Origin of the sequence: Halobellus sp. EA9 (genome assembly GCF_051195055.1) — an archaeon.
GTDB classification, from domain to species: Archaea; Halobacteriota; Halobacteria; order Halobacteriales; family Haloferacaceae; genus Haloquadratum; species Haloquadratum rubicundus.
Genome location: NZ_JBNTJW010000001.1, coordinates 1 through 111,423, shown reverse-complemented (window position 1 = coordinate 111,423; position 111,423 = coordinate 1). Strand labels below are relative to the sequence as shown.

At 68.6% G+C, this 111,423-nt stretch carries 104 protein-coding genes, 1 tRNA gene and 2 pseudogenes (1 of these 107 only partly in view); 59 read left to right on the top strand and 48 right to left on the bottom strand.

Annotation, left to right across the window (positions count from 1 at the left end; genetic code table 11):
- Nucleotides 1–1,207, top strand: the 3' portion of a protein-coding gene (locus ACQUQ0_RS00535; RefSeq protein ID WP_435182535.1) for an acyl-CoA synthetase. The gene continues 464 nt to the left of window position 1, outside the view; 1,207 of the gene's 1,671 nt are visible here — the last part of the coding sequence; the start codon falls outside the window, past its left edge; its stop codon occupies nt 1,205–1,207.
- 74 nt (nt 1,208–1,281) lie between these two features.
- Nucleotides 1,282–2,580: an ABC transporter substrate-binding protein gene (locus ACQUQ0_RS00530; protein WP_435182534.1), complete on the top strand. Its 1,299-nt coding sequence runs from the start codon at nt 1,282–1,284 to the stop codon at nt 2,578–2,580.
- A gap of 21 nt (nt 2,581–2,601) precedes the next feature.
- Here ACQUQ0_RS00530 and ACQUQ0_RS00525 read toward each other — a convergent pair whose 3' ends face one another.
- Both ACQUQ0_RS00525 and ACQUQ0_RS00520 read right to left on the bottom strand, forming a co-directional pair.
- On the bottom strand, nt 2,602–3,306 hold the full coding sequence (locus ACQUQ0_RS00525) for an ABC transporter ATP-binding protein (RefSeq protein ID WP_435182533.1): 705 nt from the start codon (nt 3,304–3,306) through the stop codon (nt 2,602–2,604).
- Nucleotides 3,303–4,028 carry an ABC transporter ATP-binding protein gene (locus ACQUQ0_RS00520; RefSeq protein ID WP_435182532.1) on the bottom strand — a complete coding sequence of 242 codons (726 nt, stop codon included), beginning with the start codon at nt 4,026–4,028 and terminating at the stop codon, nt 3,303–3,305. Before ACQUQ0_RS00520 ends, ACQUQ0_RS00525 begins: the two co-directional genes overlap by 4 nt.
- Before the next feature lie 108 nt (nt 4,029–4,136).
- Here ACQUQ0_RS00520 and ACQUQ0_RS00515 point away from each other — a divergent pair, with 108 nt between their 5' ends.
- The 7 genes from ACQUQ0_RS00515 (at nt 4,137) to ACQUQ0_RS00485 (ending at nt 12,654) form a co-directional block, all read left to right on the top strand.
- On the top strand, nt 4,137–4,991 hold the full coding sequence (locus ACQUQ0_RS00515; RefSeq protein WP_435182531.1) for a branched-chain amino acid ABC transporter permease: 855 nt from the start codon (nt 4,137–4,139) through the stop codon (nt 4,989–4,991).
- The gene (locus tag ACQUQ0_RS00510) at nt 4,988–5,995 is read left to right on the top strand and encodes a branched-chain amino acid ABC transporter permease (RefSeq protein WP_435182530.1); all 1,008 of its coding nucleotides are present in this window, start codon (nt 4,988–4,990) and stop codon (nt 5,993–5,995) included. Before ACQUQ0_RS00515 ends, ACQUQ0_RS00510 begins: the two co-directional genes overlap by 4 nt.
- Before the next feature lie 165 nt (nt 5,996–6,160).
- Entirely contained in the window at nt 6,161–8,107 is a 1,947-nt protein-coding gene (locus ACQUQ0_RS00505; RefSeq protein WP_435182529.1) for a 3-hydroxyacyl-CoA dehydrogenase/enoyl-CoA hydratase family protein, read from the top strand.
- The gene (locus ACQUQ0_RS00500) at nt 8,108–9,298 is read left to right on the top strand and encodes a thiolase C-terminal domain-containing protein (RefSeq protein ID WP_435182528.1); all 1,191 of its coding nucleotides are present in this window, start codon (nt 8,108–8,110) and stop codon (nt 9,296–9,298) included. It begins immediately after the preceding gene.
- A gap of 2 nt (nt 9,299–9,300) precedes the next feature.
- On the top strand, nt 9,301–9,831 hold the full coding sequence (locus ACQUQ0_RS00495; RefSeq protein ID WP_435182527.1) for a Zn-ribbon domain-containing OB-fold protein: 531 nt from the start codon (nt 9,301–9,303) through the stop codon (nt 9,829–9,831).
- 4 nt (nt 9,832–9,835) lie between these two features.
- Nucleotides 9,836–11,455: a long-chain fatty acid--CoA ligase gene (locus ACQUQ0_RS00490; protein ID WP_435182526.1), complete on the top strand. Its 1,620-nt coding sequence runs from the start codon at nt 9,836–9,838 to the stop codon at nt 11,453–11,455.
- Nucleotides 11,456–11,502: 47 nt separating this feature from the next.
- A complete protein-coding gene (locus tag ACQUQ0_RS00485) occupies nt 11,503–12,654 on the top strand; it encodes an acyl-CoA dehydrogenase family protein (protein ID WP_435182525.1) in 1,152 nt (383 codons plus the stop codon).
- A gap of 232 nt (nt 12,655–12,886) precedes the next feature.
- Here the strand turns inward: ACQUQ0_RS00485 and ACQUQ0_RS00480 are convergent, their stop codons facing one another.
- Together ACQUQ0_RS00480 and ACQUQ0_RS00475 are read right to left on the bottom strand one after the other, a co-directional pair.
- Nucleotides 12,887–14,134, bottom strand: a complete 1,248-nt coding sequence (locus ACQUQ0_RS00480; protein ID WP_435182524.1) for an FAD-dependent monooxygenase — start codon at nt 14,132–14,134, stop codon at nt 12,887–12,889.
- A gap of 146 nt (nt 14,135–14,280) precedes the next feature.
- Nucleotides 14,281–14,607 (bottom strand): hypothetical protein, encoded by a 327-nt coding sequence (locus ACQUQ0_RS00475; RefSeq protein ID WP_435182523.1) that lies wholly within the window; start codon nt 14,605–14,607, stop codon nt 14,281–14,283.
- Nucleotides 14,608–14,742: 135 nt separating this feature from the next.
- Between ACQUQ0_RS00475 and ACQUQ0_RS00470 the strand changes: the two genes are divergently transcribed.
- Nucleotides 14,743–15,186: a MaoC family dehydratase gene (locus tag ACQUQ0_RS00470; RefSeq protein ID WP_435182522.1), complete on the top strand. Its 444-nt coding sequence runs from the start codon at nt 14,743–14,745 to the stop codon at nt 15,184–15,186.
- Nucleotides 15,187–15,286: 100 nt separating this feature from the next.
- On the top strand, nt 15,287–16,669 hold the full coding sequence (locus tag ACQUQ0_RS00465; protein WP_435182521.1) for a methyl-accepting chemotaxis protein: 1,383 nt from the start codon (nt 15,287–15,289) through the stop codon (nt 16,667–16,669).
- A gap of 109 nt (nt 16,670–16,778) precedes the next feature.
- Here the strand turns inward: ACQUQ0_RS00465 and ACQUQ0_RS00460 are convergent, their stop codons facing one another.
- The gene (locus ACQUQ0_RS00460) at nt 16,779–17,186 is read right to left on the bottom strand and encodes a universal stress protein (protein ID WP_435182520.1); all 408 of its coding nucleotides are present in this window, start codon (nt 17,184–17,186) and stop codon (nt 16,779–16,781) included.
- Between the two features lie 203 nt (nt 17,187–17,389).
- On the opposite strand from ACQUQ0_RS00460, the gene ACQUQ0_RS00455 reads away from it, so the two are divergent.
- Both ACQUQ0_RS00455 and ACQUQ0_RS00450 read left to right on the top strand, forming a co-directional pair.
- Nucleotides 17,390–17,902 (top strand): gamma carbonic anhydrase family protein, encoded by a 513-nt coding sequence (locus ACQUQ0_RS00455; protein WP_435182519.1) that lies wholly within the window; start codon nt 17,390–17,392, stop codon nt 17,900–17,902.
- Nucleotides 17,903–18,188: 286 nt separating this feature from the next.
- A complete protein-coding gene (locus ACQUQ0_RS00450) occupies nt 18,189–18,956 on the top strand; it encodes an IclR family transcriptional regulator (RefSeq protein WP_435182518.1) in 768 nt (255 codons plus the stop codon).
- A 26-nt stretch (nt 18,957–18,982) separates the two neighbouring features.
- On the opposite strand, the gene ACQUQ0_RS00445 is transcribed toward ACQUQ0_RS00450, so the two are convergent.
- The gene (locus tag ACQUQ0_RS00445; RefSeq protein ID WP_435182517.1) at nt 18,983–19,873 is read right to left on the bottom strand and encodes a UbiA family prenyltransferase; all 891 of its coding nucleotides are present in this window, start codon (nt 19,871–19,873) and stop codon (nt 18,983–18,985) included.
- Nucleotides 19,874–20,008: 135 nt separating this feature from the next.
- Here ACQUQ0_RS00445 and ACQUQ0_RS00440 point away from each other — a divergent pair, with 135 nt between their 5' ends.
- On the top strand, nt 20,009–21,562 hold the full coding sequence (locus ACQUQ0_RS00440) for a class I adenylate-forming enzyme family protein (protein ID WP_435182516.1): 1,554 nt from the start codon (nt 20,009–20,011) through the stop codon (nt 21,560–21,562).
- Nucleotides 21,563–21,618: 56 nt separating this feature from the next.
- On the opposite strand, the gene ACQUQ0_RS00435 is transcribed toward ACQUQ0_RS00440, so the two are convergent.
- Nucleotides 21,619–23,025: an SLC13 family permease gene (locus tag ACQUQ0_RS00435; protein ID WP_435182515.1), complete on the bottom strand. Its 1,407-nt coding sequence runs from the start codon at nt 23,023–23,025 to the stop codon at nt 21,619–21,621.
- A gap of 141 nt (nt 23,026–23,166) precedes the next feature.
- Between ACQUQ0_RS00435 and ACQUQ0_RS00430 the strand changes: the two genes are divergently transcribed.
- Nucleotides 23,167–23,802 carry an MBL fold metallo-hydrolase gene (locus ACQUQ0_RS00430; protein ID WP_435182514.1) on the top strand — a complete coding sequence of 212 codons (636 nt, stop codon included), beginning with the start codon at nt 23,167–23,169 and terminating at the stop codon, nt 23,800–23,802.
- A gap of 88 nt (nt 23,803–23,890) precedes the next feature.
- Entirely contained in the window at nt 23,891–24,448 is a 558-nt protein-coding gene (locus ACQUQ0_RS00425) for a sugar O-acetyltransferase (RefSeq protein WP_435182513.1), read from the top strand.
- A 22-nt stretch (nt 24,449–24,470) separates the two neighbouring features.
- Here the strand turns inward: ACQUQ0_RS00425 and ACQUQ0_RS00420 are convergent, their stop codons facing one another.
- A complete protein-coding gene (locus tag ACQUQ0_RS00420) occupies nt 24,471–25,238 on the bottom strand; it encodes an ABC transporter ATP-binding protein (protein WP_435182512.1) in 768 nt (255 codons plus the stop codon).
- A gap of 127 nt (nt 25,239–25,365) precedes the next feature.
- Here ACQUQ0_RS00420 and ACQUQ0_RS00415 point away from each other — a divergent pair, with 127 nt between their 5' ends.
- The 8 genes from ACQUQ0_RS00415 (at nt 25,366) to ACQUQ0_RS00380 (ending at nt 33,030) form a co-directional block, all read left to right on the top strand.
- Nucleotides 25,366–26,805 carry a CoA-binding protein gene (locus ACQUQ0_RS00415; protein WP_435183024.1) on the top strand — a complete coding sequence of 480 codons (1,440 nt, stop codon included), beginning with the start codon at nt 25,366–25,368 and terminating at the stop codon, nt 26,803–26,805.
- Nucleotides 26,798–27,508 (top strand): acetate--CoA ligase family protein, encoded by a 711-nt coding sequence (locus tag ACQUQ0_RS00410; RefSeq protein WP_435182511.1) that lies wholly within the window; start codon nt 26,798–26,800, stop codon nt 27,506–27,508. Before ACQUQ0_RS00415 ends, ACQUQ0_RS00410 begins: the two co-directional genes overlap by 8 nt.
- Entirely contained in the window at nt 27,508–27,909 is a 402-nt protein-coding gene (locus tag ACQUQ0_RS00405; RefSeq protein ID WP_372388889.1) for an acyl-CoA thioesterase, read from the top strand. Before ACQUQ0_RS00410 ends, ACQUQ0_RS00405 begins: the two co-directional genes overlap by 1 nt.
- 124 nt (nt 27,910–28,033) lie before the next feature.
- On the top strand, nt 28,034–28,228 hold the full coding sequence (locus tag ACQUQ0_RS00400) for a hypothetical protein (RefSeq protein WP_372388892.1): 195 nt from the start codon (nt 28,034–28,036) through the stop codon (nt 28,226–28,228).
- Between the two features lie 167 nt (nt 28,229–28,395).
- The gene (locus ACQUQ0_RS00395; RefSeq protein ID WP_372388894.1) at nt 28,396–29,472 is read left to right on the top strand and encodes a cupin domain-containing protein; all 1,077 of its coding nucleotides are present in this window, start codon (nt 28,396–28,398) and stop codon (nt 29,470–29,472) included.
- A 300-nt stretch (nt 29,473–29,772) separates the two neighbouring features.
- Nucleotides 29,773–31,080 (top strand): ABC transporter substrate-binding protein, encoded by a 1,308-nt coding sequence (locus ACQUQ0_RS00390; protein ID WP_435182510.1) that lies wholly within the window; start codon nt 29,773–29,775, stop codon nt 31,078–31,080.
- A gap of 22 nt (nt 31,081–31,102) precedes the next feature.
- A complete protein-coding gene (locus ACQUQ0_RS00385; RefSeq protein WP_435182509.1) occupies nt 31,103–31,981 on the top strand; it encodes a branched-chain amino acid ABC transporter permease in 879 nt (292 codons plus the stop codon).
- Nucleotides 31,978–33,030 (top strand): branched-chain amino acid ABC transporter permease, encoded by a 1,053-nt coding sequence (locus ACQUQ0_RS00380; RefSeq protein ID WP_435182508.1) that lies wholly within the window; start codon nt 31,978–31,980, stop codon nt 33,028–33,030. The genes ACQUQ0_RS00385 and ACQUQ0_RS00380 overlap by 4 nt, the downstream gene beginning before the upstream one ends.
- Nucleotides 33,031–33,063: 33 nt before the next feature.
- Here the strand turns inward: ACQUQ0_RS00380 and ACQUQ0_RS00375 are convergent, their stop codons facing one another.
- The 5 genes from ACQUQ0_RS00375 to ACQUQ0_RS00355 form a co-directional block, all read right to left on the bottom strand.
- Nucleotides 33,064–33,249 carry a hypothetical protein gene (locus ACQUQ0_RS00375; protein WP_435182507.1) on the bottom strand — a complete coding sequence of 62 codons (186 nt, stop codon included), beginning with the start codon at nt 33,247–33,249 and terminating at the stop codon, nt 33,064–33,066.
- Between the two features lie 74 nt (nt 33,250–33,323).
- Nucleotides 33,324–34,028, bottom strand: coding sequence for an ABC transporter ATP-binding protein (locus ACQUQ0_RS00370; protein ID WP_372388903.1), 705 nt, complete (start codon nt 34,026–34,028; stop codon nt 33,324–33,326).
- Nucleotides 34,029–34,272: 244 nt separating this feature from the next.
- A complete protein-coding gene (locus ACQUQ0_RS00365; protein ID WP_435182506.1) occupies nt 34,273–35,151 on the bottom strand; it encodes a fumarylacetoacetate hydrolase family protein in 879 nt (292 codons plus the stop codon).
- A gap of 74 nt (nt 35,152–35,225) precedes the next feature.
- Complete coding sequence (locus tag ACQUQ0_RS00360) at nt 35,226–36,140, bottom strand: SDR family oxidoreductase (RefSeq protein ID WP_435182505.1); 915 nt, start codon at nt 36,138–36,140, stop codon at nt 35,226–35,228.
- Between the two features lie 3 nt (nt 36,141–36,143).
- A complete protein-coding gene (locus tag ACQUQ0_RS00355) occupies nt 36,144–37,643 on the bottom strand; it encodes an aldehyde dehydrogenase family protein (RefSeq protein WP_372388911.1) in 1,500 nt (499 codons plus the stop codon).
- Between the two features lie 215 nt (nt 37,644–37,858).
- Here ACQUQ0_RS00355 and ACQUQ0_RS00350 point away from each other — a divergent pair, with 215 nt between their 5' ends.
- Nucleotides 37,859–39,064, top strand: a complete 1,206-nt coding sequence (locus ACQUQ0_RS00350) for an MFS transporter (RefSeq protein WP_435182504.1) — start codon at nt 37,859–37,861, stop codon at nt 39,062–39,064.
- Between the two features lie 6 nt (nt 39,065–39,070).
- On the opposite strand, the gene ACQUQ0_RS00345 is transcribed toward ACQUQ0_RS00350, so the two are convergent.
- A complete protein-coding gene (locus tag ACQUQ0_RS00345) occupies nt 39,071–42,148 on the bottom strand; it encodes an FAD-binding and (Fe-S)-binding domain-containing protein (protein WP_435182503.1) in 3,078 nt (1,025 codons plus the stop codon).
- Between the two features lie 237 nt (nt 42,149–42,385).
- On the opposite strand from ACQUQ0_RS00345, the gene ACQUQ0_RS00340 reads away from it, so the two are divergent.
- Nucleotides 42,386–43,870, top strand: coding sequence for a DUF3179 domain-containing (seleno)protein (locus ACQUQ0_RS00340; protein ID WP_435182502.1), 1,485 nt, complete (start codon nt 42,386–42,388; stop codon nt 43,868–43,870).
- A 101-nt stretch (nt 43,871–43,971) separates the two neighbouring features.
- Here the strand turns inward: ACQUQ0_RS00340 and ACQUQ0_RS00335 are convergent, their stop codons facing one another.
- The 3 genes from ACQUQ0_RS00335 to ACQUQ0_RS00325 all read right to left on the bottom strand — a co-directional run bounded on the left by ACQUQ0_RS00335 (nt 43,972) and on the right by ACQUQ0_RS00325 (nt 46,375).
- Nucleotides 43,972–44,130 (bottom strand): hypothetical protein, encoded by a 159-nt coding sequence (locus tag ACQUQ0_RS00335; RefSeq protein WP_435182501.1) that lies wholly within the window; start codon nt 44,128–44,130, stop codon nt 43,972–43,974.
- Nucleotides 44,131–44,295: 165 nt separating this feature from the next.
- Nucleotides 44,296–45,186, bottom strand: coding sequence for a class 1 fructose-bisphosphatase (locus tag ACQUQ0_RS00330; protein ID WP_435182500.1), 891 nt, complete (start codon nt 45,184–45,186; stop codon nt 44,296–44,298).
- 106 nt (nt 45,187–45,292) lie between these two features.
- Nucleotides 45,293–46,375 carry a DUF7409 domain-containing protein gene (locus ACQUQ0_RS00325; RefSeq protein WP_435182499.1) on the bottom strand — a complete coding sequence of 361 codons (1,083 nt, stop codon included), beginning with the start codon at nt 46,373–46,375 and terminating at the stop codon, nt 45,293–45,295.
- 125 nt (nt 46,376–46,500) lie between these two features.
- Here ACQUQ0_RS00325 and ACQUQ0_RS00320 point away from each other — a divergent pair, with 125 nt between their 5' ends.
- The 4 genes from ACQUQ0_RS00320 to ACQUQ0_RS00305 are packed head-to-tail and all read left to right on the top strand — an operon-like array spanning nt 46,501 to nt 50,704.
- A complete protein-coding gene (locus ACQUQ0_RS00320) occupies nt 46,501–47,457 on the top strand; it encodes an ATP-binding cassette domain-containing protein (protein WP_435182498.1) in 957 nt (318 codons plus the stop codon).
- Nucleotides 47,454–49,274, top strand: a complete 1,821-nt coding sequence (locus ACQUQ0_RS00315; RefSeq protein ID WP_435182497.1) for a PrsW family intramembrane metalloprotease — start codon at nt 47,454–47,456, stop codon at nt 49,272–49,274. Before ACQUQ0_RS00320 ends, ACQUQ0_RS00315 begins: the two co-directional genes overlap by 4 nt.
- Nucleotides 49,267–50,331: an ABC transporter permease gene (locus tag ACQUQ0_RS00310; protein WP_435182496.1), complete on the top strand. Its 1,065-nt coding sequence runs from the start codon at nt 49,267–49,269 to the stop codon at nt 50,329–50,331. The genes ACQUQ0_RS00315 and ACQUQ0_RS00310 overlap by 8 nt, the downstream gene beginning before the upstream one ends.
- A gap of 49 nt (nt 50,332–50,380) precedes the next feature.
- Entirely contained in the window at nt 50,381–50,704 is a 324-nt protein-coding gene (locus ACQUQ0_RS00305; RefSeq protein WP_435182495.1) for a DUF5798 family protein, read from the top strand.
- A gap of 26 nt (nt 50,705–50,730) precedes the next feature.
- Here ACQUQ0_RS00305 and ACQUQ0_RS00300 read toward each other — a convergent pair whose 3' ends face one another.
- Complete coding sequence (locus tag ACQUQ0_RS00300; RefSeq protein ID WP_435182494.1) at nt 50,731–51,159, bottom strand: CoA-binding protein; 429 nt, start codon at nt 51,157–51,159, stop codon at nt 50,731–50,733.
- A gap of 185 nt (nt 51,160–51,344) precedes the next feature.
- On the opposite strand from ACQUQ0_RS00300, the gene ACQUQ0_RS00295 reads away from it, so the two are divergent.
- The 4 genes and pseudogenes from ACQUQ0_RS00295 (at nt 51,345) to ACQUQ0_RS00280 (ending at nt 54,044) form a co-directional block, all read left to right on the top strand.
- Complete coding sequence (locus tag ACQUQ0_RS00295) at nt 51,345–51,713, top strand: hypothetical protein (RefSeq protein ID WP_435182493.1); 369 nt, start codon at nt 51,345–51,347, stop codon at nt 51,711–51,713.
- Nucleotides 51,714–51,719: 6 nt separating this feature from the next.
- On the top strand, nt 51,720–53,270 hold the full coding sequence (locus ACQUQ0_RS00290) for a molybdopterin-dependent oxidoreductase (RefSeq protein ID WP_435182492.1): 1,551 nt from the start codon (nt 51,720–51,722) through the stop codon (nt 53,268–53,270).
- A gap of 78 nt (nt 53,271–53,348) precedes the next feature.
- Nucleotides 53,349–53,611: pseudogene (locus ACQUQ0_RS00285) on the top strand (ArsR/SmtB family transcription factor); the annotation flags it as partial.
- A gap of 142 nt (nt 53,612–53,753) precedes the next feature.
- A complete protein-coding gene (locus ACQUQ0_RS00280; protein ID WP_435182491.1) occupies nt 53,754–54,044 on the top strand; it encodes a hypothetical protein in 291 nt (96 codons plus the stop codon).
- Between the two features lie 21 nt (nt 54,045–54,065).
- Here ACQUQ0_RS00280 and ACQUQ0_RS00275 read toward each other — a convergent pair whose 3' ends face one another.
- Nucleotides 54,066–54,722 (bottom strand): bifunctional 4-hydroxy-2-oxoglutarate aldolase/2-dehydro-3-deoxy-phosphogluconate aldolase, encoded by a 657-nt coding sequence (locus ACQUQ0_RS00275; protein WP_435182490.1) that lies wholly within the window; start codon nt 54,720–54,722, stop codon nt 54,066–54,068.
- A 180-nt stretch (nt 54,723–54,902) separates the two neighbouring features.
- Between ACQUQ0_RS00275 and dgoD the strand changes: the two are divergent.
- The 3 genes and pseudogenes from dgoD (at nt 54,903) to ACQUQ0_RS00260 (ending at nt 57,730) form a co-directional block, all read left to right on the top strand.
- Nucleotides 54,903–56,051 (top strand): annotated as a pseudogene (gene dgoD / locus ACQUQ0_RS00270) (galactonate dehydratase).
- Nucleotide 56,052: 1 nt separating this feature from the next.
- A complete protein-coding gene (locus tag ACQUQ0_RS00265) occupies nt 56,053–56,850 on the top strand; it encodes an SDR family NAD(P)-dependent oxidoreductase (RefSeq protein ID WP_435182489.1) in 798 nt (265 codons plus the stop codon).
- A 79-nt stretch (nt 56,851–56,929) separates the two neighbouring features.
- The gene (locus ACQUQ0_RS00260; protein WP_435182488.1) at nt 56,930–57,730 is read left to right on the top strand and encodes a creatininase family protein; all 801 of its coding nucleotides are present in this window, start codon (nt 56,930–56,932) and stop codon (nt 57,728–57,730) included.
- Nucleotides 57,731–57,745: 15 nt separating this feature from the next.
- Here the strand turns inward: ACQUQ0_RS00260 and ACQUQ0_RS00255 are convergent, their stop codons facing one another.
- Nucleotides 57,746–58,354: a HalX domain-containing protein gene (locus ACQUQ0_RS00255; protein WP_435182487.1), complete on the bottom strand. Its 609-nt coding sequence runs from the start codon at nt 58,352–58,354 to the stop codon at nt 57,746–57,748.
- 191 nt (nt 58,355–58,545) lie between these two features.
- On the opposite strand from ACQUQ0_RS00255, the gene ACQUQ0_RS00250 reads away from it, so the two are divergent.
- Complete coding sequence (locus tag ACQUQ0_RS00250) at nt 58,546–60,111, top strand: cryptochrome/photolyase family protein (RefSeq protein WP_435182486.1); 1,566 nt, start codon at nt 58,546–58,548, stop codon at nt 60,109–60,111.
- Nucleotides 60,112–60,227: 116 nt separating this feature from the next.
- On the opposite strand, the gene ACQUQ0_RS00245 is transcribed toward ACQUQ0_RS00250, so the two are convergent.
- On the bottom strand, nt 60,228–60,422 hold the full coding sequence (locus ACQUQ0_RS00245) for a cold-shock protein (RefSeq protein ID WP_011571141.1): 195 nt from the start codon (nt 60,420–60,422) through the stop codon (nt 60,228–60,230).
- Nucleotides 60,423–60,494: 72 nt separating this feature from the next.
- Nucleotides 60,495–61,004, bottom strand: coding sequence for a metal-dependent hydrolase (locus tag ACQUQ0_RS00240; RefSeq protein ID WP_435182485.1), 510 nt, complete (start codon nt 61,002–61,004; stop codon nt 60,495–60,497).
- A gap of 121 nt (nt 61,005–61,125) precedes the next feature.
- Here ACQUQ0_RS00240 and ACQUQ0_RS00235 point away from each other — a divergent pair, with 121 nt between their 5' ends.
- Complete coding sequence (locus ACQUQ0_RS00235) at nt 61,126–61,704, top strand: MBL fold metallo-hydrolase (RefSeq protein WP_435182484.1); 579 nt, start codon at nt 61,126–61,128, stop codon at nt 61,702–61,704.
- A 112-nt stretch (nt 61,705–61,816) separates the two neighbouring features.
- Here the strand turns inward: ACQUQ0_RS00235 and ACQUQ0_RS00230 are convergent, their stop codons facing one another.
- Entirely contained in the window at nt 61,817–62,122 is a 306-nt protein-coding gene (locus ACQUQ0_RS00230) for a DUF5827 family protein (protein ID WP_435182483.1), read from the bottom strand.
- A 118-nt stretch (nt 62,123–62,240) separates the two neighbouring features.
- Between ACQUQ0_RS00230 and ACQUQ0_RS00225 the strand changes: the two genes are divergently transcribed.
- From ACQUQ0_RS00225 to ACQUQ0_RS00200, 6 genes are all read left to right on the top strand, one after another.
- On the top strand, nt 62,241–63,476 hold the full coding sequence (locus tag ACQUQ0_RS00225) for a dihydropteroate synthase (protein WP_435182482.1): 1,236 nt from the start codon (nt 62,241–62,243) through the stop codon (nt 63,474–63,476).
- A gap of 270 nt (nt 63,477–63,746) precedes the next feature.
- Nucleotides 63,747–64,436, top strand: a complete 690-nt coding sequence (locus ACQUQ0_RS00220) for a 6-hydroxymethylpterin diphosphokinase MptE-like protein (protein WP_435182481.1) — start codon at nt 63,747–63,749, stop codon at nt 64,434–64,436.
- 126 nt (nt 64,437–64,562) lie between these two features.
- Nucleotides 64,563–65,990, top strand: a complete 1,428-nt coding sequence (locus ACQUQ0_RS00215; protein WP_435182480.1) for a cryptochrome/photolyase family protein — start codon at nt 64,563–64,565, stop codon at nt 65,988–65,990.
- A gap of 391 nt (nt 65,991–66,381) precedes the next feature.
- On the top strand, nt 66,382–66,981 hold the full coding sequence (gene sod / locus ACQUQ0_RS00210; protein ID WP_435182479.1) for a superoxide dismutase: 600 nt from the start codon (nt 66,382–66,384) through the stop codon (nt 66,979–66,981).
- A 113-nt stretch (nt 66,982–67,094) separates the two neighbouring features.
- On the top strand, nt 67,095–67,880 hold the full coding sequence (locus tag ACQUQ0_RS00205; RefSeq protein ID WP_435182478.1) for a hypothetical protein: 786 nt from the start codon (nt 67,095–67,097) through the stop codon (nt 67,878–67,880).
- 115 nt (nt 67,881–67,995) lie between these two features.
- A complete protein-coding gene (locus ACQUQ0_RS00200; protein ID WP_435182477.1) occupies nt 67,996–68,493 on the top strand; it encodes a GNAT family N-acetyltransferase in 498 nt (165 codons plus the stop codon).
- A 233-nt stretch (nt 68,494–68,726) separates the two neighbouring features.
- On the opposite strand, the gene ACQUQ0_RS00195 is transcribed toward ACQUQ0_RS00200, so the two are convergent.
- From ACQUQ0_RS00195 to ACQUQ0_RS00180, 4 genes are all read right to left on the bottom strand, one after another.
- Complete coding sequence (locus tag ACQUQ0_RS00195; RefSeq protein WP_435182476.1) at nt 68,727–70,406, bottom strand: tRNA uridine(34) 5-carboxymethylaminomethyl modification radical SAM/GNAT enzyme Elp3; 1,680 nt, start codon at nt 70,404–70,406, stop codon at nt 68,727–68,729.
- Nucleotides 70,407–70,536: 130 nt separating this feature from the next.
- On the bottom strand, nt 70,537–72,693 hold the full coding sequence (locus tag ACQUQ0_RS00190; RefSeq protein WP_435182475.1) for a DHH family phosphoesterase: 2,157 nt from the start codon (nt 72,691–72,693) through the stop codon (nt 70,537–70,539).
- A 96-nt stretch (nt 72,694–72,789) separates the two neighbouring features.
- Nucleotides 72,790–73,392, bottom strand: a complete 603-nt coding sequence (locus ACQUQ0_RS00185) for a YIP1 family protein (RefSeq protein WP_435182474.1) — start codon at nt 73,390–73,392, stop codon at nt 72,790–72,792.
- A 10-nt stretch (nt 73,393–73,402) separates the two neighbouring features.
- A complete protein-coding gene (locus tag ACQUQ0_RS00180; protein ID WP_435182473.1) occupies nt 73,403–73,990 on the bottom strand; it encodes a thymidine kinase in 588 nt (195 codons plus the stop codon).
- A 131-nt stretch (nt 73,991–74,121) separates the two neighbouring features.
- Between ACQUQ0_RS00180 and ACQUQ0_RS00175 the strand changes: the two genes are divergently transcribed.
- Complete coding sequence (locus tag ACQUQ0_RS00175) at nt 74,122–74,463, top strand: DsrE family protein (protein WP_435182472.1); 342 nt, start codon at nt 74,122–74,124, stop codon at nt 74,461–74,463.
- Nucleotides 74,464–74,598: 135 nt separating this feature from the next.
- Entirely contained in the window at nt 74,599–75,972 is a 1,374-nt protein-coding gene (locus ACQUQ0_RS00170; protein WP_435182471.1) for a methyl-accepting chemotaxis protein, read from the top strand.
- Between the two features lie 44 nt (nt 75,973–76,016).
- Here ACQUQ0_RS00170 and ACQUQ0_RS00165 read toward each other — a convergent pair whose 3' ends face one another.
- The 3 genes from ACQUQ0_RS00165 to ACQUQ0_RS00155 all read right to left on the bottom strand — a co-directional run bounded on the left by ACQUQ0_RS00165 (nt 76,017) and on the right by ACQUQ0_RS00155 (nt 77,707).
- Nucleotides 76,017–76,487, bottom strand: a complete 471-nt coding sequence (locus ACQUQ0_RS00165; RefSeq protein ID WP_435182470.1) for a carotenoid biosynthesis protein — start codon at nt 76,485–76,487, stop codon at nt 76,017–76,019.
- 84 nt (nt 76,488–76,571) lie between these two features.
- Nucleotides 76,572–77,282, bottom strand: coding sequence for a YIP1 family protein (locus ACQUQ0_RS00160; RefSeq protein WP_435182469.1), 711 nt, complete (start codon nt 77,280–77,282; stop codon nt 76,572–76,574).
- A gap of 125 nt (nt 77,283–77,407) precedes the next feature.
- Nucleotides 77,408–77,707, bottom strand: coding sequence for a hypothetical protein (locus tag ACQUQ0_RS00155; RefSeq protein WP_435182468.1), 300 nt, complete (start codon nt 77,705–77,707; stop codon nt 77,408–77,410).
- Between the two features lie 131 nt (nt 77,708–77,838).
- On the opposite strand from ACQUQ0_RS00155, the gene ACQUQ0_RS00150 reads away from it, so the two are divergent.
- Nucleotides 77,839–78,816, top strand: coding sequence for an aldo/keto reductase (locus ACQUQ0_RS00150; protein WP_435182467.1), 978 nt, complete (start codon nt 77,839–77,841; stop codon nt 78,814–78,816).
- Between the two features lie 45 nt (nt 78,817–78,861).
- Here ACQUQ0_RS00150 and ACQUQ0_RS00145 read toward each other — a convergent pair whose 3' ends face one another.
- Complete coding sequence (locus ACQUQ0_RS00145) at nt 78,862–80,076, bottom strand: MFS transporter (RefSeq protein WP_435182466.1); 1,215 nt, start codon at nt 80,074–80,076, stop codon at nt 78,862–78,864.
- A gap of 102 nt (nt 80,077–80,178) precedes the next feature.
- Here ACQUQ0_RS00145 and ACQUQ0_RS00140 point away from each other — a divergent pair, with 102 nt between their 5' ends.
- Nucleotides 80,179–81,480 carry a DUF7405 family protein gene (locus ACQUQ0_RS00140; RefSeq protein WP_435182465.1) on the top strand — a complete coding sequence of 434 codons (1,302 nt, stop codon included), beginning with the start codon at nt 80,179–80,181 and terminating at the stop codon, nt 81,478–81,480.
- A gap of 102 nt (nt 81,481–81,582) precedes the next feature.
- Here ACQUQ0_RS00140 and ACQUQ0_RS00135 read toward each other — a convergent pair whose 3' ends face one another.
- Nucleotides 81,583–82,248 (bottom strand): DsbA family protein, encoded by a 666-nt coding sequence (locus tag ACQUQ0_RS00135; protein ID WP_435182464.1) that lies wholly within the window; start codon nt 82,246–82,248, stop codon nt 81,583–81,585.
- A 120-nt stretch (nt 82,249–82,368) separates the two neighbouring features.
- Between ACQUQ0_RS00135 and ACQUQ0_RS00130 the strand changes: the two genes are divergently transcribed.
- Both ACQUQ0_RS00130 and ACQUQ0_RS00125 read left to right on the top strand, forming a co-directional pair.
- Nucleotides 82,369–82,575: a DUF1918 domain-containing protein gene (locus ACQUQ0_RS00130; RefSeq protein ID WP_372389006.1), complete on the top strand. Its 207-nt coding sequence runs from the start codon at nt 82,369–82,371 to the stop codon at nt 82,573–82,575.
- Nucleotides 82,576–82,611: 36 nt separating this feature from the next.
- The gene (locus ACQUQ0_RS00125) at nt 82,612–83,073 is read left to right on the top strand and encodes an RNA-binding protein (protein WP_435182463.1); all 462 of its coding nucleotides are present in this window, start codon (nt 82,612–82,614) and stop codon (nt 83,071–83,073) included.
- 240 nt (nt 83,074–83,313) lie between these two features.
- On the opposite strand, the gene ACQUQ0_RS00120 is transcribed toward ACQUQ0_RS00125, so the two are convergent.
- The gene (locus ACQUQ0_RS00120; RefSeq protein ID WP_435182462.1) at nt 83,314–85,635 is read right to left on the bottom strand and encodes a hypothetical protein; all 2,322 of its coding nucleotides are present in this window, start codon (nt 85,633–85,635) and stop codon (nt 83,314–83,316) included.
- Between the two features lie 92 nt (nt 85,636–85,727).
- Here ACQUQ0_RS00120 and ACQUQ0_RS00115 point away from each other — a divergent pair, with 92 nt between their 5' ends.
- Complete coding sequence (locus ACQUQ0_RS00115; protein WP_435182461.1) at nt 85,728–86,888, top strand: sensor histidine kinase; 1,161 nt, start codon at nt 85,728–85,730, stop codon at nt 86,886–86,888.
- Between the two features lie 18 nt (nt 86,889–86,906).
- Here ACQUQ0_RS00115 and ACQUQ0_RS00110 read toward each other — a convergent pair whose 3' ends face one another.
- From ACQUQ0_RS00110 to ACQUQ0_RS00060, 11 genes are all read right to left on the bottom strand, one after another.
- Complete coding sequence (locus ACQUQ0_RS00110) at nt 86,907–88,340, bottom strand: glycosyltransferase family 2 protein (protein WP_435182460.1); 1,434 nt, start codon at nt 88,338–88,340, stop codon at nt 86,907–86,909.
- Nucleotides 88,341–88,380: 40 nt separating this feature from the next.
- Nucleotides 88,381–89,514: a HEAT repeat domain-containing protein gene (locus tag ACQUQ0_RS00105; protein ID WP_435182459.1), complete on the bottom strand. Its 1,134-nt coding sequence runs from the start codon at nt 89,512–89,514 to the stop codon at nt 88,381–88,383.
- Between the two features lies 1 nt (nt 89,515).
- On the bottom strand, nt 89,516–89,896 hold the full coding sequence (locus tag ACQUQ0_RS00100; protein WP_435182458.1) for a response regulator transcription factor: 381 nt from the start codon (nt 89,894–89,896) through the stop codon (nt 89,516–89,518).
- Nucleotides 89,897–89,981: 85 nt separating this feature from the next.
- Nucleotides 89,982–90,545 (bottom strand): thioredoxin family protein, encoded by a 564-nt coding sequence (locus ACQUQ0_RS00095; protein ID WP_435182457.1) that lies wholly within the window; start codon nt 90,543–90,545, stop codon nt 89,982–89,984.
- Between the two features lie 175 nt (nt 90,546–90,720).
- The gene (locus ACQUQ0_RS00090; RefSeq protein ID WP_435182456.1) at nt 90,721–91,974 is read right to left on the bottom strand and encodes an MFS transporter; all 1,254 of its coding nucleotides are present in this window, start codon (nt 91,972–91,974) and stop codon (nt 90,721–90,723) included.
- Nucleotides 91,975–92,057: 83 nt separating this feature from the next.
- The gene (locus ACQUQ0_RS00085) at nt 92,058–92,951 is read right to left on the bottom strand and encodes a DUF58 domain-containing protein (protein ID WP_435182455.1); all 894 of its coding nucleotides are present in this window, start codon (nt 92,949–92,951) and stop codon (nt 92,058–92,060) included.
- A gap of 2 nt (nt 92,952–92,953) precedes the next feature.
- Entirely contained in the window at nt 92,954–93,892 is a 939-nt protein-coding gene (locus ACQUQ0_RS00080; RefSeq protein ID WP_435182454.1) for an AAA family ATPase, read from the bottom strand.
- Between the two features lie 4 nt (nt 93,893–93,896).
- Nucleotides 93,897–94,841, bottom strand: a complete 945-nt coding sequence (locus ACQUQ0_RS00075) for a DUF7502 family protein (protein WP_435182453.1) — start codon at nt 94,839–94,841, stop codon at nt 93,897–93,899.
- Entirely contained in the window at nt 94,831–95,211 is a 381-nt protein-coding gene (locus tag ACQUQ0_RS00070; protein ID WP_435182452.1) for a copper transporter, read from the bottom strand. The genes ACQUQ0_RS00075 and ACQUQ0_RS00070 overlap by 11 nt, the downstream gene beginning before the upstream one ends.
- Complete coding sequence (locus tag ACQUQ0_RS00065; protein ID WP_435182451.1) at nt 95,208–97,562, bottom strand: VWA domain-containing protein; 2,355 nt, start codon at nt 97,560–97,562, stop codon at nt 95,208–95,210. The genes ACQUQ0_RS00070 and ACQUQ0_RS00065 overlap by 4 nt, the downstream gene beginning before the upstream one ends.
- Nucleotides 97,562–99,391, bottom strand: a complete 1,830-nt coding sequence (locus ACQUQ0_RS00060; protein WP_435182450.1) for a DUF7408 domain-containing protein — start codon at nt 99,389–99,391, stop codon at nt 97,562–97,564. Before ACQUQ0_RS00060 ends, ACQUQ0_RS00065 begins: the two co-directional genes overlap by 1 nt.
- 114 nt (nt 99,392–99,505) lie before the next feature.
- Between ACQUQ0_RS00060 and ACQUQ0_RS00055 the strand changes: the two genes are divergently transcribed.
- The 4 genes from ACQUQ0_RS00055 (at nt 99,506) to ACQUQ0_RS00040 (ending at nt 104,396) form a co-directional block, all read left to right on the top strand.
- On the top strand, nt 99,506–99,994 hold the full coding sequence (locus tag ACQUQ0_RS00055) for an Lrp/AsnC family transcriptional regulator (protein WP_372389039.1): 489 nt from the start codon (nt 99,506–99,508) through the stop codon (nt 99,992–99,994).
- The gene (locus ACQUQ0_RS00050) at nt 99,991–101,157 is read left to right on the top strand and encodes a pyridoxal phosphate-dependent aminotransferase (protein WP_435182449.1); all 1,167 of its coding nucleotides are present in this window, start codon (nt 99,991–99,993) and stop codon (nt 101,155–101,157) included. Before ACQUQ0_RS00055 ends, ACQUQ0_RS00050 begins: the two co-directional genes overlap by 4 nt.
- A 136-nt stretch (nt 101,158–101,293) precedes the next feature.
- Nucleotides 101,294–102,115 carry a DUF7504 family protein gene (locus ACQUQ0_RS00045; RefSeq protein WP_435182448.1) on the top strand — a complete coding sequence of 274 codons (822 nt, stop codon included), beginning with the start codon at nt 101,294–101,296 and terminating at the stop codon, nt 102,113–102,115.
- A gap of 64 nt (nt 102,116–102,179) precedes the next feature.
- On the top strand, nt 102,180–104,396 hold the full coding sequence (locus ACQUQ0_RS00040; RefSeq protein WP_435182447.1) for a hypothetical protein: 2,217 nt from the start codon (nt 102,180–102,182) through the stop codon (nt 104,394–104,396).
- Nucleotides 104,397–104,400: 4 nt separating this feature from the next.
- On the opposite strand, the gene ACQUQ0_RS00035 is transcribed toward ACQUQ0_RS00040, so the two are convergent.
- The 3 genes from ACQUQ0_RS00035 to guaB form a co-directional block, all read right to left on the bottom strand.
- The gene (locus ACQUQ0_RS00035; protein ID WP_435182446.1) at nt 104,401–104,544 is read right to left on the bottom strand and encodes a DUF7503 family protein; all 144 of its coding nucleotides are present in this window, start codon (nt 104,542–104,544) and stop codon (nt 104,401–104,403) included.
- Nucleotides 104,545–104,726: 182 nt separating this feature from the next.
- A complete protein-coding gene (locus ACQUQ0_RS00030) occupies nt 104,727–105,326 on the bottom strand; it encodes a response regulator transcription factor (protein WP_372389051.1) in 600 nt (199 codons plus the stop codon).
- Nucleotides 105,327–105,514: 188 nt separating this feature from the next.
- Complete coding sequence (gene guaB / locus ACQUQ0_RS00025; protein WP_435182445.1) at nt 105,515–107,014, bottom strand: IMP dehydrogenase; 1,500 nt, start codon at nt 107,012–107,014, stop codon at nt 105,515–105,517.
- A 645-nt stretch (nt 107,015–107,659) separates the two neighbouring features.
- Here guaB and ACQUQ0_RS00020 point away from each other — a divergent pair.
- The 3 genes from ACQUQ0_RS00020 to ACQUQ0_RS00010 all read left to right on the top strand — a co-directional run bounded on the left by ACQUQ0_RS00020 (nt 107,660) and on the right by ACQUQ0_RS00010 (nt 109,145).
- Nucleotides 107,660–108,634, top strand: a complete 975-nt coding sequence (locus tag ACQUQ0_RS00020) for a DUF5794 domain-containing protein (RefSeq protein ID WP_435182444.1) — start codon at nt 107,660–107,662, stop codon at nt 108,632–108,634.
- Nucleotides 108,635–108,699: 65 nt separating this feature from the next.
- Nucleotides 108,700–108,924, top strand: coding sequence for a DUF5795 family protein (locus ACQUQ0_RS00015; protein ID WP_372389058.1), 225 nt, complete (start codon nt 108,700–108,702; stop codon nt 108,922–108,924).
- A 41-nt stretch (nt 108,925–108,965) separates the two neighbouring features.
- Nucleotides 108,966–109,145, top strand: a tRNA-Trp gene (locus ACQUQ0_RS00010).
- Between the two features lie 593 nt (nt 109,146–109,738).
- Here ACQUQ0_RS00010 and ACQUQ0_RS00005 read toward each other — a convergent pair.
- Nucleotides 109,739–111,148, bottom strand: a complete 1,410-nt coding sequence (locus tag ACQUQ0_RS00005) for a hypothetical protein (RefSeq protein ID WP_435182443.1) — start codon at nt 111,146–111,148, stop codon at nt 109,739–109,741.
- Nucleotides 111,149–111,423 lie beyond the last annotated feature (275 nt).

The following is a 111,423-nucleotide window of genomic DNA, read 5'->3' as shown; positions in this document are numbered from 1 at the left end:
CCGCGACGACGTCGACTCCCTGGACCTGATCGTCACCAACGACGACTTCGACCGGGAGGACGAAGTGAACTTCTGGGACGCGATCGAGGGGCAGTCCGCGGACTTCGAGACGGCGGCGACCGACGCCGAAGACCGGGCGTTCATCATCTACACCAGCGGGACGACCGGCAAGCCGAAGGGCGTGATCCACGCCCACCGGCACCTGCTCGGCGAGCTCCCGCAGTTCCTCAGCCTCCAGGGCGGCCGGACCGACGACGGCCAGGTGCTGCGGACCGTCTCCGAGTGGTCCTGGATTATGTCGCTGCCCGGCGTCGTGCTGCCGGCGCTGTTCTACGGCGTCCCGGTCGTCGGGTACTCGGGCCAGAGCTTCGAGCCCGACGTCGAGTTCGAGCTCGTCGAGGAGTTCGGCGTCACCCACCTGAACCTCCCGCCGACGGCCGTTCGGATGATGATGCAGGTCGAAGACCCGGCCGGCCACTACGACCTCGGGAGCGTCCAGTCGTTCACGACCGGCGGCGAGTCCGCCGACGAGAACATCATCGAGTGGGTGACAGAGACCTTCGAGAACGCCTCGTTCCTCGAGGGATACGGCACCACCGAGATCGGCGGGCTCATCTCCGACGACCCGGTGGTCGGCCTCGATCACCGGATCGGTTACTTCGGGGTCCCCTCCGTGGGTCACGACGTCGCCGTCTTCGACCCCGAGACCCGCGAGCGCATCGAGGAGCCCGGCGAGATCGGCGAACTGGCCGTCCGGTACGAGGGCGATCCGATGCTGTTCGTCGAGTACCTCGATCTCCCCCGGAAGACGGAGCAGACGGTCCAGGACGGGTGGCTCTTCTCCGATGACCTCGTCTCCTTCGACGAGGACGGCTACTTCAGGTTTCACTCGCGCGCGGACGACCTCATCATCAGTTCGGGGTACCGCATCGCGCCCAAGGAGATCGAGGAGGCGATGCTCACCCACGCGGCGGTCCGGAACGTCGGCGTCGCCGGCGTCTCCCACGAGACCCGCGGCGAGATCCCGAAGGCGTTCGTCGTGCTCGACGACGGCTACGAGGCGAGCCAGGACCTCGTCGAGGAGCTCCAGGAGTACGTGAAGGACCGCTTGGCGAAGTACGAGTACCCCCGCGAGGTCGAGTTCGTCGAGGACCTCCCGATGACGACCACCGGGAAGATCAAGCGCCAGTCCCTCCCGGACGAGTAGCGCGTCGGCCCTTCTCCTCCGTCTCCGGAAAGCAGTAGAAAGATATATGTAATACCGAACTATCACTAACTTCTATGTCATCTGGTAACACCAGTGGGATTGACGCGACAGACCGACGCAATTTCTTGAAACTGACCGGCGCCAGCGTCGTCGCCGGCTCGCTCGCCGGATGTATGGGCGGTAACGGCGACGGCGGCGGTGATAGCGGCGGCGGGACCACCAGCGGCGACGGCGCCACCACCGGCAGCAGCGGCGGCGAGGGCGACATCGTCATCGGCGGTCTCCAGCCGTATACGGGCCCGTACGCCCAGACGACCCAGGAGTTCGTCGACGGATTCAACTTCCGGCGCGAGGAGATCAACGCCAACGGCGGCGTGCTCGGTCGGAATCTCGCGTTCGCGGACCGCGACACGCAACTGGACCCCGCGGAGGCCAGCACCCTCGCGACCGAGCTCATCGAGGCCGAGGACGCCGTGATGCTGACCGGGCCGATTTCGAGCGACATCGGGCTGACCGTCGCGCCGATCGCAGAGCAGAATCAGGTGCCGCACGTCCCGCAGTTCGTCGGGAGTTCGGAGTTCCTCTCGCGGGACTCGCGCTACAACTTCCGGATGGGCCTGGCGCCCGCCCCGACGAACGCCCGCGCGGTGAGCCAGTTCATACAGGACCAGGGCTTCCAGAACGTCGGCGCCATCATCGCCGACTACTCCTACGGACGCGCCTGGGAACAGAGCATCAACGCGATCTTCCCCGACGACATAAATATGCACATGGAGGTCGCCCCGTTCGGCGAGAGCTCCTTCACGACCTACCTCCGCGCGATGCCGGACGACCTGGACCTCCTCATCACGGCGAGCCACCCGCCGGGCGTGTTCACGATCTACAATCAGCTCCAGGGACTCACAGACGTCAATCCGGATTACATCATCGGCCGCAGCGACGCGAAGCTCTCGGCCAACGCCCTCGGCGACTCGGTCACGCAGGGCTTCCTCGCTCAGACCCAACCCGACCCGTTCTCCGATCGGTACGCCCAGATCGGCCAGCGCTACTACGATCAGACGGGCAACTGGTTCGGCGTGCTGAACGCCGTCGGCTACGTGGTCGCCGACCTCGCCGCGGCCGCGATCGAGGACGCCGGCGAGGCCAACCCCGTCGCCATCGCCGACTCGATCCGGAACATCAACCTCGACACGCTGTTCGCCTCGCCGATCGAGTACACCCAGTGGGGCGAACTGAAGAACCTCGTCCAGCTGATGGTCGGCTTCGAGTCCGGCGCGCCGTCGTACTACCCCGACGGCAGCGTCAATCTGACCGAGGAGTTCCGCTCCGAACCGCTCCCGGCGTACGATCCGTCGAGCGACCTGCTCTCGTAGAACCGGTAAAGAACCGCTCCGCTATCCGCGGAGATACCCTTCCTTGATCGCGTCGGAGTGGAGGAGCTCCTCGCCGGTCCCCTCGGTCTGGATCCGGCCGTTCTCCAGGAGGTACCCGCGGTCGGCGAGGCCCAGCGCGCGGTCGACGTGCTGTTCGATCAGGACGACCGTCACGTCGTCGGAGATCTCCTCGATCGTCTCGAAGACCTGTTCGGCCAGCTGCGGCGCGAGCGCGTTCGAGGGCTCGTCGAACGCCAGCACCTTCGGCTCGGCCATCAGCCCGCGGCCGATCGCGAGCATCTGCTGCTCGCCGCCGCTGAGCGTCCGCGCCTTCTGTTCCCGCCGCTCTTCGAGGACGGGGAACATCTCGAACACCATATCGCGGTTCTCCTCGAAGGCCTCGCGCTTGGTGAACGAGCCCATCCGGAGGTTCTTCTCGACCGAGAGGTCGCCGAACAGATTGCGCTCCTCGGAGACCTGGACGAAGCCGCGCTCGACGATGGCGTCCGACGGGACCTCGGTGACGTCCTGACCGAGCACCTCGACGCGGCCGTTCGTCGGCGTCAGGATGCCCGAGAGCGTCTTGAGGAGGGTCGTCTTCCCCGCACCGTTCGGCCCGACGATCGAGACCACCGAGTCGTCCTCGCGGACCTCAAGGGAGACGTCCCAGAGGACCTGAAGTTCGCCGTAGTGGACGTCCAGGCCCTCGACGTCGATGAGGCTCACGAGTCCACCTCCCCCAGGTACGCCTGGGTGACTTCCTCGTTCGAGCGGATCTCCTCGGGGGTTCCGTCGGCGATCTTTTCGCCCTGATTGAGGACGATGATCCGGTCTGTGACGCTCATGATCGCCTCCATGATGTGTTCGATCCAGAACACGGAGACCCCGCGCTCGTCGCGGGCGCGTTCGAGCGTCTCGGTGATCTCGTCGATCTCCGCGGGCGTCAGCCCCGCGCCGATCTCGTCGACGAGGATCAGCCTCGGCTCGGCGGCCAGCCCCTTCGCGAGTTCGAGCTGCTTCCGGTCGGCGATGGTCAGCGAGCCGGCCTCTTCGTCCTCGCGGCCGTCGAGGCCAACGAAGGCGAGCGCCTCGCGGGCGCGCTCTTCGGCCTCGTCCATCGGCACCGACTCGTCGTTGCCGAAGACCGCGCCCATCAGCACGTTGTCGAGGACGCTTGATTCGTTGAACGTCCGGACGGCCTGGAAGGTCCGGGCGACGCCGAGCTGGGCCACTTGGTTCGGCGTCTTGCCGACCAGTTCCTCGCCGTCGAAGGTGATCGAGCCCTCGTTGGGCGGGTGGACCCCGGTGATCGTGTTGAACAGGGTCGTCTTGCCCGCCCCGTTCGGCCCGATCAGGCCCACGATCTCCTCGTCGCCGATGTCGAAATCGACGCCGTCGACGGCGACTAGCCCGCCGAATCGCTTGGTTACGTTGGTGGCGGTTAGCACAGGTCCGGCTTTCCCACGATTCTACATAAATAATTCGATGGAGTAGGTGCCGAAGCCGCCATTGCGATATCCATAATATTTATACATACAGTACAACGATGGCCCAGTATGCTTGCCAGAGGCATAGAACTGCTTATCGACGGACTGGCGAGGGGAATGATCCTCTCACTCTTCGGGCTGGGGATCACGCTCGTCTTCGGGTTGGGGGGCATCCTCAATCTCCTGATCGGCGTCTTCGCCGTGGTCGCCGTGATCGCCTGTTCCCTCATCCTGGGAACGGTCCCCGAGCTGCTCGTCGCCGGGCTCGGCGGCGTCGCCGCCGTCGCGTTGTTCGCGTTCGTGTTGGATCGATCGGTCATCTCCCTGGTCTACCGGGAAGAGGGCGAAGACCGGGTGCTGCTCGGCATCTTCGTCACGCTCGGCCTGTCGCTGCTGTTCGAGGGGCTGCTCTTCGTGTTCTTCGCGGAGAGCTACTTCCTCGAGACCAGCGTGCCCTCGGTGTCGCTCGCCGGCGTGGGCATCACGGGCTCGTCGCTCGCGGTCATCGCCGCGGCCGGCGTCCTGTTCGGGCTCATCTACTACTTCTTCAACCACACGTACCTGGGGATCGCGACCCGGACCGTGATCCAGGACGAGACCGGGGCGATTCTCTGTGGGATCCGTCCCCGCCGCGTCCAGTCGATCGTGTTCGTGTTGAGCGCGGCCATCGCCGGGGCGGGCGGCGTCCTCTACGCGCTCGACGCCGAGGTGACGCCCGCGAGCTCCTTCGAGCTCACGACCTTCGCGATCATGGTCTCGATCGTCGGCGGCGTCGACAGCATCCGCGGCACGGTCGCGGCCGGCGTCGTCCTCGGTATCGTGATCACCGTCGCGGGCGCGCTGTTCGGCTCGTACCTCGCCACCGTGACGCTGTTCGCCGCCGCAATCGCCGTGCTGATCTACAAACCGGAGCAGATATCATGAACGTGAACGTCACCCGCGGCCGACTCCCGACCGTCATCGTGTTCGCAGTGCTGCTCGCCATCCCGCTCGTGTTCTTCGAACCCTCGACGACCTACATCTCGCGGCGGTTCATCCGCGTGATGATCTTCGCCATCCTCGCGATGGCGCTGAACATCATCTTCGGCGAGACCGACCAGTTGATCCTCTTCATGGGCGGGATCGCCGCCGTCGGCGCGTACACGACCGCGCTGACCGCGGACGCGCTCGGGATCTCCCCGTGGCTCACGCTCTTCGTGGGGGCGCTCTTCGCCGGCGTCTTCGGGGCGCTGGTGTGCTACGTGGCCGCCCGCCGCCAGTTCACGGTGATCGTGCTGGCGATCGTGACCTTCGCCTCCCAGATGATCATCTCCGAGCTCCTGGTCGGCCTGCGGGACATCACCCGCGGCAGCACCGGCTTCCCGTTCAGCGGGCTCCAGCTCCCGGCCATAGAGCAGGCGACGGGGTTCGGCTCCTACGCGATCCAGTTCTACGTGCTGGTCGCGATCTTCGCTGGCGTGCTCGGGCTGTACACGTGGCTGCGGCGCTCGAAGTACGGGCTGGCGTTCGCCGCGATCCGGCAGGACGAGTTCGCCGCCCGCGCGACCGGCGTCGACGTCATCAAGCTGAAGGTGTTCGCCGGGTTCATTGCCACCTTCGTCATCGGGCTCGTCGGGCCGTTCTACGGGCAGACGACCGGGATCATCATCCCGTCGCTGTACAGCTTCAACTCCATCGACGTGCTCGTGCTGATCGTGCTCGTCCTCGGCGGGCTGCGCTCCCGGTACGGGCCGCTCGTCGGCGCGGCCGTCGTGATCTACATCGACAACTTCCTCGGGAACTTCGGCCAGTGGCGGACCGTCGCGTTCGGCCTCCTGCTGACGATCCTGTTCCTCTACTTCCGGGACGGCATCGTCCCCTCGGCGACGGAACTGCTCGCCGAGCGGACCCCCCTGGGATCGGTCCTCGACCGCGGGAAGGCCGAATAGCGCTCCGACCCCACTGATTTTCGCCGCCGATCGAATCGTGTAGCGTCGCCTCGCATCGCCCCGCATCGCCCCGCATCGCCCCGCATCACCCCGCCTTCGGCGACGCTCGCTCCGCGCGATGCTGGCACCGACACATTAAATATGAACGATCCGAAGGTTCAACTGATGGACGCAGAAATCGAGAGCCTCGCAGTCCTCGGAGCCGGCAGTATGGGTCACGGTATCGCGGAAGTGGCCGCCATCGCCGGCTACGATGTCGTGATGCGCGATATCGAGGAGGACCTCGTCGAGGAGGGGTACGACAACATCGAGTGGAGCCTCGGCAAGCTCGCCGAGAAGGACCAGATCGACCAGGAGCCCGAGGAGGTGCTCGCGCGGATCTCGACCACCGTCGACCTCGAAGCGGCCGTCGAGGACGTCGACCTCGTGATCGAGGCCGCGCCCGAGGACCTGGAGATCAAGCGCGACGTCTTCGCCGACGTGGACGCCGCCGCGGGCCCGGAGACGATTATGGCGACGAACACCTCCAGCCTCCGGGTGAGCGACATCGCCGAGGCGACGGACCGACCGGAGTACGTCTGCGGGATGCACTTCTTCAATCCGCCGGTGAAGATGGACCTCGTCGAGGTCGTCTCCGGCGAGAAGACCAAAGCGGAGGTCGTCGACGCCGGCATCGAGTTCGTCGAGTCGCTGGACAAGACGCCGATCCGCGTGCGCAAGGACGTCCCGCAGTTCGTCGTCAACAACGTCCTGACGCCGTTCATGGGCGAGGCCGGCTACATGCTGGACGAGGGCGACGTCGAGATCCAGGACGTCGACGCCGCGATGGTGTTCCAGCGCGGCTACCCGATGGGGCCCTTCGAGCTCAACGACTTCGGCGGACTGGACATCTTCTACCACAGTCGCGAGCAGTGGGACGATCCGGTCCCCGAGTCGATCGAGTCCCGCGTCGAGAACGACGACCTCGGTCGGAAGACGGGCAAGGGCTTCTACGACTACGAGGACGGCGAGGGCGTCGACTACGAGCCGACCGACGGCGAGGGCATCGACACCCTCCGCATCGAGTCGGTGATGATAAACGAGGCCGCGAAGCTGATCGGCGACGACGTCGCCGACCCCGAGGACATCGACATCGGGATGCGCCTCGGCGGCGGCCTCCCCGAGGGGACCTGCCGGACGGGCGACAAGCTCGGCCTCGACCGCGTGCTGGAGAAACTGGAGGACCTCCACGAGCGCACCGGCGACGAGCGCTACGAGCCCGCGGACTACCTCGTCGAACTGGTCGAGAACGGCCACACCGGCGAGAAGGGAGGCCAGGGCTTCTACGACTACCGCGACGGCGGCCCGTACCACTACATCACCCACGAGCTGAAGGACTCCGGCGAACTCCACGTCGTCTTCGACCGCGAGGAGCGCCTCAACGCCTTCTCGACGGATATGTTCGACGAGGTCAAGCGGGTCCTCGAAACCGTCGACGACGAGGAGGTCTCGTGTGTCGTCTTCGAGGGCGCGGGCGACCGCGCCTTCTCGGCCGGCGCCGACATCACGGGCTTCACGACCGCCGAGCCGACGGATCTGGCGTCGGTCGACCAGACCGTCGAGACGATCTACGAGTACCCGCGGCCGACGATCGCGAAGATCGACGGTTTCTGTCTCGGCGCGGGGCTGGAGATCACGCTCGCGTGTGACCTCCGCTACGCGACCGAGGGCTCGCGGCTCGGCAGCCCCGAGATCGACCTCGGCCTGATCCCCGGCGGCGGCGGCACCCAGCGGCTGGTCCGCCTCGTCGGCGAGCCACGGACGAAAGAGCTGATCTACCGCGGCAAGCAGCTCTCGGCCGAGGAGGCCGAAGACTGGGGCATTCTCAACGGCGCCGTCCCCGAAGACGAGTTCGAGGAGACGATCGACGACGTCGTCTCGGACCTCACGAACGGCCCGCAGAAGGCCCTGGAGGTGGCGAAGCAGGTGATTCAGGAGGGTCAGAACGCCAGCCTCGACACCGGCCTGTCGCTGGAGGCCCAGGGCTTCGGCCTGCTGGCGACGACCGACGACATGCTCGAAGGCGTCGCGGCGTTCAACCAGGACCGCGAACCCGACTTCGGGGGTGACTGAATGACGCGCAACGTCGGCATCGTCGGCGGCGGCCACACCAAGTGGGGCGTCCGCGAGGCCAGCTACAAGGACCTGATCCAGGAGGCCGGCAAGGCCGCCTTCGAGGACACCCCCGGAGTAGAGCCCGGGGACGTCGAGGGGCTCTTCGTCGGCTCGGTCCAGCCCGAGCGGTTCGCCTTCCAGACCCACGTCGCGCCGATGGTCGCCGAGTTGGTCGGCGTCGACGTCGACAGTATGATCGCGCGGACCGAACTCGCCTGCGCGAGCGGGCAGGCCGCGCTCCGCTACGCGTGGCTCGCCATCGCGGCCGGCCAGCTCGACACGGCGCTCGTCTTGGGCGTCGAGAAGATGAACCTCCCGCGGGAGTACTCCGCGGAGGCCCAGACGAGTATGGCGAACGTGATGGACCGGGAGTTCGACGGCGTCAACGGCTTCAACGCGCCGCCGTACTTCGCGATGATCGCCCAGCGGCACATGCACGAGTACGGCACCACGCGCGAGCAGCTCGCGCAGGTCGCCGCCAAGAACAAGACCCACGCCGCCTCCAACGCGTTCGCCCAGTTCCAAAAGGAGGTCTCCGTCGAGGACGTCTACGACTCCTTCGAGCTGTCGCCGCCGCTGTGCCTGTACGACTGCAGCGGCGTCACCGACGGCGCCGCGGCGCTGGTGCTGATGAGCGAGGAGAAAGCCCGCGAGGTCACAGACGAGGCCGCCTGGATCACCGGCAGCGGTCAGGCGTGCTTCGCGAGCAACTCCATCAACAATCTCCCCTCGTTCTCGGCGTGGCCGCAGGCGACCACCGCGGCCGAGCAGGCCTACGACCAGGCCGGCATCGACGACCCCGTCGACGAACTCGACGTCGCGGAGGTCCACGACTGCTTCTCGATCAGCGAGATCGTCGAGTACGAGGCCCTCGGCTGGGCCGAGGAGGGCGAGGGCGGCACATTCATCCAGGAGGGCCGCAGCGAACTCGACGGCGACATCGCCGTCAACCCCCGCGGCGGCCTCCTCGGCTGTGGCCACCCGCTCGGCGCGACCGGCGTCTCCCAGGCGCTGGAGGTGTACAATCAGTTCCGCGGCACCGTCGAGTCGGAGCGGCAGGTGCCCGACCCCGAAAACGGCCTGATCCACAACCTCAGCGGAAGCGCCTCGGTGCATAGCGTGATGACCCTCTCGCGGGAGCGACCGTAACAATGACCGAAAACGACATCGACACCCACGCGGACAACGATACCGGCGCGGCCGTCACCGACGGCGGCCGCGACGTCGTCGAACTGCCCGACCAGATTGAACTGCCCCGGCTCTTGGACTTCTACGAGCTCCAGACCGAGGACACGACGAAGATCGCGGAGTTCTACGACAATCTCCGCGAGGGCCAGCTGACGACGACCGAGTGCCAGGACTGCGGCGAGATCCACTTCCCGCCGCGGATCGTCTGTCCCGAGTGCCAAAGCGAGGACCTGGAGTACGCCGACCTCCCCCACGGGGGCGAGCTGTTCGCGTTCTCGACGGTCCGGGCCGGCGCGCCGATGGGGATGGAAGACGAGGTCCCGTTCGTGATTGGCATCGTCGACCTCGGTCCGGTGCAGCTCTCGGCCCACGTCGCCGACGCGGAGTACGACGACCTCTCGATCGGCGATCCCGTGGAGATGAAGGTCGTCGAGATCGACGGCCCGGTCGACCACGAGCGGGTTTTTTACCGCTTCACGCCCAAGGAATCGTGATATGATGGACTACGAACTCACCATCACGAAGTTCCTCCAGCGGGCGGTCGACCTCTTCGACCACAAGGAGATCGTCTCAAAACTGCCGGACGGTTCGCTCCACCGCTACACCTACGGCGACGCCTACGAGCGGATCTGCCAGCTCGCGCACGCGCTCAACGACTACGGCCTGGAGATGGGCGATCGGGTGTCGGTGATGGCGGTGAACCACTACCGCCACTACGAGCTGTACTTCGGCCCCTCCTGCAGCGGCCGGAGCATCCACACGACGAACCACCGGCTGCCGGAACACCACCTCACGGAGATCATCAACGAGGCCGAAGACCGCCTGCTGTTCGTCGATCCCGCGTTCGTCGAGACCGTCGAGGCCGTCGCCGACGACCTCGAAACGGTCGAGCAGTACGTCGTCCTCGACGACGAGGTGCCCGAGACCTCCCTGGAGTCGGTCGTCGACTACGAGTCGTTCATCGCGGGCTACGACACCGAGTACGACTGGCCCGAACTCGACGAGGAACGCGAGTTCGCGCTGTGTTACACCTCCGGGACCACGGGACTGCCGAAGGGCGTCCAGTACCGCCACCGGCGGATGTTCCTCCACACCCTCGTCCACGGCCACGTCGACGTGTTCGGTGTCAGCGAAAACGACACCGTGATGCCGGTCGTGCCGATGTTCCACGTCAACGGTTGGGGCTTTCCCTACTCGGGGACGTTCTACGGCTCGAAGCTCGTCCTCCCGGGCCAGCACACGAGCCCCGAGGCCGTCGCCGACCTGATCGACGCCGAAGACGTGACCGTCGCGGCGGCGGTCCCGACCGTCTGGATCGATATGGACGGCTACCTCGAATCCAGCGAGGGCGAGCCGCTCGCCTCGCTCGACCGCGTCCTGACGGGCGGGAGCGCGCCCCCGGCCTCGCTGATGCAGAAGTTCGAGGAGGTCTACGAGGCGCCGATCTACCAGGGCTACGGGATGACCGAAGCGTCGCCCCACCTGGCGAACACTTTCGAGACGACCGAGATGCAGGACCTCCCCGAAGACGAGCGCTACGAGCTCAAGCGGAAGGCCGGCATCCCCGCACCGGGCGCGCGAATCCGCCTGCGGACCCAGGACGGCGAGCCGGTGCCCCACGACGGCGAGACGCCGGGCGAGATCCACGCCCGCTCGCCGTGGCTCACCGACGGCTACTTCGAGCGGCCGGAGGCCAACGAGCAGTCCTTCGAAGACGGGTGGTTCAAGACGGGCGACATCGGCACGATCGACGAGTACGGCTACCTCGACATCGTCGACCGCATCGACGACGCGATCAAGAGCGGCGGCGAGTGGATCTCCTCCGTCGAGTTGGAGAACTCGCTGATCGACGCCGAGGGCGTCGCCGAGGCGGCCGTGATCAGCGTCCCCCACGAGAAGTGGCAGGAGCGGCCGGTCGCGTACGTCGTGGCGGAGGGCCCCTCGATCGACGAGGCGTACCTGCGCGAGCGCCTCCTGGAGACGTTCCCCAAGTGGTGGCTGCCCGACGAGTTCCGGTTCATCGACGAGATCCCCAAGACGACGACACAGAAGTTCAACAAGAAGGACCTCCGCGAGCAGTTCCTCGACGAGGAGGGCGAGCTCCCGCTGGACGAGTAGCGGGGGCTGACAGACCTTTCGAACGAGACATACCACGGCCAACAATTATGGAATCAGACATACTCACCGACACGGTGATCCCCGAGGAGGCAGCGGAGCTGAAAGCGCACGCGCGGTCGTTCGCCCAGGAGGAGATGGCGCCGGTCGCCGGCGACTACTTCGACTCGGCCGAGTACCCGGTCGATGCCGTCGAGGCGGCCCACGACGCCGACCTCGTCGCCCAGGAGATCGACGCCGAGTACGGCGGCCCCGGCCGGTCGCTCGCCGAGATCGTCGCGACCGTCGAGGAGTTCTTCCGCGCGGACGCGGGCCTCGGCCTCGGCATCGTCAGCCAGAGCTTCGGGACCGAGATCCTCCAGGAGTTCGGCAGCGAGAGACAGAAGGAGGAGTACCTCCGCGCGGTCGCCGAGGGCGAAAAGCGGACGGGGATGGCGATCACCGAACCCGACACCGGAAGCGACCTCGCGGGGATGGAGACGAGCGCCCGCCTCGACGGCGACGAGTGGGTCCTCAACGGCGAGAAGTACTGGATCGGCAACGGCGTCTCGGGCGACTACATCACCGTCTACGCCAGGACCGAAGACACCGACGACCGCCACGCCAACCACTCGCTCATCCTCGTCCCGACCGACGCGCCCGGCTACGAGGCCGAGCCCATCCCGGAGAAGATGGCCTACCGGGCCTCCGAGCAGGCCCACATCGTCCTCGACGACTGCCGCGTGCCGAGGGAGAACCTCGTGGGCGAGCGCGGCGAGGGCTTCCGGATGGTCGCGGAGTTCTTCAACTCCGGGCGGGTCCGCGTCGCCGCCCACGGCATCGGCCTCGCAGCGGCCGCCATCGAGGAGGCCTGGGAGTTCGTCCACGGGCGCGAGGAGTTCGGCCGGCACGTCTCGGACTTCCAGTCCGTCCAGCACGACCTCGCGGAGATGCGGATGGAGTTCGAGAGCGCCCGCGCCCTGCTGTGGCAGGCCGTCGACCGCGTGATGGCGGGCGAGGACGCCGAGCGATGGGCCGCGATGGCGAAGGCGAAGGCGACCGAAGTCGCCGCCGAGTGCGCCGAGACGGCGATGAAACTCCACGGCGGGCGCGCGCTCCTGCACGACGAGCGCGTCACCCGGGTCTACCGCGACGTCCGGATGCCGATGACCTACGAGGGGGTCGGCGCGGTCCAGCGGGACCTCATCTACCGGAACTTCTGACCCGCCGGCTCCGCTTCGGCTTCTCTTCCCAAACTATCAGCCCAGTAGGTATTATTCCGATGTGAACAATCGGGGTGCTGCTCGTTCGGGCCGCGGTCGTGACTCCGCCCGGAGCGTCGATAAAATGCGATCGCGAGAGCGGGGCGCTCTCATAGTGATTACTCTCACTGTTTACCGCCGAACGCCACCCCCGGTAACGGCGTTCGGCGGTAAGAGACGAGAGTAATCACTATCAGTAGTTGGCGCGGCCGGTCGACGCGATCGGCGGCGGGGTGTGCGGGCCGTACGGCGCGTCGTCGAGGTACTCGCCGGCGGGCTCGAAGTAGTCGGCGAGCGACGCGGCGGCCTCCTTGCGAAGCACCGTGACGGGGCTGTCGCCCTGGAGGTAATCGAGCGCCTGGCCGGCGGCGTCGATGTTGTACTCGGCGGCGGTCTGTCGGCGGGCCGCGTAGAGTTCGACCTCGTCGCGGGCGACGGCCTCGTTGGAATCGAGCGCGACGGCGATGGCCGAGGCGGCCTCGTCGGCGTCGGCGACACAGGAGTTCATCCCGCGGGCGCCGAACGGCGCCAGCAGGTGGGCGGCCTCGCCGGCGAGCAGGACGCGGCGGTGCTCGTCGACGAAGGAGTCCGTCTGGACCTGGAGGAACTTGTACGTCGAGGTCCACTTGATGTTGTCGACGTACTCCTCGCCCATGATGTCGCGGACGAACTCCCGCATCTGCTCGTCGCTGGCGATCTCGTCGGGGTCGTCGTCGCCGAGACACTGGATGTCGAGCCGCCAGCCGCCCGTGAAGGGCACGAGCATCACGTTGCGGCCGTCGGCGTTGGGCGAGTCGTAGTGGAACAGCCGCTCGAACGGGATCGGCTCCTCGTCGATCGAGTTGCCGTCGAGGGTCTCGACGTCGACGATGATGAAGGAGTTCTCCGATTGGGAGCCCTCGAACTCGGCGCCGATCTCCTTTCGCACCTGGGACCCGCCGCCGTCGGCGCCGATGAGGTACGGCGTCTCCCACTCCTGGCCGTCGGCGGTCTCGACGTGGACCCCGTCGGGCGTCGACTCGACGGACTCGACGCCGGCGTCCCAGTGGATGTCGATTCCGGCCTCGTCGAGCGCCTCGTGCATGTACTTCTCGGTGGTGACCTGCGGGAGGCTCGAGAAGTGGGGGATCTCGCCGTCGCCGCCGGGGTTGTCGTAGGTGCGGCGGAAGACCGTCTTGCCGCGCCACTTGGTGTGGCGGGTCGGCCAGACGAGCCCCTCCTCGACGAGGTCCGTGCCGAGGCCCGGATGGACCCGTTCGAGCGTCCGGAGCGTCGACCCGTGGACGTAGATCGCCCGGCTCCCGGCGCGGTCCCGGTCTTCGGAGTCCGCTTCGACGATCGTCGCGGGCACGCCCCGCGCGTGGAGCGCGAGCGCCGCGGTCATCCCGGTCGGCCCGGCACCGGCAATCAACACTGGGTTCTCGGAGTCAGTTTCACTCATCGTCTCTATCCGACTCTTACGCGAGACTCCACATAATTATTGTGGTCGAACGGGGAGAAGACGGCCGCATACGGCCGTTCAGCGGGATTCAGCCACCGCTGTTCGATCGGGGCGATGCGACTCTCGGCCGGCGTCGGTGGCAGCGGTTACGCGTCCAGTCCGAGCTGCTTTGCGACCCAGTGGTCGCGGGCGGCGAACACCAGTTCCTCCTCGTCGTCGAAGCCGGTGGTCTCCGCGACGAACTCGTCCCACTCGCCGTCGGGCACCAGTTCGAGCTCGGCCGCGGACGACGCCGCCGACGGGCTGGCGGCGACCATCTCGTCGAAGGTCTCGAAGTCGGTGTGTTCCGCCATGAACTCCGCGTCGAACAGGTCCTCCAGCGGAATCTCCTCGTCCTCGGCGACGATGTCGCGGGGGTCTGGCAGGTCCTCAGCCTCCTCGGCTGCCGCTTTGAGGTCGTCCGGTTGCGCCATACTCGGATCTTTGGACTACCCTATGTAAACTTTTCCGGTCCGCTCGTGAGACGCTCACAGCCGGCACCCCGCTCCGAGCCGCCGGACGTCGACGCCGTCGAAGGATTTTCTACGCGGGCCCGCGAGAACTCCGATATGCGATATTTCGAGGACGTCGAGGTCGGATCGACGTCGGTTCACGGCTCCTACGACGTGACTGCGGAGGAGATCAAGGAGTTCGCCGCAAAGTACGATCCCCAGCCGTTCCACTTGGACGAGGAGGCCGCCGCGGACTCGATGTTCGGCGAACTGGTCGCCTCCGGGTGGCACACGATGGCGATGTGTATGCGGATGCTCAATCAGGACCCCGACCCGCTGGCGGCCCTGGCCGGCGTCGGCGCCGACAAGATCCGCTGGCGGAATCCGGTGCGGCCGGGCGACCACCTCGAACTGCACACCGAAATCCTCGCCAAGCGGCCCTCCGGCAGCCACGACGACCGGGGCTACGTCACGACTGGCATCGAAGCGCACAACCAACGCGACGAGGTCGTCGTCAGTTACGAGACGACCGCCCTCGTGAAGGGCCGCGACTACGACTGATAGCGATTCCTCTCGTCGCGTGTCGGGCCGTCTCACACCAGTATCACCTGTGAAAATCGGCCACAAACATTAATGAGCCGGTGAAGACCATCGCACCGCAATGGCACAACACAGCCCGGCCCCGCAGAACGAGCAGGTCCCGGCCACCCAGGAGGCGACGCTCGCCCCCGACTTCTCGCACATCGACGACGAAACCGAACGCTACCGGGCCGAGCGCGACCACTGGCGGCACATGTTCAATCAGCTCGCCGCGGAGTTCCCCGAGCCCGTGATCGCCGTCGACGACGAGGGGCGACTGACCCACTGGAACGACGCCCAGGAGTCGTTCGTCGGCATCCCCGCCGCGGAGACCCTCGGCAAGCCCGCCCACGACGTCATCGGGACCGAGGACGTCACCGAGACGCTCGCCGAGAAGGTCGCCCGCACGGGCGAGCGCATCAGGGAGACGAACGTCCGGACGATCACGAACACGAACGGCGAGAAGGGCCACGGCCGGGCGATGGGCGTCCCGCTCACCTCGCCAAGCGGCGAGGTGGTGGGCTCCTTCGAGGTCCTCTACCGGGTGACGGACCTCGTCGAACAGCGCCAGTCGATGCAGCGCGTCCAAGAGCAGGTCCAGCGGGACCTCGAAGGAACCGTGAGCGGTCTGGAGACGGCGTCCTCGCAGGTGACAGAGAACGTGAACGTGATCGCGGAAGTCGCCGACGAGGAGGCCGAACACGTCAGAGAGGTCGACGACGAGATCCAGACGTTCAGCGCGACGACCGAGGAGGTCGCCGCGAGCGTCGAGACCATCTCGACCCAGAGCTCCGAGACCGCAGAGCTCGCGACCGAGTCAGAGGAGTCGACGACCGAGTTGCTGGAGACGGTCGAGGACGTCGCGGACGCGAGCGATCGGATGGCCGGCGACGCCGAGGACCTCGCACAGCGCGTCGACGAGATCGACGACGTGGTCGCGGTGATCGACGACATCGCCGATCAGATCAACATCCTCGCGCTCAACGCCTCCATCGAGGCCGCTCGCGCGGGCGAGGCGGGCGAGGGCTTCGCGGTCGTCGCCGACGAGGTGAAGTCGCTCGCGACGGAGTCCAAGGAGGAGGCCGAGCGGATCGAGGGGCTCGTCGAATCGATCGCGACCATCGCCGCGGAGACGGTCGACGGGATCGAACAGACGAGCGACCGGGTCGACGAGATCGAGTCCCAGATCGAGGCGGTGAACGCGAATCAGCGGGAGATCCAGGAGGCGATCGCGGACGTCTCCGAGCAGTTGGAACAGATCGCGACCGCGACCGACGAGCAGGCGACGAGCGCCGAGGACATCTCGGCGATGCTTGGCTCGACCGTCGAGGGCGTCGAACGCATCGCCGACGAGGTCGCCGAGCTCGCCACGGCGAACCAACAGCAGACCGATCAGGTCGCCGAAATCCGCCGCAGCGTCGAGGAACTGGAACGCAACCTCAACTCCGTGATCGAAGACCAGTAAGCGGACGGTTCACGCCGGGCTCGTGTCCGTCCTTTCGGTTCCCGTTTTCCGTTCTGTGCATCCGATCTTTGCTCTCGCCGGCCGTGAGACCTCGGCGGCGCGGGGCGCGTTACTCTTCGTCTTCTGCGGCGCTGCCGCACACCAGGACCGGGCGGTGCGTACCGAGGATGATGTCCTGGGTCACGCTCCCGAAGAGCGCCTTGCCGGCGGGCGAGCGCTTCCGTCCGCCGACGCAGATCTGATCGACGTCGTACTCGTCGGCGAAGCGGAGAATCTCGTCGGAGGGGGATCCGCTCGCCTCCAGCAGGTGGACGTCGACGTTGTCGCTTTCGAGACGCTCGCGCGCCTCGCGGACGGCCTCGACCTGCTGGACGGACGCCCCTTCGGGGTTGTCGCCGAAGACGTGGAGGATGTACAGCTCCGCGCTCCCCGCCGGTTCGACGATGTCTTTGATCGCGTTGGTCTGTGCGCGGGCCTGCGGGATGTCGTCGTCGAGTGCGAGCAGTACTTGGACCATACATTCACTCTGCCGGCCACCTACTTATAATTCCGCGGTCGTTTTCTCCGCGCTGGGGCGGTCGAAATCCGGTCACGACTCCGACCCGAAGTGTGCGTGGGCACCGAGCGGAACCGCTTCGGCACAACTGTTCGACAGTATCGAACAACGATGGGTCGACCGTCGTCGGCCGTTTTATCATCCGAGACGACGAACCGGGCGCTATGCAACGAGCGTTCGAGGGTGCGGAACCGCGCGTCGCCGAGAGCGCGTTCGTCTCGGAGATGGCGTACCTCGTCGGCGACGTCGCCGTCGAGTCCCGCGCGAGCGTCTGGCCGTTCGTCTGCCTCCGCGGGCACGGAACGGGCGTCGAGGTGGGCGAGGAGACGAACGTCCAGGAGTTCACGACGCTCCACGGCGCGCGGCTCGGAGACGGCGTCACCGTCGGGCACGGGGCCGTCGTCGACTACGCCGAGGTCGGCGACCACTGCCTCGTCGGGATGCAGAGCGCGGTGATGCGCGGGGCCACCGTCGAGGAGGGTTCGATCGTCGCGGCGAACGCCGTCGTCAGGCAGGACCAGACCGTCCCGTCCGGTCATCTGGCGTACGGGACCCCGGCGGAGACCAGACCCCTCACCGAGGATCAGCGCGAGCAGATCCGCCGGACGCACGAGACCTACGTCGACCTCGCGGCGCGGTTCCGCGATGCGGGACTGGGCCGCGACGAGGCGCCGTGACACCGCCGTTCGACACTATCGAACAATTTGCGTCAGTCGGTCGATAGACCGCCGACGGTCCGCGCCCTCTCGTGGCGAGCGGCCGACGGGTCCGTGCTCCGACTTCTGTTTTGCTCCTGAAAACACGCGGTCGGACTGGTAACACCCGTACGGTTGTTATCTCGCGGCTGAGTAAGCCGATTGTTCGATGGTGACGAACAGTTGTGTGCGAGGAGGAACCGTCGCGGAACCGACGACGGAGGAACGTACACGATAGATTCTTATCCGTTCTCGCGTGAGAAAACGTATGGCACGGCGAGCGTCCGGCGGACGCGGGATCCAATCCGACGAGACCCTGTTCGACATCGTCGAACTGCTTCGCGAGCGGGACGGCGCGGGCGTGACCGAGGTCGCGGAGGGCCTCGACATCGCCAAGAGCACTGCACACGGCCATCTGACGACGCTCACCGACCGCGGGTACGTCGTCAAGCGCGGCCGGGAGTACCACCTCGGCCTGAAGTTCTTCGAGTACGGACAGTACGTGCGGGGCCAACTGGAGATTTTCCAGTCGGGAATGGCCGCCGCCGATCGGCTGGAGGCGGCGACCGACGAGATGGCCTGGCTCATCGCCCACCAGAACGGGAAGCTCATCTACGTCTACGGCCGCGCCGGGGACAACGACATCAACGTCAACGCGCTCCTCGGGACCCGGGAGCACATGCACTGCAACTCCGGCGGCAAGGCCATCCTGGCTCACCTCCCCGACGAGACCGTCCGGTGGATCCTCGACCAGCACGGCCTCCCCGCGCGGACGGAGAACACGATCACCGACCGCGGGCGGCTCTTCGAGGAACTCGAACGGATCCGAGACCGGGGCTACGCTCTCAACCTCGCGGAGGACCTGGAGGGGATCCACGCCATCGGCGTCCCGCTCATCGTCGACGGCGAGGTCCAGGGCGCGCTGAGCGTCGCCGGCCCGGCCCACCGGATGTCGAAGGAGCGCTGCGAGACCGAGGTCATCGACCACCTCCAGGCCGCGACCGACGAGATCGATCTCTCGCTCGCGTACCGATAGTCGGCTCTCGTCACCGACCGCACGCCTCAGGCGATTCCGACCGCTCCGAGCGCTCGGCTCACGAGAGCCGCGCCCGCACAGCGGCCGACACACGCCCCGAAGAACAGGAATCCGGCGAAGACGTAGGTCAGTCCCATCTGGAGCCGGACCGTGCGTTCGCCCCCCGTCAGCGCCGTCGCCGCCAGGCAGCCGAGCGGGCCGAGAGCGGCCGCGAGAACGAACGGCGCGTCGACTCCGAGCGCGCCGACGGTGCCGGCGGCCGCGACCCCCAGGGTCCCGAGCGTTACGAGCCCGAAGATCCCGCCGGCGACGCGGTCGGCGCGGCGCGGGCCGAGGGCGACGGGGACCGTCCGCTTGTCGATCGAGCGGTCGAAGTCGGCGTCGAGCGCGTCGATCCCGACCTTGATCCCCGCCAGGAGACCGAAGAAGAGCGCCGCGACCGCGACGACGCCGGGCGAGGGAGCTGCGCTCTGGGCGGCGTAACCGCCGACGATCCCGAGGGCGATCCCGGCCGGGTAGTCGACGGTGACCGTCACGGGGTGTCTGTCGAGGTAGGGCGCGTGGAGGAGCGCGAGCGCCAGGAGCCCGGCGATCGAGGCGCCGGCGAGCGGCCCCGCCACGACGGAGAGGCCGGCCGCGAGCGCGGTTCCGAGGGCGACTCCCGCGCGGATGCCCCACCGGAACGCCGCGACCGAGAGCCGCGGGTCCTCCTCTTCCCGGACGTGGCCGTCGACGAGGCCGTCCCGGAGGTGCGCGACGAACAGGGCGACGCCGACCGCGACGGCGTGGAGCGCGGCGACGCGGAGATCGAACGCGGCGGCCGGAGCGAGCAGCGCGCCGTAGGCGGACATCCCGACCGCCGGGAGCATGAACGTCGGTCGCACGTAGGCCAGCGCGTCGGCGATCGCCCGCGACATACGGGTCTATTCCGGCCGGGAACTGATAAATCCGCGAGATTCGACGCGCGGCGCAGCGGTCGTCTGCGGCCGTCTCCCTGGGGAATCAAAACAATTAATGTTGCAGTTGGCTTGTCCATTCCTAACACGTCTACCATGAAACTCAACGACGCGCTCGCACGCACGGTCCGCTGTCACCCCGACAAGCCCGCGCTCATCACCGACGAGGGCCGCTCCTTCACCTACGCCGAACTCGACGAGCGCAGCACGCGCCTCGCGAACGCCCTCACCGACCGGGTCGGGGAGGGCCGGTGTGCGGTACTGACGATCAACGACGTCTCCGCCATCGAGTCGATGTGGGCGGGCAACAAGCGCGGCGTCTCCACGGTCCAGCTCTCCTACCGCGCGACCGTCGCCGAGCTCAAGAGCATGTCCGACACGGCCGACGCGGAGATCCTCGTCTTCGACGACCACAACGTCGAGGCCGCCCTGGAACTGCTCGACCGCGACGCCTTCGAGACGGCGATCCACGCCGGCGAGGAGGCGGTCGACCACTCCGACGTCGAGTCCTACGAGGACGTCCTCGACGGCGCCGACGCCGACCTCGACGGGTCGCTGCCGGCGGGCAAGGAGTGTGCCGTCCTGCACACGAGCGGGACGACGAGCGTTCCGAAGACGGTCCAGTTCGACCAGGACCAGCTCTGGTACGGCGCGATCCAGCCCGTGATGGAACACGGCATCGACGAGACGGACGTCGCGCTCTGTACCTCGCCGTGGTACCATATGGTGACGACAGACGCGTGGCTGTACCCGCACTTCGTCGCGGGCGCGACCGTCGTACTCCACTCGACGTTCGAGCCCGAGGAGGCCCTAGAGCTCATCGAGGAACACGGCGTGACGGGGCTGCTCGCGGTCCCGACACAGCTGAAGACCCTCAACGACATCCAGCGCGGCGAGGGGGCGACCTACGACACGAGCACCCTGGAGTACATCCGCACCGGCGGCGCGATCGTCACCGAGGACCTGATCGAGGCGACCCACGAGCACCTCTCCGAGCACGTCTACAACACCTACGGGATGACCGAGGCCGGCCCGGACCTCACCTTCGCGCACCCGAGCGTCCAGGAGGACCACCCCGGCACGATCGGCAAGGAGTCGTTCACCTGGGAGATCCGCGTGGTCGAGACCGCGCCGATCGACGAACACCCCGACCCCGAGGCCGAGGTCGACCCCGGCGAGCGCGGCGAGATCATCGCCCGCGGCCCGGGGATGTCCCACGAGTACATCGACAACGAGGAGGCCTCCGAGCGGTCCTACTTCGACGGCTGGCTCCGCACCCGCGACGTCGCCCGCGTCGACGAGGACGGCTACCTCTACATCGTCGACCGCGTCGACAACATGATCGTCAGCGGCGGCGAGAACGTCTACCCCGCGGAGGTCGAACGGGTGCTCGGGAACCACCCCGACGTCACCGAGGCCTGCGTCTTCGGCCGCGACGACGAGCAGTGGGGTCAGGTCGTCACGGCCGTCGTCGTCGTCCCCGACGACGTCGAACTCACCGAGGACGAACTCGACGGGTACTGCCTCCAGCACGACGGGCTGGCGGACTTCAAGCGGCCGCGCGCGTACGCGATCACGAGCGAAGAGCTCCCGCGGTCGGACACGGGAACGATCCTCCGGGAACAGCTCGTCGAGAAGCACTTCGACTGAGCCCGGCGGCAGCGGGCCGACCGACTGACGGCGCCCGATTTTCTATCTCAAAATCCTCAGAACAGGAGGACGAAGATGCCGATCTGGATGGGGAGCAAGATCAGGTACGTCGCGATCGTACAGAGGCTCGCCATCCGGCTGAGTTCGACGGAGTCGACGACGCCCAGGCCCAGGATCCCAACGAGCACTGCGGACTGATACGGGAAGAAGTAGCCGTTGAGGGCGACGGCCTCGATCATCGCGATCGGCACCAGCGGCAGGCCTGCGCTCTGGGCGAACGAGACGAACACGGGCGTGATGACGCTCGCGACCGCCAGCCCCTCCATCAGGAACGCGAGGCCGATCGAGATGGCGGTGACGAACACCAACACGAGCGGGAGCGACGGGTCCGCGGGGAGGTACGAGAGCAGCGTCTCAGCGGCCAGGTCGGTGAAGGCGGTGCGCCGGAGCCCCTCGGCGATGGCGAAGATGGCCCCGAGGAAAAAGAGGATCGAGAAGTCCGTCTCGCCGACGGCGGTGTGGTCGACGACGCCGATCTTCGGCGCGAACGAGAGCAGCGCGACCACGACCGCGCCGAAGAGGGGATGCAGTCCGTGGACGAAGTCGGTCGCCCAGAAGAGCACGCCGACGAGCAGGAACGCGAGCATCCGCTGTTCGGTCGGCGACGGTGCGGCCGTCTCGACCGCGGAGTCCGAGAGCGCGTCGGATCCGCTCGGCCGGTAGAGCAGATACGTCACGGCGATGATGGCGGCCACGCGGCCGACGCCCATCACCGGCCCTATGTACAGCGCCCACTGCGCCCACGAGATCACGGGGCCGCCCCCGGACTCGACGAGCCCGGTGACGATGATGTTCGCCAGCGACGCGGTCAGGAAGCCCGAGCCGCCGTAGTAGGTCGCGAAGAGCGGGCCGAGGAAGATCCCGATCTTCGCGCTCCGGTCGGTGAAGAGGTCGCCCAGCGACTTGAGGATCGGCGCGAGGATCAGGACGCGGACGAGCGACGAGGGTACGAGCACCGCGAGCGCGAGGCTCCCGGCCGAGAGGACGACGAGCAGGTAGCGGTACACCGCGACCGCGTCGGTCGCGATCCGCTCGGGCATCCAATCGAGGGTGACGCGCTCGACCAGATCGGCGAGCCCGCTCTCGCTCGCGGCCTCGCCGATGAGCAGGCCGACGACGACGAGCCACGTCGCGGGCGAGCGGAAGCCGAACAGCGCCAGCTCCGTCGAGAAGCCGACGCCGATCAGGCCGATGCCGAGCAGCGCCGTGAACCACGGCTTGACCGGCGTTCCGATCCAGAGGGCGACACAGAAGACCGTGATGGCGAGCATCAGGGCCGCGTCCGGTGCGAGCGGCGCGAATCCCAGCACGCCACCGGCGGCGAGGACGCCCGCCGGGAGCGAGAGCCAGGCCGGCTCGAAGGGGAGGGTCGAGGCCGCACGCGCGGAGAGTCCGCTGGGCATAGATCGTCATTGTCGAGTCGTCTCGGCGAACGGTAATGAGGATGGCGATGCGTTCGCTGTCCGGAGATTTTCCGCGGCCTCCGCCGCGCCCGCGGCGCCGCCGACGTACGTTTATGATCCCCGGCGTCGTATGCATCGCCGATGACAGCCGACGCTCGGATCACCGAGATCGCACCGGACGTGTACGACATCACCGTCAAGGAGGCCGACGACGCCCGCTGGCGGGTGTTCCTCTTCGACGGCGAGACGCCCACCCTCGTCGACGCCGGCTTCGAGGACACCGTCGACGTCGTCGCCGACGCCGTCGCGGAGCTGGGAATCACGCCCGAGCGGGTGGTCATCACCCACGGCGATCCCGACCACGTCGGCGGCCTCGCGGGCCTGGTCGAGCGCTTCGACCTCGAATCGTGGGTCCCCGAGGGCGTCGCGGTCGACGTCGACGTCGACCACCGGTTCGGCGACGGCGACAGCGTCGGGCCGTTCACCGCGGTCTCGGTCGCGGGCCACGCGCCGGGCTACCACTCGCTCGTCGACGAGGCGCGCGGAATCGCCGTCATCGGCGACGCGCTGTTCGGCTCCGACGCCCGCGGCCTGCCGGAGGGCTACTACGTCCTCCCGACCGCTTACTACTCCGCGGACGTGGCCAAAGCCGACGAGGAACTCTCGAACCTCCTCAAGTACGACTTCGAGGTCGGCCTCGTCTACCACGGATCGAGCGTCACCGAGGGCGCCAGCGAGAAGATCGCCCGGTTCGTCGACTTCGCGGGCAAGCGGTAGCCGGCGGAGGTCGACACGTCGGGAGCGGACTGGAACTTCGCGGCCCGCCGAGGAGAACGGCTTTGTGTGACGCCCCGCAGTCCCGGGTATGGACAGCGAGAAGGAGAAGATGCTCGCCGGGGAGCGCTACGACGCGTCCGACCCCGAACTCGTCGCCGATCGGGAGCGGGCCCGACAGCTCCTCCGACGGTTCAACCGCGCCGCCGTCGACGACGCCGAGACGCGGCACGAGGTCCTCGATTCGCTCCTCGGATCCGTCGGCGGCGAGGTCCACGTCGAACCGCCGTTCCGCTGTGACTACGGCTACAACGTCCACGTCGGCGACGGCTTCTACGCCAACTACGACTGCGTCGTCCTCGACGTCTGCGAGGTCGACGTCGGCGCGGGCTGTCTGCTCGGCCCGGGCGTCCACGTCTACACGGCGACGCACCCGCTCGACCCGGAAGCGCGGGCCGAGGGCTTGGAGTCCGGCGAGCCGGTGACGATCGGCGAGAACGTCTGGATCGGCGGCCGCGCGGTGATCAACCCGGGCGTGACGATCGGCGACGACGCCGTGGTCGCGTCCGGCGCCGTCGTCACCGACGACGTCCCCGCGGGCGTCGTCGTCGGGGGGAATCCCGCGGAGGTCGTACGAGAGGTGGAGTAAGGAGGCGCAGTACGGAAACGCGTCAGTCGCCGGCGACGGCGTCGTCGCCCGCGACCGCGTCCGAGAGGTCCTTGCCGGCGTGTTCGCCGAGGTAGGCCTCGATGACCTCGTCGTCGTTCTGGATCTCGTCGGGAGTACCCTCGGCGATGAGCTTGCCGTTGTCGAGGACGAGGACGCGCTCGCTGACGGTCATCAGCGCGCGCATCACGTGGTCGATCAGGAAGACGGTCTTGCCCTCGTCGATGATGTCGCCGACGAGGTCGATGATGCCCTCGGTCTCCTCGGGGTCGAGGCCGCCCGCGACCTCGTCGAACAGCACCATCTCGGGGTCGGTCGCGAGCACGCGGGCGATCTCCAGGCGCTTGAGGCCGCCGACGCTGAGTTCGCCGGGATCGGCGTGCATCTGGTCGTCGAGGCCGACGAACTCCAGCATCTCCCGGGCGCGCGCTCGGGTGTCGTCGAACTCGCGGCCGCCGTACTCGGCGCCGACGACGACGTTCTCTATGAGCGAGAGGCTCTCGAAGGGGCGGACGATCTGGTGGGTCTTCGCGAGCCCGCGGTGGCAGATCTCGTGTTGGGACTTACCGGTGATCTCCTCGCCGTCGAAGTAGACCTCGCCCTCGGTCGGCGGATGCACGCCCGTGATCGTCCGAAAGAGCGTGCTCTTGCCGGCGCCGTTCGGACCGATCAGCCCGACGGCCTCGCCCCGTTCGACGGTGAAGGAGACGTCCTCGATCGCGACGACCCCGCCGAACTTCTTCGTCAGGCCGCGTCCTTCCAGTAGCGTCATTGGCGTCCGATATCCCATCCACGATGATAAACTTACGGAATATTCGATGAGGATTCGGTTCCCGCCGCCGAACGGCGCCGCGGACCCCGCCGTCGTCGGCTCCCGGACCCAGGGGGAAAACGCTTTGATGGAGTTCGGGCTATGTCCGGGCGTGACGCTGCAACAGCTGTTCGATCCCTCGGGCGTCGCCGTCGTCGGCGCGTCGGACACCGAGGGCAAGATCGGATACGAAGCGATGGCGAACGCGGTGGCCTTCGACGGCCCCGTCTACCCGGTGAACCCCTCGGGCGAGGGCGAACTGTTCGGCCGGGAGTTCGTCGCGTCCGTGACGGAGATCGACGGCGACGTCGACCTCGCGCTCTGCTGTGTGCCGGGGCCGGCCGTCCCGGACGTCCTCGAAGAGTGCGGCGAGGCCGGCATCGGCGCGGCCGTCATCTACGCCAGCGGGTTCGCCGAGGCTGGCGAGGATGGCGAGGAGCTCCAGGAGGCGACCGTCGCGGTCGCCGACGAGCACGACATCTCGCTCCTGGGCCCGAACACGAGCGGCTTCATCGTGCCCGCGCTCGACCTCCGGTGTTCGTTCGCCAGCGGCGCCGAGGAGATCCCCGCGGGCAACATCGCGGTCGTCGCCCAGAGCGGCGGCGTCGGGCTCGTGTTGGCCTTCCAGGCCCGCCGTCAGGGCCGCGGCGTCTCCGCGGAGGTCGGCCTGGGCAACCGCGCGAACGTGGGGTTCGCCGAGGCCATCGAGTACTTCGACGGCGACGAGAAGACGGACGCGATCGTCCTCCACGTCGAGGGGACGGACGACGGGCGGCGCGTCCTGGAGGCCTGCCGCGCGAGCGACACGCCCGTGATCGCGTACAAGGTCGGCCAGTCCGACGTCGGCGACTTCGCGGAGTCACACACCGGCGCGCTCACCGGCGACCACGAGCTCTACACCGCGGGCTTCGCCCAGTACGGCGCGCCGACGGTCGACGCCACAGACGACCTGCTCGATGCGGCCGCCGCGCTCGGGAACTCCCCCGAGCCGGACGGCCCCAACGTCGGCGTCGTCACGGCGCAGGCGGGGCCGGGGATCATCATCACCGACCGGATCCAGCGCGCCGGCGGCCGGCTCCCCGAGCTGACGGCCGAAACCCAGGAGACGATCGACGAGATCCTGCCGGGGATCACCTACGCCGACAACCCCGTCGACACGGGCCGGCCGATGCCGGCGTTCGGCGACGTCGTGAGCGCCGTCGCCGAGGACGAGCGGGTCGACATCGTCCTCGTCTACGAGCTGTTCGAGGCGTCGATCGGCTACCCGATCGAGACGCTCGACGGGCTCACAGAGCGGGTCGGAAAGCCCGTCCTGTTCGCCAGCGAGGGCGTCGAAGAGGACCTCGCCGAGGAGCGCGCGAGGCTCGAAGCCGCCGGGATCCCCTACTTCTCGACGCCCGAGCGGGCGGCCGACGCCGCGGGCGCGCTGGCCCGGTACGCGAAACTGCACGACGACGCCGTCGCGGACGGCGGGAACGTCGCCGCTGGTGCCGACGCCGACGGCCGGGAGGTGAGCCGCGATGAGTGAGTCCGGCGAGCCCGCCCCGATCGCGTCGGCCCGCGCCGACGGGCGGACCACGCTGACCGAGGCCGAGGGCAAGGAGTTCCTGGCGTCGGCGGGGATCGACACGCCGGAGTTCGCGGTCTGTGCGGACGCCGACGCCGCGGTCGACGCCGCCGGGGAGGTCGGCTACCCGGTGGTCGTCAAGGTCGCCTCGCCCGCGGTCACTCACAAGAGCGACTGGGCCGGCGGCGTCGGGGTCGCGGTCGGCCTCGACTCCGGCGACGCGGTCCGCGAGGCGGCGACCCGGATCTTCGAGGCGGCCGACGAGCGGGGGATCGAGACCGACGTCCTCGTCGAGTCGGCGCTCGACACCGACCGGGGGACCGAAGTGATCGTCGGCGGGCTCCGGGACCCCTCGTTCGGGCCGGTCGTCCTCACGGGGCTCGGCGGCGTCTTCACCGAGGTGTTCGAGGACACCAGCCACCGGATCGCGCCGATCGACCGCGCGGAGGCGCGCTCGGCGATCGAGGAACTGCGAGCCGTCGAACTGCTCCGGGGATACCGCGGGAGCGAGCCGGCCGACGTCGACGCGCTCGCCGAGGCCGTCGCGGCCGTGGGCGACTTAGTGACCGACCACCCGATCGCCGAACTCGACGTCAATCCGGTGCTGGCGGGGACCGATGGAGTGATGACCCTCGACGCGCTTGTCGTGCTTGAGGATCAGTAATGTTCGAACGCACCTGGACCGTCCGATTCTCGGACACCGACCCGCACGGCATCGCTCACTACCCGCGCATCGTGGACGCGCTCCACGAGACCTCGGATATGTTTATGCAGGAGATCGGGTTCCCCTTCTGGGACCTCACGCAGAACTACGACTTCGGCTTCCCGCTCGTGGATATGGGCTTCGAGTTCGAGGCGCCGCTCCACGCCGGCGACGAGGTCCGGATCACGCTCACGCCCGATCCGAGCACCCGTGCGGTCCGCTTCGAGTACGAGGCGACCATCGACGACACCGTGGCGTTCTCGGGCTACGAACAGCGCGTCTGCGCCGAGACGGGCGGCGGCGGCGCGGTGGAGATCCCCGAGGAGATCCACTCGCAGTTCCGTGAGTACGCCGAGGAGTAGCAGTGAGTATCGCGACCCCCGATCGATTCCTCGCCGGACGGCACGGCGAGAATCGGTGAGACGTTGCGATACTCACTGTAAGCCGAGCGATACGCTTTTTAGAGTTACGCGGCAACCGAGGGGTATGGCGGAGTTCGAGAACCCCTACGCGACGGAGGATCCGTTCGTCGAGGCGCACTTCGACTGTCCAGACTGCGGCGGCAAGCTCTGGGAGTACGCGATCCAGCGCCAGATGGTCTGTGAGGACTGCCGGAAGCTCTTCACCTCGGCCGAGATCTTCGAGGCCCAGGCGAAGCCGCAGGTCGAGGCCGAAGCGTAGCCGACAGCTCCGTTCCGCGCATCGCTCGTCCGTCCGGGTCGCGGGCGGCCACGGTGGTCACGTCACATCTCTCCTCGGCCGTCTCGGGCCGGTCAGCGGCTGGTCTGCGATCGGTTGGCGTGCCGACGTCCAACACACTTATTATCGAGTTTTGCCAATGTGCCGATATGGCACAGCAAGAGCCAGAGGAACTCCTAGAGATGAGTTCCGACACCTGGGACATTCTCGAGGAGCACAACCTCCAGCCGCTGTGGGAGATCGAGGACGACATGGGGAACGCCCTCGAAGACCCCGAGGCGGAGATCTGGCGGTGGGAGGATATGCAGGAGGCGATCGACGCCATCGAGCGCGACGTGCCGATCTCGGAGCTGCCGCCGGGGTTCCAGCGTCGGGTCGCCGTCCCGATCAACACCGCCCACGCGATCTCGAACACGATCTACGTGGGCGTCCAGACCGTCTCGCCCGGCGAGACGGCCCCCTCGCACCGCCACGGCGCCAACGCGCTGCGCTTCACGATCGACGGCCACGAGGACATGAAGACGGTCGTCGCGGGCGAGGAGTTCCCGATGAAGGACAACGACCTCATCACCACCCCGCAGTGGGAGTGGCACGACCACGTCAACGAGAGCGACGAGACCGCGGCGTGGCTCGACGTCCTGGACCTCCCGCTCGTGCTGGACTCGCTCAACGCCAAGAACACCTTCGAGTACCACGAGCTCGAACGCCAGCCCGTCACCAAGAGCCAGGGCTACTGGGCCTCCCAGTACGGTCGCGGCCGCGCCCAGGAGGACCTCCAGGGCGACGACATCCCCGGACCGTTCGACGGCATCCGCGAGCCGACCCCGCCGTACCGCTTCCAGTGGGCGAACATGGTGGAGTCGCTCGAACAGCGTGCCGACAACAACGATCCGAACCCCCACGACGGCTACAGCCTCTCGTATGTCAACCCGGCGACGGGCGAGCCGCCGCTGTTCCCGACGATGTCCTTCCGCGCCCAGTTGATGCAGGAGGACACCGACCCCCACTTCCACAACATGACCGAGGTGTTCTTCGTCATCGAGGGCGAGGGCATCACCCACGTCGGCGACGAGGCACTCGAGTGGAGCAAGTGGGACACCTTCATCGTCCCGCCGGACGAGATCCACCACCACGAGCCCCACGGCGAGGCGACGCTGCTCGCGATCACCGACCGGCCGGTCTTCGAGGCGTTCAACCTCTACGCCGAGGCCGAACCGTCCTCCTGATCCCGGCTCGCGTTCCCTTTTCGGTCCGCACGTAACCGACGACAGCCGACGTTATAGTAGCGTTTGCAACCGATTACACATCCGATCGCACGACAGCGTGCGATCGAGTGGAAGACCTGCAAACGCCACTATATGAGCTCGACGGGAACCGGCGATTCGGCGCGTCGCCGTCGTGTTCGAAATCGAATATTCGGTGTATGGCCGGCTGACACGACCGATCCGCGGCCTCAGCGAGACGCGAGACGCCTCCCGCCCGACCATATACTTTTATATTCCATAATAATTAACGTCGGATACGGTATGGCTCGTGATGACACAATTCCGCGACGGACGTATCTCAAAGGAGCCGGAGCGACCGGCACAGTCGCACTCGCCGGACTCGCCGGGTGTACGCTCGGTGGTGGCGGTGACGGCGGGGGCGACGGTGGCGGCGACTCCGGCGGCGAAACCGACACCGGCGGTGCCACCACGACGAGTGGCGGCGACGCCGCACCGCTGACGATCGCGGCGACGGCGCCCATCACCGGGCGGTTCTCCTCGGTCGGCCAGGACATCGAACGCGGCTACAAACTCGGCGTCGCGCGGATGAACGAGAACCTCGACCGCGAGGTCGAACTCGTCCTCCGCGACGACGAGAGCAACGCCCAGACGCTCCGCGAGCAGCTCCAGCAGATCGTCTCGAACAACGACGTGAACATGATCTGGGGGAGCTTCTCCAGCCTGCTGGTGACCGCGGGCAGCGCCTTCGCGGAGAACCAGGGCCTCCCGTTCCTGGGCATCGCGTTCGCGTACGAGGCGCCGCACAACAACAGCAACTACGAGTGGACGTACGCGCCGTTCCCGAAGTCCCGGCACGTCGCGGACGCCACCCTCGGAAACATCCGCCTCATCCCCGAGGAGAACCGGCCGTCGAACGTCGGCATCTGGGAGCCCAACTCCGGATGGGGTAAAGAGCAGGCCGACTACTGGGAGCGGACGCTCTCGGAGGCGGGGTACAATATCGCGCTTCGGAAGACCTTCGAGATCGGCGCCTCGGACTTCTCGACGCTCATCTCACAGTCCCAGAGCGCCGGCGTCGAAGTGCTGCTCTCGAACCCGACGCCGCCGGGCGCGATCACCGCGATGAACCAGATGAAGTCGAACAACTGGGCGCCGAAGATGCTGAAGTTCGTCCGCGGCGCTGACCCGACCGCCTGGTGGTCGGCGCTCGGCCAGTCAGGCGAGTACGCGGAGATGTGTCCCGGCTGGGTGCCCGGCCTCACCGGCAACGGGAACGCCGCGCTCCGGGAGTCGTACAATCAGCAGTACGAATCCAGGGAGTACCTGCCGGTGATCGTCGGCGGCTCCTACAACCTCACGCAGACGGCCGAACAGGCCGTCGCCGCCGCGGGCTCTGTCGGCGCCGAGGAGATCCGCAACGCGCTGCGCAACACGGAGTTCCAGACCGTCATCGGGAACTTCACCTTCCAGGACAACGGGATCCCCACGGGCCTGACCGCGCCCGTCGGCCAGTGGTGGAACGGCGCCCAGCGCCTGGCCTACCCCGACACGGACTCCGAACGCGCGCTGGATTTCAAGTATCCGATCCCGCCGTGGAGCGAGCGATGAACGCGGTAGGGCACGCATAACGATGGTCGCAAGCGACCTGGTCGTTCAGTCGATCGCGAACGGCCTCCTGCTCGGGGGCATCTACGCCCTCGCAGCGCTGGGGCTGTCGCTCGTGTTCGGGATTATGGACGTCGTGAACCTCGCGCACGGCCACATGCTGATGGTCGGCGCCTACATCGCGATCCTGATCTTCGCTGCGACCGGCATCACGCCGCTCGTGGGGATGTTCCTCGCGATGGGGATTATGTTCGCCTTCGGCGTCGTGCTCCAGAAAGTGCTGTTGCAGCACGTCGTCGACGAGGGGCTCGAACAGCCGATCATCGTGCTGTTCGGTCTCGCGTTGGTGCTCCAGAACGTGGGCCGCATCCTGCTCGGCGGCGACGCCCGGACGGCGGACCTGGGCATCCCCGGCGGTGGGTTCGACCTCGGGGTCGTGTTCCTGTCGCTGCCGCGGACCGTCACGTTCGTCGTCTCGGTGCTGTTGATCGTGGCGACCTGGGCGCTGCTCCAGTACACGAAGACCGGGCAGGCCATCCGCGCGACCGCGCAGAACCGCACCGCAGCGAAGTACATGGGCATCGACACCGACCGCATCTACGTGATCACGCTCGGGATCGGCACGGCGCTCGCGGGCGCCGCGGGCGCGCTCCTGTCGATGATCTTCCCGATCGACCCCTATGTTGGGTGGTCGTACCTGCTGACGACGTTCGCCGTGGTCGTCCTCGGCGGGGTCGGGAGCGTCCTGGGGACGCTCGTCGGCGGGCTCGTGATCGGCGTCTCGGAGAACCTCGGGGCGCTGTTCCTCGGCGGCGGCTACCGGAACGTCGTGAGCCTGCTGATCTTCCTGGGCGTCCTGCTCGTCAGACCGCAGGGCCTCTTCCGCTCGGGGGGTGGCTCGTGAACCTCCTCAAGCGCGAACCGGGCGGCACGCTCGCCGAGGACCGCCGCGTGCAGGCGCTCGGCGTCGTCGCCGTGCTCGCGCTCGCGGCCGTGCCGTTCTCGACGACCGACGCGCTGACGGGGCTGATCCTGACCGGACTCGTCTACGTGATGCTGGGCATCTCGTGGGACCTCATCGCCGGGTACGCGGGGCAGATATCGCTGGGACATGCGGCGTTCTTCGGGATGGGCGCGTTCGTCTCGGCGTGGCTGACCACGCCGGGCGGCGCGGGCTTGCCCGCGGCGCTGGATATGCCGCTGCTCGTGGCGATCCTCCTCGGGGGGGTCGCCTCGGCGCTCATCGCGTTAGTGATCGGGCCGATCGTCTTCCGGCTGACCGGGCACTACTTCGCGATCGGGACGCTGGCGCTGGCGGCCGTGATCGAGCTGGTGATGCTCGACCGCCGGGACCTGACCGGCGGCGCGACCGGCTACTACATCAACGCGGACATCTCGATCGGCGAGCTGATCTCCCACGGTGATATGATGTACCTCCTGACGCTGCTCGCGACGGTCATCACCGCCGCCGTCACCTACTACATCGTCCGGGGGCCGGCCGGCCTCGGGATGAAGGCGATCCACGACGACGAGGACGCCGCGAGCAGCCTCGGCGTAAATCCGCTGAAGTACAAGATGTACGCGTTCGTCGTCTCGTCGTTCTTCGCGGGGATCGCGGGCGCGCTCTATGCGCACCACTCGCTCTACATCAACGCGCAGTCGACGCTCGCGGTGTCGTGGACGGTCGACTCGCTCATCGTCGTCATCCTCGGCGGGATGGGCACCTTCGTCGGGTCGTTCTTCGGCGCCGCGCTGTTCCTGCTCTTGGACAACGGCCTCTCGGCCATCGTCGGCGGACTCGCCACGGCGGTCGAGGGAATCCTGATAATCCTCTTCATCATCTTCCTCCCGAGCGGGCTCTACGGCCTCATCGAGGACAATCTGGTCGAGGAGATCTCCGGCTCTGGGGCCGACACCGACGTCGACGCCGACGCCGAGATCGCCAACGACTGAGCCCCCGGGAACTGTTTTCCGGCCCCTTGACGGTCAGTCGCCGAACCGTTCGCTCCAGCGGACGAACCGCTCGAAGCCGGCGAAGACGGCGAGAAACAGGACGGCGAAGACGACCCACCGATCGAAATCGAACTGACCGGTGAAGGCGAGGGCGGTGAAGATGTAGGAGACGGAGGCGGCGACGAAACCGCTGACGTACAGGACGCGTCGGTCGTTCATACGGGACCGACACCGCCGGGGTGCATAAGGGTTGCTCGGGAGACAGGTCCGTGCGGGCTCGGGCTGAGATCGGCTCAGGCGCCGAGGTAGGACTCCTCGACGCGTTCGTCGCGGGCGAGCTCCTGGGCGGTCCCGGAGAGAGCGATTTCGCCGGTCTTGATGACGTAGCCGCGGTCGGCGACGCGGAGGGCGTTGTAGATGTCCTGTTCGACCAGCAGGACGGTGGTGCCCTCGTCGTTGATGCGCTGGATGGCCTCGAAGACGTCGTCGACGAGGACGGGCGCGAGGCCGAGGCTGGCCTCGTCCAGGAGGAGGAGGTCGGGGTCGCTCATCAGGCCCCGACCGATCGCGAGCATCTGCTGTTCGCCGCCGGAGAGGGTGCCCGCGCGCTGCTTCTTGCGCTCTTCGAGGCGGGGGAAGATGTCGTAGACCTCCTGGAGGCGCTCTTGCATCTTGCTGCGGTCGATGTAGGCGCCGAGTTCGAGGTTCTCGCGGACGGTGCTCTCGGTGAAGACCTCGCGGCCTTCGGGGACGTGGGCGACGCCCTTGGCGACGACCTCCTCGTGGGGGAGCCCCCCGATGTCCTCGCCCTTGTAGCGGATCGCCCCGTCCATCGGGGTGAGGTCGCCACAGATGGATTTGAGGGTGGTGGTCTTGCCGGCGCCGTTGGCGCCCAAGAGCGCGACCGTCTCGCCCTCGTCGACTTCGAGGCTCACGTCCCACAGCACCTGTACGTTCCCGTACGCGACGTCTATGGCGTCCACTTCCAGTAGTGACATTGACTACCACCCCATTCATCACGGTCTTTCTTAAGCCTACCTTTCGCGTCGTGCCGACGGTGGGGGAACCGAGAGTGTAGGGCTGCGGGCGGCTACGACGATCGGTCTCGGGAAGAAACTGCGGTTGTTTGGTGGCTGTGATCCGGTCAGCCGCGACTGCCTTATAGTGATTACTCTCGTTTCTTATCGCCGAACGCCGTTACCGGGGGTGGCGTTCGGCGGTAAACAGTGAGAGTAATCACTATTACTCCTGGCCGCCCTTCTGGACGTTGGCGTCGGCGTAGCTGACGTCGCGGCCGGTGACGTCGACGGTCATCGAGCCGACGTCTTCGATCTCGGCGTCGATGGTGTCGCCGTCGTGGAGTTCGCTGACGCCCTCGGGCGTGCCGGTGGTGATGACGTCGCCGACCTCCAGGGTCGCGCCGAGCGAGGCGTACTGGACGACGTCGGCGCAGGTGTAGACCATGTCGCCGGTGTTCTCGTACTGGCGGCGCTCGCCGTTGAGCTGGAGCTCCATCTGGAGGTCCTGGGGGTCGTCGATCTCGTCGGCGGTGACGACGCACGGCCCGATGACGGTGAAGCTGTCGTAGGACTTGCGGTTCGAGCGGTCCTGGTCGCCGCGCAGCGAGATGTCGAGCAGGATCGTGTAGCCGAAGATGTGGTCCCACGCCTCCTCGGCGGAGACGTCCTTGGCCTCCTCGCCCATCACGAAGGCGAGTTCGATCTCGTGGTCGGTGCGGCGGTCCTCGAACGGCAGCTCGATGCCGTGGTCCGGGCCGACGACGCTGGAAGGCGCCTTGAGGAAGTAGCCCTTGTCCTTGATCGAGAACCACTCGTCGGTGGTGATGTCCTTGTCGGAGATGGCCTCCTCGATGTGGTTCTCGTAGTTCAGCGGCGCGGCGATGACCTTGCCCGGCCGGCCGACGGGCGAGCCGATCTCGACGTCGTCGACGTCGTGGTCGGGCTCGGCGTCCTCGTACTCGGCGGCGTCGTAGTCGCCCTCGATGTACTCGACGAGCGGCTCGTCGCCGTCGAGTCCGAGCCGATCGGTGAGGTCGATCACGCCCTCGCCGTCGTCTGTGAGCAGTCCGAGCTGGTCGCCGTCGTAGCGGACGAAGCGCATACCCGGGGTTTCGGCGGAATCGGTGATAAAAGATTTCTTTCCCGGTCGCGGGCGCTCGCCCCCGGAACCGGGACCTACAGGTAGGTCTCGGTCCGCGAGAGGTCGACGTCGTCGGCGACGTCCTCGCGGAAGTGCTCGGTCAGCGAGTCGAGCGTCCAGCCGTCGGGGCTGACGCCCACTGCCTCCATCCGCGGATCGGCGAAGACGCCGACGCGGTCCCCGCCCGCATACAGCGTACAGCCCGTGATGTCCTCGGCGGCCTCGCTCGCCAGGTACGCGACGAGCGGCGCCACCTTCTCGGGCGGCATCTCCTCGCGGGTGTAGGGGCGGTGTTCCTCGGGCACCGTCTCGGTCATCCGGGTGTAGCCGTTCGGGACGAGGGCGTTGACCCGGACGTGTGAGCGGACCAGCTCGTTCGAGACGGTGCGGATCATCCCGAGCACGCCGGCCTTCGCGGCCGCGTAGTTGGCCTGGCCGAGGCTCCCGCGGGCCGCCCCGCCGCTGACCGCGAGGTAGGAGCGCTGGCGGTCGAACCCGTCCTCACCGGCGTCCGCTGCGGCCTCGCGCCAGTGGGCCGCGGCCGCCCGCAGCGGCGCGAACTGTCCGGTGAGGTTGGTCTCGATCACCGCCGACCAGTCCGCTTCGGAGTGTTTGTGTGCCATCCCGTCGCGGAGGATGCCCGCGAAGTTGCAGACGAAGTCGACGCGGCCGAACTCCGAGACCGCATCGTCGATCAGCGCCTCGGCGTCCGCGAAGTCGGCGACGTCGCCGTGGTGGGCGATCGCCGTGCCGCCGGCGTCGCGGATGTCGCTCGCGACGGCCTCGGGGACGGACGCGTCGCTGCCGGTGCCGTCGACGGCCGCGCCGAGGTCGTTGACCACGACGTGGGCGCCCTGTGCGGCGAGTTCGTGCGCGGCGGCCTCACCGAGCCCGTGGCCGCCGCCCGCGACGACGCAGACCGCGCCGTCGAGTGACTCCGTTTCGGTCACCGCTCAGAACGGGTAGTCGCGAGGCTCGTGCTGGAGCGAGATCCACTTCTTCTCTGTGACCTCGTCGAGGAAGTCGTCGCTGTTGTAACCGCCGAGGCCGGAGGCCTTCGTCCCGCTGAACGGGACGTGGGCCTCGTCGTTGATGCCCTGGTCGTTGACGTGGATGTTGCCGGAGTCGATCCGCTTTGCGATCTGGAGCCCGGTGCCGATGTCGCCGGCGTGGACCGAGCCCGTCAGGCCGTACTCGGTGTCGTTGGCGATCTCGACCGCCTCGTCGACGTCCGAGAACGGGATCACGGGCGCGATCGGGCCGAAGTGCTCGTTGCACGCGGCGGCCATGTCGTTCGTGACGTCCGAGAGGACCGTGGGCTTGACGACCAGCGAGTCGTCGACGCCGTCGAGTTCGACGGTCTCGCCGCCGGTCTCCAGGGTCGCGCCGGCCTCGACCGTGCGCTCGACGTAGTCGAGCATCTCGTCGCGCTGGGACTCGTTGATGATCGGTCCGACCACGACCTCGCCGTGGGCGCTTCCGGCCGGGAGCGACTCGGCGCGCGCTGTCAGCTTCTCGACGTACTCGTCGTAGATCGACTCGTGGACGACGTGGCGGTTGATCGAGATGCAGACCTGCCCCTGGTGGATGAAGGAGCCGAAGACCGCGGAGTTGATCGCCTCGTCGAGGTCGGCGTCCTCGGTGACGATGTGGGCGTTGTTGCCGCCGAGTTCCATCGCCGGCACGGCGAGGTTCTCCGCGGCGAGGCCCGCGACGTGCTGGCCGACCTCGGTCGAGCCGGTGAAGGCGACGACGTCGCTGTCGGGGTGGCTCGCGAGGTGGTCGCCGATGTCCGAGCCGGAGCCGGTGACGACGTTGATCACGCCGCCGGGGATGCCGGCCTCCTCGGCCAGGCGGGCCCAGAGCAGGCCGCCGACGATCGGCGCGTCGGTCGCGGGCTTGAGGACGACCGAGTTACCCGCCGCGATGGCCGGCGCGAGCGCGCGCGCGGTGAGGTTCAGCGGGAAGTTCCACGGCGAGATGACCGTGACGACGCCCTCGGGCTCGCGGTAGACGAGGTTCTCCTTGCCGGGGATGTTGGAGGCGGCGGTCTCGCCCTTCATCCGCCGGGGGAGCGTCGCGGCCTCCGCGAGGTGGTCCATCGTGATCTGGACCGCGGTCTCGCCGACGCCGTGGATGCCGCCGATCTCGGTCGTGTTCAGCTCGATGATCTCCTCTTTGTGCTCTTCGAGCGCCTGGATGAGCCCCTGGACGGCCTCCTCGCGCGCGGCGGGCGGCTGCTCGCCCCACTCCTCTTGGGCCTCGACGGCCGCCTCGTACGCGGCGTCGACGTCCTCGGTCGTTCCCGCGGGGACCTCGGTTACGACCTCGCGGGTCGAGGGGTCCTCGACGGGTGTGGACTCGCCGCTCTCGGAGTCGACCCACTCGCCGCCGATATAGAGCTTGTTCCAATCCGCCTCGATGCTATATGGAGACTGGCCTTCGAGTGCCATACAATACCATTAGGCGTAGCACTAATGAAAGTTTGGTCAGATGGTCGATTTTACCGGCTGTCACCCGGTTACACCGGTGATATCTGGATTTTCGAACCGTCCGGTGGTCCGATCCGTTTGCTCGGAAAGCAAACAATAAAAGCGCACAGATTCACCGTTCGCCCACGCCCGACGCGTCGCCGCCGACTCCCCGGCCGGGCCGTGAGGGACACAGTATGACCGAGACACCGTCCGACGCCGTCGACTCGCTGACCAGTTGGCTCATCGTCGCGCTGGGACTCGTGATTCTCGTCCTCGATTGGGGGTTCATCTTCACCTTCACCGTCTACTCCGAGGCGCTCGCGGACGCCTTCGGCCTCTCGGGGCTCCGCGTCTCCTCGGTCTTTTCGATCACGACGGCGACGTTCTACGTCGCGGGCGGCCTGATCGGCGTCGTGATCGCGCGCCTGCCGCTCCGCCCCGTCGTCGCGACCGCGGGCGGGGTATTCGCCGTCGCGGTCGGGCTCCTCCAGGTTACCGACTCCTACCTCGGCCTCGTCGCCTCGTTCGCGCTCGTGGGGATCGCCGGCGGATCGATGTTCGTCATCGTGGTCTCGCTCGTCCCCCAGTGGTTCGACGAGTACGAGGGCCGCGCGATGGGCGTCACGATGATCGGCAACGGCCTCGGCATCCTGGTGCTGCCGCCCGTCTGGATCCGCCTCCTCTCGCGGACGGACGTCCGCGGCGCGCTGGCCGTCGTCGGGGGCGCGATGGCGCTCGTGATCTTCGCCGCCAGCCTCGTGTACCGGCGCCCGCCGGGGGGACGGGCCGGCACGTCCCCGGTCGACCGCTCGTGGCTGCGCGGGAACCTCACCGACCCCCGGTTCCTGGGCGCGCTGGCGGGGTTCTCGTTCCTGTGGAGCTGGTACTTCGTGCTCTCGGTCGACGCGGTCGGCGTACTCACCGCGAACGGGATCGCCCGCTCTGTGGCCGTCACGGCGTTCGGGATCATCGGCGGCGTCAGCGTCGTCGCCCGCGTCGCCAGCGGCGAGTTTGGCGACCGGGTCGGGATGCGGGCGACGCTCGTCGCCGGCGTGGGGCTGGCGGCGCTCGCGATGGCCGCGCTCCCGTGGACCGGTACCCGCCCCGCGACGTACGCGCTCTTGATCCTCTTCGGGGTCGGCCTCGGGACGGTCGCGCCGCTCTTCTCGCCGATCATCATCGAGCGGTTCGGCCCCGCGAACGCGACGGCCATCGTCGGGCTGTTCATCCTCGGACAGGCCGCGACCTCGTTCACGACGCCCGTCGCGTTGAACGTCCTCTACGACCTCTCGGGCGGGTACGCCGTCCCGCTTGTCGCGGTCGCGGGCCTGACGCTCCTCGGCGGGGCGATGTTCTACCGCGGCACGGCCCCGGCCGACGGCGTCGACGCCGGGGCCTGAACGCGACTACCGCGCCAGCCCGGCCGCCAGCGCCTCGATCGGCGTCGGCGGTTCCTCCCGCTCGCGGCCGCCGCGGGGGAGCAGCGCCCGGTCTACGGTCGCGCCGAGGTCCGTGAGCTGCGTCCGGCAGGAGGCGCCGGGCGCGACGACCGACTCCGCGGGACTCGAATCGACCTGTTCCTTCAACGTCTCGCCGATGGCCGTGCTCATCGCGTGGTGCTCGGCCTCGTAGCCGAAGCTCCCGGCCATCCCGCAGCAGCCCGAGTCGAGCGGATCCACGCGGTAGCCCGCGCGCCGGAGGACGCCGACCGCGTGGTGGTCCTTCTTCGTCGCCTTCTGGTGGCAGTGGCCGTGGTAGGCGACCGACTGGTCGGGGGCGTCGAAGTCGACCTCCTCGTCGAGCCGGAAGGCGTCGAGGTACTCACAGACCCCGTAGCTGTTGGCCCGGAGCGTCTCGACGTCTGTACCGGAAAGGAGTTCGCCGTAGTCCGACTGGAGCATCACCGCGTCGGAGGGCTCGGCGACGACGACCTCCCAGCCGTCCTGGACGCGGGGCACCAGGGCGTCGACGTTCTCGCGCGCGATCTCGCGCGCGGCGTCGAGGAAGCCCTTCGAGAACGCCGGTCGGCCGCTGTCGGTGACGTCCGCGAGGTCGACGTGGACGCCCGCGGCTTCGAGGACCTCGACGGCGGCCTTGCCCACGTCGGGGTGGCTGTAGTTCGTGTAGGTGTCGGGCAGAAGGACGGCGCGACGCTCGGCCTCGTCGGGAGCGACCCGCGACCCGCCGCGCGCCTCGAACCAATCTCGCAAGGTCTCGCGCTCGAACGTCGGGAGCGTCCGCCCCGTCGCGATGCCGACGGTCTTCTCCAGGACGGCGCGCGCCCCGGGGACCTTCGTCGCCCAGTTCGAGACGGGCGCGAACGCGCTCCCCAGGCTGGCGAGCGTGTCGACGTTGGCGAACAGCTTCGAGCGGAACGACGAGCCGTGTTCCTGGTGGTGAGCGTGGGTCACTTCGGCCTTGAGCTTCGCGAGGTCGACCTCGCTCGGACAGTCGTTCGCACAGCCCTTGCAGCCGATACAGAGGTCCATCACCTCGGTGACGAACTCCTCGTCGGTGGGGTCGTCGGGGAGGTCGCCGCTCATCGCCTGCCGGAGCATGTTCGCCCGGCCGCGGGTGGCGGTGATCTCCTCGTCGGCGGCGCGGTAGGTCGGACACATCACGCCGCCCTCGGACTGCTGGGTGCGACAGCCGCCGCAGCCGTGACAGAGTTCGACCATCCCCTGCATCCCGTTCTCGTTGTCCCATTCGAGGGCGGGATCGAAGCCCGCCTCGAACTCGTAGTCGGGGTCGAACCGGAGGTTCTCGGTGAGCTTCACGTCGCCGCAGACCTGCCCCGGATTCAGGAGCCAGCCGGGGTCGAAGGCGGTCTTGAGGTCCCGGAACGCGCCCCACAGCTGGTCGCCGTACAATTTTCGGTTCCACTGGGTTCGCGCGCGGCCGTCGCCGTGCTCGCCCGAGACCGACCCGCCGAGTTCGACGACGAGGTCGGTGACGGCCTCGCCGATCGCCTCCATCGCGTCGAGGTCCGTCTGGGACTTCGTGTTCACGAGCGGGCGGACGTGCAGGACGCCCGGGCCGGCGTGCGCGTAGAACGACGCGAAGGTGTCGTGTTCTTCGAGGACCGCCTGGAACTCGGAGACGAATCGGGGGAGGTGCTCCGGCGGGACGGCACAGTCCTCCAGGAAACTGATGTGCTTCGCGTCGCTCGTCCGTCCGAGCAGGATCGGCAGGCCCGATTTGCGAAGCTTCCAGAGCTCCTTCCGGTCGGCTTTGTCGTGGGCCTCAAGCGCGTCGAAGGCGAAGCGCTCGGTCTCGGCGTCGTCCGCGTCGCCGCCCCGCCCCGGCACCCGATCCGCGAGCAGTTTCCGAACCTTCTCTCGGCCGTCTTCGTCGTCCTCGGCGTAGAACTCCACCAGCAGCGCGGCCTCCGCGCGGTCGGGGAGCTTCGCGGCGACGTCTTCGAACTCGGAGGTGTCCGAGGCCAGGTCGATCAGCACGTCGTCGATGAGTTCGACCGCGGCGGGGTCGTGGTCGAGGACGTGGACGACGTCGCTGACGGTGTCGAGGACGCTGTCGTAGGTCAGGAGCGCGACGGACTTCGTTTCTGGAGTCGGCTCCAGGGAGACGGTCGCCTCGGTGACGACCGCGAGGGTCCCCTCCGACCCCGCGAGCAGGCGCGCGAGGTTGACGGCGCCCGCCTCGCCGTACTCGCCTTCGGCCTCGGCGTGCAGGCGGTCGAGGTTGTAGCCCGAGACGTTCCGCTTCATCTCGGGGTAGCGCTTCTCGATCTCGTCGCCGTGGTCGTCGAGGAGTTCGACGACGCCGGCGGCGATGCGCGCCTCGGCGTCCCCGTCGGGGTCCGCGCGCTCGCGGAGTTCGTCGACTTCGACCTCGCCGAAGGCGGTGACGGTCCCGTCCGCGAGGACGACCTCGGCCTCCTCGACGTAGTGGTCGGTCTTCTCGTAGACGAGCGAGTGCGCGCCGGTGGAGTTGTTGCCGATGGCGCCGCCGATGGCGCTGCGGTTGCCCGCCGCGGGGTCCGGCCCGAACGTCAGGCCGTGCTCGGCCGCGCGGTCGTTGAGGTCCGCCAGCACGGTCCCGGCCTGGACTCGCGCCTCGCGGGTGTCGGGGTCGAGGTCGCGGACGGCGTCCATGTGCCGCGTGAAGTCCAGGACGACGGCCTCGTTGACCGTCTGGCCGGCGAGGCTCGTGCCGCCGCCGCGGGGCAGGACCGGTATCCCCTCGTCGGCGCAGTAGGCGACCACGCTCGCGACGTCGTCGGTCGAGGTCGGGAAGACGACGCCGATCGGCGTCACCTCGTAGGCGCTGGCGTCGGTGGCGTACAGCTGTCGCGTGTAGGTGTCGAAGCGGACCTCTCCGTCGACGCGGGCCGAGAGCGCGTCGACGAGGTCCGGCCGTTCGACCGACTCCGAGACGTACTCGTAGTCCGAGCGGTCGTCTCTCGCCGGCGTCGCTCGCGCCACGCCGCCGTCGGGAACGGCATCGCTGTCGCGATCAGGCATATTGCCTACTACTGAGTGGAAGGGCCACTTATAGTCGCCGTTGTCGGCACTGCGTCCGGAGCCACGCGCCGCCCGTCGGCACGTGCGGATCTGTCGACCGACCGGAACGTCTCATAGTGATTACTCTCGTCTCTTACCGCCGAACGCCGTTACCGGGGGTGGCGTTCGGCGGTAAACAGTAAGAGTAATCACTATCAGGTACTGTTTTGCCCTTCGAGCGAGACCGGTCGGGACACGATGTCAGAGGCACCCGACGCGACGACCGAGCGACTGCAGGCGGCGGTCGAGCAACTGTTGACGCGCGACGCCGACGTCCACGCCGAGGCGATCGAGGAACTGGCCGCCGCGGGCGACGAGCGGGTCGTCCCCCACCTCGTCGAACTGGTCGTCATCGACGGCATCGCCAACGACTGGGGCTCGTTCGGCTTCCCCGCGGTGCTCCGCGAGCGCGACCCGCCGCGCTACCTCGAACTGCCGGAGGTGCGCTGGCCCGGCGTCCGCGAGGCGCTCCGCGAACTCGCCGAGCCCGACTTCGACTCCGACCACGCCTGGGTCGAGTGGGAGTCGTGGTACTCCCAGCAGGCGATCGAGCCGCTCGACGGCTTCGAGGAGTGGAAACTGCGGCTCTACCGCTCGTACCTCCCGCCGGTGGGCGGCCTGCTGGACTGCGAGCCGCGCGAGTTCGACCTCCAGGGGATCCGCTGGGGCAACTGCGACCGCTCCTTCCTCGCCGCGCTCAACGCGCCCGATTTCGTCCCCGGCGACGGAGTCGACGCGGACGGCGGCGCCGACGCACCCGACGAGGACGCCGACGCCCCCGAGCGCTACCTCGAAGACGCCCACGTCGTCTTCGGCTTCGAGATCGAGGGGACCGCCTACGCCGTCCCGCGGTGGGTGCTCTTCCCGCACGAACTGCTCAACGCCGAACTCGACGGCGTGCCGGTGAGCCTCACCTACTGCACGCTCTGCAACGCGCCGATCCTCTACGACCGCCGGCTGCCGGGCGACGCCGACGCGTCCCACGACGTGCTGACCTTCGGGAGCAGCGGGATGCTCGCCTCGGGCAACAAGGTGATGTACGACGAGGAGACCGAGACGCTCTGGGACCAACACGCGGGGACGCCGATCGGCGGACCGATCCTCGATTCCGACCCCGATCTGTTCCTCGACCAGTTCGCCGTCACCCAGACCGAGTGGGGCGAGTGGAAGGCCGAGTACCCCGACACGCTCGCGCTGGACCTCGACACGGGCTACGGCTACGACTACCGCCACTACGACGGCAACATCGACTTCTTCGAGCACTACTGGAACCGCGAGGAGATCGTCCAGCCGGGGGTCAGGCGCGCCGACGGGCGGCTCCCCGAGAAGGCCTCCGTCTACGGCATCACCGGCGAGGGCCCCGACGAGGTGTGGGTCGTGCCGATCGAGGAACTCCGCGAGCGCGACACCGGCGTCGTCGCGGGCGAAGTCGCCGGCGGCGAGGTGGTCGCGACGCTCGACGCCACCGACGACGTCGCGGTCTACGAGGCTCCTGGACCGACGGTCGAGCGCGTCGCGGACGACTCGGGCGTCGCCCTCGTCGAAGACGACGGCACGCGCTGGGACCTGGCGCGGAACGAGCTCCGCGGTCCCGACGGCGCGACGCGCGATCGGATTCCGGGCCGTCACGGACTGTGGTTCGCGTTCCGGACGCACTACGAGACGGCGCACGTCCTGGAGTAGCTGACGGCCGGGAAGGACTCATAGTGATTACTCTCACTGTTTACCGCCGAACGCCACCCCCGGTAACGGCGTTCGGCGGTAAGAAACGAGAGTAATCACTATCACTCCCGCTCGGATTCGAGTTCCTCCACGCGGCGCTCCAGTTCCTCGACCCGCTCGGTTTCGCCGCCGTCGCGATTGAGGAACGCTACGGCACCGACGACGAGGGGAACCGTCACCAGCCCGAAGAGCAGGAGGACTAAGACCGTTTCGGGGGCCATATCACGGGCTCGATCGGCTGGCTTATTGGATCTTCCGTTAGAGTGTTGACGCGGTTGAAAAAACATCTAATTTGTTTATTTTCGAACTTTCTCCGCATATCGATTCTCGGAGTTCTGAGCGAGAAACATACGACAATAGTATAAACTATATAGCCGTTTTACCGCTCACTCCTCCAGCGCCGCTTCGAGGTCGTCGACGAGGTCCTCGCTGCCGACGTAGACCGGAGTCCGCGCGTGGAGGTCGTCCTTCTCGACGTCGAGGAGCGACTGCGCGCCGTCGGAGGACGCGCCGCCGGCGGTCTCGACGATGTAGCCCACCGGATAGCCCTCGAACTGGACCCGGAGTTTCCCCTCGGGCGCGTTCGAGAGGGTCGGGTACGCGAAGATCCCGCCGTAGGTGAGCACCTGATTGACGTCGCCGATCATCGCGCCGCCGTACCGGAGTTTCATCGACGGATCGGACTCGACCTCGCGGGCGAAGGACTCGAAGTCGTCGACCCAGTGGGGGACGCGCCCGCCGAAGCCGTACACCGACGGCTCCTCGGGGATGGTGACGTCCGCCTGGGCGACCTCGTACTCGCCGTCGGGGTGGACGACGTACTCGGTGACTTCCCCCTCGCGGGCGACCATCATCGTCGTCGTCGCGCCGAAGAGCACGTACGCCGCGGCGATCAAGTCGTCGCCGGTCGCCGGGAGCGCCCCGTCGTAGACGGCGACGATCGTCCCCATCGCGGCGTTGGGTTCGAGGTTCGAGGAGCCGTCGAGCGGGTCGACACAGACCGACAGGCCCGAGCCGACCTCGACGGGATCGGGTCGCTCCTCGCTCGCGTAGACGCCGACGCCGTCGACGTCGCCGAGTCGGTCGCAGAGCAGTTCGTCGGCGTAGACGTCGGCGGCCTTCTGGGACTCGCCGGAGGGGTTCTCCGCCTCGATCGCGGCGCGGCGGCCGGGGAGCCCCCGCCGGATGTCCGGCGCGGAGCGCGCGACGGTGTCGAGGACGGCCTCGACTGCCTCGCCGGTCGATTCGGCCTCGCTCGGGGTGGCGTCGTCTCTCATGGCTATCGGATCACGTGGATTAAGAGTCGCTTGGGCCTGCGACCACGACAACTATAAAATCTTTGTTCGGAAATTCCCGCGTACCAAAGCCTCACGGCCTGAGCCGCTACTTTTCGTCGCTCGATTCGTGATCGCGGGCCCGATCGCGCCACGCGCGCACGCGCTCGGCATCGAGTTCGAGCGCGTCGGCGACGCTCTCGGGGTCGGCCGTCGCGAGCCGGCGGACCGAGCCGATCCCGGCCTTCCGGAGCGTCGTCGCGACCTCGCTGTCGAAGCCCGCGACCGCCGTCAGCGGCGTCGGCGCGCTCCGTCGGCGCCACGCGGATTCCGGATCGGTCGCCGTATCGGAGCCGACTGAGTCCCCCGCCGCGGATTCGTCGTCGTCGGACGCAACGCCGCTCTTGGCGCGCCAGGCGGCTTCTCCGGCGGTCGCGGGCGCCTCTCCGTTTGCGGTCTCGCTTTTGCTCCCGCTCCTGCTCTCAACGCCTGATGACGATCCGCCGTTCCCTGCTTCCGGGACATCGGCGTCGGTCTGCGCCCGCCAGGCCGCCTCGCCAGCGGTCGCGTCGCCCGAGGCGTCGGTCTCGGCGGCCGCGTCGTCCTCGCCGTCGGTCGACCGCCCGGACGACTCGGCGATCCAGGCGCGCTCGGCTTCGTCGAGGCCGCGGATCTGTGAGGAGCGCCGATCGAGGTCGGTCCCGCCGCCGTCGAGCGACCACGACAGCGAGTGCTCGCGGCGGATCTTGGCGGCGACGCCGGGGTTGACGCCTGCCTCGGTCAGGTCCCGGTAGGAGACCCGCTTCTCGCAGATGTCGGCGATCGAGACGCCCGAGTCCGCCAGGATCGGCGCGGTCTTCGGCCCCACGAACCGGAGGTCCTCGAACGAGTTGGGGACGGGTTTGGCCCCGGCGGTCGGGTCGTCGGCGTCGGCTGTCTCGGCGGCGACATCGGCATCGGCGCCGTCGTTCGCTTCCTCGGATTCTGTCGCGCCGTCCGAGACGGTGTTCCACGGGAGCGGAATGTCGGCGGTCTCGCCCCCGTTTCTGTCCCCGTCCCCGTCCCTTTCCCCGTCTCCGTCGCTCTCGCTCTCGACGGCCGGCGCCTCGTCTCCCGGCCCCACGACGGTCTCGGGATCGTGCCCGTCGCCGGCCGCCTCGCCGTCCCCTTCGGTCTCCCTGTCTCCGGTCACGCTTGCCCCCGTTGGGTTGTACCTCCGCGGACGGCAACTTGAGTATTTCCGTCATCGCGTCGACCAGTCTCAGGTGTGATAGCCGCGGCGGCGACTTTATTCGGGCCGACGCCGTCGCCCCGGTAATGGCGACGATACGCGTCGAGGGGCTCAGGAAGACCTACGGCGATTTCCCGGCCGTGGTGAGCAGCGACTTCACCGTCGAGGGCGGCGAGATCTTCGGCATCGTGGGGCCGAACGGCGCCGGCAAGACCACGACGCTGAAGATGCTCGCGGGCCTCGTCGAGCCCTCCGGTGGGACCGCCGAGGTCGCCGGGTACGACGCCGGCGACCCGGAGATGCGGCGGAACCTCGGCTTCCTGCCCGAGGAGTCGCCCCTGTATGAGGATATGACGCCCCGGTCGTACCTCCAGTTCTTCGCGGACCTCTACGACGTCCCGCGCGAGGCCGCGCGCGAGCGGACCGAGTCGACGCTCGACCGGCTGGAGCTAGAGCACCGCGAGCGGCGGCTCGGCGACATGTCGAAGGGGATGAAGCGCAAGGTCGCGATCGCGCGCTCGCTCGTCAACGACCCCGACCTCCTGATCTACGACGAGCCGGCCTCGGGGCTGGACCCGCTGACGACGAACTACGTGCTCGAGTTCACCCGCGAGCTCGCCGACCGCGGCAAGACCGTCGTGTTCAGCGCGCACAACCTCTATCACGTCGAGAGCGTCTGTGACAGGATCGTGATTCTGAACCGCGGCGAGATCATCGCCCGCGGGACCGTCCCGGAGATCCGCGAGGCCTACGGGACCACCCGGTACCACGTCTTCACCACCGTCCCCGTCGCGGGCGCCGACCGCGACGAGCGCGCCGAAGGCGAGCGCTACCGCGCGGTCGTCGACGATATGGACGCCGTCGAGGAGGTCCGCGAGCGCGCGGCCGCCGCGGGCGGGGAGGTCGTCGACATCCGGACGCGCGAGCAGAGCCTCGAAGACATCTTCCTCGACCTCGCCGCGGAGACGCCGCCGGAGGCCGCCGCGGGACGCGGACGCGGACCGGTCGGCGGCGACGCGGCGCGCGGAGGAGGAACGCGGTGAGGCGCTCGCTCCGCGATCACCTCTCTGCCGTCGCGCGGATCGCCCGCTGGGAGGTCGAGCGCTCCGCGGGCGTCCTCGACCGGCGGACGGCGATCCTCACCGTCGTCGCGCTCCTGCTCGCGGGCACCGTCGTCGGCGCCGGCGTCCTCGCGGGCGGCGTTGCGCTCGACCGCGACATCTACCGCGTCGGCGTCGCCGAGGACAGCCCCTACCGCACGCCCGTCGAGCGCAGCGTGGCGCTGGAGGCGCGACCGCCCGACCCCGAGGCGCTCCGCGGGGGCGAACTGGAGGTCCTCGTCGGCGACGGGACCGTCCGGATCGCCGACACGCCGAAGGGCCGCGCCGCGCTGTCGGAGTTCCGCTCGGCGGTGCGGGCGTACAACGTCGGCCTGATGCAGTCCCAGGAGAACGGCTCTGCGGCCTTTCCCGTCGTGGTCGTCCTCCAGTACGTCTCCCGCTCGTCCGGGCTCCCGGAGGGCGCGACGGTCGACGACGGCGACGGTAGCGGAGGCGGAGGTGCCGGCGCCGGAAGCGGATCGGTCGGTGACGGGTCCGGCGGCGCCGCGGACGGCGGGGCCGACGAGGCGGACTCGGACGGCGACGCTGGATCGAGTGGCCCGCTCGGCGTGCCCGCGCTCGGCGGCATCAATCCGCTCGGGACCGACACGTCCGGGTCGCCGGCGGAGATCAGCCCGCCGTTCCCGTTTGGCTCGCTCGTGCTCGCCTTCGGCTTCCTGGTCCCGATGAACTTCGTCGTCCAGGCCTACGGAAGCACGATGCTCAACGAGCGGATCAACCGCCGCGGCGAACTGCTCCTCGTGGCGCCGGTCTCGCCCGGCGACATCGTGGCCGGGAAGACGCTGCCGTACCTGGGCGCGATGGTCGCCCTGACGGCGCTCGTCGCCCTCGGCGTCGGCGGCAGCCTCGTCTCCGTCGCCGCGGTGCTGCCGATCGCGCTCGTGTTCCTGGCGGCGACGTTCGCGGGCGCGATGTTCGCGCGGTCGTTCAAGGAGCTCACCTTCGTCACGGTCACCGTCTCGGTGTTCCTGACCGCCTACACGTTCGTCCCGGCCATCTTCGCGAACGTGACGCCGATCGCGCTCATCTCGCCGCTCACCATCGTCGTCCGCGACCTCCAGCCCTTCCAGTCTGTGACGCCCGGCGCGTTCCTCTTCGCGACGGCACCGTTCGCGCTCTGTGCCGGGATCCTGTTCCTGCTCGGGATCGGGATCTACCGCGAGGAGGACCTCTTCACGCAGCGTTCGGTCCCGCTGAAACTGCTCGACGCCCTCGACGCGCGGGTGTCGCGCCCGCGGGACGTCGCCGTCGTCTCGGGGCTGTCGATCCCGTTCGTCTTCGTCGCCGAACTGCTCGCGGTCGCGGTGCTTTTCGCGCTCCCGGTGTCGATCACGATCCCGCTCGTGCTCGTCGTCGTCGCGCTCGTCGAGGAGGTCGCAAAGAGCCTCCACATCTTCGCGGCGTTCGAGAGCGGGCGCTTCGACCGGACGCGGCGCGTCGCGCTCGTCCTCGGGGCGCTCTCGGGCCTGGGCTTCTTCGTCGGCGAGAAGTTCACCGCCGTCGCGCAGGTGGTCGGGCTGCCCGAACTCGCGCTGGGCCAGGCCGCGTTCGCGACGAGCGGGATCGGTGTCTTCTCGGCGCTCGGGCTGCTCTTCGCGCCGCTCGTGCTCCACGTCGTCACCGCGGGCCTCACCGCGCTCGGCGCGCGGCGCGACCTGCGGTGGTACGCCGTGGCCTTCGTCGGCAGCGTGCTGCTTCACACGGCCTACAACCTCACGGTGGTGAGTCGCTTTGGCTGAGCGCGACCCCCGCTTCACGATCGCGCGCCGGGAACTGGGGAGCCTGCGGAAGGAGAAGACGATCGTCCTCGCGCTCGCCCTTCAGCTGTTCATCGCGGCGTTCTCCTCGTTCCTGGTCGTCGGGCTCGTGTCGCTGTACGACCCCGGTCAGGTCGAGGGCGCCGGGGTCGACGTCGCGGTCACCGGCGACGCCGCCGAGGACCTGATCCGCGCCTCCCGGGAGGTCCGCGGCGTCGACGCGCAGTACTACCGCTCCGAGGAGACGGCGTTGCGAGCGTTCCACGAGTACGAAGCGACCGGCGTCGACGCCGTGTTGGTAGCGGAGACGCGCGACGAGCGGGTGTTCGTCAGGGCGGTCGCGCCCGACGGCAACGTCCAGACGACCATCGTCGTCGTCCAGTTGCGCGACGTCCTGCGGTCCTTCGAGCGGCTGGAGCGCACCCAGCGCGCGGCGTACCTCGACTCCCTGCCGCTTGAGCTGCCCCCGGAGGCCTCGTCGAGCCCGTACTTCGGCTTCACCTACACCGTGCTCCTGCCGCTCTTGCTCTTCCTGCCGGTGTTCATCTCCGGGTCGATCGCCGTCGACGCGCTGACAGAGGAGATCGACCGCGGCACGCTGGAACTGCTCCGGGTCGCGCCCGTCTCGCTGACCGACGTCGTCGACGGGAAGCTGCTCGCGGCGGCCGGGTTGGCGCCGGTTCAGGCCGCGCTGTGGGTCCTCCTCTTGGAGCTCAACGGGACGAGCGTCTCCGCGATCCCGGCGCTGATCGCGCTCGTGGCCGCGCTGGCGCTGCTCGTCTGTTCGGTCGGCGCGGCGACGGCCCTGCTCGCGCCCGAGCGCCGGAGCGCGCAGTTCCTCTACTCGATCGGCGTCCTGCTCGTCTTCGGCGGGACCGCGGTGTTCCCGAACGGGCCGATCAACGCCGCCGCGCGGCTCGCCATCGGGAGCGGCGGCACGGTCGAGTACGTCGCGGTCGGAGCGATCGGCCTCGTCGCGGTCGTCGCCTACGGGGGCCTCCGGCGGCTCGTCGGACGCGTCGACGCCGACGCGCTCTGATCCGCCGGAAGCCGCAACGCACTCAAACCCCCGGAGTCTGGCATTCGATATGGGACTCGGAGGCACGGCGAAGAAGCTCCAGAAGGTGACCGATATGGCAGAGGAGGTCTACACCCGCTTGAACGATCTCCGGGATCAGGTCGTCGAGATGCGCGAGACGACCCAGGAGACGAAGGCACGGGTCGACCGCCTCGAAGCCGAGAGCGCGGAGATGCGCGCGCTGCTCGAAGCGCTCGCCGAGGAGGAAGGCATCGACGTCGAGAGCGTGACCGCCGAGGCGCACATCTCCGAGGCCGAGCGGTCGGCCTCCGTCGACGGCCGAGCCGGCGGCGACGAGCACTCGGACGGAACCTCCGTCGACGCCGACAAGTAGAGTCGCCCTCGACCGCGCCCCTAGGCTCAGTCCGCGAGCCGGGCGTGTTCGACTTTCATACACTTGTCCTGGACGAAGTCCAGCCCGGCCTCGGCGGCCCGCTCGCCCGCCGCGTCGTTCGTGATCCCGAGCTGGAGCCAGACCGCCGAGACGTCGCCGACGCTCTCGTGGCGCTCGATGGCGGCGTCGACGATGTCACCGGTCTCCTCGCTCGGGCGGAACACGTCCACGGTGTCGATCTCGATCGACTCGGGCACGTCCGCCAGAGAGTCGTAGGCGGTCTCGCCGAGGATCTCGTCGGCGAAGGGGTTGACCGGGACGACCTCGTAGCCGTGCCGTTGCAGGTACGCCGGGATGTCGTGGGCGGCCTTGCCAGCGGTGGTCGAGCAGCCGACCACCGCGACCGTCTCGCCGTCCAGGACCGATCGGAGTCCGTCGTCGTCGGTGACGAGCATACGTAAACGGACGTGCGGGGAACGTAAAATACTGCCGTGGATGGGCGGCGCTCGCTCGGCGATCCCGACGAAATTGGAACGGAGTTTGCACGCAGTCGGGGGAGATTCGAGCGGAATCCGGTCCGGAGTCCGATCCGACCTTGAAAAACGTACTTTCACTTGTCGCGTCTCCGTCCGCCCGGATGATGGACCCCGACCTCTCACGACGGTGGATGCTGAGCGCCGCGGGCGCGGCCGCGCTCGCCGGCTGCTCGGGCGGCTCCGGCGGACAGACTCCCGACGACGAGACGACAGAATCGTCGATGAGCGGCGAGACGGCCGAAGACTCGATGGGGACGGAGACCGATACCGAGACGATGAACGATTCGATGGGGACCGACTCGACGGACGATTCGATGGGGACCGACTCGACGGACGATTCGATGTCGACCGACTCGACGGACGATTCGATGTCGACCGACTCGACGGACGATTCGATGTCGACGCAGTCGACGAACGAGTCGATGGAGACCGAGACGTCGAACGACTCCGCGAGCACCGAGATGTCGGGGTGATCGACGATGGACCGCAGACTCAGGCTCGCCGGCGCGGCCGGGATCGGGGGCGTCGTCGGCTCCTACGCGGTCGCCGGCTACTCTCGGCAGTTCGTCGTCGCGCCGATCGACGCCTTCGTCGTCCGGTCGACCCCGGGCTCGCTCGTCGCGTTTATGATCACCAGCGTCGGCGAGGAGGCGCATCTCCTCCACATCGGGCTCTCTGTGGCCCTCGCGGTCGGCGCGCTCGGCGCGGCCGGGCTGGCCGGATACGTCGGCGCGCAGCAGATCGGCCGAGCGCCGCGGCTCGCGGCGCCGGTACTCGGCGGTGCCCTCGCCTGGGGCGTTGCGGCCGCGCTCACGGCCCGGCCGGTCTTGTCCCTCGGCGCGGCCGTCCCCGTGGCACTGCTCGTCGCCGTCGAGGCGTCGTCGCTGCCGACCGGGGAGGCGGCGAAACCCTCCGCGGGCCGGCGGATGCTGCTCTCGGAGGTCGGCTCGCTGGCGCTCGTCGCGCTCGCGGGGGCGCTCGGACTGCTCCGGACGCGGAGCGCGGAATCGACCCCCGCGGGACCGGAGTCCGACGCCGACGCCCCCGCGACCGCGACGCCCGAGGAGATGCAGCAGGCCGACGCCGAGACGGCGACCGCCGAAGAGGAACTGACCGAGGTTGAGCGGCTCCTCGCCGACGCCGAGTTGCAGTCGCTCGACTGGGCGGCCGACGGGCTCCCAGGGCTCGTGAGCGAGATCGGGGGGTTCTACAACGTCGACATCGCGCAGTTCGACCCCGAGGTCCCCTCCGAGGAGTGGTCGCTGACGTTCACCGGCGCGGTCGGCGAGGAGCGCACTGTCACGTTCGCGGAGCTGACAGAGCGTCCGGTCGAACACCGCTACGTCACGCTCCGGTGCGTCGGCGAGAAGCTCAACGGCAAGAAGCTCGACACGGCGGTCTGGACCGGAACGCCGCTGAAGCCCATCCTGGAGGAGGTCGATCCGGGCGGCGCCTGCGGCTGTGCGATGCTCCGCGCCGAGGACGGCTACTTCGTCCAGTTCCCGGTCGACGCGCTGGAGGACGCCTTCCTCGCGTGGGAGATGAACGGCCGGCCGCTCCCCAAGTCCCACGGCCACCCCGTGCGGGTGCTCGTGCCCGGCCACTGGGGCGAGACCAACGTGAAGTGGGTCTCGGAGATCGAACTCCTCGAAGAGGAAGCAAAAGGCTACTGGGAGCGGCGCGGCTGGCACGGCACCGGCCCCGTCAACACCGTGGCGAAACTGTGGAGCACGACGCGGCTGGACGGTGGAGAAATCGAGGTCGCCGGTCACGCCTACGCCGGGACGCGCGGGATCGAGCGCGTCGAGGTCTCGACCGACGGCGGCGAGACCTGGACCGACGCCGAGCTCTCCGAGCCGCTACCCGGCGACGACGTCTGGCGGCAGTGGCGCCACGTCTACGCGCCGGAGTCGTCCCACGAGGTCGTCGTCCGGGCGATCGACGGGACCGGCGCGGTCCAACCGAAAGAGGAGTCCGACGCCTACCCCAGCGGCTCGACCGGGTGGGTGTCGAAGCAGGTCGACGTGTGAGCGGGCGTCCGGTCGCGGAGGCGGACCGACTCACCGGGACACCTTTACACGAACGGTCTGAATGTCACGCGAATCGCGATGGAGAAGGCACTCTGGTACCTGCTGGCGGGCACGCGCGGCGGCGCCAACCGGGCGCGGATCATCCGGCTGCCGACGACCGCCCGCGGAACGCCAATCAGCTCGCCGACCTCCTCGACGTGGACTACAACACCGTGCGGCACCACCTCGATATGCTCGTCGACCACGACGTCGTCGAGCCCGGCGGCGAGGACTACGGCGAGCTGTACTTCCTCACGGACCGCTTCGAGGCCAACAGGGACGCCTTCGGACGCATCGTCGAGAAGGCGGCGCTCGATACCGACGCCGACACCGACACCGACACTGACGCGGATACGGACGCGAACACGGAGGACGAGACAGAACGAACCCCACGACTGACCCGCGCGCACCGATCGCAGACGTTCGCTCTCGCGGAGGCGACCGATGACGCCGTTCCTGAGCGCCGCGGCCGCGCTCTCGGCGCTGAACGTCCTGTTCCTCGTCGCCCTGGGCGTCGTCTGGGCCCGGAACTACTGGGCGTTCCGGACGCCGCTCACCCTCGGCTTGCTCGGCTTCGCCGTGGTCCTCGCGGTCGAGAACCTCGTCGCGCTGTCGTTCCTCTTCAGTATGGGGATGCTCTACACCGGCTCGGCGGCCGCCCAGCAGGCGGTCTTGGCGATGCGCGCCCTCCAATTCGTCGCGATCCTCTTCCTGACAGCCGTCTCGATGCGGTAGCCGGCGGGATCGGAACGCGACCTACGCCGACCGCGCGCGCTCGATCGCCTCGCGGAAGGACGCGGCGCGCTCGCGGATCGCCGCATAGTCCTCGGCGGCGACCGCCTCGCCGTCGACGAGGGAACTCCCGACGCCGACGCCCGCGGCGCCCGCCTCGATGAAGTCCGCGACGTTGTCGAGGTCGACCCCGCCGGTCGGGACCAGCGGGAGCTGGTCTAGCGGGCCGCGGATGCTCCGGACGTGCCCGGGTCCGAGAGTCGAGGCCGGGAAGATCTTCAGGAGGTCGGCGCCGGCCTCGTAGGCGGTGAGCGCCTCGGTCGGCGTCATCACGCCCGGCGCGACGACCGCGCCGTAGCGGTTGCACGCCTCGACGACCTCGCGGTCGAAACTCGGCGTGACGACGAACTCCGCGCCCGCGCGGAGCGCGGCCACGGCTGTCTCGCTGTCGAGGACGGTCCCGGCGCCGACGAGCACCTCCGAGCGGTCGAAGACGTCGCTGAGGCGGGAGATCGTATCGAGCGCGCCGTCGGTGTCGGCGGTGACTTCCACGACGTCGACGCCGCCGGCCGAAAGCGCCTCGACCACGTCGATCGTCTTCGCCTCGGGAACGCCGCGGAGGATCCCGACGATCCCCGTCTCCCGGACCCGACCCAAATCCGCGTGTCGCTTACTGCTCATACTTGTCTCTGACCGCTCGCGGCCATAAATCGTCCGACGGGCGATCGCTCCGTCTCGGAGCCACAGTACAGATATTTTTGTACGCGCGTCCGAGTTACGAACTATGACACCGTCACTCCGTCCGTCCGGGCCGGCCGCGTCCCGGACCGCAGAGACCGCTCTCCCGGGGGCGATCGCGTGATGCGGCTCGTCGACTACGACCTCTACCGCGTGCCGCCGCGCTGGCTCTTTCTCCGACTGGAGACCAGCGACGGCCGCGTCGGCTGGGGCGAGCCGGTCGTCGAGGGCCGCGCGCGGACCGTCGAGACCGCCGTCGAGGAACTGCTCGATACGTACCTCGTCGGCGAGGATCCGACGCCGATCGAAGACCACTGGCAGACGATGTACCGCGGCGGCTTCTACCGCGGCGGCCCGGTGTTGATGTCCGCCATCGCCGGGATCGACCAGGCGCTGTGGGACCTCAAGGGCAAGCAGTTCGGCGCGCCGGTCTACGAACTGCTCGGCGGCCGCGCCCGCGACCGCGTGCGGGTCTACTAGTGGGTCGGCGGCGACCGCCCCGCCGGCGTCGCGGAGGCCGCCCGCGAGAGGGTCGACCAGGGGTTCACCGCGCTCAAGATGAACGCGACGCCGGAGCTCCGGCGGGTCGACGCGCCCGAGGCCGTCGACGCCGCCCGCGAGCGCCTGGCGGCCGTCCGCGAGGCCGTCGGCAGCGAGGTTGATGTCGGCGTCGACTTCCACGGCCGCGTGTCGAAGCCGATGGCCAAGCGCCTCACGGCGGCGCTGGAACCCCACGAACCGATGTTCGTCGAAGAGCCCGTGCTCCCCGAGCACAACGACTGGCTCCCGGAGCTGGCCGCGAGCACGACGGTCCCGATCGCGACCGGCGAGCGGATGTACTCCCGCTGGGACTTCAAGGAGGTCTTCGAGAGCGGCGCCGTCGACGTGATCCAGCCGGATCTCTCCCACGCCGGCGGGATCACCGAGGTGAAGAAGATCGCCGCGATGGCGGAGGCCTACGACGTCGCCGTGGCCCCGCACTGTCCCCTCGGGCCGATCGCGCTCGCCTCCTGCGTCCAGGTCGACGCCTGCTCGCCGAACGCGCTCATCCAGGAGCAGAGCCTCGACATCCACTACAACGAGGAGCGCGACGTGCTCGATTACCTCGAAGACCCCTCGGTCTTCGAGTACGACGAGGGCTACGTCGAGCTCCCGACCGAGCCCGGACTGGGCATCGAGATCGACGAGGCGCACGTCCGCGACGTCGCCGGCGACACCGACTGGCACAACCCCGTCTGGCGCCACGACGACGGGAGCGTCGCGGAGTGGTGAGATGCCGGGGGACAGATTCGACGGCCGCGTCGCGGTCGTCACCGGCTCCACACGCGGAATCGGCGCGGGGATCGCGCGACGGCTCGCCGACGAGGGCGCTCGCGTGGTCGTCACCGGGCGGACGCGCGAAGCCGGCGAGGCCACCGTCGCCGAGATCGAGGACGCGGGCGGCGCGGCGACCTTCGTCCGCGCGGATATGCGCGACCCCGACGACATCGAGGCGCTGTTCGAGGCGACCGTCGCGGAGTACGGCCGCCTCGACGTCCTCGTGAACAACGCGGGGGTCGAGACCGAGACCGGAATCGAAGACGCGACGCTGAATGATTGGGAACTCGTCGTCGAGACCGACTTCCGGGCGTTCTGGCTGTGTGCGAGGGCCGCGGCCGAGCGGATCGACTCGGGCGCGATCGTCAACGTCTCCTCGAACCACGCGTTCCTGACGATGCCCGAGATGTTTCCGTACAACGCCGTGAAGGCCGGCATCAACGGAATGACGCGGGCGATGGCGCTCGATCTGGGGCCCCACATCCGCGTCAACACGGTGAATCCGGGCTGGATCGCCATCGAGCGGACGCTCTCGGCGATGAACGACGAGCGGCGCCGCGAGATCGAGTCGATCCACCCGGTCGGGCGGCTGGGCACGCCCGAGGACGTCGCGAGCGCGGTCGCGTTCCTCGCCAGCGGCGAGGCGGGCTTCGTGACCGGCGCGAACCTCCTCGTCGACGGCGGCCGGACGGCCGTGATGCAGGACGACACGCTGCCGGACTATCGGGCGCGGCGCGCGGCGCCCGACGAGTAGCGCGCACCATCGCCGACCCCGCTCCCGCGCTGCGGTCCGCGGTGGGTACCTTCTTGACGCTCCATCGCCTCCGGCCGGTATGTACGTCGCAGACCGGACCTGGCCGGAACTCGGCGAGTACGTCGCGGAGGAATCGGTCGCCCTAATCCCGCTCGGCTCGACCGAGCAGCACGGCCCACACCTCCCGCTCGCGACCGACCACCTTATCGCGGAGGGCCTCGCGCGCGAGGCCGCCGACCGGACGGGATACCTCTGCACGCCGACGGTGAACGTCGGCGTCAGCCCGCACCACCGGCAGTTCCACGGCACGATGTGGGTCGACCCGCCGCAGTTCCGCGACTACGTCGAGTCGCTGACGCGGAACCTCGCGTACCACGGGATCGACCGCGTCGTCTACGTCAACGCCCACGGCGGCAACGTCGACCACCTGCGGGAGGTCGGCCGCCGCCTCCGCGACGACGGGACGATGTACGCGATCGAGTGGATGTGGGACGAGTCGATCCCCGACCTGGTCGAGGAGGTCTTCGAGCACAACGGTCCCCACGGCGGCCCGAAGGAGACGGCGATGATCCAGCATCTGGCCCCCGATCTGGTGCGCGAGGACCGGCTCGAAGCCGCGCGGGACGGCGGCCTCGTCGACGTCGAGGACGCGGAGTTCCTCCAGAAACACGGCGCGCGGACGTTCTACGACGCGATCGAGAACTCCGAGAACGGCGTCTTCGGCGATCAGACGGACGCGACCGCGGAGATCGGCGAGCGGCTCTTCGAGGCCGCGACGGAGCAGTTGGTCCGACTGCTGGAGTGGCTCGACGAACAGCGCCTCGACGACCTGCTGGCGCCGGCGCACGTGGATCCGCAGCCGGGCAGTCGGCGGGAGTAGAAGCGAAGCCAGCGATCAGAAGGGGTCCGAATCCGATTCGTCGACGTCGAAGTCGCCCTCGCCGTCGGGGAACGACGCGAACGCGTCGCGGAAGTCGTCGTCGCTCAGGTCCGCCAGCGTGTCGTCGAGCTCCTCGCGGATCTCCTCCATCCGCTGTGTCAGCTCCTGGTACTCGGGTTCGTTCTCGACGGCGACGTCGGGCGCGGATTCGAGCGCGGCCTTCTTTGAGGCGAGCCGGAAGAACTCCTGGGAGCGCTCGTCGTAGTTCGCCCGGCGGAGGAGGACCTCGACGAGGCTGTGGAGGTCGTCCTGGGTGACGGGCTTGACGAGGTAGTCGTCGAAGGGCATCTCGACGATGTCGGTGTCGGGCTCGACCGCGGTGATCATCGCGACCTGCGCGTCGATGCCGCGGGCCCGGATCTCTTCGAGCACTTCGTCGCCCGTGAGGTCCGGCATCCGGCGGTCCAGGAGGACGATGTCGACGTCGTCGTCGACGAGCTCGAGCGCGGTCGTGCCGTCGGTCGCCGTCTCCACATCGTACGTATCCGAGAGATAGATGGCATAGAGTTCGGCCAAGTCAGGCTCGTCTTCGACGACGAGGATTCGGGGAGTAGCGCCGTCCATATCGGTCTATGTACCCCCTCGGAGCCCGCCGTCTAAATTCTTGCCCTACGTCCGTTCTCGCGAACAACTCTCCGAGGCGCCCGAAATCGGTCGTTTCGGACGAAATTACGTCGTCGCGGGCGGGCGAGGCGCGCGGTCGCTGCCGAGCGACGGCCGTGGCGGTTTTGTCCCCGCCGGCACAGGTACGGACGATGACAGTCTGGCTCCTGGGCGATCAGCTCTCCCCCGAGAGCGCGCCGCTCGCCGCGGCCGATCGCGTGCTCCTGATCGAGGCCCACGCCTTCGCCGACCGACGGCCGTACCACCCGCAGAAGCTCACGCTGGTCTTCAGCGCGATGCGGCACCTCCGGGATGAGCTCCGCGAGCGCGGCTACGAGGTCACCTACCTCCGCGCGGAGACATTCGGAGAGGCGCTGGATCGCTACTTCGCGGCGAACCCCGGCGACGACCTCGTCGGGCTGGAGTCGCCGAGTCACGGCGCCGACGAGCGCCGACGGGAACTGGTCGAGTCGCGCGGCGGCTCGCTGACGCTCGTCGAGAACGACCTCTTTCTGACGAGCCGCGACTTCTTCGACGAGTGGGCCGGCGACGGAGGCGACGGGGACGGTGACGGCGGAGATGGGGACGGCGGCGACGGAGCCAGCGGAGGCGCCAACGCGGACCGGACGTTCCGCCAGGAGCAGTGGTACCGCCACGTCCGCCGCGAGACGGGCATCCTGATGGACGGCGACGAGCCGGTCGGCGGGGCGTGGAACTACGACGACGAAAACAGGGAGACGCCGCCCCCGGAGTGGTCCCCGCCCGACGTCCCGCGGTTCGAGCCCGACGAGACGACCCGCGAGGTGCAGGCCTTCGTCGAGGAGCGGTACGGCGACCACTGGGGCTCGGCGGAGCCGTTCGTCTGGCCGGTCACGCGCGAGGCGGCCCGACAGGCGCTCTCGCACTTCGTCTCCGTCAGGCTCCCGGAGTTCGGCGCGTACCAGGACGCGATGCTCGGCGACGAGTGGGCGCTGTGTCACTCCCTGTTGTCGGCGGCGCTGAACCTCGGGCTGCTCCACCCGCGGGAGGTCGTCGAGCCGGCGGTCGAGGCCTACGAGTCGGGCGAGGCCCCGCTCAACAGCGTCGAGGGCTTCGTCCGCCAGGTGATCGGCTGGCGGGAGTTTATGCGACACGTCTACCGCCGGGCGATGCCGGGGCTCGCGACGGCGAACCAACTCGATCAGACCGCGTCGCTGCCGCCGCTGTACTGGGACGGCGAGACGGATATGAAGTGCCTCTCGGAGGCGGTCGGCCACGTCCGCGACCGCGGCTACGCCCACCACATCGAGCGCCTGATGGTGCTCGCGAACTTCGCGCTCGTCTACGGCGTCGACCCCGCGGAGCTGAACGAGTGGTTCCACCTCGGCTTCGTCGACGCCTACCACTGGGTGACGACGCCGAACGTCGTCGGGATGGGGACGTTCGGATCGGACGTCCTCTCCTCGAAGCCCTACGCCGGTTCGGCCAACTACATCGACGGGATGAGCGACTACTGCGGCGACTGCCGGTACGCGAAGACGAAGACCACCGGCGAGAACGCCTGTCCGTTCAACGCGCTCTACTGGGACTTCCTCGACCGCAACGAGGAGGCGCTCCGCGGCACCGGGCGGATGGGGCTGATGTACTCCCACGTGGACCGCAAGAGCGACGACGAGTGGGACGCGATCCGCGAGCGCGCCGCCGAGGTCCGCGAGCGCGCGGCGGACGGCGACCTGTGAGGCTTGTACGGCGTGTGAGAACGGCGTGGCTCCCGCTCAGCGCGTGAAAATGAAGAATCGTGGTGAGAATCGACGGAACCGCCGACCGCAGTACCGCTAACCGCTGTGTTGCGTTCTTACAGGCGCTGGAGGTTCGTCGCGCGCGGGCCTTTGTCGGCCTGCTCGATGTCGAACTCCACTTCCTGGCCTTCTTCGAGGTCCGGGCCGCCGACGTCCTCCATGTGGAAGAAGACGTCTTCCTCAGAATCCTCGCTTTCGATGAAACCGTAACCGCCTGTGTCGTTAAAGAACGCAACCGTACCTTTCGCCATTGCAATTGCCCTAACGAGAAGGCGATAAATAAGCTTTGTGACGCGGACCCCGCCGCCGCCCCCAGTCGGGGCTCACACCGCGACGCCGAGATACGCCGCCGCGGCCGTCGCGAAGACGCCGACGGCGAACAGGCCGTAGTTCGCGACGGCGTTGTCCGCGCGCCAGAGGCCGAGCGAGTAGGTCCGCCCGGACAGCGGCCACAGGAAGTTCACGCCCGCAGGCGTCAGCGCGTCGGCCGCGAGGTGGGCCACGACGGCGAGCGCGCCGATCGCGAATCCCAGGGCCGCGATCGAGAGCCCGCCCGCGACGACCGCCGTCGAGAGCGGTTCGCTCGCGACTCCCGACAGCGCGGTTCCGACCCCCGCGAAGACGGCGCCGACGAGCGCGGCGAACGCCAGCGAGTGGGTCGGGCCGCGGTGGGGGATCCCCGGGATCTTGTGGTCGAGGTCGGGCAGCATCGCCAGCCAGAGCATCGCGCCGCCGGTGACGACCGCGAGATCGCCGCGGTCGATCGCCAGGAGGACGAACGCGACGGGCGCGAACACGAGCAGCGAGACGCCGTAGTGGCCCTTCCGATACACACCGGAGCGTCGTCGCTGGCGACCAAAAGCCCACGGGGTCTCGGCCCAGGCGCCGTCGGAGAAACCGGGCCGAGGCGGCGGATGAGAAAGAGCGAAGTCGGCTCGTCGGCTACGTCGGAGCGTGATACACAACCTCGCACGCGACGTTCGCGCCTTCACCTCGAACGTCTTCCTCGTCACCGGCGAGACGACCGCTCTCGTCGACGCCGGGGCGAACTTCGACGTCGTCGAGCGGATCAGAGCCCACACCGACGCCGTCGATCGGCTCTACCTCACGCACACCCACCCCGACCACGTCGAGAACGTCGCCGCGATCCGCGAGGCGTTCGACGTCGAGACGTGGGGGTTCGACGCCGACAGCGAGTACGTCGACCACGCCGTCGCCGACGGCGACTCGGTGCCGCTCGGCGACGACGACTACGACGTCCTCCACACGCCCGGGCACAAGCCCGACCACGTCTGCCTGTACGCCCCCGCGACCGGCGTCTGCTTCGCGGGGGATCTGGTCTTCGAGAACGGGAGCTTCGGCCGGACCGACCTGGAGGGCGGCGACCGCGCGGCGCTCGTCGAGAGCATCCGCAAGCTCCGCGAGGCGGTCGGCGACGACCTCAGCGCGCTCCACACGGGCCACGGGGGAAGCGTCGTCGAGGACCCGCTTTCGGACCTGGAGGTCGCCGAGCACGCGGCACAGATGGGCTGATAGTGATTGCTCTCACTGTTTACCGCCGAAGGCCACCCCCGGTGACGGCGTCGGCGGTAAGAGACGAGAGTAATCACTATGACTCGCTCGGCGCCGGACGTCCGTCACCGCGTCACTCGTCGGCGTCCTCGGGGATCTCCTCTGCGGGCCGCTCGTCGCTCTCGACGCCGAAGTACCCCGGTTCGTCGCCGACGGGATCGTTGATCACCAGGTCGTCGGTGTGGGTCATCAGCCACGGAACCGTCCACCGGACGAGGCTCTCTTCGGTCTCGGGATCGAGTTCGACATCGGGATCGAGCCCCTGGAGGAGTCGGGCGATCTCCGGGACGGTGTACATCAGGTCGGGATCGAGGATCTCCTCGGGCTCGTAGAGCCGGTACGGGTAGAGCGTCTCGAAGTCCGATTTGGGCCTGGGCATAGCCGGCCGTTCGCGCCGCGACGCCAAAGAACCGACGAGTCGACGTCGGCGGGACGGGGGCTCCCTCCCCGCGAGCCGCTGCCAGACAGTATATGTGTCCGCCGCCCTCAGGTCGGGTATGCGAACTGTCGACGCCGCCGGACTGCCGATCGGTGACGAGCACCCGCCGCGGATTATGGGCGTGCTCAACGTCTCGAAGGAGTCCCCCTACGACCCGAGCGTCTTCGACGACCCCGGCGAGGCCGCCGCCTACGTCGACGACGAGCTCATCGACCAGGGCGCCGACATCGTCGACGTCGGCCTCGAATCGGCGAACAAGCGCTTCGAGGTGCTCTCCGCGGAGGGGGAGCTCGAACGGCTCGAAACTGCTGTCCAGACGATCGAGAGCGTCTCCGGCGACGCCGTCTTCTCGATCGAGACGCGCTACCACGAGGTCGCTGAGGAGGCGCTCGACCGCGGCTTCGATATGGTGAACGATATCTGCGGCTTCGCCGACCCGGAGATGCCCCGCGTCTGTGCGGAGCGGGACGTCGCGGTCGCGAAGATGGCCTCGCCGCCGGACCTGACCCGGCCGGGCGCGATCGAGGACGTCGACGACATCTACGACGCGCTCTCGCTCAACGGCTTCACCGACAAGACGCTCGTCGACCCCGCCTTCGGCGGCTGGTCCGAGGACAAGACCCTGGCGGACGACCGCGAGACGTTCCGCCGGCTCCGGGAGTTCCGCGGGCTCGGCTATCCGATCCTGGTCTCGATCAATCGAAAGAACTTCCTCCGCGAGGTCGCCGGCCGGTCGACGGAGGAGGCGCTGCCGGTGTCGCTGGCGGCGACCTCGATGGCGGTCGAACGCGGCGCGCACGTGATCCGCACCCACGACGTCGCCGAGACGCGGGACGCCGCGCTGATCGGCCACGAGTTCGCCCGCTCGCGCGTCCGCGAGCGCGACGCCGGCGACGTCGCCGTCGAGGAACTAGACGTGACCGCGCCGGCCGAGGCGAGGCGCCACCTCGACCGGCTGGGCGCCGCCGACGCCGCCGACGCCGCCCGCGACGCCGCGACCGGCGTGTTCGAGCTCGGCGGGCTCTCCGACGGCGACGTCGGCGCGCTCTCGACCGCTGCGGCCCGCTCGGGAGCGACCGTTGTCGTCGGCGACGGCGGCGACGACCAGGCCGCTCGCGGCGACGTGGCGCCCCGGAGCGACGGCGGAAACGACTCGGGTCCGGGCGGCCGGCGCGCGCTTCTGTTCGGGACGCCGCGGGCGCTCGTCGGGCTCCCTGAACGCGTCGACGACCGATCGGAAGCGTCCGACGGTCTGGTCGCGGCGCTCGATACGATCACGGAGGCCGTCGAATGACCGGACTGCGCCCGGTGCGCCGCCATCGTACCGGCCGTATCCCGCGAATTTCCGGCTCGATGTTTGATTCGGCGCGTCTCGCGCGTTCGAGTGGACGTCCGCCCACTAAACCGCCGTCTGACGCCGTCACAGGGGGCGTCAGACGCCGAAGAACACGGGAAAGCTTATGACGGACCGTTCGGAACCGACCCAATGGAAGCCGGAAGGGCACGCGGGTAGGGGTACTTGGTGCCATTCCGGCTCGTACCGTAACGCCCGGGAGCGGTAGCTATGCGCTTCGAGACCTGGGAGCCGATCTACGAGGCGATCCTCCGCGACTTCGGGTACCCCCGCGAGGGCGACGAGCGCGCCAGAGACGTCATCGCCGAGTATGCGACGCCCTTCGACCTCGACCGACTGGACTGCTCAGGGGAGACTGTTGCTGTCGTCGGCGCCGCGCCCGGCCTCGACGAGGAGGTCGACCGCGTCGCCGACGCCGACCGGATTTTCGCCGCTTCGACGGCCGCCGACGTCGTTCTGGCGGCCGGCTACGACCTCGACTGCTTCGTCACGGACCTCGACAAGAACCCCGAGACAGCGGTGGAACTGAGCCGGGACGGGGTCCCGGTCGCGGCCCACGCCCACGGCGACAACGTCGAGCTCGTCGAGGCGTGGGCGCCGCGGTGCGACGTCGATCACGTGCTCGCGACGACACAGGCCGCGCCCGTGGGTTCGGTGTACAACTTCGGCGGCTTCACCGACGGCGACCGGGCGGCCTTCCTGGCCGACGCGCTCGGCGCGGCCGACCTCCGGTTCGTCGGCTGGGACTTCGACGATCCCGACGTGAGCGACGCGAAGGCGCGGAAGCTCCGGTGGGCCGAGCGCCTGCTCCACCTCCTCGAACGGCGTCGCGACGAGCGGCTCGCCGTCCTGGACGGACGCCGCGAGGGGATCGACCCGATCGAAGTCGGCGAGGGCTGATACCGACTACTCTCGTCTCACATCGCCGAGCGCCGCCCCCGTTGACGGCGATCGCGGTAAAAAGTGGAGTAGGCATCACGACGGTTCTGCCGACACGTTGACGGCGGGGGCGGCCCACTGGTCGGTATGCAGATTCACTGGCACCGCCGGGACCTCCGGGCGGCGGACAACCGAGCGCTTTCGGCCGCCGCCGACGCGGTCGAGGCCGACGCGACCGACGGCGAGACGGGGGGCGTCGTCCCGGTCTTCGTCTTCGACGACGCGGTCCTCGACCACGCCGGCGCGCCGCGCGTCCGCTATCTCCTCGACGCGCTCGCCGAACTGCGGGCGTGGTACCGCGAGCACGGCTCGGACCTCGTCGTCGCCCGCGGGGATCCGGCGTCGGTCATCCCGGATCTCGCCGAGGAGTACGACGCCGACCGGGTCGTCTGGAACAGGGACTACTCGGGGCTCGCCCGCGAGCGCGACGCCCGCGTGCGGCGGGCGCTGAACGACCGCGGCGTCGCCCGGGAGTCGTTCCACGACGCCATCTTCCACGAGCCGGGCTCGATCACGACCAACGAGGGCGAGCCCTACTCGGTGTACACCTACTTCTGGAAGAAGTGGCGCGACCGCGAGAAGCCCGAGCCCGTCGACGCGCCCGCGGCCGACGCTCTCGCCGACGTCGACGGCGACGACCTGCCGACGATTCAGGAACTCGGCTTCGACGATCCGGAAGCCGACGTCGAGTCCGCCGGCACCGACGCGGCGCGCGAGCGGCTCCGGGCGTTCTGCGAGGACGGCATCTTCCGGTACGAGGAGGACCGGGACTACCCGACCCGCAACGCGGTCTCGCGGCTCTCGACGGACCTGAAGTTCGGAACGATCGGCGTCCGCGAGGTGTACGAGGCGACCGCGACGGCCCACGAGCGCGCCGACGGAGACGAGGTCGACTCCGTCGAGGAGTACCAGTCCCAGCTCGCCTGGCGGGAGTTCTACGCGCACGTCCTCTTTTACAACCCCGAGGTGGTCACCGAGAACTTCCGGACGTACGAACACGATATCGAGTGGCGGAACGACCCCGAGGAGCTGCGGGCGTGGAAGGACGGCGAGACGGGCTATCCGATCGTCGACGCCGGGATGCGCCAACTCAAGCGGGAGGCGTATATGCACAACCGCGTGCGGATGATCGTCGCCTCGTTCCTCACGAAGGACCTCCAGATCGACTGGCGCGAGGGCTACGACCACTTCCGGACCCACCTCGCGGACCACGACACCGCCAACGACAACGGCGGCTGGCAGTGGGCCGCCTCTACGGGGACCGACGCCCAGCCGTACTTCCGGATCTTCAACCCGATGACGCAGGGCGAGCGTTACGACCCCGACGCGGAGTACATCACCGAGTACGTGCCGGAGCTCCGCGGCGTCGAGTCCGACCTGATCCACGAGTGGCACGAGCTCTCCCCGACTCAGCGGGCGAACGCCGCCCCCGAGTACCCCGAGCCGATCGTCGATCACAGCGAGCGCCGCGAGTCGGCGCTGGCGATGTTCGAGGCCGCACGCGGCGACGAGTAAGCCCCCGCTGTCGCCACGACCGAGGGAGCTCTCCGATATCGTTACGATCGGAATCCGGCGCGTTCGCGCGTCTGTCGGCACCGCTTTCGATCTGAGTCCCCGTTCCAATTCTGAGACGCTTCGCCGTGCGATCGCTAAGCAGTATTAGTTACCCCTGAGATGGTATCGGTGTGACACTCTATGCCGTGGCCGCGTCTGACCGAATCCATCGACGCCGCTCCGCACCGGCGCGGTGGCTCTCGACCGCCGATCCGTGACGCCGATCGGCCGTGAGCGTCCGGCGCACACCGGCGACGACCCGGAGTAACTGAAATCAGTGACATACTTGTTACCACACCTCCCTGAATGTTTAACAGCGTCCCGAACGTGTGATGGAATGGAGGTAAATATTATGAGCTACGAACTCGATCCCCTTCCGTACGACTACGACGCGCTGGAACCCCACATTTCCGAGCAGGTGCTGACGTGGCATCACGACACGCACCACCAGGGCTACGTGAACGGCTGGAACAGCGCCGAAGAGACGCTCGAAGAGAACCGCGAGGCGGGCGAGTTCTCCTCGTCGGCGGGCGCGATCCGGAACGTGACCCACAACGGATCGGGTCACATCCTGCACGACCTCTTCTGGAACTCGATGTCGCCTGAAGGCGGCGACGAGCCCTCGGGCGACCTCGCGGACCGCATCGAAGAGGACTTCGGCTCCTACGAGGCCTGGAAGGGCGAGTTCGAGGCCGCCGCGTCCAACGCGAGCGGCTGGGCGCTGCTGGTCTACGATTCCTTCTCGAACCAACTGCGCAACGTCGTCGTCGACAAGCACGACCAGGGCGCGCTCTGGGGCTCCCACCCGATCCTGGCGCTGGACGTCTGGGAGCACTCCTACTACCACGACTACGGCCCGGCCCGCGGCGACTTCATCGACAACTTCTTCGAGGTCGTCGACTGGGACGAACCCAGCGCCCGCTACGAACAGGCCGTCGAGCTCTTCGAGTAAGCGACGACTCGTACACCCCGACCATTTTTTCGCGACGCCGCCGAATCGCGATGGCTGAAATCCGTTTCTGAGTCTCGCGTAGTCTTATAACGGATCGCGAAGGACACACCCGTATGGCCCTCCGACTCGGTCAAGCGTTCGGTAACGGTATCAGACGGGTACTCACCCGAAGCGGCGGCGCGCTGTTCGTCGCGCTGCTCGCCATCCAGTTCCTGATTCAGGCGACGGCCAACACGCTCGTTCTCGGGTTCCTGCCCGAGGGGGCGCCGGCCGAGGCTACGCAGATGCTCGGGCTGACGCTACCCGTCTCCGGCACGGCCGCGGCCGTGCTCTTCCTGCTCGTGATGATCCTCAGTTCGGCGTACTTCGTGGCGATGGCGCGGGGTCTCGCACGCCCGATGCGCGAACTGGGATCCTTCCCGTCGTCGCTCTACACCCGTCGGATCGGCAGAGCCACCCTCTCGCTCATCGGCGGCGGCATCCTGATCGGCATCGCCGTCTCGATCGGGCTGGCGTTCCTGATCCTCCCGGGTATCTACCTGGGCGCGTGCTTCCTCTTTTTCGCCTTCGAGGTGAGCATCGAGGACGAGCGCGCAATCGCCGCGATCAAGCGGAGCTGGACTCGCTCGAAGGGGAACCGCCTGAAGCTGGCTGTCATCGTCCTCCTCGCCGGAGTCATCGGCGGGGTCGTCGGCGCGGTCGGCTCGGTGATCGACCTCGTCGGCCCGCCGGTCGCGAGCGAGGTCATCGTGAACGTCCTCAGCTCCGTGCTCTTCGTCGCCCTCTACGGGATTATGGCCGACGCGTACGTGCAGGTGCGCGACGGCGACGGGGGCGGCCTCGGCGGCACCGGCACCGCGAACCCCGTCGACGGCGGCGTCGCGACCGACCGGCCCTGACGGCTGGAGTGCGTTCTTCCGATTCCGATTTCGATTCCGATCCCCATCCGACACGTCGTTCGATCCGGCACCTCGATCCGAAACGCTCAGCCTCCCGGCCCGCCACACCTCGGACGTGACCGACACAGCCGACGATGGACGCGGGGGCGGGGCAGCGGACGACGGACGGACCGGCGTGTTCGTCGCGGAGACCGATGCCGAGCGGCGTGACGCCTTCGCCGTCCGGCGAGCGGTGTTCGTCGACGAACAGGGCGTCGACGAGGCGATCGAGTACGACAATCACGACGAGCCCGGCGCCGACGCGACCCACTTCGTCGCGTACGACGACGGCGCGGCCGTCGGGGCGGCCCGGCTCCGCGCGGCGGACGAAACGACCGCGAAGGCCGAACGGGTCGCCGTCGCGGCCGACAGGCGCGGCGAGGGCTGGGGTCGAGACATAATGCGGACCGTCGAGGAAACCGCGCGCACGAAAGGGTTCGACCGACTCGCGCTCCACGCCCAGACGCGCGTCCACGAGTTCTACGAGCGGCTCGGATACGACGCCCACGGCGAGGAGTTCGAGGAGGCGGGAATCCCGCACATCGAGATGTCGATCGGCCTCGACGACGCGTAGAGCTCTGTTAGCGCTCTCGTAGTGATTACTCTCGTCTCTTACCGCCGAACACCGTTACCGGGGGCGGCGTTCGGCGGTAAACAGTGAGAGTAATCACTATCAGTGCGTCGTCTCGTCGCGAGCGTTTATATACGAATCCGCAGCCAGTGTCCCCGTGCTCTGAACGTCGCCCCGCGTCGGGCCGCGGGTGCTCGACACGTCGGCGCGGGACCGCGAGTGTCGACTGTCAGCCCCTACTCCAACCGCTTCGAGACGTACGGACCGTCCTGGTGGTAGCCGAGCTTCTCGCGGTAGTACTGGCGCGCGCCGATCCCGGAGATGATCGCCAGCGAGTCGTAGCCGGCGTCGGCGGCGAGCTCCTCCACCCGGCGGACTAGTCGGCGGCCGTAGCCCCGGTGCTGCCACTCGCCTTGGCCGCTGCCGATGCCGGCCTCGCTCCCGTAGACGTGAAGTTCGCGAACGACGGCCGCGTCCGCCAGTTCCCGTCGGACCGGGTCGTTCGGGAAGCGGAGCCGACAGAACCCCACGAGGAGGTCCTCGACGGGGTCTTCGAACGCCAGGAAGTGCTCCGTCCCGCCGGCGACCTCGTAGGTTTCCACACCGAGTTCCACCCGTTCGGGGTCGGGGTCGGCGTCGTTCATTCCGGCCTCGCGGGCGCGGATGTCGCGGATCTCGATGCCCTTCTCCTCGGCGCGCTGTTCGGCCAGCTGCCGGAGGTTCGACTTCCAGACGCCGGCGTCGATGAAGTCCGCGGGGATGTCGCGCTGGACCCGCTGGAGGCGGGTGTACTCGGGGATCATCCTCATCACCTCGCTGATGACCTCGGCGGCCTCCTCGTTGCCGAGCGGCTCGAACTCGTCGCGGCGCCACTGGTCGTAGACGCGCGTCCCGCGGACGACGAGCGTCGGGTAGATCTTCAGGTAGTCGGGCCGGTACTCCTCGCGCTCGAACAGCTGCCGGAAGTCCTCGAGGATCATCTCCTTCGTCATCCCCGGCTGGCCCGGCATCATATGGAAGCCGACCTTGAAGCCCGCATCGCGGAGCCGGCGGTTGGCGTCGATCGACGCCTGGACGCCGTGGCCGCGGTGCATCTCTCTGTTGATGCGCTCGTAGGTCGTCTGGACGCCGACCTCGACCTTCGTCGCGCCGAGGTCGAGCATCCGGTCGATCTGCTCGGGGTCGCACCAGTCGGGCTTGGTCTCGAAGGTGGTCCCGATGTTCCGGATGTCGGCGGTCTCGTTCTCGGCGATGACGTCTTCGAGGTAGCGGAATTCGACGTCCTCGGGGTCGGGCTTGAACGACTGCTCTTCGGCCGGCTCCGGTTCGGCGTCCAGATCGTAGTCGTTCAGCGCCTCCAGCGCACGCTTGACGAACCACTCCTGGTAGTCGTGGCTGCGGGCGGTCATCGTCCCGCCCATCAGGATCAGTTCGACCTTGTCGACCGGGTGGCCGATGTGTCGGAGCTGTTCGAGCCGCAGCGTCACCTGCCCGTACGGGTCGTAGTCGTTCTGCTCGCCGCGGGCGGCCGCGGGCTCGTGACCCGTGTACGACTGCGAGGAGTCGAACTCCGAGGCCGGCCCGCCCGGGCAGTAGAGGCACTTCCCGTGCGGGCACATATGCGGCGAGGTCATAATCGCCACCGGCGAGACGCCCGAGGCGGTTCGGACGGGCTTTCGGCGGACGACTTCTTTCACCTCCTCGCGTCGGCTCTCGGGGGCGTGCTGGAGGATCTCGACGTTCTTCGGGACCTTCGGCGAGGAGTGCTCCGAGCAGGCGTCGAGCTTCGCCGACTCCAGGCTCTCGCGGTCGACCTCGCCGTCGAGGATGCGCCCCACGAGCTCCTCGCAGGTCCGCCGGAAGGCGTCGCTCTCGGTCGGGTCGGACTCGCCGTCGCTCTCGGCGTCCGTGCTCACGCGCGGATCACCGCCCAGCGTCCCAGCGACCGTCTCATTACGGTGTTCTCGTCCGGTTTCGGGGTTAAGCGTGTCGCTCCCGGTCGTCGGGAGCGCGAACACGAAACGCCGCTGCGGAGTCGGCTTACTGCTACTGCTGGTCGACGACGGCGTCGACGACGGCGTCGACGACGTCCTCGCGGGCGCCCGAGAGGAACTCGATGCGGTTCTGTCGGACGCCGACGGCCGTGACGCCGCCCTCGGGGACGGCCTCACTCGCCGACCGCGCGGCCGTCCGGACGTCGACGTCGCCGTCGACGCGGACGAACAGCTCGTCGGTCGAGTAGACGACCGTGACCGCGTGGCCGTTCCGGCGGTGAAGCGCCGAGGCGAGCAGCGACGTCGGCGGGAAGTCGAACCGGTGGCTGTAGGAGTCCGCGTCGAGGACGCCGACGTCGACCCCCTCGACCGAGCGGGATTCGAGGTTCGCCTGCGCGGTCGCGACTTCGTCGTCGAGCTTGCTCCGGAACTGCTCGGAGACGTGACCCGCGAGCCCGCCGTCGTCCTCGAACAGGAGGTCGGTGATGAGCTCGCGCTTGTCCTGGTAGGACTGGTAGTACGCCTCCAGCGCGATGGCCTCCCGGAGCTCCCGCGTCCGGTCGGCGTCGTAGCCGGCCTCCGCGGCGAGGTCGACGTACGCCCCGGGCGCGTCGTCCCAGTAGCTCACCGCCGGAAGGTGTGCGAGATCGCCGGTGATGTCCTCGTTGACGGCCGACGCGAGGTTCGCGCCGAGCGCGCCGGTCGAGAGGTCCGAGGCGTCCGTCTCGGTGAGGCTCGGCGAGACCAGAACGCTCGCCTCGTCGACGACTTCCGTGTCGACCTCGTCGGCGTCGACCACGACGCGCGAGGCGCCGTAGACGCCGAGCAGGCCGAGGCCGTCCAGCGAGTCGGTCGTGCCGCCGACGCCGACGAGGACCACGAGCGGGAGCTTCTCGTCGTGGCGCTCGCTGTCCTGGAGCATCTGGGTTACGTCGTTCGTTGCGGCGTCCATCCCGTAGACGGGGTCGTCGAGCGGGCGGCGCGTGAAGAAGTGGTACTCGGCGTCGGCGCGGGCGTGCTCGTCGCGGATCAGCGGGAGGACGGCTCGCTCGACGGCCGCGCCGGCGACGTAGCCGTCGGCCGTGGCGGCGTGGCGGACCACGATCGGCCGCGACTGGAGCACCGCCGTTCGGATGGCCTCCGCGGCGTCGGCCAGCTGGTCGGTGACGGCCGCGACGGCGTCGTGGTCGGCCAGCGGCTCGACGGAGTCGGGACGGGCGCGCTCGGCGAGCGCGTCGACGAGGCGCTGTTCGACCGCCTCGGCGTCCTCGTCCGTGAGCTCGGTGAGTTCTTCGGTCTCGACCTGCAGTTCGCCGCGGCGGAGTTCGACCTCGCCGTCGAGGCGGACGACGTCGCCCTCCCCGATCTCAGGGTAGGCGCGGACGCCGGCCTCGACGAACGCGGCGCAGTCGACCACGGCGGTCTCGTCGCGGACCTCGAAGATCGTCGGGCCGCCGGTCTGGCGCGCGCCGACGATCTCGCCCTCGATCCGGACGCGGTCGCCGACCCGGTCGCCGAGGGAGTCGATCGCGACGCGCTCCGGCGGCTCCTCGGCCGCGTCCGCCTCGGCGTCGGATTCCTGGGCGCTTTCGGCCTCGTTGGCCTCTTCGGCCTTCGCCGCCGTCGACGCTGCGGCGCCGGCCGCCGCGACTTCCACGTCGTCCGCGGCGTCGTCCGCCGTCGTCTCCGCGGGCTCGTCGGACGACTCGGAACCGGAGTCAGCGTCGGCCTCGGACGCCCCTGCCGCCGCCCCGCCGACGCCGCTTTCGGCCTCGACGGACTCGGTGCCGTTCGTGGCGCGGGACTTCGTCGAGACGCCCTTCGGCGTCTTCTTCACCGGCTCGGGGCCGTCGTCTTCGGCCTCGATCGGCTCGCCGTCGGCGTCGCCGTCGGGGTCGTGGACGCGGGCCCCGCGGAACTCCGACTCGGACTGGCGGATCGACCAGCCGAGGTCGATGTTGCCGTTGCTCCTGACGTTCTTCACCTGAACGAACACCGTATCGCCAGACTCCCAGTCGAGGCTCTCGAGCCGCTGGTCGAGTTCGCTCCGGTGGAGGAGCCCGGTGACGCCCGGCGCGAGGTCGACGAACACGCCGAAGTCGGCGAACCCGTCGACCGTCCCCTTGTAGAACCGCCCCGGCGTGAGCTGCTCCGGCGAATCGCCTCTGAAATCGAACCAAACGTCCTCGTCGTGCGTAATCCAATCCATTGCAAGAGTCAAATGTGCCACGACTAAAACGATTGTCGAATCCCGCTCGTCCGGGGGAGTCGCGAGATCGGCGGGGGCGCGGGGAGCGTCCGCCGCTCAGATCAGCCCGAGCGCCAGGAGGATCGCCTCCCCCGCGTCGATGCCGCCGAAGACCGTCCCGAAGAGCAACACCGCCGGAATCGCGCCGGCGAGGGCCGCTCGCGCGGCCGACGTCCCGTGGACGACGCGGAGGCCGACGACGAGCAGCGCGGCCCCGTAGAGCGCACAGCCCGCGCGGACCGCGGGAATTGGCACGCCCGCGGCGACGCAGGGGGCGGCCGCGTAGGCGATCACCTGGACGGTCTCGCTGACGCCCGCCCGGTCCTCGACGACGAGGATCAGGAGGACCGTCTGGAGCGCCGCGGTGAGGTGGAGCGTCGCCGGCGCGACGACGAGCGCGACGGCGGCGAGCGCGACGAACGCGGAGACGGCCGGCCCGCCCGCGAGGTCCGGGATCCGCGCGGGGACGAACGCGAAGAGGCCGACGGTGTACCCGAGGGCGACGACGACCGCGAACACGAGGCCGGGGGCTTGATCGCCGGGCGCGACGCCGTGCGCGAAGAACTGCCGGGGTCGGAGGAGGACTTCGAGCCAGGCGCGGGCGACGGCGCGCGGACCGCGGTCGCGGCCGCCCTTCGGATCGGCTACCCAGGTGGTCACGTTGCTTCTGTTAGTCGCGCCGGAGGGTATGACAGTTCCGGCAGCGCGCCTCGTAGGACTCCTCGGCGCCGACGACGATCGTCGGGTCGTCGACGTGGGCGGGCTCGCCGTCGACGAAGCGCTGATTCCGCGTCGCTGGCTCGCCGCACTGCGCGCAGATCGCCTGGAGCTTGTCGACGTACTCCGCGACGGCCATCAGCTGCGGGAGCGGCTCGAACGGCTCGCCGCGGTAGGTCTGGTCGATGCCGGAGACGAGCACGCGCCGGCCGTCGTCGGCCAGCCGCTGGCAGACGTCGACGAGCTCGGGACCGAAGAAGTTCGCCTCGTCGATCGCGACGACGTCCTGGCCGTTCAGCGACTCGCGGATCTCCCAGACGCCGTCGCCCTCGCTGGGGACGACGGTCGCCTCCCACTGGCGGCCGACGTGGGAGCCGACGGTGGTCTCGCCGTAGCGGTCGTCGACCGCGGGCTTGAACACCGCGACCTTCTGCCCCGCGATCTCCGCGCGTCGGAGCCGGCGGAGGATCTCCTCGGTCTTCCCCGAGAACATCGAGCCTGTGACGACCTCGATCCAGCCGCTGTTCGTGATCGCGTGCATACCTCCTCCGAGCGCGGGCGAGGGGCAAAACCGTTGTTCATTCGCCCGCCGGCGGAACCCCGGACGGCGGCTCGCCGACCCCGTCGAGCACCAGCACCAATTTCTAAACGGCGCCTGTCGTATTCACGCGTATGCAGGTCGTCTTCCACCTCTCCAGCGGCGACGTCGGCGACTGGCGCCGCGCGCTCGGAAACGTCCGGAACCTCCTCGCGGACGACACCGCAGACGTCGACGACGTCGTCCTGCTCGTCAACGGCGACGCGATCCGGGCCGTCGAGGCTGGGTCGCCGGTCTCGACGGAGGTCCGCGCCCTCGGGGAGACGCCGGTCCGCTGCCTGGGGTGTCGGAACTCCGTTTCGAGCCGCGACATGGCGGCGACGGACCTGCTGGCGAACGTCGACCTCGTCCCCTCCGGCGTCGGCGAACTCGCGCGTCTCCAAGACGAGGGCTACGCGTACCTCAAAGTTCCCTGACCGCGGCACCAGGGATATTCAGCGGTACCGTCACGTCGCTGCGGACGCGACCCTACGGGCCGCGGACGGTCGGTGTAATCAGCGTTGATACTCTCACGCATAGCTTGAAATGGCTGTGACGGCCCACCCGGGGTAATGGCACAACGAGCCCGCACCCCCGAGGACGCACCGCTCGCTGAGGAGGCGACGCTCGCGCCGGAGGTCCCGGCGGACGCGAGCGACGCAGAACGGTATCGCGCCGAGCGGGACCACTGGCGACACCTCTTCAGGGAGCTGGTCGATCGGTTCCCCGACCCCGCGTTCACCGTCGACCGCGACGGCCGCGTCGCTCAGTGGAACCAGGAGAACGAGTCGTTCATCGGCATCTCGTCCGACGAGGCGGTCGGCGAGTCCGCCTACGACCTCGTCGGCACCGATAGCGCGAGCGAGACCCTCGCGGAGAAGGTGATGGAGTCCGGCGAGCCCGTCCGGGAGTCGGAGATCCGCTCGGGATCCCACGCCGACGGCAGCGACTGGCACATCCGCGCGAAGAGCGTCCCGCTCCGCGGCCCCGACGGCGAGGTCGTCGGCGCCTTCGAGGTCGTGACCCGGGTGACGGACCTCGTCGAGCAGCGCCAGTCGATGCAGCGCGTCCAAGAGCAGGTCCAGCGGGACCTCGACGGGAACGTGAGCGACCTCGAACGGGCGTCCTCGCAGGTGACGGAGAACGTGAACGTGATCGCGGAAGTCGCCGACGAGGAGGCCGAACACGTCAGAGAGGTCGACGACGAGATCCAGACGTTCAGCGCGACGACCGAGGAGGTCGCCGCGAGCGTCGAGACCATCTCGACCCAGAGCTCCGAGACCGCAGAGCTCGCGACCGAGTCAGAGGAGTCGACGACCGAGTTGCTGGAGACGGTCGAGGACGTCGCGGACGCGAGCGATCGGATGGCCGGCGACGCCGAGGACCTCGCACAGCGCGTCGACGAGATCGACGACGTGGTCGCGGTGATCGACGACATCGCCGATCAGATCAACATCCTCGCGCTCAACGCCTCGATCGAGGCCGCTCGTGCGGGTGAGGCCGGAGAAGGCTTCGCGGTCGTCGCCGACGAGGTGAAGTCGCTGGCGACGGAGTCCAAAGAGGAAGCCGAGCGGATCGAGGGCCTCGTCGAATCGATCGCGACCATCGCCGCGGAGACGGTCGACGGGATCGAACAGACGACGAAACAGGTCGACGAGATCGAGTCCCAGATCGAGGCGGTGAACGCGAATCAGCGGGAGATCCAGGAGGCGATCGCGGACGTCTCCGAGCAGTTGGAACAGATCGCGACCGCGACCGACGAGCAGGCGACGAGCGCCGAGGACATCTCGGCGATGCTTGGCTCGACCGTCGAGGGCGTCGAACGCATCGCCGACGAGGTCGCCGAACTCGCCGCGGCGAACCAACAGCAGACCGATCAGGTCGCCGAGATCCGCCACAGCGTCGAGACGCTGGAGCGGAACCTCACGACCGCCGTCGACGAATAGCGCCCGCGCTCTGTTTCCTTCTGGCAATAGCCATATGAGACGCATCACAGGAACGGGGTGGCGAGCGCCGCGGTGAGGCAACTGATCGCGAACCACCCGGCGAAGTTCCACCACGGGACCGCCCGAACGCGCGGCCCGCCGAGGTCGTCCAGGTACGTCCAGTATCCCTCCTCGACGCCGCGGTGGTCGGTCAGCACGTCGTAGGCGGTCGCGACGGCTCCGGCCGCGACCACGGCGGGCCAGCCGTCGGTCGCGAGGAGCGCGAGTCGGAACGCGAGGTAGATCGCCCCGGTCCACCCGAACAGGACGTAGAGGGGGACGCCGAGGACCTTCGGACCGAGGTGGTGTTCGAGCCAGCCGAGGGCGACGACGACCGCCTCGGCGACGAACGCGACCGCGGCGCCGCCCCCGAACAGGGCGATCGTCGCGGCGATCGGCCAGGTCGCCGCCGCGTGTGCGAGCGCCGCGAGACCCACCGCGACGGTCGTGGCGACGAAGGTGCGACCGCTCGTCATACCGGCGTCTTCGGCGACCATCGGAAAAACGGTTGGTGGTCAACGGTCGCGAGCGGCCCGGGCCGAGTCTGCCGTTCCCCTCGGCTACGCGAGAGAGAAGAGCCACACGATGAGCGCAACGGTCCCGGCGGTGCCCGTCGCCGCGCCGTTCGACAGCCCCTGCTCGTGTCGGAGCCCGGCCCGCCAGACGAGCCCGGACCACAGCGACGTCGCCCCGGTCACGAGCGGTTGCCAGCGGACAAGCGGCGCCAGGTCGGCTCGGATGCGCTCTGTCAGCACCGACGGATCGCTCTGGCTCGCGACGGTGATCGGATCGATCAGGACGAACAGGAGGCCGAGCCCGACGACGAGGCTCACGAGCGGGGGCACGAGCCCCCAGAGCGCCACGGCCAACGACGTCGCGATGCCGCGCTCCCCGTCGAACAGCCTCGCTCCGGCGTGGAGCGCGACGGCGACCAGGACGATCACGATCCCGATCCCGATGAGGACCGGTCCGATGAACTCCCCGACGGCGTCGGCGAGGAGCGCGTCGATGTTCCGCTCGACCTCCGCGGGCGCGTCGCAGTCCGCGTCCATCGACTCCGGCGCGGTCTCGCAGAACTGCTCGGACGGTCGGCTGGGGTTGTCGACCATCACCGTGCCGTCGATCCGCGCCTGGAAGACCCGACCGACGGCCCAGACGCCCAGCGGGAGCGCAAAGACGTGGAGGGCGAGGAGGGCCAGCGTGTGTCCGACGGTGACGTCGCGCTCGGCGAAGAACCGACCGGGACGGACGAGCGGCGTGACGGGGGACATCACCGGCACCTGCACGCCGCCGGCCGGAAAACGTTGGTATGACTACGATCCCGGTTTGAGTCACGGGCTCGAAAGTCCTGGCAACGCCGAAGCGACGCACCAGCGCCGCACACGACGTCCGCCGGTCACTCTGCGGGTGCGGTGTCGGTCGCGACGGCGTCGCCGCCGCCTCCGCCTTCGGTGTCGAGAGACGAGCCGCGGACGGCGGCGACGAACGCCCCGAGGCCGAGCAGCAGGACGACGAGGTCGACGAGGCCGCCGACGACGGGGAGCGCCCCGAGGACCGTCACCAAGACCACGCCGCCGAAGGAACCGTCACTGCCCGGACCGGATCCGGGTTGCTGTGCGACCGCGACCGCGGGAAGCCCGCCGAGGACGACGAGCGCCGCGAGAACGACTGCCAGCCGTGGATGGAGGCTCGACATCTGTGAACACGAGAGGGGACCTCTCAACTCGGCGATACAATAGGATCTGGTGCAAATGCTCGCCGTTCGGGTCGAGCGGTCGGGACTGCCGCCGCGCTGAGCTTTTTGCCGCTCCGGCGCGTGACCCCGCTATGGAGTACACGACACTCGGCGACACGGGCGTGACGGTCTCGAAGATCTGTCTCGGCTGTATGAGCTTCGGCGACGTCGACTGGCGCGACTGGGTGCTCGACGAGGAGGAGGGCAAGGATCTGGTCGACCGGGCCATCGAACTCGGCGTGAACTTCTTCGACACGGCGAACATGTACTCCGGGGGCGGCTCCGAGCGGGTGCTCGGCGACGCGCTTTCCGAGTACGACCGCGACGAGTTCGTCGTCGCCTCGAAGGTGTACTTCCAGATGGACGACGACGATCCGAACTCCGGGGGCCTCTCGAAGAAGGCCATCGAGCAGGAGCTCGACAACTCCCTGGATCGGCTCGGGATGGACACGCTGGATCTCCTCCAGATCCACCGCTGGGACTACGACACGCCGATCGAGCAGACGATGCGCGCGCTCGACGACGCCGTCAGACGGGGCAAGGCCCGGTACCTCGGCGCGTCGTCGATGTGGGCCCACCAGTTCGCGGAGGCCCAGCACGTCGCCGAGCGGCAGGGGCTCACGCGGTTCTCGACGATGCAGAACCACTACAACCTCCTCTACCGCGAGGAGGAACGCGAGATGCTGCCGCTGTGCGACGAGCAGGACGTCGGCGTCATCCCGTGGTCGCCGCTGGCCCGCGGGTGGCTCGCGCGCCCCCACGGGCAGGCCCGCGCGACGACCCGCGGCGAGAACGACGACTACGCCCACAGGCACCCCTACCTTGAGGGCGGCGGCCGCGAGGTCAACGAGCGCGTCCAGGAGCTCGCCGAGGAGAACGGCGTGAAGATGGCCCAGATCGGCCTCGCGTGGCTGTTCGAAGACGACCGCGTCGACGCGCCGATCGTCGGAACCACGAGCGTCGAACACCTCGAAGACGCGGTCGAAGCGCTCTCTGTCGACCTCTCGGACTCCGAGGTCGAGTACCTCGAAGAGCCCTACGAGCCCGTCCGCGTCTCGGGCCACGAGTAGGCGAGACGTCGATTCGGCGAGGCCGCCGACACCCGCCCTCCGACGTCACCCGGACGGACCGCCGGCCGCGACCCGGTCCGCCTCGCTGTCGTCGCTGTCGGCTGTGATCCGGACCACCGCGCGGGCCGCGACGAGCGCGATCGCGACCTCCGAGAGCCCGACGACGAGGAACGACGTGAGGTAGCCCGCCGCCGAGGTGGTGAGCCCGCCGAGCAGGAAGCCCGCCAGGAAGCCCAGGCTCCCGAAGACGTTGAAGCCGCCCATCGCCGCGCCGCGCTCCGCTGCGGCGGCGACGTCCGTGACGAGCGCCATCGTCGCGGGCGCGACTCCGGCCCCGAGCGACCCCACCGCGACCATCGCGGCGACGGCGACGGCGACGTTCGGCGCGAGGCCGACGGCGACGATCCCTAGCCCGTAGCAGATCGAGCCGACCACGACCGGGATCGCCCGGCCGATCCGGTCCGAGAGCACTCCCGCGGGGTACTGCAACAGCGCGAACGGGACGAAGAACGCCGCGAGCGCCAGCCCCGCGCCCCCGGCGCTCAGCCCGAAGGCGTCGCGGAAGTAGTAGACGCCGACGAGCGCGAAGAAGCCGGCGGTCATCCGGTCGATGAAGCCGAAGGCGTACGGCACCGCGAGCGCGGGGCGCTCCCGGAGGCGGCCGAGCGCGTCGCCGACGCGGAGCCGGTCGGCGCTCGGCAGATCCTCCGAGACGGTCAGGAACAGCGCCGCGACCGCGAGGAGGGTCGCCGCCGCCGCGAAGAGCGGATACAGCGGGTCGGCGTCGGCGAGGCGGCCGCCGACCACAGACCCCAGCGCCGCGCCGAGGCCGATGGCGATGCCCGCGGCGCCCATGTTCCGGCCGTTCCCGCCCGCGAGGTCGGCGAGCGCGGTGATCGAGAGCGAGAACGCGCCGATCGTCGCGGCGCCGCCGACCAGCCGGACGAGGAGGACGCCCGCAAAGGGGAGGCCGAGCGTCGGCGCGGCGGCGAGCAGGAGGTAGCCGGCCGCGCCGCCGAGCGCCCCGGCGGCCGCGAGCGGCATCCGTCGCCCGAGCGCGTCGCTGGCGGCGCCCCAGACGCTGGCGAAGGCGACGAAGGCGGCGAACTCCGCGACGAGGAACCACATCCCCGCGCGGATGGCGCCGTCGCCGCCCAGGGCCGCGACGATGTCTTCGACCCCCGGGTAGAGGAACACCTGCGAGACGAGCACGCCCCACACGCCGACGGCGAGCCGGATCCGCGTCCCGCGGCGAGTCACGCGCGCCGATAGACCCTCCGAACTGATAGCCGCGTCGTTTCGGCGCCCCCCGCCCGCGACGCCGAGAGAAACCCACTTAGCCGTCCCTCCGTTATCACCGGTATGGTCGACGAGAGCGGGTGGACGCGCCGCGAGACGCTGAAGGCCGCCGTTGCGGCCGGCGGGGCGGCGGCGCTCTCGGCGTGTCTCGACCGCGCCGACGAACCGGTGCCCGACGGCCCCGACGACCTCTCGTCGCTCCCCGAACGTCAGCACGCGTGGAACGACCGCGTCCGGACCGACGAGCACGGCAACCGCCTCCTGCCCCGACACCAGATCCTGCTGTATCTGACGCTCTCAGGCGACGGGCCTCCCGGCCCGGACGCCCGCCGGACAGTCGAGTCCGCGTTGCGGACGCTCGATCGGGCGTACGAGCGGAGCCACGGCGGGCTGCTGTCGTCGATGGCGTACTCGCCGCGGTACTTCGCTCGGTTCGACGACGACCTCCCCGACTCGGTCGATCTGCCCGAGCCCAGGGCGCTCTCGCCGTTCGAGACGCCGACGTTCGACCGGCAGGACGCGCTCCTGCACCTGGCGTCGGACCGCGCGGACGTCGTCCTCGAAGCGGAGGAGGGCCTCCGCGGCCGGCGCTCGGCGGTGAACGGCGTCGAGATGGACGCGCCGCTGACGGACGCCCTCGACGTCGCCGACCGCCGGACCGGCTTCGTCGGCGCGGGGATGCCGGCCGACAGGCAGGACGGCCTGGAGGGCATTCCCGACTCGAATCCCGTCCCCGAGGCGTCGCCGCTGTTTATGGGTTTTATGGCCGGATTCCGGAAGAATCAGGCGACCGAAGACTACGTCACCATCCGGTCGGGCCCCTTCGCCGGCGGGACCACGAAGCACGTCTCGAACCTCCGGATGCGGCTCGGCGACTGGTACGGCGAGCAGTCCTTCGACGAGCGCGTCGCGGAGATGTTCTCGCCCGTCCACGCCGAGCGCGACCTCGTCGAGGGCGTCGGCGAGAACCTCGGTGCGAGCAGCGGGATCACGCCGGAGATCGTCAGCGAGATCCGCGACCACGCCCGCGAGTACGCGCGGGTCGGCCACGCTCAGAAGGCCGCGCGGGCGAACCGCACCGACGACGGGACGGTGCGGACGCTCAGGCGCCACTTCGAGTCGACCGACGGCGGCGAGGCCAGCCTCCACTTCCCGAGCCTGCAGTCCGAGATCTCGACCTTCGAGGAGGTGAGAGCGGCGATGAACGGCACCGACCTGACCGAGGTCCCGACCATCCGCCAGCGGGCGAACAACGGCATCCTCGAATACATCTTCGTGAAGCGCCGCGGGAACTTTCTCGTGCCGCCGCGGTCGCTCCGTGCGCTGCCGACGCCCGCGGGCGAGACGCCGGGACTCGGCGACTAACCGAACGGCGCCCTCCCGACTCTAGTGATCACTCTCGTCTCTTCCCGCCGAACGCCGTCACCGGGGATGGCGTTCGGCGGTACACAGTGAGAGTAATGACTATCAGCCGTCGAGCCGGCTGTCGATCGCGCTCTTGATCCCGTCCCAGCCGTACGTATCGAGCAGTTCGCCGTCGACGTAGACGGCCGGCGTGCCGGGCACGCCGCGCTCGCTACCCAGTTCGCGATCGGCTTCGACGACCGGTCGGTAGGGCTCCTGATTGGCGGCCCCAGCCACGGCGCAACCGTCGACGCCGAGGTCGTTCGCGAGGTCGTGGACGACCTGATACCCCTCGGTGGCGAGGTGGTCCTGGTTCTCGTAGACGCCCTTCGCGAACGCGAAGAAGGTCTCGGCGTCGCTCCGGTCCTGCACCGCTCGGGCCGCCGAGGCGGCGAACCACGACCAGTCGCTCACCGGGATCGGGAAGTCGAAGAAGCGGTACCGGATCTCTCCCGGGTCGATGTAGTTCGACTTGATCTTCGGGTAGACCGACTGGGTGAACGTCTGGCAGTGCGGACACGCGAAGTCCTCGAACACGTCGACGGTGACGGGGGCGTCGCTCGACCCCAGCGCCGGCCGGGGGAGCGAGGTGACGGTATCGAGGGTGCCGACGCTGCAGCCGTCCGGGAGCGCGCTGTTTCCGCCGGAGCCGCCGAGGCAGCCGGCGGTCGAGCCGAGCGCCACCGCGCCGGAGAGCGCCGCGAGGTACGACCGTCGTGTGGGTTCCATACCTTGCCGAAGGGGCTGGTGATTTATAATCGCGTTCGTCCCAGTCGTCCCGGTCGGTCCGCGGGGGCGCTCTCGACCCGGAACCAGTCGACTTTTCACCGCTCCGCGTCGCTCTCCGGTATGGAGTTCGAAGAAGACGACAGCGTGGTACTGCACGACAAGCACAGCGAGTTCGACGGCGAGGTCGGCACGATCACGCAGGTCGTCGAGACGATGTTCGGCGACGCGACCTACACCGTCGGCTTCGACGACGGCCAGGAGGTCGGCATCTCCGCGGACCAGCTGGAGCTCGCCGAGGACGCCGACGACGAGTCGGACGCGGAGTAACGAGCGTTTTTCAGCCCCCGACGCGTAGGGCCGCCAATGCCGCGAATCCCGTTTCACTACGTCGATCTGCGGACCTTCTGCTACGAGACCGAGGACGAAAAGCGGGTCGAGAGCGCCCTCCGGACGTTCCTCCCAGAGGACTTCGAGATCGAGCGCACGGAGAGCGAGGGCCACCACGGCGACCGGATCGTCGTCCTCTCCGCGCGGGTCGAAAACGCCGACGACGTCCGCCACGTCCTCGGGCGGCTCGCGACGCTTCCAGCGTTCGAGGACCTGCTGTCGGAGCTCGACGAGCGCGTCACCGACAACACCGAGCTGTTCCTCCGGCTGGACAAGCAGTCGGCGTTCCGCGGCGAGGTCCGCCGCGGCGGCGGGATCACGCTCCGCGCGAAGGTCGAGGCCTACCCCGCGACGAAGGAAGCCGCCGTCGAGAACGCCCGCGAGGCGCTCGATCGGGCCGAGGAACTGACCAGCGATCGCGGCCGAGGCGGCGAATAGCGAGCAGGCGACGCGGCGGCGTCGCAGGGCGGTGTGTCGCGCACCCGCGGGCGCCCTGCGTCGGCGGTCAGCGCACGGCGCCGATGGGACCGTCTGCGGAGATATCGCAGGTCCGCAAGCCTTCATTCATCGAACCGCACGACGGGTGCGATCGAGCGAGTACGCAGTTGCAAACGCTACAATAACGATCGGCCGTCGCGGACGGGAGAGTCGGCTGCTCTCGGTCGACTCTGGATCGCGTCAATATCGCCCGTACGCGTCGCGTAGAATCCCGAACGACTCCTTGCGGCGCTCGGCGTAGTCGGGGGTCTGCCAGGTGTCCCACCGGAAGCGTCCGAACTCCGAGGCGGTCTCGATCGATCCGCCGTCGGCCGGGAGCAGATCGGTGGCGTTGCTCGGCGCCGGCAGGTCGCGAGCGGCGCCGTCGGGTCCCGGCGCGTACGTCAGCGCGGCGAGTCCGATCCCGTCGACCCGCTCGCCGGCGTCGAGTCCCCCCTGCCAGATGTCGCCGGTGACCGTCCGCGTGCTCGGGTCGCGGAACTGGAGGAGCTGCCAGGGGAGCCGCAGTTCGACCGTTCCGGCGTCGGGATCCGCGTGGACGTCGGTCAGCGAATCGTACGCCGGAGTCGTCGGGTCCGCGGTTCCGTACCGCAGTTCGCCGGTCTCGACGGAGCGGAACGGGATCGTCCGGTCCTGCGTCGGGATCCGGAGGGGGTAGCTCGTGGCGAGCCTGATCGGGTGGTAGACGCCGTTGTCCGGCTCGGACGCGTACGGCGCCGGATCGAGGACGCCGTCGCGCTCGCCGTACTCGTAGTAGAAGAGATCGTAGTGGCTCGCGACCCGCACGCGGGAGTCTTCGGGGCCGCCGAGTTCGACGACGAAATCGACGCCCGAGCCCGTGTCGGCGTCGATATTCAGCGGTAGCGACGTGTTCCCCAGATCCGGCGTCGTGTCGAGGGCGACGACCGCCCGCGTCCGGTTCCAGTCGAACGCGTCGCCGACGTCGTCGAGCGCGATCCGGAGGTAGAGGTACCCCTCGTCGGCCGCCGCCCGGAGTTCGCGCAGCGACCGTCCCGCGTCGTAGCCGTCGTCGAGCGAGACGGCGGGCGACGCCGACCCGCTGGCGATTCGCGTCGCGTCCGCCCACTCCGCGTCGCTCCCCGAGAGCGTGATGCCGGCGCTCGGATCGAACGACAGGAGGCCGAAGCACTCCTCGGGCGACTGGACGTTGAGCCAGTACGGCCGCCGGTCGGGATCGGTGTACTCCATCGTGTTCCACGTGCGCTTGAACCACTCGTCCTGCCAGGCGAAGACGAGCCCGCCGGCCGTCCCGGCCCCGACGATCGCCTCGAAGAGCTCGGCGTCGTACTCGCCCTGCTGGGCCTCCGTGTGGTGGCCCTGGTCCATCCCGCCGACGTGTTCGTGCGCGTTCCCCCGGGACGAAGGGACGCCATACTCGCCGACGACGACTGGGTGGTCGTTCGCGTCCACGAGATCGTCCAGGTAGCCGGCGTAGCCGGCCGCCGGGGCGCTCCCATCGCCGTCGCCGGAGACGTACTCCCGGCTGAAGTTCATGAAGTCCGGGTAGTAGAGGTAGACGTGGTACGTGGCGAAGACCCCGGGGTCGAACGCGTCGGCCGCGACGACGTGGTTCGGGTTCACCGAGACCTCGTCCTCCCACGCGAACGGTTCCGCGGGATGCGAGAGGTGGTCCGTCGTCGGCCAGTTGGCGAAGCTCACCGGGCGCCTGTGGTCGTACGTCTCGGCCGCGTACGTCGCGAGCGCATCGAGCCGGCGGGCCAGCCAGCGGTCGAACGCCGTCGCCGCGTCCGTCGCGCGGACGAGCCGGCCGTCCGTGCGGCCGCCCTCGTGGTCGGCGTTCGTCCGCGCGACGAACTGCGGCTCCCACTCGACGCCGACGACGTAGCCGAGCAGGTACGCCGAGACGTCGGCGTCGAACGAGCCGCTGGCGTAACCCGGGCGGTCCGGTAACTGGGCGTTCCCGTTGACGACGTCGACGACGGTCCGCACGCGCTCGTCGAAGACGCCCGCGACCCCGTCGTCGTAGGCGGTGGTCTCGCCCTCGATGCGGTCGGCCGGCAGCCAGTTTCCGTGCAGGAGATACAGCGGCCGGTCCGCGTCGGCGTTGTGGGCGGCGAGCGCCTCGTAGAACGCCGGCGGGTGGACGGTGTAGACGCGGATGGCGTTCGCGTTGAGCTCCGCCATCGCGTCGAGCCACCGGTCGTACTCCGCGCGGGTGATCGCGGTCTCGCCGGGGAATCGCCCCGGCTTTCCCATCCCGAGGTTGACGCCGCGGACGAGGAAGTCCTCCCAGCCCCCGTCGCGTCGGACCTGGATTCCGTCACGGCGGACCCGAACGCCGTCGAGGGCGTTCGGTCCGTTCCCGCTCGCCGACGCCGATGAGGTATCAGTCCCGGCTCTTTCCCCTTCGCTCCCGGAGCGGCCCGATCCGCCGCACCCCGCGAGGACCGTCCCGATGCCACCGACGCCGAGCGTGCGGAGCAGGCGGCGCCTCTCTACGGGCGCCGGGTCGTCGTCCATCGGTCGACCCTGGGTCGGCGAGGGACCTATATCTTCTGACAGAACTGCGGCGAGGGCAACACCCAAATCCCGGGAGGCCGAGGTTGAGTCAAATGTGCGCCGAGGCCCCCGAGTCCCAGTACTTCAGGGACCTGTACGAACTCGCCAGTTCGGACCTGTCCACGAGCGAAAAGATCGCCAGCGCCATCGACATCGGCCGCGACCGCCTGGACGTCGACTACGGCGTGCTCTCCTACACCGGCGAGGGCAATTACGAGGTCGTCCAGACGAACATCGAGAGCGGGAAGTACGCGCCCGGATCGGTGACGGAACTGGGCGAGACGTGGTGCCGACACGTCGTCGAGAAGCGCGAGGCCCTCGCGTTCGCGGACGCGGCTGAGAGCCGGTACAGCGACGACGTCGCCCGCGAGGTCACGGGCTTGCAGTGCTACGTCGGCGCGCCGGTCGTCGTCGACGGGGAGGTCTACGGGACGATCTGCTTTTCGGCCGACGACCCGCGGCAGACCGAGATCACCGAGAGCGAACAGCAGTTCGTCTCCCTGCTCGGCGAGTGGATCGCCAGCGAGATCGAACAGCAAAAACACACCGAGGAGCTCCGGCGGCAGAACGAGCGGCTCGACGAGTTCACCGGGATCGTCGCCCACGACCTCCGGAATCCGCTGTCTGGCGCGATCGGCTACACCGAGCTCGCGCTTGATCGGACCGAGGGCGAGGTCCACGGCTACCTCGAACGCGTCGCCGGCTCGCTGGAGCGGATGGACGCGCTCATCGGCGAGTGCCTCGTGCTCGCGAAGGAGGGCGCCGACGTCGGCGAGCGCGAGCCGGTCGACCTCGCTTCGGTCGCCGAGGACGCGTGGGAGACCGTCAGCACCGGGAGCGCGACGCTCACCCTCGACGTCGCGAAGACGATCAACGCCGACCGGGCGCGGCTCCAGCGGCTGTTCGAGAACCTCTTCCGGAACGCGAACGAGCACTGCCAGTCGGGCGTGTCGGTGACCGTGAGCGACCACCCGGAGGGCTTCACCGTCAGCGACGACGGTCCGGGGCTCCCCGACGCGGTCGCCGCGGCGCTCGAAGACCCCGACGACGTGGAGGACATCAAGGACCTGGGCCTCGGCCTCCTCATCGTCGAACGCGTCGTCACCGGCCACGGGTGGGACCTCGCCGTCGACACCTCCGGCGCGGGGACGACGTTCACCGTGACCGGGGTGAACGCGGCCGCGCCGGCCCACCGCCAGTACGCGGAGGCCTGAGCGCCCCCAGCGCTCGCTTCACTCCCTCTCCTCGCCGCCGCCGAAGCCGGCCCGCTCCATCGTTCCCCACGACTGCTCGCCGCGAAGGTACTCGACGAGCCCCCGCCAGGCGAGGTACGTCTTGTACTGCCGGTAGCCGAAGTTTTCGAGGACGCCGTACCACAGCAGCCGAACGATCTGAACGGGGTGGTCGTAGCGGTTGTAGCTCCAGACCTCGCTGAAGATGCCGAACCACCAGAGGAAGACCCCGAGCCCGGTGGTGAGCAGGAAGAACACGAGGAAGAACTCGAAGTTGAGCACGCCCAGGTACACGGCGATCGGGAGCAGCAGGTAGCCGAAGCCCTCGATGAGCGGGCCGAGGGCCTCGGCCGCGGCGAACACCGGGAGGATGTACGTCCCGACCCGGCCGTATTTCGGATTGAACAGCATCCCGCGGTGGGTGACGAGCGTCTCCAGCATCCCGCGGTACCACCGCCGTCGCTGCCGGCCCAGCACGCGACGCGAGGACGGCACCTCCGTCCAGGCGACCGGCTCGGGGACGAACTCGACGTCGTACTCGATGTCGTTCTCCATCAGATACCGGTGGAGGCGGACGACGATGTCGAAGTCCTCGGTGATGGTGTCGTGGCGGTAGCCGCCGGTCTCACGCGCGTAGTCCGAGCGGAACACGCCGAAGGCGCCGGAGATGAGGATCAGTCCCTTGAGCCGGTCCAGCCCGAGCCGCCCGGAGTAGAAGGCCCGGAGGTACTCCATCACCTGGAGCCCGGGGAGGCCGGTCTTCGGGAGGTGGACCTCCTCGACGACGCCGTCCTCAACGACGCAGTCGTTGGCGACGCGGACCGTCCCGCCGGTGGCGACGACCCGCTGGGGGTCCCGGAGGAACGGGCGGACGATCTGCAAGAGCGCGTCGCGTTCGATGATCGTGTCGGAGTCGACCGCACAGAACAGCTCCTTGTCGGTCAGCCACAGCCCGGCGTTGAGCGCGTCGCTCTTGCCGCCGTTCTCCTTGTCGACGACGAGTAGGCTCTCGTGGGTCTCCGAGCGGTACGTCCCTCGGATCGGCTCGCTGGGGACGTCGTAGGGGATCTCGGCGTCGAGCGGCGCCAGGTCGAACTCCCGGCGGAGCACTTCGAGGGTATCGTCGGTGGAGCCGTCGTTCACGACGACGATCTCCGTGTCCGGGTAGTTCAGCGTGAGCAGCGAGCGGAGGCTCTCCGTGATCGTCGCCTCCTCGTTGTAGGCGGGCACCAGGACGGCCATCCCGGGGTAGAAGGGGCTCTGGAACGGTCGGAAGGGCGGATTCCACTCGGACTCGCGGACGTCGTCTCTGAGCTCCAAGAGCGACAGCGAGTGGATCAGCAGGTAGTTGATGTTGATGACGACGTAGTAGAACACGACCACGAGTCCCGAGGCCGTGAGCAGCCAGACCGCGAGCTCGGTGGCCGACGCCATCAGCGACCCCCTCCCGAGGCCCGCGGCGACGGCGCAGCCCTCATCGGCGGCGCTCCGTCGAGACGTCCGTAGCGAGTTCGTCGAACCATGCGTGCGCGGTCGCCCACGACCAGGCGTCGGCGATGGCCGGCGGCGGCGAGACGCCGTATCGCTCGCGGTGCGAGACGAGCGCCTCGGCGGCGGCCACCCGCGCTCGGGACTCCGGTTCCATCGCCGCCAGCCACATCAGCGTCTCGACGGCGTCGGCGTCGCCCCACTCGCCGAGCATCCGATAGACGCTCGCCCGGACGGCCGGCGACGGGTCCATCCCCAGGTCGCCGACGTCGACCTCCCCGCGCAGCGACGGCCGCCAGCCGTACCCGCCGAGCGCCCGCGCCGCCTCGGCCCTCGTGCGCTCGTCCGGGCTCGACAGCGCGGTCACCACCCACGAGAGGTCGGCGTCGCCCACGACGGTGTTGACGTTGCGAGCGACCAGGAGCACCTGCTGCAGGAGCGCCGGGGGCCACGTGTGCGCGTCGGCGGCGGCCCGCTCGAACAGCGGCCCGGGATCGGACTCGACGACCCGATAGAGGGTGTCGATGCCGAAGACGGTGAACGCCTCGGAGGCGTCCCGCAGCAGGAGCCGCGCCCCCGTCGACGGGAGGTCCGGGTAGTCGCTCAGGTACAGGACCTTCGCCGCCGCGGCCCGCTCCCGTGGCGTGCCGGTGCAGTGCCGTTCGAGCGCCTCGACGCTCGGGGGGTCCTGCAACAGCCCCAGCCAGGTGAGCGCGCCGAGCCGCTCGTAGTAGCCGCCGTCTGCCAGGTCCGCCCGCGCCCGTTCGGGGATTCCGAGCGCCTCCCCGAGTCCGAAGAGCGCCCGCGCGTCGCTGCCGCGGAGCTCCCGCAGGTACTCCTCCAGGAGCTCCTCCGTGACCGATCGCTCGCGTTTCGAGAGCGTCTCGACCCACGCCTCCCAGTCCGGGTCGTCGCCGCCGTACAGCCGCTCTAAGAGGCCCGCGCGGAGGTCTTCCCGGACCGCGTCGCGGCGGCGCCGCCGCAGGTAGCGCAGCACCGAGTAGCCGACCGTCAGCAGCGCCGTCGAGAAGAGCAGCGACAGGAGCACGAGCGCCGACAGGACGACGATCCATCGAGGGACGGCACCGACCTGCAGCGCCGCGAGCGTTCGGGCCGACATCTCACTCGTCGAGGACCTTCCGGATCCGGGCGAGGAGTTCGTTCGGGCTGAACGGCTTCGTGATGTAGTCGTCGGACCCCGACTGGAGCCCGTCGAGGACGTCCGCCTCGCGGCCGCGAGAGGTGAGCATCACGACGGGAACGTCCTCGTCGACGCCGACCTCGCCGCGGCGGATGGCCCGGAGCAGTTGGGTGCCGCTGAGCCGCGGCATCATCACGTCCAGGACGACGACGTCCGGGTCGGTCTCCATCGCGTCAAGCGCGTCGCGGGCCGCCTGGCCGTCCTCGCAGAGCTGAACCGAGAAGCCGCTCGACGAGAGCTTGTGCTGCAGCAGCGACCGGATCGTGCTGTCGTCGTCGGCGACGAGGGCCACCTGAGACACAGGCCGAATTCGGAATACAGCGGTTTCGTTCTTTCGGACACGCGACCCTGTGACGAGGCCCCGGCCGGACGCGCCCTCTCTGCGGTTACTCGTCGCGCCACTTGATCGAACAGCCCTGCGAGGGGGTCTCTTCGACTGGGATCTCCTCGCCCGCGAGCAGCGCCTCGACGGCCTCGCGCATCTCGTAGCGCTCGGGCTCGGCGTCGGGGTTCATCGCGTCGTCGATCCGCGAGTGGAACGCCAGGCGGAACGCGTCGCCCTCGTTCGCGAACAGGAACGGGTCCGGCGTGCAGACGGCGCCGTAGTCCCTCGCGACCGCCTGGGACTCGTCGCGGAGGTACGCCGTGTACTCGATTTCGCCGTCCTCGACGCGCTCTCGCATCCGCTCGAAGGAGTCGTCGGGGTACTCCTCGGCGTCGTTGGGGTTGACGCCGACGACCGCGAGGTCGTCGTAGGCGCCGGCCAGGTGATTCAGCTCGTCGACCTTCGCCTCGGCGTAGGGGCAGTGATTGCACGTGAACACCACGAGCAGGGCCTCGTAGTCGGCGAAATCGTCCAGGGTGTACGTGTCGCCGTCGGCGCCGGGCAGCTCGAAATCGGGCGCCCCGTCGCCCCGCTCCAGTTCGGAGTCGGACTCCATCAGAACCATATCCGACGGTAGGGTCTCGGCGATGAAAGGCGTGTCCGTTCCGGGAAGCGACGCCGCCGCTCGGGGCGTGTTCGGACCGCCGGAGGGTCAGCGTCATAGTGATTGCTCTCACTGTTTACCGCCGAAGGCCACCCCCGGTGACGGCGTCGGCGGTAAGAGACGAGAGTAATCACTATCAGTCATCGCCGGCGACCGCCGCCCCCGCCGACGCGTCCGGTCCCGCGTCGCGGACGACCCACCAGCCGAGGCCGAGCGAGAGCGCGCCGACGGCGGCCACGGCGGCGAACGAGGCGCCCAGTCCTACCGCCTCGATCAGGTAGCCGAACGCGGGCGGCGCGACGACGCCGCCGAGCGAGATCCCGATCGTGACGAGCGCGAAGTTCTTCCCGAGGTCGGCCCGCGCGGAGAGCCGATCGGCCAGGGTCGACCGGGCCGGCCGGGAGAAGCTGATGCTCCCGCTCAGGAGGAGCACGACCACGACCCCCGCGAGCGGGAGCGAGAGCGTCGCCAGGAGCGCCGCGACGACCACGAGCGCCGCGTAGCCGGCGATCACGACGGGGCCGGCGCCGATGCGGTCGGTGAGGCTCCCGCCCGCGAGGATCAGGCCGGCGCCGACCGCCAGCATCGCCGAGGTGAGCGCGCTCGCCGTGCCGTCGGGGAGCCCGTAGCCATTAGCCAGGAGGCTCGGCGTGTACGTCCGGATCGTCCACGCCGCGACCGACGTGAGGAAGGCCAGGAGCGTGAGCCCGAGGATCCCCTCGGAGGCGACGAGAGTCCGGAAGAGCGACCGGATCCGGCCGGGGATCGACCGGAGGGTCGGCCGCTCGTCGGGGCGCTCGGCCAGCCCCGGGCGCGTGATGTCGTCGTCGACGGCGCGGAACTGGAGCAGGCAGAACGCGGAGTAGACGGCGCCGAGGACGCCGATGGCGCCGATCGCGACCCGCCAGGAGAGCCCCAGCGCGGTCGTCGCCGCCACCACCGCGAAGGGCGCCGCGAGGCCGACCGCGCCGCCGAAGGCGTGGACGCTGTAGGCGCGCCCGCGGCTCGCGTCCGAGGTGGCCGACGCCAGCAGCGGATAGTGCGCGGGGTGGTGGCCGGCGACGCCGACCCCGACGACGAACTGCGCGGCGATGAGCCACGCGTACGACGTCGCCGCCGCGGTGAGCGCCGCGCCCAGCGTGCCCGCTGTGAGCGAGATCGCGAGGACGAGCGTCCGGCTGTAGGCGTCCGAGAGGTAGCCGAACGGGAGTTGCAGGAGGAGGATGACCGCGTTCTGCACGCCGATCGCCAGCCCGATCGCCGCGATGCTGACGTCGAACCGCGCGGCGAGCACGCCCACGAGCGGCGCCAGCATCACGATGTACGAGTGGTTCACAAAGTGCGAGCCGGTCACGAGCGCGACGACGCGCCGGTTCCCTCCTGCGGTCACGCCCGCCACTCGTCGCCGGAGCGAAATATACTCGCCGAAACGCGGGCGGCGGCAGGGGAGTCCACCCGAGTTCCCGAGCCCGCTCAGCGTCGCCGCCGCCGTCGCTCCCGCTCGTCCTGACGCCGCCAGACCTCCGCGAACGACTCGAAGAAGTCGGCGTCGGTGTCGACGACGACGTGGTCCGCCCGCAGGCGGCGCGCCCGCGCGGCCACGTCGTCGATGTGCGCCTCGAGCCGGTCGCGGTAGGACTCGGCGGTAGAGCCCGCGAAGTACGCGCGCTGGGTCGTCCCCGTCTCGGGGTCCTCGAAGACGGCGTCGCCGGCGACGTCGGGGTCGCGCTCCGCGGGCGCGACGACCTGGACGAGGAGGACGTCGCTCCGGCCGAGCGCGGCGAGCCCGTCCTCGATCGCGTCGGGGTCGTCGATGAAGTCCGAGACGACGACGACGAGCGAGCGCGAGCGGATCGTCTTCGCGTACGTCGCCAGCGCCTCGGCGACGTCCGTCCGCCCGTCCGGGTCGACCTCGTTGAGCCGATCGAGAAGCGCGAGGAGTTCCCCGCGGGTCGAGCGGCCGCGGTCCAGGCGCTCCACGTCGGTGCCGATGGTCGAGACGCGGAAGGAGTCGTGTCCCGCGGCGGCGAAGTACGCGAACGCGAGGGCGAAGCGCGCGCCGAACGCGAATTTGTGTTCCCCTTCGTCGCCGAAGTCCATCGACGCCGACGTATCGAGGAGGACGTGGACCGTGAGGTTCCGCTCGGCCTCGTACTGCTTGATGAAGTACTCGTCCGTGCGGGCGTAGACCCGCCAGTCGACGAGGCGGACGTCGTCGCCGGGCGTGTAGCGCCGGTAGTCGCTGAAGGTGAGCCCCTCGCCGACGTCCGGCGACTCCTGTTCGCCCCGACGCCGCGAGTCGGTCTGCCGCGTCAGCGACGCCTCCAGCCGGGCGAGCTCGTCGAGGAAGGACGGCTCGATCGGCATCGTCACAGGAGGTCCGAGACGACGTCGTCGGGCGTCTCGCCCTCGCGCTCGGCCCGGAAGTCGACGATGAGCCGGTGTCGGAGCACCGGGTGCGCCATCGCCTCGACGTCCTCCCAGGAGACGTGCGAGCGGCCCTCCAGGAAGGCCCGGGCCTTCGCCGCGAGCACGAGGCCCATACTGGCCCGCGGGCTCGCGCCGAATTCGACGTCCTCGTCCATCCGCGTCTCCCTGACGAGATCGATCACGCCGTCGCGGACGTCGTCGGCGATGGGCATCCCCCTGACGAGCCGCTGGGCCCGCTTGAGGCCGTCGCGCGAGAGCACGCGGTCGACCGACGGGTCGGGCGCGCCCGTCGTGTAGCGGTCGACGATCTCGCGCTCCTCGTCGCGGCTGGGGTACTCGACGAGGATCTTCAGGAGGAAGCGGTCGGTCTGGGCCTCCGGCAGGGGGTAGGTCCCCTCCTGGTCGATCGGGTTCTGGGTGGCCAGGACGAAGAACGGTCGCGGGAGCTCGCGGGTCTCGCCGGCGGTCGTCACCTGCTTTTCCTGCATCGCCTCCAGGAGCGCCGCCTGGGTCTTCGGCGTCGCGCGGTTGATCTCGTCGGCCAGCACGAGGTTCGCGAACACCGGGCCGCGCTCGAAGACGAACTCCCTGTCGCCGCCCGACTCGCGGATGATCTCGGTGCCGGTGATGTCGGCGGGCATCAGGTCGGGCGTGTTCTGGACCCGCGAAAAGGAGAGGTCCGTCGCCTCCGCGATCGTCCGCACGAGCGTCGTCTTCCCGAGCCCGGGGTTGCTCTCGATCAGCGCGTTGCCGTCGCAGAGCAGGCAGACGAGCAGCTGCTCGACGACGTCGCTCTGGCCGACGATTCGCTTTGCGACCTCCTCGCGGAGGGCGGCGAGTCTGCGCTGGATCCGGTCGATCTCGTCGTTTCCGTTCATCGTGTTAGGTGTCGGTCTCCTCGTCGTCGAGCTCCCTGATCCGGAGGTTGTACTCCCGGACCAGTTCGGCGTCTTCGATCCGCTCGCTGCCGGCGAAGCCGGCCTGCTGGCTCTCGAACTCCCCGCTGCCGCCGCCGCTTCCGTACCCGCCGCCGCCCGGGGCGGTCGCGCCGTCGCCGATGGGCTCGCCGCTGCCCGTCACGGTGATGTTCTCCAGGTCGTCGCCGGCCTGGACGTCCTCGCGGTCGCCGAGTATCCGGTCGCCGTCCTGGAGGCCGTCGTCCTCGGGCTGTTCGATCCCCGCGCCGCCGTCGGGACCGAGCAGGCCGCCCAGATCGGGGTCCACGAGCGCGACCTGAACGCTCGCGAGGCTCACGACGACGACCAGCAGGACCGTGACCGCGACGCGGCGAGTCGCGACCAGCTCGCCGGTCGAGGTGGATTCGAGCCGGTCGATCACGTCGTCGTAGAGCCGGCGGGCCATCGGGGTCTCGCTCCGGTCTCCGACGGCGTCGCGGGCGGTCCGCAGCGCCTCGCGCACGTCGGGATTGGCGGCCTCGAACTGCTCGACGAGCGGCTCGCGCAGGCGGAGCAGGTACTCGGCGGCGAACGCCGCGACCCCGAGCGCGACGGCGACGAGCGCGGTCGCCTGGATCGCCCGCGGCGCGACGTCGCCGATCAGCGGCACGCTCCGGAGCGCGGCGTAGGCGACGCCCGGCAGGCCGAGGTAGGCGTCGAGCGCCGCCGGCGTGAAGAGCGAGAGCAGGAGGTTCGCCGCGAGCGCGACGAGCGCCGCGTCGACCACGGCGTAGACCGCGGCGGCCTTCCGCACCTCGCGGCGGACCTCGGCGAGGGCGTCGCGGACGCGCGCGGTCGACGCGTCGGCGTCGGATCCGTCCGCGCCCGCGGGGGTCGCCCCGTCGCTCTCTTCGCGTTTCTCACTCGACATCCTCACACTCCTCCGGGACGCTGTCTCGCTCCCGCCGCCACTGTTCGCAGAGCGATTCGAGGTCGTTTCGATACTCGTTCCGTTCTGCCCGCACCTGCACGAGCGTCTCGTTCTGCGCCTGCAGCGTACGCCGCAGTGACTCCACCCGCTCTTCCAGCTTCGAGACGCGCGACTGGAGCGCGTCGATCCGCTCGCGCGCCGACTGCAGGTCCTCGCGGAGCTGTTCGTTCTGCGCGCGGAGCTGTTCGTTCTGGGTCTCCACCGCGGAGACGCCGGACTGATACAGCACCGTCGCTCCGACGGTCCCGACGGCGAGGACCACCAGCACGACCACGAGCACCAGGTTCAGGCGGCGGCCGACGAAGCTCACGGGAGGCCTCCGTCCGACGTATTCCGGCGACGGACTTGAAGCCGCCGGTAGCTCACCTCGGCGGTGAACGCGAGCAGTCCGACGAGCAGCGTGAGCCAGGTCCAGTCCGATCTGACGGGCCGGACGCCGCGGGCGCGCTCGGCCGCGAAGCGCGCGATCTGTGCGCCCTCCCCGACGGAGAATTCGCGCCCCCCGGTGTCCTCGACGAGCGCCTCCAGTTCGGGCGCGGGGCCGAACGCGGCGTACTCCGCGGGGTAATTCGCGGCGTACGTCGCGTTCCCCACGCGGAAGTAGCCCGTCTCCTCGGGCGTCAGCGTCGCCTGGTAGGTCTCGGCGCCGACCCGGCGGAACGAGACGTTCCCGATCTCGGGCCGCTCGCTCCCGCGGTAGGTCACGGTGGTCGGGACGCCGACGCGGGTGTCGGGGACGCCGGTGATCCCGGTGGCCTTCCGCTCGGGATCGCCGACGACGTAGTTCGTCGTCCGCGTCAGGAGCAGCGAGTCGGGTTCTCGAAGCAGGCCGTCGAGCGTGCCGTCCTCGCCGTAGGCGGTGATCGTCGCCACGCGGCCGAGCCCGTAGCGCCACGTCGCGACTGCGGGCTGGCCGTTGCTCCCGGCGACGAGGAAGTCCGCGCCCGAGCGGACCGTGACGTCGTTGAACGACGCCGGCGACGCCGTCAGCGTGACGCCGGAGGTGACGAAGGCGCTCCGGTCGAGGACGACGAGGCCCGACCCGCCGGCGGCGCCCGCCCCTCCGAAGAGGATGCCGAGCTTGGTCGTCTCGGTGGCGCGGAAGTAGCTGCCGCCGCCCGCGCCGGCGATGGTGGTGAGCGTCCGCTCGTTGATCCGCTCGCCCGCGCCGACGGTGATGACGCGGATTCCCCGGTCGGCGAGGCGGGCGGCGACTTCGGCCGCCTCTCGGGGGTTGTCGCGGCCGTCGCTGATGAGGATGACCGTCCCGGTGCGGTCGCCGAGCAGTTCGGCGGCGCCGCGGAGGCCGGCGGCGATGTCCGTCGCGCCCCCCGCGCGGAGCCGCCGGATCTTGTCCCGGAGCTCGTCGCGGTTCCGCGATAGCGGCTCGATCGCGCTGACCCGACACGCCTGGTAGTTGAAGCCGACGAGGCCGACCTCGTTCTCGTCGCCGAGCTGTTCGAGGACCGAAAGCGCCGCCGACTTCTGGATCCGCATCCCCTCCTCGGCGCTCCCGGAGACGTCGACCGCGAGGACGATGTTCGTCGCGCGGCGCTGGCCCTCGCCGACCGACACGGGGAGCATCGAGGCGATGCTCGACCCGCGGTAGCCGCCGGCCGCGAAGGAGTTGGGGCCGCCGACGACCGCGAGGCCGCCGCCGTCGATGACGAACTCCTGGAGGCGGTCGACGTTGCCGATCCGGTCGGCGGGCGCGTCCTGGACGACGACCGCGTAGTACGACGAGAGGTTCTCGGGCACGCGCTCTGCCGTCGTCACGTCGTAGAGCTCGCCGAGGTAGTCGCGGAAGGGGTAGTCGCCGGGCGAGACGTAGAGGACCTCCGGGCGCTCGACGACCCGGACGGTCTTCCGGTAGACGTCGTTGGCGACGAAGCGGTCCGTGACGTCGATCTCGGCCGTGACGGTGTGGCTCCCGGTCGAGGCGAACGTGTGGTTGAACCCCACGACGGCCGGCACCTCGTTCGTCGTCCGCTCGGCGACGACCCGCCCGTCGACCCTGACGGTGAGCGTCGCCGAGGTGTTGGGGCCGACCCCGTCGACGCGGGCGACGAAGCGGTTCTCGACGCCGAGACTCGCCTTCTCGGGGCCCTCGACGGTCACGTACCGCTCCGTGGTTCGGGACTCGGGCGAGACCACGGAGACGGTCGCGTTGACCTCGCGGGCCAGTTCGGCGGCGCTCGCCAGCGACCGGCCGCTCGTGACGCGGCCGTCGCTGAGCAGGACGACGCTGCCGTTCTCCCGGAGGTTGGCGGCGACGGCGTCGCCGATCGGCGAGGAGGCGTTCGCGCCGACCGGGACGCGCCGGACCGAGACGCCCGCGTCCTCGATCGATTCTGCCAACCGATCGGCGACGTCCGGGGCGACGGCCATACTGTCGGAGCGATCGACGAGCAGCGTCACGCTCGGGTCGCCCGCGGTCGACTTCGACTGGACGGTGTACGGTCCCGCCGCCGAGAGCACCACGAGCGCGACCACGACGACCCGCGCGGCGAAGAGCCAGCGTCTCGACTCCCCGGAGGCCGTCCCCGACGCCCCGCGGAAGATCAGCGCCCACAGCGCCGCGACCCCGAGGGGGAGCGCGAGCAGGAACAGCGGTCGCGCGAGGCCGACAGAGAGCCCCTCTGTGAGTTCGACGCCGACCATCAGAGGTCCCCCCGTCGGCGCAGGAAGGCCACCTCGCCGAGCGCCACGGCGAGGACGCCGAGCGCGACGAACTCGGTTATCGGGTCCGGCGCGGTCCGCTCTTCGGTCCGGCTCGCGGGGCCGCCGCCCGCAGCCTCCTCGATCGGTGCGGCGGCCACGTCCGACTCGGCGGAACTGAGGAGCGACGCGCTGTACCGGACTCCGTCGGCAACGTAGAAGCCCGCGTCCGCGGCGTCGACGGCGCTCGCGGTGACTTCTCCGTCGGGGGTCTCGACGGTCGTCTCGTTGCCGAAGCGGAGCCGCTCGCCCGTCTCGCGGTTCAGTTCCGCGAGGGACCGGCGGTCGGCGAGTTCGTAGACGCTCCGCTTCCAGAAGACCGGGTACTCGTAGTCGTACTTGAACGACGACGCCGACTCCAGGTAGCCGTAGTAGAGGATCCGTCCCTCGTCTCGCGACGCGGTCGCGACGATGGGCGTCCCGTCGGTCGTCGACAGCAGCGCCCGGCCGGAGCGGAGTTCGCCGCGGACGTACCGCTCCGGCGGCGGGAACGTGAGGTCGCGCGTGAGGTCGGCGTCCGAGGGCGTCGCGAGCGTCGGATTCGAGCCCATCCCCGACGGCGAGACGAGCAGGAGGTCCCCGTAGCGGTCCGCGGGCATCGACGCGAGCGGCTGGGCCTGGATCCCGACGCCGCCGCCCGCCGAGAGCGCCCGCCGGCCGGCCGCGAGGTGGGCGTCGCGGAGCGCGTCGCCGTCGACGTTGCTGTAGAGCACCACGTCGTAGGCGTCCTCGGGCGGAGCCGGGACCCCGTCCGGAGGCGTCACGACGGTCAGTTCGACGGGGTCGATCACCGACAGCGCCGTCGAGAGGTAGCGGTTCTCGTCGTTCGTCACGAGCAGGACGTCGACGGCGGCGTCCGCGGGCGCGGCCACGTAGGCGACGTCGTCGGTCGGGAACGCGTCGCCGGGCGAGAGCCGGATCTCGCCGCCATCGGCGGGGACGGGGAAGGTGACGCTCCGGACGTCGCCCGCGTCCAGCGAGAGCGACCGGGTCTCGCCGGCGAGCGAGACCTCGCGGCTCGCCTCCGAGGTGCCGAAGTTCTGGACCGTGACGGTCACTTCCTCGCCGGAGAACTCCCGGTCGACGATGCCCACGTTGTCGGCGCCGCCGCGGGCGAACTGCCGGAGGTCGACTGTGAGTCCCCGAGCGCGGGCCGCCTGCACGGCGGTCCGCCACTCGCTTTCTCCGCCCGTGCCGCCGGCGAAGTCGCTGAGGACCACCACCCGTGCGCCGTCGCCCGCGAGGCTCGTCGCCCGCGAGATCGCCGTGCGGAGGTCGCCGGGGGCGTCCGTCGCCGACACGCTCGCGAGCGTCTCCTCGGCGTCGGCCGCGGTCCCGGCCCGCAGCGCGATCGTCGCGCTCCCGTCGGCGAGGACGACCGAGGTCTCGGAGGTGACGGCGCCGCGGGCGGCCGCGACCGCGCGGTCGAAGCGGGTCGTTCCGCCGGATTCGACCTGCATACTCGCGCTGGCGTCGAGGACGATCACCGTCTCCTCGACGGTCTGGGACTGGGGCACGGCGACGTATGGCGCCGCGAGCGCGAGGGCGAACAGGGCGATCGCGAGCAGTTGGAAGAGGAGGAGCGCGTTCCGCTTCAGCCGTTCGAGGAGCGGCCGCGACGACGACGTGCCCGCCGAGTCCGAGAGGAACCGGAGCGTCGGGAGCGTCACCCGGCGCGGGTCGGGTCGGACGAGGTACAGGATCAGGACGGGGACCGCCGCGAGGAGGGCCGCGAGCCCGAGCGGGGAGAGAAAGACGTCGGAAAGGGCCATCGTGATGGAGGCGGACCGCCGGGGTATTGGGCCTTTCCCACCGCGTCCGAGGGCCCGAGCGTCGGCCGAAAACAGAGAGCAAACCCTTTCAACGGGGGCCGCTTCGATTCCCGTATGGAAGCGAAGCGGGAACTGCTCGACCTGTTGCTGAGCGACGCTCGACAGAGCACCGAGGACATCGCGCGACAACTCGGCGTAGACGCAGCAACGGTCGAGGAGCTGGTCGACGAGCTGGAGGCCGAGGGGGCGATCCGCGGCTACCAGGCGGTCGTCGACTGGAACAACGTGGACGAGGAACACGTCCGCGCGGAGGTCGAGCTGAACGTCGAGCTCGACCGCGAGACCGGCTACGAGGACATCGCCCAGCGCATCGCGCGCTTCCCAGAGGTGGCCTCGCTCCGGCTCATCTCCGGTAGCTACGACTTCGCCGTCGACGTCGAGGGCGACTCGATGCACGACGTCTCGAACTTCGTCTCCGAACAGATCGCGCCGATCCCCGAGGTGACCCAGACGGTCACCCACTTCGTGATGACGACGTACAAGGAGCGCGGCGTCTACTTCGGCGACGGCGACGACGACGACCGGCTCGCCGTCTCGCCATGAGCGAGCAGGCGTCGAGCCCGCTCTCCGAGCGGGCGCGGGAGACCCCGCCCTCCGGGATCCGGCGGTTCTTCGAGCTCGCAGAGGAGATGGACGACATCGTCTCGCTCGGCGTCGGCGAGCCCGACTTCTCCGCGCCGTGGGCCGCCCGGACGGCCGCCATCGACTCCCTGGAGCGGGGCCGGACCTCGTACACCGCCAACCGCGGTCGCCGGGACCTCCGCGAGCGGATCGCCGCCCACGTCACGCGGTACGACCTCGACTACGACCCCGACGAGGAGATCCTCGTCACCGCCGGCGCGAGCGAGGCGGTCGACCTCGCGATGCGGGCGCTCGTCGACCCCGGCGACGCGGTCGCGGTGCCGCAGCCGTCGTACATCTCCTACGGGCCGACGGTCACCTTCGCCGGCGGCGACGTCGTGTCGGTGTCGACCCGCGCGGAGAACGACTTCACCCTCACCTACGACGACCTCGAACGCGCCGGCGCGGCCGACGCCTCGGTGCTCGTCCTCTGTTACCCGAACAACCCCACGGGCGCGGTGATGACCCGGAGCGAGCTCCGGGAGGTCGCGGAGTTCGCCCGCGAGCACGACATCTTCGTCCTCTCCGACGAGATCTACGCCGCGCTCCGCTACGAGGACGAGCACGTCTCGATCGCGACCCTGCCGGGGATGCGCGAGCGGACCGTCGTCTTCAACGGCTTCTCGAAGGCCTACGCGATGACGGGGATGCGCCTCGGCTACGCGCTCGGGCCCCCGGAGGTGATCGACGCGATGAACCGCATCCACCAGTACACGATGCTGTCGGCGCCGACGACGGCGCAGTTCGCCGCCATCGAGGCGCTGGAGTCCTGCGACGACGCCGTCGCGGAGATGCGCCGGGAGTTCGACCGGCGGCGACAGTTCGTCATCTCGCGGTTCAACGACCTCGGGATGGACTGCTTCGAGGCAAAGGGCGCGTTCTACGTGTTCCCCGAGTGCCCGCCGGGCTGGGAGGACGACGAGGCGTTCGCGGAGGCGCTCATCCGCGAGGAGCGCGTCGCGCTCGTGCCCGGTCGCGTCTTCGGCAGCGGCGGCGAGGGCCACCTGCGCGTGTCCTACGCGTCGGCGATGCCGGAGCTGAAGACCGCGCTGGACCGGATCGAGTCGTTCGTCGCGTCGAACTGACGCCGTCCGGACCCGTCCGCGGAACCGTTCGGAGCCCGACGGGACCGACAGTCCGCGGCGAGGGCCATCCGACCGACGGCGCGCGACATTTCAGTTCACAAAGTATTATTTGGGAGGCCGTCTTGCGTTGAGACGAATGCATACTGGAGGCGGCACCGACGGGACTGGTGTCGGTGCCACCGTGGGCGTCGCGACCGCGCTCGACGAGCTGAAATCGCGCGGGAGCGCGCTCCTGGTCGTCGGGTCGGTCCCCGAAGAGGTCTACGCTCGCGTCTCGGGCTGTATGCTCGGCGATAGTTCGGAGAACCGTCGCCGGGTCGTCGTCGAGGGGGGCGAGAGCTCCGAGGTTCGCTTCGCGGACGTCGACCGGTGGACGCCGGAGTGGACGCGGGTGTTCCGCTGGGACGCCGATCCCCGCCGGTCGGCAGCCGCAGAGAGCCGCGGAAACGGCCCGGAAAGCGGACGGGCCGTCGGCCCGGACACCAGCCCCAACGGCCCCGGAATCGGGCGGACGAACGATGGGGGATCCGCTCCCGCCCCCGGATCCGGCCGGATCGACGGATACGCCGACGCCGCCGTGACGGTCGACGGCCCCGCCGCGAAACTGGGCGTCGAGGTCGGGACGGCGATCAGCGAACTCTCCGAGTTCGCCGGCGGCCTCGGGCCCGCGGAACTGCGCGTCGCCTTCGACTGCACGACCTCGTTGCTGTCGGCGTACGACGAACCGACCGCGTTCCGGTTCCTCCACGTCCTCGCGAACAACGTCCGTCGGGTCGACGGGATGGGCCACGTCCGCCTCCCGAAGCCGCTCGACGACGAGACCACCCGTCTCCTCGCCCCGCTCTTCGACGCCGTCGTGGAACTGCGGCTCGACGGGACCGAACCCCAACAGCGCTGGCACTTCCGCGACGCCGACGTCACGTCGGAGTGGCTCCCCGTCGATGAGCCGCCGGCCTGACGACCGCCGGCGCACGGCCGACGCACCAGTACGCTTTTTGCCGCGTGCGTGATGTGTTGGCATAATGGCAGGGTTCGGACGCGGCAGACGACCGGCCACGGACGTCGCCACCGGTGACGACGGCTATCTCGGGATCGAGTTCGGCACCCCCACCGACGGGAGCGGGGTCGTCGTCTCGGACCCGATCGAGCGGAGCCAGTTCGTGCTCACGACGTCCGAGTCCACGCGCTTGCGCCCGGCGGATCCGGAGGCGTTCCGATTCCCCGCCGACGCGGCGGTGCGCGTCCGAACCGACCGAATCGACCTCGAAACGGTGGTCTCCGTCTGCGTCCGCGACGGCGACGGCGAAATGCTGGCGCAGGCCGAGCACTTCGCCGACGAGTCGTTCCCGGCGGGGACGTACAGCGTCGAACTGTTCGCGCCGATCAAGCTCTACCTCCGCGTGGACGCGCCGCTCCGGGTCGTCTCGGACGCCACCCGGACCCGGATCGAGTTCGACGAGCCGACCGACGTCCTGGTCGGGGCGCGGTCCCACCACAAGCGCCCGGCGGCGACGATCCGGACGACCGACCGACCCCGCGATATGATGCGCGCGGTCTCGCTGCTCGGCTCGGCCCTGAAGACGACGAGCGTCGAGCGATCGTACCCGACGCTCCGGGGGCATCCGCCGCTGATCGAGCGCGGCGCGCGCTTCGAGGCGCCCGACGGGCTCTCGACTCCCGACACGGGCGTCGTCATCGAACTCCCCGAGACCAAGCGGCACGTCTACGCCGCAGCGCCGCTCGCGTACTATCTCGGCGCGGACGTCGTGCCCGGCGACCGGCCGCGGATCGTGACCGACGCGGGGTTCACCCACGACCTCGGCGGCACCGACGGCTTCGAGCGGTCGGTCGAGCGGGTGTTGAAACAGACGTTCTTCCTCGATTGTCTCACCCGCACCGAGGGCTACTACGAGGTCGATCTACACGAGCGGGACGCGCTCGCGGCCGACCTCGACCTGGACTTCGCGGATCTGTACGGGCAGTCGATCGGCGCCCAACTGGACGCGTACCTGGACGTCCCCTACGATATGCTCGAACCGCACGTCCCCGAGTGGAAGCTCACCGCGCACGTCGCGCCGACCGCGGAGAACGTCGAGTCGCTCCCGTTCGTCGCCAACGACCTCGGGGTGGTGCGGACGCCCGACACCGAGCCGACCGACGGCTCCGACGCGCAGGCGACTGCGGTCGGGGAGTTCCTCCGCCGGGGCTCGCCGCCGAGACCGGCGACGCCCTCGTCGCCGCCGCCCTCGCCGTCGGCGACGTCGTCGGCGGAGTTCACGCGGAGCGCCGGCAGCGCCACCCGGAGCCAGGGCGTCGAACCCGTCGACCGGCCGACGTACGTCCAGCCGCCCGAGGCGGAGTCGCTGGAGCACGCGTGGCTCGGCGAGGGCATCCCCATCGGCGCGAGCAAGGCGTCGCTGCAGGCGTACCGGAACCGACTCGACCGGGAGCCGATCGAGGGCGACATCGGCATCACCGTCGTCTGCAACGACCCGCGGATGGCGGAGGAGCGGGAGGCGGTCGAATCGGTCTACGGCTCCCGCGAGGAACTGCCGTTCGACGTGCGGACCCACTACGAGCTCTCGGTCGAGGAACTCCGGGACGTGCTCGCGACGGACGCGGAGTTCCTCCACTACATCGGCCACATCGACGACGACGGCTTCCAGTGTCCCGACGGCGCGCTCGATGTGACTACCGTCGAATCGATCGGCGTCGACTCGTTCCTCCTCAACGCCTGCCAGTCCTACGAGCAGGGGATGGAACTGATCGAACGCGGCGCCATCGCGGGTATCGTCACGCTCAACGACGTGATTAACAGCGGCGCGGTCGACATCGGGCGAAGTCTGGCTCGGCTGTTGAACTACGGCTTCCCGATCCGGGCGTCTCTGGAGTTGGCGAAACAGGACACCGTGATTGGCGACGACTACATCGTCGTTGGAGATGGCGGCTTCTGTGTCACGCAGGTGCAGGCGTTACTACCAAATATGTGTAATATCACACCGGATGATGGTGAATATAAAGTCGGATATCGAACATATCCAGCTGCAGCATACGGGATTGGTAGTATAGTACAACCTCAAATTCCCGGAAACGAATACTACTATCTATCTCCTGGTTTCGTTGACTCCTTCGGACTGAGTCAGGACGAATTAACGAGATTCTTCTCGATGGAGAACATCCCTGTTCTCTTAGACGGCGAGGTCAGGTGGTCCTACGACGTCAAAGCAGATAATTTGTAACTGCTCAGGGACCGTTAATTGCAACGTGATTCCCGGCGGCGACCGAGCCGGCCTGCGAGAGCAGGAGGAGCGCGGTGAACAGGACGCCCATCGCGCGGGGGTGGTCAGCGAGGTACTGTGCGACAGCGTTGGTGTCATTGTCGGACATGACGATTAGTACCTCGGCGCGTTTTAAAATAAAATTTTCTGACACTTTCTGATATAATATAACATTATTTTAGTCGAAAAACGGAGTAGAAAAATCCGCACAGCGCCGAGAGTGGCTCTCGGGAGCTGTCGAAGCGCTACAACAGATACTCGAAGCGACAGATCAGGCCGCTCGGTCGCCGACTACGCGGAGGTGTCGTCGTCGGGACCGGCGTCGGCGCCGATGTCGCGGTACACCGCAGTGAAATCGTCCTCGTCGCCGAACTGGGTCAGCGTCTCGTCGAGCTGCGAGCGGAGTTCGGCGACGCGCTCGGAGAGCTCCTGGTACTCCTCGTTGTTCTCCAGCGAGACGGGATCCTTCTCGGACTCCAAGAGGGCCTTCTTGGAGGCAAGCGAGAACAGCTCCTGGATGCCCTCGTCGTAGGTGTTCCGGAGGAGGAGGTTCTCGACCGTCTCCTTGAGGGCCTCCCGCGAGACCGGCTTGACGAGGTAGTCGTCGAAGCCCATCTCCAAGATGTCGAAGTCGGGTTCGACGGCGGTTACCATTGCGACGCGGCAGTCGACGCCCCGCTCGCGGATGGCTTCGAGGGCCTCGTCGCCCGAGAGGTCGGGCATCCGGCGGTCCAACAGGGCGATGTCGACCTCGTCGTCGAGCTGTTCGAGTGCCTCGCGGCCCCCGTAGGCGACGCGGACGCGATACTCGTCTCTCAGCCACGTTGCGTACAGGTCGGCGAGGTCCGGTTCGTCTTCGACGACGAGGACCAGCGGCGAGTCAGCGCTCATTGGTAGGGTCGCGGCGTGTCGAGTACACCGATACTACTGATCCCACTCCGCGGGCATATCAAGATACCCCTTGTGAGCCGCGCGGTGCCGGGGACGGTCTGCCAGTCCGGGGTCAGTCCAAGATCAGTTCGGAGTCAGTTCGGGGTCAGTCAGGCGATCCGGGAGGAGAGACGGGGATCGACCGGCGCTCAGTTGCCGTCGGGGCTGTAGTTCGGCGCCTCGTCGGTGATCATCACGTCGTGGGGGTGGCCCTCGGTCTGGCCCGCGCTGGAGACGCGGACGAACTCCGAGCGCTCCTTGAACGCCGGGATGGTCTCGGCGCCGACGTAGCCCATCCCCGAGCGCATCCCGCCGACGAGCTGGTGGAGCTCGGAGGCGAGCGTGCCCTTGTAGGGGGTCGCGGCCTCGACGCCCTCGGGCACGAACTCCTCGTCTTCGTCCTCCTCTTTGAGGTAGCGCTCGCCGCCGCCGGACTTCATCGCGCCGACAGAGCCCATTCCTCGATACTGCTTGTACTTCTTGCCGTTCATCGTGATGACGCGGCCGGGCGCCTCGTCGGTGCCGGCGAAGTACGAGCCGAGCATCACGGCGTCGGCGCCCGCGGCGATCGCCTTGATCGCGTCGCCGGAGTAGCGGATGCCGCCGTCGGCGATGACGGGGACGTCCTCGGGCGCGGCGACGTCTGCGACCTCCGCGACGGCGGTGATCTGCGGCATCCCGGCGCCGGAGACGACGCGGGTGGTACAGATCGAGCCCGGCCCGATGCCGACCTTCAGGCCGTCGGCGAAGTCCACGGCGGCCTCGGCGGCCTCGCGGGTGCCGACGTTGCCGACGACGACGTCGGCCTCGACGGAAGACTTGATCTCGCGGGCGCTATCGAGGACGTTGAGGTTGTGCGCGTGCGCGCAATCGATGAAGATCACGTCGGCGCCGGCCTCGTCGGCGGCCTCGGCGCGATCGGCGTCGAAGGGGCCGACGGCGACCCCGACGCGGAGCCGGCCGTCCTCGTCGCGGGCGGCGTTCTCGTGCTCGCGCCGCTGGAGGATGCCCTGCATCGTGACGAGGCCCACGAGGTGCTCCTCGTCGTCGACGATCGGGACGCGTTCGATCTTGTGGTCGTACATCAATTCGAGCGCGTCCCGCGCGGACACCTCGCGCGTGGCGGTGATGACCTCGTCGGTCATCGCCTCTCTGACCTCGTCGGACTCGCCGACCTCCAGGTAGGGCCGGATGTCGGTGCCGGAGATGATGCCCAGGACGGTGTCGTCGTCGGCGACGACGGGCGCCCCCGAGATGCCCTCGCGCTCCATCATCGCGTCGACCTCGCGGACGGTCTGTTCGGGCCGGGCGGTCACGACGTTCTCGCGACGGATCACGAGCTCGTCGGCGCGCTTTACGGCCTCGATCTCCGCGACCATCCTCTCGCTGTCCATATTCTGGTGGAGGACGCCCAGGCCGCCCTCGCGCGCCATCCCGATGGCCATCCCGCTCTCGGTGACGGTGTCCATCGCCGCCGAGAGGATCGGGATGTTCAGCTGGACGTTCTTCGAGACGCGCGTGGAGACGTCGGCCGCGTCGGGTTCGACCCGGCTCTCCTTCGGTCGAAGGAGTACGTCGTCGAACGTCAGCGCTTCCGGTACCTGGAGTTTCTCCGAGAACGGACCGCGGTCGGAAACGTCGTTCGCCATATAAACGGTCCAGGGGCGACCGACTAAAGCGTTGCGAGTCGACACGGCCGTGGAGATCGTTGGCACGTAACTGGTGGAAATACGCACACATATGTACACATTCCGGGCCAGGAGCCCCCTGTGACGAGCCTCTGCGAACGGAGCCGGGCGCCGATTATCGTAGCGGCTGTAAGTCTTCACTCACTCGGTCGCCCGCCGGTATGTGATCGGATGTGGAATCAGTTGCAACTGCTACGATAACCTCAGAAAAACCGCCGCGAGTCAGCGTAATATCTGCCCGCCGCTCGCACGCGATGTTTCGATACGTCACCTCTCGGTCGGTATTACTTCACAATCGCCGCCGCTCCGCCGACGTGAGTGTAAGAGATACATAACCGTGGGCAGCTGTCCCACACAACGCTTAATATCCCTCTCCGATACGTTTCGAATATGGACTCCGAGTGTCCCTCTGCATCGCGCATCGCGGGTCAGCAGACCACCCACTTCGATGCCGCCTTTACATTTACAGCGATGCAGAATTTCAAACGCGGGAACTGGACGCTCCCCGCGTCAGACTCGCTCGGAGTGCTCGGGCAGCCCGGCGCCGTCTCGTCGGGCTTGCGCCCGTATCGCCGTTTGGCCGATGGTCACGGCCGTTAGTCCCGAATGAGCGTCTCACGACACCCCGTCGCGCTCCGGCTTGAGCAGCAGGTCGGCGGTGCGACCCGACTCCTGGCGACGGTGATGGCACTGCCGTTAGTCGATGGCATCTTCCCCGCGCTCATCATCGCGGGGACGCTCAACAGCCCGCTCGGCATCGTCGAGACCGGGCTGTTGATGTTCGGCGGGTCGGCCACCGTCGCAGTCATCCTCGCTGAGATGGACGGCTCCCGCCGCGAGCAGGTCACCTCGGTGCTGGTCCTCGGCGCCGTCCTGCTTCCGATCGCGGGCTTGGAAGCCCTCTTCGCGGAGACCCTGAAGACGGTGCTCGACTTCCAGGTCTTCCACCGCTTCGCGGGCCTCGTGATCCTCGCGGTCGCCGCGAAGACGGCCTCCGCGAAGGTCGGCGAGTACCTCCCCTCCCCGAGCGTCATCATCGGCCTCGGGCTGGTGGCGAGCCTCAACCTCGGCGGCGCGTCGCTCGTCGTCACCCCGAACCTGGAGACGGTCGCCCGCGCGGTCGCGGCCGCCGGCGTGGGCGTCGGCTTCGCGCTCGCGGTCGCGCTCTTCGCCCCGCGGCTCCGCGGCGCCGTCGACCTCGACCTCTTCCGGTTCGGGAGCTCGGTCGCGCTCGGAATGCTCGCGATCGACGTCCTGGGGCTGCTGCCGACCCAGGCGCCCGTCGCGCTCGGCGTCCTCTGCGTCACGGCGCTGTTCGCCTTCGACCCGGCGGCAGACGCCGACGACTACGAGGCGCCCGCGGCCGCCGAAGACGCGTCCGAGCCGGCGGTTGAATCCGAGCCCGAGTCCGAACCGGACGTCCTGTCGGGCGTCGACGCGGAATCGCGCCGGCCGGCACCGTCCGGCGCCGTCGCGGACGGCGGCGACTGGGACGACGACTCCGCCGAAGAATCCTCCGAGGGCGGCGACGTCGGCTACGGCTACCCCGATTCCGGTGACTCGCGGGCACCGTGGCTCTGACCGATCGTCCGTCCATCCACGACTGCGCGCGACGGATTTACGACGGTCGGCGTCTTTGCCCGGGTATGAGCAACCGCGTCGTCGAAGGCCGGATGGTCACGCCCGAACGACTCGCCGAACTCGTCGAGGGCGAACCGCCGTTGGAAGCCGAACCGATCGAGGACGCCGAGATGGAGTGTCCCGACTGCGGCGGCAACGTCATCTCGGTGGGCTATATGCCGAGTGTGACGGAGTTCGTCACCGCTTACAAGTGCCAGGACTGCGCGTGGTCGGACACCGACCGATCGTAATTCCTTTATGTGGTATCGGCATACGGTCGGATGCACACACAGGGGCCGTGGCCAAGCCCGGCATGGCGACTGACTCCAGAGGCTTGGCGCCCGGTGACGACACTCCAGACTGATATACCGAGCGGCCGACTGATCATCGGTCCGCGTTGACGACCCTCTGGAGTACCGAGGCGCGTACCGGAGATATCAGTCGATCGGGGGTTCAAATCCCTCCGGCCCCACTTGCCTTGCTACGCGCGGCAAACAACCGATACAGAGCCTCTACTGCCGTTTTACGATTTCGCCAACCGGGATTTCAGGTTCGGATTTGAACCAATATATTTCCCCATCGGAGCCGTCTTGCGGTATCAAAGATTTCACGGCTCGCCGTATTGAGTGTGTCGGTGGGTTGGCCTTTGTCAGAGCCAAAAGCGGCGGGAACGGGCGTACGTTGAACAACCCCACCCGGTTCAGATTTTACTTCCGCTCCGCTTTGACAATATACAAACATATTGATAGCGTATTCTAACACGATGGGTCGAAATAGTGCCACCATCAAATACGCTATCGGGTCACTCTTCGGGAACGCATTTCCGATGTACGTATTCGGGAGTGGAATCTTGACTACAGGGCAGTTCTTACTGGGACTGGTTCGGACGCAAAGCATTGAGGGTGCTATTTCAGTTGCCCTCAATTACTATATTGCTAAATTGACCCCCTTCCCCCTCAATGAATTTCTGACTACCAGCGGATTCCAAGAAGTAGCCATCAATATCGGTGCCGCTCTGGCCGTCGGTGTGGTCACTGCTTCGTTCCTCTATCGAAAAAATAGGTATTAGACTCCGAGGTCGTCGTACTTCTCCAGTACCATCTCAAAGTATTCCTCATCCATCAGGCGCGGATTCTGGACCCGATGAAAGTCGTCCAGTACGAACGCGGTCTGTTCTCGGTCAAGCCCGTAGGCGTGGAACGCGGCGGCGTCGAGTTCGGCCTGAACCTCCCGCCGCTCGTCCATATCGGTCGCTGGCTCGATCCCGCCGAGCCGGTCGCGCATTTCCTCGAAGTCTTCCCCGTAGCAGTTGAGCCGGGCCGCTCGGGTCCAAATATACTCAAACCACTCGTCACCCTCTGTGAGACGGGGAACTTGTGACTCTCTGAATTTGTACATTACAATGCTTGAATCCACTTTTGTTCTCATCAAAAAGTCAAAAGGCATACTATTTAGAAGTCCGACAGTTACAAATAGTTCTTTATCATCGAATATGCTATCATAGGCACTGTGAAGCGGTATATTATCCAGATCTTCCCTTGTCGGATTAGGTTCTATAGGGCGGATTGTGTGTAATTTGTGATAGCATACAATTCCTTTAGGAAGGACACTTGCAATCATAGTTCGTTCGTCCGTTGTTCGGGCTATCTCGCGGTACACGATTCTGTACTCTGTACAGTCTAATTTCACATCATCCATCGAGAGAGGCTCTCCTCGGTTCTCTTCCAGCATATCGTTCACAAACTGTTTCTGTGATTTGCTGGTCTCTTCGCCACCAAACGTCAGGTATAGCGACTTCTTAAGATCGCCACTTCGGAAGGTCCGTTCTCTAACTCGTCGTTTTGCACTAATATCGGGGTTTTCTTCCTCGGGAACGCTCCAGAATTCAGGATGTTCGACACTACTTACTACGGAATCATCGTATGCAAATTGGAAGATATTTCGACCGCCGTATATTGGATATTCACCCTGTTCTTCGGAAACAAACCGATCGGAATCCCTTGCCCGGTCCAATTCACGGTGTGGGATTGCTTTCCACGTATCCTCTATATCATCCCCAAGAGAAGGGTGTGATAATATCTCGTCCAGCACCTCGACTTCCTCCTTACTGGTAATGAAAGGGAATATTCGGGATTCTGGGGAGTATCGTTCGAGAACGCGCTTTGGAATTTCAACGGCTCGTTCGTCCACCGAATCAAGAATTTCTGTATCGTGTTGTTGGAATATCGCTCTTAGAGTATCTGTGGAGCCAGAGTTTTTGAACGTCACAATGCCAAAATTATAACGATTGTCTATATTAGGAAATATACCCTTATTCTGGAAGGTGATTAGTGAATCAATCCGGGCCTCATTGAGCATTTTCATCCGCAGATCTTTCGAGAACGACCCGTTGAATATGACGCCGGGAAGAACTTGAGCGACGTATCCGCCGTGACCAGCAATCTCGAAAACACGTTCAAAAAATAACCCGGCCATCCGTCTTTAGCTAAGAGAATAACCGCGTGACAGCAGCGGCTTATCGAGGAACGTTTTTGTGAGGAATGAGGAGGCGGCGTCTGTGTACAACGATGCCTCCTCATCTCGAATTATGCGTCGGCTCACTACACTGTTTCCCTCCGAGTTCCTCGAAGAGCACGCCGAGGAACTCGGCGTGGTCGAGCGAGAAGGCAAGCTTCAGTCGATCACATCGAGACCGTTCTGACTCCTCCAGTAGAGCTTGAATCTGCATCTTCGATGCATTGCTGATCCTC

Excerpts from the sequence above, each read along its gene's own strand:
- ACQUQ0_RS00530 (WP_435182534.1), top strand. The coding sequence starts at position 1,282 with ATGTCATCTGGTAACACCAGTGGGATTGACGCGACAGACCGACGCAAT.
- ACQUQ0_RS00515 (WP_435182531.1), top strand. The coding sequence starts at position 4,137 with ATGCTTGCCAGAGGCATAGAACTGCTTATCGACGGACTGGCGAGGGGA.
- ACQUQ0_RS00510 (WP_435182530.1), top strand. The coding sequence starts at position 4,988 with ATGAACGTGAACGTCACCCGCGGCCGACTCCCGACCGTCATCGTGTTC.
- ACQUQ0_RS00505 (WP_435182529.1), top strand. The coding sequence starts at position 6,161 with ATGGACGCAGAAATCGAGAGCCTCGCAGTCCTCGGAGCCGGCAGTATG.
- ACQUQ0_RS00500 (WP_435182528.1), top strand. The coding sequence starts at position 8,108 with ATGACGCGCAACGTCGGCATCGTCGGCGGCGGCCACACCAAGTGGGGC.
- ACQUQ0_RS00495 (WP_435182527.1), top strand. The coding sequence starts at position 9,301 with ATGACCGAAAACGACATCGACACCCACGCGGACAACGATACCGGCGCG.
- ACQUQ0_RS00490 (WP_435182526.1), top strand. The coding sequence starts at position 9,836 with ATGGACTACGAACTCACCATCACGAAGTTCCTCCAGCGGGCGGTCGAC.
- ACQUQ0_RS00485 (WP_435182525.1), top strand. The coding sequence starts at position 11,503 with ATGGAATCAGACATACTCACCGACACGGTGATCCCCGAGGAGGCAGCG.
- ACQUQ0_RS00480 (WP_435182524.1), bottom strand. The coding sequence starts at position 14,134 with ATGAGTGAAACTGACTCCGAGAACCCAGTGTTGATTGCCGGTGCCGGG.
- ACQUQ0_RS00475 (WP_435182523.1), bottom strand. The coding sequence starts at position 14,607 with ATGGCGCAACCGGACGACCTCAAAGCGGCAGCCGAGGAGGCTGAGGAC.
- ACQUQ0_RS00470 (WP_435182522.1), top strand. The coding sequence starts at position 14,743 with ATGCGATATTTCGAGGACGTCGAGGTCGGATCGACGTCGGTTCACGGC.
- ACQUQ0_RS00465 (WP_435182521.1), top strand. The coding sequence starts at position 15,287 with ATGGCACAACACAGCCCGGCCCCGCAGAACGAGCAGGTCCCGGCCACC.
- ACQUQ0_RS00460 (WP_435182520.1), bottom strand. The coding sequence starts at position 17,186 with ATGGTCCAAGTACTGCTCGCACTCGACGACGACATCCCGCAGGCCCGC.
- ACQUQ0_RS00455 (WP_435182519.1), top strand. The coding sequence starts at position 17,390 with ATGCAACGAGCGTTCGAGGGTGCGGAACCGCGCGTCGCCGAGAGCGCG.
- ACQUQ0_RS00450 (WP_435182518.1), top strand. The coding sequence starts at position 18,189 with ATGGCACGGCGAGCGTCCGGCGGACGCGGGATCCAATCCGACGAGACC.
- ACQUQ0_RS00445 (WP_435182517.1), bottom strand. The coding sequence starts at position 19,873 with ATGTCGCGGGCGATCGCCGACGCGCTGGCCTACGTGCGACCGACGTTC.
- ACQUQ0_RS00440 (WP_435182516.1), top strand. The coding sequence starts at position 20,009 with ATGAAACTCAACGACGCGCTCGCACGCACGGTCCGCTGTCACCCCGAC.
- ACQUQ0_RS00435 (WP_435182515.1), bottom strand. The coding sequence starts at position 23,025 with ATGCCCAGCGGACTCTCCGCGCGTGCGGCCTCGACCCTCCCCTTCGAG.
- ACQUQ0_RS00430 (WP_435182514.1), top strand. The coding sequence starts at position 23,167 with ATGACAGCCGACGCTCGGATCACCGAGATCGCACCGGACGTGTACGAC.
- ACQUQ0_RS00425 (WP_435182513.1), top strand. The coding sequence starts at position 23,891 with ATGGACAGCGAGAAGGAGAAGATGCTCGCCGGGGAGCGCTACGACGCG.
- ACQUQ0_RS00420 (WP_435182512.1), bottom strand. The coding sequence starts at position 25,238 with ATGACGCTACTGGAAGGACGCGGCCTGACGAAGAAGTTCGGCGGGGTC.
- ACQUQ0_RS00415 (WP_435183024.1), top strand. The coding sequence starts at position 25,366 with ATGGAGTTCGGGCTATGTCCGGGCGTGACGCTGCAACAGCTGTTCGAT.
- ACQUQ0_RS00410 (WP_435182511.1), top strand. The coding sequence starts at position 26,798 with ATGAGTGAGTCCGGCGAGCCCGCCCCGATCGCGTCGGCCCGCGCCGAC.
- ACQUQ0_RS00405 (WP_372388889.1), top strand. The coding sequence starts at position 27,508 with ATGTTCGAACGCACCTGGACCGTCCGATTCTCGGACACCGACCCGCAC.
- ACQUQ0_RS00400 (WP_372388892.1), top strand. The coding sequence starts at position 28,034 with ATGGCGGAGTTCGAGAACCCCTACGCGACGGAGGATCCGTTCGTCGAG.
- ACQUQ0_RS00395 (WP_372388894.1), top strand. The coding sequence starts at position 28,396 with ATGGCACAGCAAGAGCCAGAGGAACTCCTAGAGATGAGTTCCGACACC.
- ACQUQ0_RS00390 (WP_435182510.1), top strand. The coding sequence starts at position 29,773 with ATGGCTCGTGATGACACAATTCCGCGACGGACGTATCTCAAAGGAGCC.
- ACQUQ0_RS00385 (WP_435182509.1), top strand. The coding sequence starts at position 31,103 with ATGGTCGCAAGCGACCTGGTCGTTCAGTCGATCGCGAACGGCCTCCTG.
- ACQUQ0_RS00375 (WP_435182507.1), bottom strand. The coding sequence starts at position 33,249 with ATGAACGACCGACGCGTCCTGTACGTCAGCGGTTTCGTCGCCGCCTCC.
- ACQUQ0_RS00370 (WP_372388903.1), bottom strand. The coding sequence starts at position 34,028 with ATGTCACTACTGGAAGTGGACGCCATAGACGTCGCGTACGGGAACGTA.
- ACQUQ0_RS00365 (WP_435182506.1), bottom strand. The coding sequence starts at position 35,151 with ATGCGCTTCGTCCGCTACGACGGCGACCAGCTCGGACTGCTCACAGAC.
- ACQUQ0_RS00355 (WP_372388911.1), bottom strand. The coding sequence starts at position 37,643 with ATGGCACTCGAAGGCCAGTCTCCATATAGCATCGAGGCGGATTGGAAC.
- ACQUQ0_RS00350 (WP_435182504.1), top strand. The coding sequence starts at position 37,859 with ATGACCGAGACACCGTCCGACGCCGTCGACTCGCTGACCAGTTGGCTC.
- ACQUQ0_RS00345 (WP_435182503.1), bottom strand. The coding sequence starts at position 42,148 with ATGCCTGATCGCGACAGCGATGCCGTTCCCGACGGCGGCGTGGCGCGA.
- ACQUQ0_RS00340 (WP_435182502.1), top strand. The coding sequence starts at position 42,386 with ATGTCAGAGGCACCCGACGCGACGACCGAGCGACTGCAGGCGGCGGTC.
- ACQUQ0_RS00335 (WP_435182501.1), bottom strand. The coding sequence starts at position 44,130 with ATGGCCCCCGAAACGGTCTTAGTCCTCCTGCTCTTCGGGCTGGTGACG.
- ACQUQ0_RS00330 (WP_435182500.1), bottom strand. The coding sequence starts at position 45,186 with ATGAGAGACGACGCCACCCCGAGCGAGGCCGAATCGACCGGCGAGGCA.
- ACQUQ0_RS00320 (WP_435182498.1), top strand. The coding sequence starts at position 46,501 with ATGGCGACGATACGCGTCGAGGGGCTCAGGAAGACCTACGGCGATTTC.
- ACQUQ0_RS00305 (WP_435182495.1), top strand. The coding sequence starts at position 50,381 with ATGGGACTCGGAGGCACGGCGAAGAAGCTCCAGAAGGTGACCGATATG.
- ACQUQ0_RS00300 (WP_435182494.1), bottom strand. The coding sequence starts at position 51,159 with ATGCTCGTCACCGACGACGACGGACTCCGATCGGTCCTGGACGGCGAG.
- ACQUQ0_RS00295 (WP_435182493.1), top strand. The coding sequence starts at position 51,345 with ATGGACCCCGACCTCTCACGACGGTGGATGCTGAGCGCCGCGGGCGCG.
- ACQUQ0_RS00290 (WP_435182492.1), top strand. The coding sequence starts at position 51,720 with ATGGACCGCAGACTCAGGCTCGCCGGCGCGGCCGGGATCGGGGGCGTC.
- ACQUQ0_RS00280 (WP_435182491.1), top strand. The coding sequence starts at position 53,754 with ATGACGCCGTTCCTGAGCGCCGCGGCCGCGCTCTCGGCGCTGAACGTC.
- ACQUQ0_RS00275 (WP_435182490.1), bottom strand. The coding sequence starts at position 54,722 with ATGAGCAGTAAGCGACACGCGGATTTGGGTCGGGTCCGGGAGACGGGG.
- ACQUQ0_RS00265 (WP_435182489.1), top strand. The coding sequence starts at position 56,053 with ATGCCGGGGGACAGATTCGACGGCCGCGTCGCGGTCGTCACCGGCTCC.
- ACQUQ0_RS00260 (WP_435182488.1), top strand. The coding sequence starts at position 56,930 with ATGTACGTCGCAGACCGGACCTGGCCGGAACTCGGCGAGTACGTCGCG.
- ACQUQ0_RS00255 (WP_435182487.1), bottom strand. The coding sequence starts at position 58,354 with ATGGACGGCGCTACTCCCCGAATCCTCGTCGTCGAAGACGAGCCTGAC.
- ACQUQ0_RS00250 (WP_435182486.1), top strand. The coding sequence starts at position 58,546 with ATGACAGTCTGGCTCCTGGGCGATCAGCTCTCCCCCGAGAGCGCGCCG.
- ACQUQ0_RS00245 (WP_011571141.1), bottom strand. The coding sequence starts at position 60,422 with ATGGCGAAAGGTACGGTTGCGTTCTTTAACGACACAGGCGGTTACGGT.
- ACQUQ0_RS00230 (WP_435182483.1), bottom strand. The coding sequence starts at position 62,122 with ATGCCCAGGCCCAAATCGGACTTCGAGACGCTCTACCCGTACCGGCTC.
- ACQUQ0_RS00225 (WP_435182482.1), top strand. The coding sequence starts at position 62,241 with ATGCGAACTGTCGACGCCGCCGGACTGCCGATCGGTGACGAGCACCCG.
- ACQUQ0_RS00220 (WP_435182481.1), top strand. The coding sequence starts at position 63,747 with ATGCGCTTCGAGACCTGGGAGCCGATCTACGAGGCGATCCTCCGCGAC.
- ACQUQ0_RS00215 (WP_435182480.1), top strand. The coding sequence starts at position 64,563 with ATGCAGATTCACTGGCACCGCCGGGACCTCCGGGCGGCGGACAACCGA.
- sod (WP_435182479.1), top strand. The coding sequence starts at position 66,382 with ATGAGCTACGAACTCGATCCCCTTCCGTACGACTACGACGCGCTGGAA.
- ACQUQ0_RS00205 (WP_435182478.1), top strand. The coding sequence starts at position 67,095 with ATGGCCCTCCGACTCGGTCAAGCGTTCGGTAACGGTATCAGACGGGTA.
- ACQUQ0_RS00190 (WP_435182475.1), bottom strand. The coding sequence starts at position 72,693 with ATGGATTGGATTACGCACGACGAGGACGTTTGGTTCGATTTCAGAGGC.
- ACQUQ0_RS00180 (WP_435182473.1), bottom strand. The coding sequence starts at position 73,990 with ATGCACGCGATCACGAACAGCGGCTGGATCGAGGTCGTCACAGGCTCG.
- ACQUQ0_RS00175 (WP_435182472.1), top strand. The coding sequence starts at position 74,122 with ATGCAGGTCGTCTTCCACCTCTCCAGCGGCGACGTCGGCGACTGGCGC.
- ACQUQ0_RS00170 (WP_435182471.1), top strand. The coding sequence starts at position 74,599 with ATGGCACAACGAGCCCGCACCCCCGAGGACGCACCGCTCGCTGAGGAG.
- ACQUQ0_RS00165 (WP_435182470.1), bottom strand. The coding sequence starts at position 76,487 with ATGACGAGCGGTCGCACCTTCGTCGCCACGACCGTCGCGGTGGGTCTC.
- ACQUQ0_RS00160 (WP_435182469.1), bottom strand. The coding sequence starts at position 77,282 with ATGTCCCCCGTCACGCCGCTCGTCCGTCCCGGTCGGTTCTTCGCCGAG.
- ACQUQ0_RS00155 (WP_435182468.1), bottom strand. The coding sequence starts at position 77,707 with ATGTCGAGCCTCCATCCACGGCTGGCAGTCGTTCTCGCGGCGCTCGTC.
- ACQUQ0_RS00150 (WP_435182467.1), top strand. The coding sequence starts at position 77,839 with ATGGAGTACACGACACTCGGCGACACGGGCGTGACGGTCTCGAAGATC.
- ACQUQ0_RS00140 (WP_435182465.1), top strand. The coding sequence starts at position 80,179 with ATGGTCGACGAGAGCGGGTGGACGCGCCGCGAGACGCTGAAGGCCGCC.
- ACQUQ0_RS00135 (WP_435182464.1), bottom strand. The coding sequence starts at position 82,248 with ATGGAACCCACACGACGGTCGTACCTCGCGGCGCTCTCCGGCGCGGTG.
- ACQUQ0_RS00130 (WP_372389006.1), top strand. The coding sequence starts at position 82,369 with ATGGAGTTCGAAGAAGACGACAGCGTGGTACTGCACGACAAGCACAGC.
- ACQUQ0_RS00125 (WP_435182463.1), top strand. The coding sequence starts at position 82,612 with ATGCCGCGAATCCCGTTTCACTACGTCGATCTGCGGACCTTCTGCTAC.
- ACQUQ0_RS00120 (WP_435182462.1), bottom strand. The coding sequence starts at position 85,635 with ATGGACGACGACCCGGCGCCCGTAGAGAGGCGCCGCCTGCTCCGCACG.
- ACQUQ0_RS00115 (WP_435182461.1), top strand. The coding sequence starts at position 85,728 with ATGTGCGCCGAGGCCCCCGAGTCCCAGTACTTCAGGGACCTGTACGAA.
- ACQUQ0_RS00110 (WP_435182460.1), bottom strand. The coding sequence starts at position 88,340 with ATGGCGTCGGCCACCGAGCTCGCGGTCTGGCTGCTCACGGCCTCGGGA.
- ACQUQ0_RS00105 (WP_435182459.1), bottom strand. The coding sequence starts at position 89,514 with ATGTCGGCCCGAACGCTCGCGGCGCTGCAGGTCGGTGCCGTCCCTCGA.
- ACQUQ0_RS00095 (WP_435182457.1), bottom strand. The coding sequence starts at position 90,545 with ATGGTTCTGATGGAGTCCGACTCCGAACTGGAGCGGGGCGACGGGGCG.
- ACQUQ0_RS00085 (WP_435182455.1), bottom strand. The coding sequence starts at position 92,951 with ATGCCGATCGAGCCGTCCTTCCTCGACGAGCTCGCCCGGCTGGAGGCG.
- ACQUQ0_RS00080 (WP_435182454.1), bottom strand. The coding sequence starts at position 93,892 with ATGAACGGAAACGACGAGATCGACCGGATCCAGCGCAGACTCGCCGCC.
- ACQUQ0_RS00075 (WP_435182453.1), bottom strand. The coding sequence starts at position 94,841 with ATGTCGAGTGAGAAACGCGAAGAGAGCGACGGGGCGACCCCCGCGGGC.
- ACQUQ0_RS00065 (WP_435182451.1), bottom strand. The coding sequence starts at position 97,562 with ATGGTCGGCGTCGAACTCACAGAGGGGCTCTCTGTCGGCCTCGCGCGA.
- ACQUQ0_RS00060 (WP_435182450.1), bottom strand. The coding sequence starts at position 99,391 with ATGGCCCTTTCCGACGTCTTTCTCTCCCCGCTCGGGCTCGCGGCCCTC.
- ACQUQ0_RS00055 (WP_372389039.1), top strand. The coding sequence starts at position 99,506 with ATGGAAGCGAAGCGGGAACTGCTCGACCTGTTGCTGAGCGACGCTCGA.
- ACQUQ0_RS00050 (WP_435182449.1), top strand. The coding sequence starts at position 99,991 with ATGAGCGAGCAGGCGTCGAGCCCGCTCTCCGAGCGGGCGCGGGAGACC.
- ACQUQ0_RS00045 (WP_435182448.1), top strand. The coding sequence starts at position 101,294 with ATGCATACTGGAGGCGGCACCGACGGGACTGGTGTCGGTGCCACCGTG.
- ACQUQ0_RS00040 (WP_435182447.1), top strand. The coding sequence starts at position 102,180 with ATGGCAGGGTTCGGACGCGGCAGACGACCGGCCACGGACGTCGCCACC.
- ACQUQ0_RS00035 (WP_435182446.1), bottom strand. The coding sequence starts at position 104,544 with ATGTCCGACAATGACACCAACGCTGTCGCACAGTACCTCGCTGACCAC.
- ACQUQ0_RS00030 (WP_372389051.1), bottom strand. The coding sequence starts at position 105,326 with ATGAGCGCTGACTCGCCGCTGGTCCTCGTCGTCGAAGACGAACCGGAC.
- guaB (WP_435182445.1), bottom strand. The coding sequence starts at position 107,014 with ATGGCGAACGACGTTTCCGACCGCGGTCCGTTCTCGGAGAAACTCCAG.
- ACQUQ0_RS00020 (WP_435182444.1), top strand. The coding sequence starts at position 107,660 with ATGAGCGTCTCACGACACCCCGTCGCGCTCCGGCTTGAGCAGCAGGTC.
- ACQUQ0_RS00015 (WP_372389058.1), top strand. The coding sequence starts at position 108,700 with ATGAGCAACCGCGTCGTCGAAGGCCGGATGGTCACGCCCGAACGACTC.
- ACQUQ0_RS00005 (WP_435182443.1), bottom strand. The coding sequence starts at position 111,148 with ATGGCCGGGTTATTTTTTGAACGTGTTTTCGAGATTGCTGGTCACGGC.